The sequence below is a fragment of the Streptomyces kronopolitis genome (assembly GCF_014646275.1).
Lineage (GTDB): Bacteria > Actinomycetota > Actinomycetes > Streptomycetales > Streptomycetaceae > Streptomyces > Streptomyces kronopolitis.
The window spans coordinates 194,192-309,534 of sequence record NZ_BMND01000004.1 but is presented as its reverse complement, the minus strand read 5'-3'; the positions used below and the strand labels follow the sequence as shown (position 1 = coordinate 309,534).

The window sequence follows — 115,343 nt, the reverse complement described above, 5'->3', positions numbered from 1 at the left end:
AGGGCTGGAAGCCCAGCGGCACGGCGGCGGTGCCGACCTCCCGCAGCACCCTCGTGCGCAGCCCGGACGGCGCCTCGGCCGGGCCCTGCTGGAGGGCGAAGATCGCGGTGCGGATCTCCTGGATGGTCACGTCCAGCTCGTCGACGGCCTTGCCGACGCCCTGGGCCACCTCCGGCACGATCGTCCGGCGCTGCGCGCTCTCCAGGATCATGCCCGTCGCGAACAGCCGTTGGATGACGAGATCGTGCAGGTCACGGGCGATCCGGTCGCGGTCCTCGTAGACCGCCAGCCGCTCCCGGTCGCGCTGCGCGTCGGCCAGCACCAGCGCCAGCGCGGCCTGCGCCGCGAACTGGGTGGCCAGCGTCCGCTCGGCGTCGGTGAACGGGCGGGCACCGCGGCTGCGCGGGGTCGTGAGGGTGCCGAGCACCCGTCCGCCGCTCTTGAGCGGCAGCATCATGCTGGGGCCGAAGCGCTGCGCGATGTCCGTGACCATGCGCGGGTCGCTGGCCGAGTCCTCCACGAACACCGGCTCCCCGCGCAGGAGTTGCTCGACCACCGGGCTGTCGCTGGGGATGTGCGTGCCCATGATCCCGATGGGGTCGTCCGCGGACACCGCGACGATCTCCAGTCCGCCCTCGTCATCGGGCAGCAGCACGATCCCGGCCGCCGAGTCCGCCAGCTTCCGGGCCTGCTCGGCGACCACCGCGAGCGCGTCGTCGACATCGCTGCCGGCCAGGAGTTCGGTGGTCACGGCCACGGAACCGTCGATCCACCGCTCCCGCTGCCGGGTCGCCGAATGCAGCCGGGTGTTGCCGATCGCGATGCCCGCCTCGGTGGCCAGCACCCGCACCATGTGCAGGTCCTCCTCGCTGAACTCCGCGCCGCCGCGCTTCTCCGTCAGATACAGATTGCCGAAGATCTCGCCCTGCACCCGGATCGGCACCCCCAGGAACGTCCGCATCGGCGGGTGCCCGGGCGGGAAGCCGGCCGAGCGGGCATCCCCGGTGAGGTCGCCGAGGCGCAGCGGCTTGGGGTCGTGGATGAGCGCGCCGAGCAGGCCCTTGTGGCCGTCGGGCAGCGCGCCGATCTGCTCGTGCTGCCGGGGGGTCACGCCGTGCGTCACGAAGTCCGAGAGCCCGGCGCCGGTCTCGTCGATGATCCCGATCGCGGCGTAGCGGGCGTCGGCGATCTCGGCGGCGGTCTCCACGATCCGGTCGAGGGTGACGCGCAGGTCGAGGCCCGCGCCGACGGTCCGCATCGCCTCCAGCAGCTGGGGCACCCGGGCGGTCAGCTCGGGCGATAGGCCCCGCAGGCTGCGGGTGGCCTCGGTGGCGGCGTCCATGGGGTCGGGGGCCGGGCCCGCGCCACCGCTCCCGGCGTCCTCCGGGTCCGGGGGTGGTGGTTCCGCAGTGGCTGCCATGCCATGAGCCTAATAACGGCTCTTTTCCGAGGAAAGTCCGCGTATGGGAGGAACTCCGCGGACCGTGCCCCCGGGCCGGTCCCTAGGCCACCGGCTGGGCCGTGCCGAAGGCCGCCTCCACGGCCTGTTCGCGCTCCCGCATGCGGCGGTAGGGGCCGTCGGCCGCGGCCAGCGCGGCCGGGCTCCCGCTCTGCACGATCCGGCCGCGGTCCAGCACCAGCACCTCGTCGACCGCGTCGAGACCGGTGAGACGGTGGGTGATCAGAACCGTCGTACGGCCCTCGGTCGCGGCCAGCAGATCGGCGGTCAGCGCGTCGGCGGTGGCCAGGTCGAGGTGCTCGGCGGGCTCGTCCAGGACGAGCACCGGGAAGTCCGCGAGCAGCGCACGGGCCAGCGCCAGCCGCTGCCGCTGGCCGCCGGACAGCCGGGCGCCGTGCTCACCGACCATGGTGTCCAGGCCGTCGGGCAGCCCGCGCACCCAGTCCGCGAGCCTCGCCCGGCCGAGCACGTCCCACAGGTCCTGGTCGGCGCCGTCCGGCACCGGCCGGTCCCGGCGGGCGAGCCGGAGGTTCTCCCGCAGCGAGCTGTCGAAGAGGTGCGCGTCCTGGGCGCACAGCCCCACCAGCCGCCGGACCGCGTCACCGGCCAGCTCCCGGGCCGCGGTGCCGGCCAGCGTGTACGTCCCCGACTCCTGGTCCAGGAAGCGCAGCAGCACCTGCGCCAGCGTGGTCTTGCCGGAACCGGACGTGCCGACGACGGCGAGCCGGTGCCCGGGCCGCAGGGTGAAGCCGACCCCGTCCAGAGCCGGCCGGTCCTGCCCCGGGTGGCGCGCGGTCAGCCCCCGCACCACCAGCGGGAACGGCGTCGCGGGGGCGTCGGCCGGTTCGGCCGGCTCGCGCACCGGCTCCGGGGCGTCCAGCACCTCGAAGACCCGCTCGGCGGCGTGCCGGGTGCGCCGGCGGTACTGCACCGCGAGCGGCAGCCCGGTGACCGCCTCGAACGCGGCGAGCGGGGTGAGCACGACGACCGCCAGCGCCACCCCCTCCAGCCGGCCGGCGTGCACGGCCTGGACCCCGGCGACCGCCGCCGCGGCCGTGGTCAGCCCGCACAGCAGCGCCGACAGCCCGGCACCGGTGCCGGCCACGGCGGCCGAGCGGGCGGCGAGCGCGGTCAGGTCCCGGTCCGCGCGCCGCACCGCCTCCGTACGGGCGGTGAGCGCGCCGGCCACCGTCAGCTCGGCGGTGCCGGTGAGCACCTCGACGACCCGGGTGGACAGCCGTCCGCGGGCCGGCGCCAGCTGACGCTCCGCCCGCCGGGCCAGCGCGCCCGAGAGCAGCGGCACCCCGACGCCGGCGAGCAGCAGCCCGGCAGCGAGGATCGCACCGGCCTGCGGCAGCAGCCAGCCGGTGAAGCCGACCGCGCCCGCGCCGACCAGCACCGCCGCGCCGACCGGCAGCAGCCAGCGCAGGAAGTAGTCCTGCACCGCGTCGACATCGGCCACCAGCCGCGACAGCAGGTCGCCGCGCCGGCGGCCCGCGAGCCCGGCCGGCGCCAGCCGCTCCAGCCGCTGGAAGACGGCCACGCGTACGTCGGCGAGCATCCGGAACACCGCGTCATGGGCGACCAGCCGCTCGGCGTACCGGAAGACCGCCCGCCCGATGCCGAACGCCCGGGTCGCGGTCACCGCCACCATCAGATACAGCACCGGCGGCTGCTGCGCGGCACGCGAGATCAGCCAGCCGGAGGTCGCCATCAGGCCCACCGCGCAGCCCAGCGCGAGGCTCCCCAGCAGCAGTGCCAGGCCCAGCCGTGCCCGGCGGGCGCGGGCCGTCCCGCGCAGCCGGGCGAGCGCCGCACCGCGGGTGGGACCCGCCGTCTCCGCCGCCGGGGCGCCGGGGGCTTCCGCGTCCCGCGGAGCGGGGACCACCGCCGCGGCCTCCGGGCGCGCCCCGGCACCGGTGTGCGGCCGCGCCTCGCCCGCGCCGTCCGGCTCCGTCCCCGCCGGATCCGGCAGGCGCACCACCCGGTCCGCCACCGCCAGCAGCGCCGGCCGGTGGACGACGAGCAGGACCGTACGGCCGGCCGCGAGCCGGCGGACCGCGGCCACGACCGCCTCCTCGGTGGCGCCGTCCAGGTTCGCGGTGGGCTCGTCCAGCAGCAGGATCGGGCGGTCGGCGAGGAAGGCGCGGGCGAGTGCGAGGCGCTGGCGCTGCCCGGCGGAGAGCCCGGCACCGGACTCGCCGAGCCGGCTGGCCATCCCGTCCGGAAGGGCGTCGACGAAGTCCAGCGCACCCGCGTCGGCCAGGGCGGCGCGCACCGCGGCCTCGTCCGCGTCCGGTCGCGCCAGCCGTACGTTCTCGGCGATGCTGCCGGCGAACAGGTGCGGCTGCTGCGGCACCCAGGCGATCCGCTGCCGCCAGCTCTCGGGTTCCAGGGAGGCGATGTCCCGCCCGTCGACGAGGGCCCGGCCCGCGGCCGGCGCGGTGAAGCCCAGCAGCACGCTCAGCAGCGTCGACTTGCCGGCGCCGGAGGGCCCCACCAGTGCGACGGTCTCCCCGGGCCGGACCTCGAACGAGGTGGCGGGGAGCGAGTCGGCGGTGCGCCCGGGGTGGCGGACGACCAGGTTCTCGACGGCCAGCGCGGTGCCCGCGGGCGCGGGCGCGGTGCCGGCGGCCGGCAGCGGTGTCTCCAGTACCGCGAAGACCTCCTCCGCGGCCGCCAGCCCCTCGGCCGCGGCGTGGTACTGCGCGCCGACCTGCCGCAGCGGCAGATAGGCCTCGGGCGCCAGCACCAGCACCATCAGGCCGGTGTAGAGGTCGAGTTCGCCCTTCACCAGGCGCATCCCGATGCCGACCGCGACCAGCGCGACGGAGATCGTGGCGAGGAGTTCCAGGGCGAAGGAGGAGAGGAAGGCGATCCGCAGGGTGCGCAGCGTGGCCCGGCGGTAGGTGCCGGTGATCTCCCGGATGGAGGCGGCCTGGGCCTTGGCCCGGCCGAAGACCTTGAGGGTGGGCAGCCCCTCCACGACGTCCAGGAAGTGGCCCGACAGCCGGGCGAGCAGCCGCCACTGACGGTCCATCCGCGACTGGGTGGCCCAGCCGATCAGGACCATGAACAGCGGGATCAGCGGCAGGGTGAGCACGATGGTGAGGGCCGAGATCCAGTCGCCGGTGACGATCCGGGCGAGCACCGCGACCGGGACCACGACGGCCAGCCCCAGCTGCGGCAGATAGCGCGCGAAGTAGTCGTCCAGGGCGTCGATCCCGCGGGTGGCGAGGGTGGTGAGTTCACCGGTGCGCCACTCCGCCTCGACCGGCGCTCCCTCGGACGTGGCCGGGCGCCGGGCGGGCCCGAGCTTCGCCGCCCGCTCGATCAGCCGCATCCGCAGCTCGGACTTGACGGCCGCACCGGCGCGGTGGGCGGCCAGCTCGGTGAGCCAGGAGACCAGCCCGCGGCCGACGGAGACGGCGGCGAGCAGGACCAGTGGTGTGGTCAGGCCGCCGGGACCGAGGCCGTGCTGGAAGGCGCCGACCACGATCTCGGCGATCAGCATCGCCTGGCCGACGACCAGGCCCGCTCCGGCGAGCCCGAGCACCACCACCGCGACCAGGAAGCCGCGGGTGGCGCGGGCATAACGGAGCAGGCGCGGGTCGACGGGTTTCACGTGAAACATTCCCTCCTGCCGAGGCCGCCCCGAGGGGCGGCCGACCGGCTAGTGGGCATCGGCGGCGAGGTGCTGGGTGCCGATGCGCTTGCGGAAGACCCAGTACGTCCACCCCTGGTAGAGCATCACGAGGGGCGCGGCGAACCCGGCGCCCCAGGTCATGATCTTCAGGGTGTACGGGCTGGACGAGGCATTGCCGACCGTCAGGCTCCAGCTCTCGTTCAGCGTGGAGGGCATGACGTTCGGGAAGAGCGTCAGGAACAGCATCGCGACGGCGGCCACGATCGTGACGCCGGAGAACACGAAGGCCCAGCCCTCGCGCCCCAGCCTGGTGGCCGCCAGCGCCGCGACCAGCGCGGCCACCGCGACCACCAGGACGACCAGGCTGGCGCCGTCGCCCTTGTCGGCCTGCGTCCAGCCCAGGAAGCCGGTCACCAGCACCGCGGCGATCAGCCCGACGGCGGTCGCCGTCCGGCGCGCCCGCTCCCGGATGTCGCCGACGGTCTTGAGCGAGGCGAACACCGCACCGTGGAAGGTGAACAGCACCAGCGTGACCAGCCCGCCGAGCAGCGCGTAGGGGTGGAAGAGGTCCAGCAGGCCGCCCACGTACTCCTTGTGGGCATTGATCTTCACGCCGTGCACGATGTTGCCGAAGATGACGCCCCACAGCACCGCGGGCAGCAGCGAGGTCCAGAAGATCGTGTGCTCCCAGTTGCGCTGCCAGCGCTCCTCGGGCCGCTTGACGCGGTACTCGAAGGCGACACCGCGCAGGATCAGGCAGACCAGAATCAGCAGCACCGGCAGGTAGAACCCGGAGAAGAGGGTGGCGTACCAGTCGGGGAAGGCCGCGAAGGTGCCTCCGGCCGCACTGAGCAGCCAGACCTCGTTGCCGTCCCAGACCGGCCCGATGGTGTTGATCAGTACGCGCCGCTCGCGCCGGTCGCGGGCGAGGAGCTTGGTGAGGACGCCGATCCCGAAGTCGAACCCTTCGAGGAAGAAGTACCCGACCCAGAGGAAGGCGATGAGGACGAACCAGACGTCGTGGAGTTGCACGGTCGCCTCCTAGTACGAGAAGGCCATCGGCCGGTCGGCGTCCGCACTGTCGCCGCCGATCCTGGTGGGCGGATTGAGGTCGTCGTCGGAGAGCTCCTGCGGGCCGGCCTTGATGTACTTCACCAGCAGCTTGACCTCGACCACGGCGAGGATCGCGTACAGCGTGGTGAAGACGATCATCGAGGTGAGCACCTCGGCCTGCGAGACGCCGGGGGACACCGCGTCGGAGGTGCGCAGCACGCCGTAGACGACCCAGGGCTGGCGGCCCATCTCGGTGAAGATCCAGCCCCACGAGTTGGCGATCAGCGGGAAGCCGAGGGTGACGAAGGCGAGCGACCAGTACGCCTTGCTCAGCCGGGCGCCGAGCACCTTGTTCTTGGTGAGTGCGAGACGGGGTGGCTCCTCGTCCCCCGTCCGCAGCCCCGGCGAGAGCCAGAACTTCTTCCGGGTGAGCCAGAGGCCGGCGAGCCCGATGGCGAACGACGACATCCCGAAGCCGATCATCCAGCGGAAGCCCCAGTAGGCGACCGGGATGTTGGGCCGGTAGTCGCCGGGCCCGAACTTCTGCTGCTCGGACTTGTTGACGTCGTTGATGCCGGGGACCGGCGAGGAGAAGTCGCTGTGCGCCAGGAAGGAGAGCAGGCCGGGGATCTCGATGGCCACGTCGTTGTGGCCCTTCTCGACATCGCCGTAGGCGAAGACCGAGAACGGCGCCGGCTCCTCCTTGTCCCACAGCGCCTCCGCGGCGGCCATCTTCATCGGCTGCTGCCGGAACATGACCTTGCCGAGCGAGTCCCCGCTGATCGCGGTCAGCACGCCGGCGATCACGAGGGTGACCAGCCCGAGCCGCAGCGAGGTGCGCATGACCTTGATGTGCTTCTTGCGCATCAGATGGAAGGCCGCGATGCCGACCATGAAGGCGCCACCGGTCAAGAAGGCCGCGGTCAGCGTGTGGAAGGCCACGACCATGGTGGTGTCCTGGGTCAGCACCTTCCAGAAGTCGGTCAGCTCGGCGCGTCCGGTGCCGGCGTTGTACTTGTAGCCGACCGGGTGCTGCATCCAGGAGTTCGCCGCCAGGATGAAGTACGCCGACAGGATCGTGCCGATCGAGACCATCCACATGCAGAAGCAGTGGATCTTCTTGGGCAGCTTGTCCCAGCCGAAGATCCACAGACCGATGAAGGTGGACTCGAAGAAGAAGGCGATCAGCGCCTCGAAGGCCAGCGGGGCACCGAAGACGTCACCGACGAACCGCGAGTAGTCGGACCAGTTCATCCCGAACTGGAACTCCTGGACGATGCCGGTGACGACGCCCATCGCGATGTTGATCAGAAACAGCTTGCCCCAGAACTTGGTGGCCTTGAGGTACTTCTGCTTCGCCGTGCGCACCCATGCGGTCTCGAGTCCGGCCACCAGGGCGGCGAGGGAGATCGTCAAGGGGACGAACAGGAAGTGGTAGACGGTCGTGATGCCGAATTGCCATCGCGCCAGTGTCTCTGGCGCCAACGCCAGCTCCACGTCGCTTCCTCCTTACGTCACCGTTGCACTGCGCCATTGCCCCTTTTGCACCACATAAAGCGGCACATACCCGGGCGCGCTTGTGAACGCGTTCACATTCACAAATGATTATCCCCCACCGTCTTTCAGCCATTCCTCTGGGGGGTGCGTGACCGCGGTCACGCTCGAATCCATGGCGCGGGCGCGAAAACGCCGAGGCCGCGGGTCACGGGGACCCACGGCCTCGGCGGCGGTCGTACGACGGCTTACAGCGCCTTGCGGAAGCCCTCCGCGGCCTCCAGGAACAGATCCATCGCCGGGCTCTCCCCGATCGTCACCCGCACGCCCTCGCCGGGGAACGGCCGGACCACGACACCGGCCCGCTCACAGGCCGCCGCGAAGTCGGCGGTGCGGTCGCCCAGCCGCAGCCAGACGAAATTGGCCTGCGTCTCGGGGACCGTCCAGCCCTGCCCGAGCAGCCCCTCGACCACCCGCGTCCGCTCGGCCACCAGGGCGTCGACCCGCTCCAGCAGCGCCGCCTCGCTGCGCAGCGAGGCCACCGCCGCCTCCTGCGCGAGCTGGCTCACGCCGAACGGCACCGCCGTCTTGCGCAGCGCGGCGGCCACCGGCTCGTGCGCCACCGCGAAGCCGACCCGCAGCCCCGCCAGGCCGTACGCCTTGGAGAAGGTGCGCAGCACACACACGTTGGGGCGGTCCCGGTAGAGGTCGAGGCCGTCCGGCACCTCGGCGTCGCGCACGAATTCGCAGTAGGCCTCGTCCAGCACCACCAGCACATCGCTCGGCACCCGGTCCAGGAAGGACTCCAGCTCCGCGCGGCGCACGACGGTGCCGGTGGGGTTGTTGGGGTTGCAGACGAAGATCAGCCGGGTCCGCTCGGTGATCGCCGCGAGCATGGCCTCCAGGTCGTGCACCTCGTCGGAGTCCAGCGGGACCTGCACCGGGGTGGCACCGGAGACCTGGGTGACGATCGGGTACGCCTCGAACGAGCGCCAGGCGTAGATCACTTCATCGCCGGGTCCGGCCGTCGCCTGGACCAGCTGCTGGGCCACGCCCACCGAACCGGTGCCGGTCGCCAGGTGCTCCACCGGCACCGAGAACCGCTCGGACAGCTCCGCCATCAGGCCCGTGCAGGCCATGTCCGGGTAGCGGTTGAAGGCCCCGGCGGCGGTCACCGCCTGCTCCAGGACCCCGGGCAGCGGCGGATAGGGGTTCTCGTTGGAGGACAGCTTGTAGGTGACGGGGCCACCGGCAGCCGCCGGCCGGCCCGGCTTGTACGTGGGGATGCCGTCCAGCGCCGTACGCAGCTTCGGGGTCTTCTCGCTCACCGCAGGTCCTCCTCAACCGTCCCGCTCGTCTCCAATACTGCACACCTTATGAGGATTAACCCGTTCGGCGGCAGCCCCGGACCGTCTCGCGCACCCCGGCATCCCCGCCCGGCCGGCCCGCGCGACCCCACCGAAGGGCGCTGCCCGATCCCGCGCGCGCCGGTGGCTCGCGCCGTGGCGCGCGTCCCCCGTCAAGGTGACTTGAGGCCACTTCGGGGCCTGAACCGACGGGCAGGTAAAGCTGCCGAATCTCCCCCGGAATCATCCCTTCCCCACCCAACTACCTGGGAATCAAGGTGACTTGGCGGATCTTCACCATGCAGAAACGTGTCTTTCCGAAGCCGTCACCCAAGCCCCGTGAAGGGCTCTCACGAGCCCTACTATCGGCTCGCCATGACAGCAGCAGGGAAGCACCAGGTGAGCCGGTCAACCGGTCGCCGGCTGGGGCGGGCGGGCATCCGGGACGTGGCCGCCGCAGCCGGTGTGTCGATCACGACTGTCTCCGACGCGCTCAACGGCAAGGGCCGGCTTCCGGATGCCACCCGTAGCCATGTCCGCGAGGTGGCCGACCGGCTGGGCTACCGCCCGTCCGCAGCCGCCCGCACCCTCCGTACCGGCAAGTCGGGCCTCCTCGGCCTGACCGTGACCACGTACGGGGATGAACCTTTCACCTTCACCGAATTCGCCTACTTCGCGGAGATGGCCAGAGCCGCCACCTCCGCGGCCCTGGCCCGCGGCTACGCGCTGGTCATCCTCCCCGCGACCTCCCGCCACGACGTGTGGTCCAACGTCGCCCTGGACGGCACCGTCGTCATCGACCCCGCCGACGGCGACCCCGTCGTCACCGAGCTGGTCCGGCACGGCATCCCGGTCGTCTCCGACGGCCGGCCCGGCGGCGCGCTGCCGGTCACCGGCTGGGTCGACAACGATCACGAGGCGGCCGTCCTCGGCCTGCTCGACCATCTCGCCGACGCCGGCGCCCGCCGTATCGGGCTGCTCACCGGCAACACCACCGACACCTACACCCGGCTGTCGACCACCGCCTATCTGCACTGGTGCGAGCGGGTCGGCCAGGACCCGGTGTACGAGTCCTACCCGGCGCACGACCCGTGCGCGGGCGCGGTCGCCGCCGACCGGCTGCTGGCCCGCCCGGACCGCCCGGACGCGGTCTACGGGCTCTTCGACCCCAACGGCACGGACCTGCTCGCCGCCGCCCGCCGCTACGGGCTGCGGGTCCCGGAGGACCTGCTGCTGGTGTGCTGCAGCGAGTCCACCCTCTACGCCGCCACCGAGCCGCCCGTCACCACACTGTCCCTCAAGCCGCGCCGCATCGGCACCGCCGTCGTCCAGATCCTCATCGACGCCATCGAGGGGCTCGACACCGGCCGGCCCATCGAACAGGTCATACCGACCGACCTGATCGTCCGGGCCTCGTCCCAGCGGCGCTCGCCCAGAACGACCGTCAGTCCACCACGAGGACCCACCGGCGATTGATCTTGCTCGCACATACGGAGGACCGCACGCTCACTTCAGCAGGGAAAAAACCGGGTGATCCCGGGCGAAATCAGCCGCGAATGCCGGGCTCCGGAGGATTGACCACCCCCGGGTGCGTCACAACCCGCTACCGGCATTCCTATGATGGGCGCACGACACCGCGGACCGCCGTCGACCAGGCAAAGGTCCGAGAGGTGCACGGCGGCGCGACGGTGGAGGGGTCGATGACTCAGGGGGCCAGTCAGGGACCCATGGTGTGGACCATGGCGGGAGAAGCTCCGGCGTCCGTACCGCCGCCCGGAGTGCCCTCCGGCATGACCGCCGGGTCCCCCGTGCCGCCCGCCGGCCCACCGGTCCCGCTGCCCGCCGGCGCCCCGGCCGCACCGCCCGTCGCACCCCCCGTGGTGCCGCCCGCCGCACCGCCGGCCGACCTGCCCGAGGAGTACACGCCGACCGCGCGCGACCTCCCGGTCATCGAGCCCGGCCGCACCGACACCCTGATCGACCGGCCGGCCGTCGTCCCCGTCCCGGAACCGGCCCCGGACCCCGACGCGCCCGACGGCATGGGCCCGTTGTACGTCGTCGGCGATGTGCACGGCTACTACGACGAGCTGCGCGAGGCACTGGCCGCCGAGGGCCTGATCGACGCCGACGGCAGCTGGGCGGCCGGCAACGCCCGGCTCTGGTTCCTCGGCGACTTCACCGACCGCGGCCCGGACGGCATCGGCGTCATCGACCTCGTCATGCAGCTCTCCGCCGAGGCCGCGGCCGCCGGCGGCTACTGCAAGGCCCTGATGGGCAATCACGAACTGCTGCTGCTGGGCGCCAAGCGGTTCGGCGACACCCCCGTGCAGTCCGGTGCCGGCACCGCGTCCTTCCAGGCCGCCTGGCTCCTCAACGGCGGCCAGAAGACCGACATGGACCGCCTGGAGGACCATCACCTCCAGTGGATGGCCCGGCTGGACGCCGTGATGGAGGAGGACGGGCATCTGCTCGTGCACTCCGACACCACCGCCTACCTCGATTACGGCGACTCCATCGAGGCCGTCAACGACACCGTGCACGAGGTGCTGACGCGCAGCGAGGCGGACGAAGTCTGGGACCTGTTCCGGAAGTTCACCAAGCGCTTCGCCTTCCGCGACGAGTCCGGCTCCGAGGCCGTGCGCGAACTCCTCGACGCCTACGGCGGCGACCGCGTCGTCCACGGCCACAGCCCGATCCCGTATCTGCTGGGGGAGGTCGGCGCGGAGGACGGCGAGAGCGAGAGCGTCGCGGTCGAGGGTCCGCATGTCTACGCCGATGGCCTGGCCATCGCGATGGACGGCGGCATCACGATGGCCGGGAAACTACTGGTGGTTCAACTTCCGCTGGCCGGCTGACCGTTATCGGTTCGGCAAGGGCCTCTGCCGGGAGCCGGGGCCCGGGAGGGAAACGGGTCTCGGCGGGGGCGCGAACCGGTCGCGGCATTACTCAAATTCCGCAAACTCTCTGTCACGGCGCGCCGGAGTAGCTCTACCATCGGACTATCCGTAGCAGGCTCTCCTCCGTTTCTGCCCACTACCCGGCCCACGCCGGCCGTACGGCCCTACGGAGCATCGGGGGATCCATATGAACAGCGCTCCGCACCTGCTGAACGAGGACCGCGCGGAATTCGCGCGCATCCTCGATGAGGCGCTGCGAACCGCCGACTACCGCCCGGACGACCTCACCCGTGGCGCGGGAGCGCAGCTCAGCGCCGAGCAGTTGCGCGCGATGGCGCTCAGCGCCACCAGCGCCATCGCCGCCTGTGCCACGGCCGAATATCAGCGCTATGTGCGGCTGCGCGCCGAGGTGCGCGCGCCGGCGCGCGCACCGTCCCCGTCCGGTCCGGTCCGCGAGGAGCCGGCCGGGGACGCCGACGAGGGTGCGGATCCGGCCACCCTGGACGAAGCAGAGGCCACCGGCGCCGGGCTGACCGCCATGATCGCCGTGCTCGCCCCCGTCCTCGCCGGCATCGCCGCCGTCCTCTTCCTCCTCATCGGCTATGTGCTGAGCGCCATCGGCCCCGACAAGTCCCTGGCCCGGCCGCTGATCAACGTCGGCTGGATCTTCGCGGCGCTGACCGCGGCGGGCACCCTCGTCGCGATGGGCGGTCTGCTCCTGACGGCGCTGCGCAACGGGCCGTCCGCCCAGGCGGCCAGAGCCGAGGACCTGGGCGAGGAGCTGCACCTGGCCCACGAGGCCTGGCGCGGCGCCCTCCTGGAGCGCGGCCTGCTGCCGTTTCTCCGCGAGGCCCTCGCCGACCGCGCGGCCCGGCCGGACGACGCACCCGCCCGCTCCGTCCCGCGCCGCACCGCCTCGCCGGAGAGCCGCATCCCGACCCTCGGCTACACCCGCCCGGAGTTCTCCAGCCCCGACAGCCCGTCCGCCGGCTCCCGTCCGCGCTACTCCAGCCCGGACTTCACCAGCCCGGACCACGGCGGGCCGGACCACCCGCCGGAGTAGGGCACGGCCGCGCACGGGACCGAAGCGCTGTCCTGGCCGGAGCAAGACGGCTCCCACCAGGACAGCGCGAAGGACGGGCCCGGTCAGTCGGCCAGCGGCAGATACACCCGGTTCCCGGCGGCGGCAAACTCCCTGGACTTCTCCAGCATTCCCGCCTCGACCTCCTCGGGCGTCGCGTCCGGCTCCCCGCCGAACTGCTCGGTGATGCTGCGGCTGATCTTCATCGAGCAGAACTTCGGCCCGCACATGGAGCAGAAGTGCGCCGTCTTCGCCGGCTCCGCGGGCAGCGTCGCGTCGTGGAAGGCGCGGGCCGTGTCCGGGTCGAGAGCCAGGTTGAACTGGTCCTCCCAGCGGAACTCGAAGCGGGCGTCGGAGAGCGCGTCGTCCCATTCCTGGGCGCCCGGGTGGCCCTTGGCGAGGTCCGCCGCATGGGCCGCGATCTTGTACGTGATCACGCCGGTCTTGACGTCGTCACGGTCCGGCAGGCCCAGGTGCTCCTTGGGCGTGACATAGCAGAGCATCGCGGTGCCCCACCAGGCGATCATCGCCGCGCCGATGCCGGAGGTGATGTGGTCGTAGGCGGGCGCGATATCGGTGGTCAGCGGGCCGAGCGTGTAGAACGGGGCCTCTTCGCAGATCTCCTGCTGGAGGTCGATGTTCTCCTTGATCTTGTGCATCGGGACGTGCCCGGGGCCCTCGATCATGGTCTGCACGCCGTGCCGCTTGGCGACGGTGTTCAGCTCGCCGAGCGTCCGCAGCTCCGAGAACTGCGCCTCGTCGTTGGCGTCCGCGATGGAGCCGGGGCGCAGGCCGTCACCGAGCGAGTAGGTGACGTCGTAGGAGGCGAGGATCTCGCAGAGCTCCTCGAAGTGCGTGTAGAGGAACGACTCCTCGTGGTGCGCCAGGCACCAGGCCGCCATGATCGAGCCGCCGCGGGAGACGATGCCGGTCTTGCGGCGGGCCGTGAGCGGGACGTACCGGAGCAGCACACCGGCGTGCACCGTCATGTAGTCGACGCCCTGTTCGGCCTGCTCGATGACGGTGTCCTTGTAGATCTCCCAGGTCAGCTCTTCGGCCTTGCCGTCGACCTTCTCCAGCGCCTGGTAGAGGGGGACGGTGCCGATGGGGACGGGGGAGTTGCGCAGCACCCACTCGCGGGTGGTGTGGATGTTGCGGCCGGTGGACAGGTCCATGACCGTGTCGGCGCCCCAGCGGGTCGCCCAGGTCATCTTCTCCACCTCCTCCTCGATGGAGGACGTCACCGCCGAGTTGCCGATGTTGGCGTTCACCTTCACCAGGAAGTTCTTGCCGATGATCATCGGCTCGATCTCCGGGTGGTTGATGTTCGACGGCAGCACCGCGCGCCCGGCCGCGATCTCGTCGCGCACGAACTCGGGGGTGACCTTCTCGCGGACGGCGACGTACTCCATCTCCGCGGTGATCTCGCCGCGCCGCGCGTAGGCGAGCTGGGTGACCGCGGCGCCACCGCGGCCGCGGCGCGGCTGGCGGGGGCGGCCGGGGAAGACCGCGTCGAGGTTCTTGAGGCCGCCGCGCGGCGAGGTGTGCTTGAGGCCGTCGTCCTCCGGCCGCAGCGGGCGGCCCGCGTACTCCTCGGTGTCGCCGCGGCCGATGATCCAGTTCTCCCGCAGCGGTGCCAGGCCGCGGCGGACGTCGGTTTCGATATGGGGATCGGTGTACGGCCCTGACGTGTCGTAGAGCGTCACGTCCTTGCCGTTGGTGAGGTGCACCCGGCGCACCGGAACCCGAAGGTCCGGACGCGATCCGGAGACATAGCCCTTGTGCCAGCCGATCAGCGGCTCGTTGCCGTCGCCGGCACCGTTTTCGGGCGTGCGTGCATCCTGCAGAGTCATCAGACCCAACTCCCTACGCCGGCATTACCCGGTAACAGGTTCAGCGGTCGACGCAGCGGCTTCCACGGGTTCGTCGCCGGCGACGTGCCGGCGGTCCCGCGGAGTTCAGCGCCCTCTCAGCCCGGTGCTCCGAGCTCCCGCGATTGCAAAGGTGGCTCCACGGTAGCGGCCCCTCCGCCGTGGTGAACAGGGGGCCCGGAGTCTTGCAATGATCGGGCCGTGCCTCCTGTCGAGTCCCACCACCACTCCGCCCCGCACTCCCACAGCCATGGCCACGGCCCCGCCGCACCCGTCTCGCGGCATCTGCGCAAGGTCATCGCGGCGGTGCTGATCCCCTTCGCGGCCGCGGTGGCCGTCGGCCTGCTCGTGCTCTGGCCCGGCGGCGCACCGCCCCACAAACCGTCCGGCGTCGGCTTCGACCAGCCCACCGAGCGGGCCAGAGTGACCAAGGTGGCGGAGGTCAACTGCGCGGACGTGCACGCCGAGCAGCAGCCCCAGCCGCCGTCACCGGGCGGGCAGCCGCCGGCCGGGGGAGCGTCGGACAAGGGCAAGCCCTGCGAGCAGGCGACGATCAAGGTCACCACGGGGGAGAACGCCGGGCGCACCTTCAAGACGGTGGTGGCGCCGGACGCCCTGCGCCACTACACCGCCGGCCAGGACGTGGTGGTGGCGTACTCCCCCAAGGCGCCGAAGGAGTTGCAGTACTCGGTCAGCGATGTCGACCGCTCGCTCCCGATGTGGGTGCTGGCGGCGGTCTTCGCCCTCGCGGTGGTGCTCGTCGGCCGGCTGCGCGGCGTCCTCGCGCTGGTGGCCCTCGCGGCGAGCTTCGTGGTCCTGACGTTGTTCATCCTCCCGGCGATCCTCCAGGGCTCCGATCCGCTGGTGGTGGCGGTGGTCGGGGGCAGCGCGATCATGCTGATCGCGCTGTATCTGTGCCACGGGCTGACGGCGCGCACATCGGTGGCCGTCCTCGGCACCCTGGCGTCCCTGCTGCTGATCGGGCTGCTCGGGTCGGTGTTCATCAACTGGGCGCTGCTGACCGGTAATACGGATGACACCACCGGGCTGGTGCACGGCCTGTACCCGGACATCGAGATCCGCGGTCTGCTGCTCGCGGGGATCATCATCGGGTCGCTCGGGGTGCTCGACGATGTGACGGTGACGCAGACCGCCGCGGTCTGGGAGCTCAAGGAGGCGGATCCGTCGGCCGGCTGGCGCAAGCTGTACGGCGCGGCGATGCGGATCGGGCGGGACCACATCGCGTCCGTCGTCAACACGCTGGTGCTGGCCTACGCGGGCGCGGCGCTGCCGTTGCTTTTGCTGTTCTCGATCGCACAGAGCAGCGTGGGCACGGTCGCCACGAGCGAAGTGGTCGCGGAGGAGGTCGTCCGCACGCTGGTGGGCAGCATCGGTCTGGTCGCGGCGGTACCACTGACGACGCTGCTGGCGGCCCTGGTGGTCTCCGCGGACCGCAGGGAACGGGATGTTCCTCCGGGGGGCGACGGGGCGGGAGGGGGCGTCGGTACGGGCGTCGGTACGGGGGTCGCTACAGGGGCCGGTACGGGGGTCGGTACGGGGGTCGCGGGGGCGGGCGCTGCCGGGGGGCCGGTGTCCGCGACGGTCGGGCGGCAGCGGCGTCATGGGGGGCATGGTCGGCGCCGTAAGCGGTGAGGGGTGGGGGACGCGCGGTGGGGAGAGGGGCGTTGCGACGGGGCGCGAGGGGCGCGTTGCTACGCGGCGGGGCGGGGTGCAAGAGGCGCTGCGACGGGTGGGGCGGGCGCGAGGGGCGCGTTGCGGCGCGGCGGGGCGGAGTGCGAGGGGCGTGTTGGGGCACGGCGGGTGGGCGCGAGGGGCGCTGCGAGGGATGGGTGACGGGTGGGGCCCGGGGGCAGCCGACGGGGGGGGACGCGCGGCGGGCGTTGTGCGGGGCACCGAGGAGTCGGGCGCGACGGAGTGGGGCGCAGCCGCATTGCGGCGGGCAGGCGGGTACGCGGGATGGCCTGCGTACCCGCTGTGGCGTCGGCATGGACGGTCGGTGCGGGAGACGACTTCCGGTGTGGGACGGGACTTCCGATGCGCGCGGGACGGGGTCAGCCCGCCGGGGCCTCGGTGAGGATCCGGTCCAGCACGGCCTCCAGGGTGTCGCAGACCTCTTCCTTACCGAGCGGCACGAGCCGGTCCGTGCGGTCCAGGAAGGCCACCAGCGGCGCCGCGCTCACCCGGAACAGCGCGCGCTCCGAGCCGACTTGAAGGCTGATGAAGACATCGCTGAGGTGCTCGGGGGAGGCCGGCTCGATGCGCACATCACCCTCACCGGACGGCCGGCTGAGCCCGTCCAGCAGCAACTCCCGACCGAACGCCCAGGTCACAGGTGCATCGCCGGGCAGGTCGAAGGTGAGGCGGACGGCGTACGGATCGGCGCAGGCGAAGTCCAGCTCCACCGGAATCCGGAACGCGAGCTCATCCGAGACGACGAAGCTCATGATCACTTCTGCCTGAACTGTGTCGGTCATCAACCACTGCCCCGCACTTGATCGGAGATGGCCGGGAAACATCCCCCGTAGCCCTATTGGCGCCATCGTCTGCCAGGTCCCAGCAGATCACAAGGAGTGAGTTTTCAGATACTGATAGAGAAGGCGAGTGTCGTTAGTGTCGCCTCCGCCATTTTTCGTAGTCGGTCCGTAACGGACCGCAATCGATGCAGTTCGTCCGCAGGCAGAGAAATCGCCAGCGCCGCGGAAGCCGCCCCGACCTGAATGGGGATGGCTGCGCACACCGTGCCAAGGGCATATTCCTGGCGCTCATAAGCCACTTGACCGCGACGCACTGTATCCAAACGATGCAGCAAATCGTCCTCAGTTCGCACGGAAAAGGGTGTTATCGACTGGACGGGATAGCGCGCGAGATGCTCCTTCCTTGATGCCTCGTCAAGCTGCGCGAGCAGGCACTGGCCAATCGCATGGGCGTGGGCGGTGGTGCGGAAATCGACCCACTCCTCCACGGGCGGCCGCTCCGGGTCGTCGGTCACCGCGACCACTTCAACTTCACCCTCACGGTAGACAGCGAAGTAGACGGCGGCGCTCAATTCCTGGCCGGCCACCGCCAGGGCGTCGGAGATCCGCGCCCGCTGCCGGCGCCCCGCCCCGGCCCGGCCGATGGCCTCGGCGGCCGCACCGAGGACGAACACGCCGTGCTCGCGGTGCAGATAGCCCTCGTGCGTCAGGGTCCGCAGCAGGTGGTAGGTCGTCGGCAGCGGCAGACCGGTCTCCCTGGCGAGCTGCTTGGCGGGCGCGCCGCCGGGGTGGGCGCCCACTGCCTCCAGCAGCCTCAGCGCCCGCTGTACCGATCCGATCAGGGTGGGATGAGAGACGGATTCGCCATTCACGAGTGACAACGCCTACCCCCAGATCCGCTCGCGGTGGGGCACGGGGGCCCGGTCGCGGGACACACTCCCGCCACCGCGCGCGTCTCCCGGGCCCCCGCGTGCCGGCCGGACCGGTCTCGCTTCACTCGGAATATCCCGGAATGCCACCATCCGGAAGACGCCTGCGAGCCGCACTCTAACTCGGTCGATCCAGGCCGTAAGCGGAAATTCAGGGAGTCACCCCGCCTGGTCCCCGTGTGGACGCGAGCGGGCGGGATTGATTCGACATCGAAATCGATTGCACCACCCTTGGGCGATTTGAGACGCCCCCGATCGGCCGGTTCGGGGTATGGCGGGGTGAAGTTGGCGGGTGGGGCGTGGCGGTGAGTTGGCGGCGGTGGTGAGTTGGTGGCGGTGGTGAGGCGGTGCGTGAGGGTGCGGCCCGGGAGGGGTTCGTGGCCCAGGCCCGGAAGTGGCCCGCGGGGCGGTGGCTGGGAGGTGCGGACCGGGAGGGGGTCCGTGGGTCAGCGGCCCGGAAGTGGCCCGCGGGGCGGTGCTCGGGAGGTGGGTCCTAGGGGCGGTGCCACGGGAGGTGGTCCGAGGGGTGCTGCCCAGGAGGTGGTCCGTGGGCGGGTTCGGGCCGGTGGCCGTGAACCTGGGCCGGTGAGTTGGCACCGGATGGCGGTCGCCGTGAGGCGGCGCCGCTGGCCCGGCCGGTGAGCCAGTGGGGTTGAGCTGGCGACTGTGGAGCGGTGCCCAGGGCCCGGTGCCCGTGACCAGTGTCGGTGCGCCGGTGCCGTTGGCTCGGCCCGGTCAGGCGGTGGGATTGAGCTGGCGGCCGTGGAGCGGTGCCCTTGGTCTGGTACCCGTGAGGCGGTGTCGGTGGGGAGGCGCCGTTAGCCCGGCCAGTGAGCCGGTGAGGTTGAGCTGGCGTCCGTGGGGCGCTGTCCGTAGCCCGGTACCCGTGAGGTGGTGTCCGTGAGGTGGTGTCCGTGAGGCAGCGCCGTTGGCTCGGTCCCGTGAGCGGGTGGGGTTGAGCTGGCGTCCGTGGAGCGCTGTCCGTAGCCCGGCGCCCCTGGGGCGATGTCCGTGGGCCGGTGTCGACCGGTCGATGGGGGGCGAGTTGAGGGCCAGGCCGTTGCCGGGCGGGCGGTGCCGATGACGGCGTGGGCCATCCCGACGCCTGGCCGCGCCCTTAAGGAGTCGGCGGGCCGTCCCGAGGACCGGCGGTGGTTGAGCCGGCGGCGGCCGTCGCATCAGCCAGCGGGGCCAGCCGGTTCAACAGACCACAGTCGGTCGACCGTGTGAGCCGCGACGTATCGGCCGCATGGCGCCGCAGTTAGAGACTCCCGCCGGGTGCTCGTCCCCCAATGCCCGGGCCCGGTGCGCGCCGCCCCGCGACCATCACCCGCCCGCCGTCCCGTCGCCACCGCCCTTTGACGCCAGGCGTACCTGAGCAACCTGACGACACCACACCCACGATCACCGCCCTGGTGTACAGCGGGAACGGCCCGCGCGGCGTCCGAAGTCGGCCATGTGAGGCCGGCTGCGCGTGCGGGCCGTTCCGTAGGGCGGGAGTCGGGGCGGTCGACGGCGCCAGGCCGCCCCGATCCGTCTGCCTACCAGTCGCTCTTCGACGAGGACGAGGACGAGCCGGTGAACCTGCGGACCAGGTAGATGGCCCCGGCGATCAGCGCCGCCGCTATGAGGACCTTGAACAGCAGGCCGATCAGGAAGCCGAGCGCGGCAGTGATCAGACCGCCGAAGACGACGATCAGGATGACCGGCACCACGACCCAGGTGACCCACCAAGGAAGCCCTGCGAATATCCCCTTACCAGCCACTGCTCTGCCCTGCTTTCTGTCTGTCGCGCTGTCGCTGTGTGCCTCGCGCTATCTGTCCGCTGCGTTGTCTGAGTGCTGCGCCGTCTATCGCGCCGAAGGCCGCGTTCCGTGTACTGCGTGTCCGCCGCCGTACACGTCCGCTTCCTTCTCTCACGATGCTAGGACGCCGGCCGTGGCCGTGGGGGCCGCGCAGCCCCGACCCTCCCCTGACCCTTCCCCTACGGGTCCCGGGGCCCGTCCCTTAGCTCTCAGGAGGAGAGAAGACCACCATCACCCGGAGGTCCTCGCTGATGTGGTGGAACTTGTGCGGCACCCCGGCCGGGACGAAGACCACACTGCCGCGGGCCACCGACTCCGTCTCCGTGCCGACGGTGATCGCCGCACGGCCGCTGACCACGAGATACACCTCGTCCTGGGCGTGCGGCTGCTGTGGATCGGTGCCGCCCGCGTCCAGCGCGTACAGGCCGACCGACATGGTGCGTTCCCGGACAAACTGCAGATATGCACCGTCGTTCGCGGCCCGCTCCGCCTCCAGCTCATCCAGTCGGAAAGCCTTCATGCCGTTCGCACCCCTCAATAGTTCAGACTCGTCTGCGACGATCTCACCATGAAGCATTTTCTGGTCAAGACGATCGCCAACGCCGCGGCGCTTGCCGTGGCCATCTGGCTGCTCAAGGACATCACCCTCACCGGTGAGAACACCGGCCGCAAAATACTCACCCTGATCCTGGTCGCGCTGATCTTCGGGCTGGTCAATTTCATCGTCAAGCCCGTGGTGAAGTTGCTCTCCTTCCCCTTGTTCATCCTCACCCTCGGCTTGATCACGCTGGTCGTGAATGCCCTGATGCTGTTGCTCACCTCCTGGCTCGCCGGCAAGGCGGACCTCGCCTTCCATGTGGGCGGCTTCTGGACGGCACTGCTCGGCGGCGTGATCATTTCCATCGTGGCCTGGGCGATGCATGTGGTTCTTCCCGACGAGGACTGACTCTTGAACGCCCCCTTCCGCATCTGCTTCGTCTGCACCGGCAATATCTGCCGGTCGCCGATGGCGGAGTCCGTCGTCCGCGCCCACCTCGCGGAGGACGGGCTCGACGGCCTGGTCGAGGTCGACAGCGCGGGCACCGGCGGTTGGCACGAGGGCGACGGAGCCGACCCGCGCACGGTCGCCGTACTGCGCGCGGGCGGCTATCCGCACGCCCACACCGCCCGGCAGTTCCATGCCTCATGGTTCGACCGCCTCGACCTGGTCATCGCGCTCGACTCCGGCCATCTGCGCGAGCTGCGCGGCCTGGCCCCCACCGAGCAGGACGCCGCCAAGGTCCGCCTGCTGCGCTCTTACGAGAAGGGCGCGGCGGGGGCCGCCGGCCCGGACCGGCTCCCCGGCTCCCGGTCCGGCTCCGACCTCACGGACGATCTGGACGTTCCCGATCCCTACTACGGCGGATTCGAGGGCTTCGAGGAGTGCCTGCAGATGATCGAGTCCGCGAGCGAGGGCCTGCTGGCAGCGGTCCGGGCCGCGCTCACGGCCCGTACCGCGGGTGCCGCCCGCACACCCGGGCACGACAGCCCGCGCGGCCTGCCGGAGCCGCACCGGCCGCGGAACAAGGAGCGCACATGACGGGCGACGGCACCCGCGTCGTACGGGCCGGGCTTCCGGAGCCCGAGGCGTACGAGCCGGCCCTCCCCGGGCCGGTGTTCGCGGCGCACTACCACCTCCCCGGCGACGCCGTCGGCCCGTACACGTACGGCCGCGACGCCAACCCGACCTGGACGCGGCTGGAACAGGCCATCGGTGAACTCGAATCACCGGATATTCCCGCCCATACCGTGGCATTCGCCTCCGGGATGGCGGCGATCAGCGCCGTCCTCTTCTCCCAGCTGCGCACCGGTGACGCCGTGGTGTTCCCCAGCGACGGCTACCAGCTGCTGTCGGCCGTCCGGACGCGGCTGGAGAGCTACGGCATCGAGGTCCGCACGGCGCCGACGGCCCGTGACGCACAACTCGATGCCCTGGACGGCGCCCGGCTGCTGTGGATCGAGACGCCCTCCAACCCCGGCCTCGATGTCTGCGACATCCAGCGGCTGTCCGACGAGGCCCACCGTCGCGGCGCACTGGTCGCCGTCGACAACACCCTCGCCACCCCGCTCGGCCAGCGACCGCTGGGCCTCGGCGCGGACTTCTCGGTGGCCAGCGGTACCAAGGCGCTGACCGGCCATGGCGATGTGCTGCTGGGGTACGTCAGCACCCGTGATGCCGCGCCGGCCGATGCCGTGCGGCTGTGGCGCAAGACCGTGGGCGCGATCCCCGGCCCGATGGAGAGCTGGCTCGCGCATCGCTCGCTCGCCACTCTCGCACTGCGCGTCCGCCAGCAGTCACAGAACGCGTTGGCGCTGGCCGCAGCGCTGGCCGACCGCCCCGAGGTCACCGGCCTGCGCCATCCCGGACTGCCGACCGACCCGTCCCACTCGCTCGCCGTCCGGCAGATGCACCCGGGCCGCTTCGGCTCCGTGGTGAGCTTCGTGCTTCCCGACAAGGCCTACGCTGAGCGGTTCCTGGCGGCGCTGACCCTGGTCGACGACGCGACGAGCTTCGGCGGCGTGCGGTCCAGCGCCGAGCGCCGAGCGCGTTGGGGCGGTGACGCGGTGCCGGAAGGCTTCATCCGCTTCTCCGTCGGCGTCGAGGAGGCAGAGGACCTGATCGCGGATGTCACCCGCGCACTCGACGCGGCCACGCAGAGCTGACCCGGCCATACCGCCGCAGGTCACACAAAGGCACGGACCACTCACAGGGGAATGGCTCGAAACAACACGAGAGAGCCTGAAGCCCCATACGCGTAATACGGCAGAAGAAGGCCGGCAGGGTATCCCCCCTCGTCACCCTGCCGGCCTGCGGCTCCACGCGGGTCCGAGCCCACGTGTTTCACGTGAAACCAACGGTTTCACGTGAAACGACCGCTCGAACAAGGCTAGTTGACTGTGCGTCAGTGCCCCATCACGCTATCCCCTTCACTCGCACAGCGGCGCTACTCGGCCTGCCCCAGCCCGCGGTGACCAGCCAGATCCGGGCGCTGGAGCGCCAGTTGGGCCGCCCGCTCTTCCTCCGGTACACCCGTGGCGTCACCCCCACCACCATCGGCGACGAACTCGCGCACAAGGTGGCGCCGCATCTCGACGCGCTCACCGAGATCACCGAGGCCGGCCTGGACCGGGACTCCGTCACCCGCACCCTGCATCTCGCCGGGCCCCCGGAGTTCCTCGCCGAGCGGGCGCTTCCCGCACTGACCCCGGTGATCGCGCAGGGTCTGTCCATACGCACCGCCTTCGGCTCCGCGGAGGAGCTGCTGACCGGTCTGTCCTCCGGCCATCACGACCTGACGGTCACCACCGCCCGGCCCCGCGGCGGGCTGCTCACCGCCACCCCGCTGTGCGACGAGGAGCACGTACTGATCGCCGCACCGCTCTGGGCGGACCAGCTGGGCGGACCTGCGGCGCTGGAAGCCCGGGGCGCTCGGACCCCGTACCGCTCGTCGAGGTCCACGAGAGCCTGCCGCTGATCGCCCGCTACTGGTCCACGGTCTTCGACGCCGAGCCCGCGGCCTCCGCCGCCGTCTCCGGGCGGTGCTGTCCTGTGTCGCGGCCGGGGCGGGGATCGCCGTGCTGCCCCGCTTATCTGTGCGCCGACGCCCTCAGCCGCGGTGAGGTCGTCGCCCTGCTCGACCCGCCGATGCCTCCGCTGCGGACCTATTTCCTGGCCGTACGGACCGGGACGCTCGGGCTGCCGCATATCGCGCGGGCGCAGGAATGGCTGCTGCGGGCCGCCGTCGTCTGGTGAACGAGAGGCCTGGGTTTCACCGGGCCTCGACTGCGGCATCTGTCCCCTATGAACGTACGGCCAGTCGTCAAACGCACCGCCCGCGCGATTCTGCTCGACGGCGCGGACCTCGTTCTGATCAAACGCACCAAGCCGGGCCGGGCACCGTATTGGATCACTCCGGGCGGCGGGGTCGAGCCCGAGGACGCCACGGTCGTCGAGGCCCTCCACCGGGAGCTGGACGAGGAACTGGGCGCGAAGATCAAGGACGTGGTGCCGGTCTTCGTCGACACCGTCGAGCACTTCAGCGACGGCGGGGTGGACGGCGTGAAGGTACAGCACTTCTTCGTCTGCCGGCTCGACTCCATGGATCTTTCCCGCCGGCACGGCCCCGAGGTCGACGAGCCCTGCGGGGACTATGAGATCGTCCGGGTCCCCTTCACCCGCGTCGGCATCGCCTCCGTCGAGGTCGTACCGCTGTCGCTGCGGCACTACCTGGACGGCAATATCGAGGGCGTGCGGGCGATGCACGCCCCCGACCTGGGCTGACGGCGCCGCGGCGCGGGCGGTGACTCAGGCGTCGCGGCGGTCGAACCATCCTCGGAACCCGGGCTCGTCCTCCACGGGCCGCCGGGGCCGGGCCCGGGCGAGCACCCGCTCGACCCGGTCGAGGAACTCCGCGTTCAGCTCCTCGACGAAGTCCTCGCGGCCGGCCGCCCGAGGGCCGGCACCGGTCGCCGGACCGGCCTGGGCGACCCGGGATGTGGCGGCCGCCGGGCCGCTGCCGTGCACCGGAGCGTTCTCCGCGGGCGCCGCTTGCTGGGCAGAAGCATCCTGCCGGACCGCTTCGCGGTAGGCGGTGTCCGGGATGTCCTCGTGCAGACCGCCCCGCAGATGTTCGTTGCCGTGCGCCGCACGGCGGAAGGGCTGCCGCTCACCCGCCTCGGCCGCCGCACCGAAGAAGTCGCCGCCCTTGCGCTTGACGTCATCGGTGCCCCAGGCCCGCGCCCCGCGGCCCTGCGCCGGGACCTTCTGCAGATGCGGGATGTGCTTGGCGCAGTGGATGTAGGCCTCCTCGACCTCGACCGTGACCCACAACTGGGCGCGCCGGCCGGGAATCGGATCGACCGGGAGCTCGGGGCAGCGCGCCCGCATCTCCTCGTCCATGACGACCCGGGCACGCCCGTTGATGTGCAGCCCAATGCGGTCACGGGTGAAGTCGATCATCAGGATGCCCAGGCGCGGGTTCTCCGAGATGTTGCCGATGGACGCCATGACACCGTTGCCACGGTATTCGGGGTACGCCAGCGTCCGGTCGTCCAGCACCTGGACGAACCCGGGCGGGCCGGCCCGGAACGTCGAATCGCACTCACCGTGGCGATCGGCCGTGGCCAGGAAGAACATCTCCTGTCGGGCCACGAACTCCTGCATCCGGACGTTGAGATGGTCCAGGACCTGGTCCCCGTAGAAGCGGTCGGCGCGCTCGGTGGTGCCGAGCCGCTGCTGCACCAGGTGTTCGCCGTCGCTTCCGGGGCGTTCCCGCTGCGCCATGCCCCATCACTCCCCTGTCGGACCGGATATTCGCCCTGCGCCCCGCAAAGACCGCCGTGTGCCGCGAAGACCTCAGTCTCCCGCCGCGACCAGCTCTTCCACGGAGTCGTGCCGTATGCGGTCGGCCGGGACGCCGGCCCCGACCAACGCGTCCACACCGCTGCGGATCAACCCCGGCGGCCCGGACAGATATGCGTCATATTCCTGGAACGGACCGTATTGCCGCACTGCGTCCGGAAGTTGCCCGGTCTCGCTGCTCGTCCCGCCACGGGCCGCGGGTCCGGTCGCGACGACCGGGCGGACGGAGAGCCAGGGGTGCGCCTTTTCCAGCTGCAGCATGGTGTCGAGGTCGTAGAGGTCGTGGTCGCTGCGGGCGCCGTAGAAGACCTCCACGGGGCGGTGGATGCCGTGTTCCGCGACGTCCTCGACCAGGGCCTTGAGGGGCGCGATGCCGGTGCCGCCGCCCACGCACAGCAGACCGCTGCGGGTGGTGTGGTCGACGGTCATCGAACCGCCGGGCGCCCCGAGCCGGATGACGTCGCCGGGACGGGCGCGGTGGACCATGGCGTTGGAGACCCAGCCCGCCGGGACCGCCTTGACGTGGAACGAGAGCAGGCCGTCGGAGCGGGGTGCGGAGGCGAAGGAGTAGTGCCGCCAGACCCGCGGCCACCAGGGGGTTTCCACGCTGGTGTACTGGCCCGCGAGGAACGGGTACGGCTGGTCCGGGCGGACCGTCACCACCGCGATGTCGGGTGTGCGCAGCTCGTGCGAGACCACCTCGGCATGCCACCACGCGGGGGCCACGGCCTCATCCGCGGACGCCGCATCGATCATGATCTGCGAGATCGCGGTGTAGGCGCGCACCCACGCGGCCTCGGTCTCCGGCCCCCAGCTGGACGTCGCGTAGCGCCCGAGCGCGGCGAGCAGGCACTCGCCGACGGCCGGGTAGTGGTCGGGCAGGGTGCCGTATTTGCGGTGGCCACGGCCGAGGTTCGCCAGGTAGGCGGTGAGCACATCGGCGTCGTCGACGTGCTGGGCGGCGGTGAGCAGCGCCTTGAAGAGGCGGTCGCGCTGGGTGTCCATCGACGCGGGGAACAGCGCCCGCAGGTCGGGGTACTGGACGAAGAGCAGCGCGTAGAAGTACGAGGTGACCTTGTCGGCCACGGGCTCGATCTCCGTCATGGTGCGACGGATGAGTATCGCGTCGGGCGAGGCAGGGGTGGCCGAGGAGGCCGAGGCCCGCACCGCCTCGAGAGAGGGCTCCGGGGCAGGAGCGGCGGGACGCTCCCTGGGGGCGAAGACGGAGCCGGGGGCAGCGGACTCGGCGGGAGCAGCGGGGGCCTGGCTCTGGACGGGCTGTTGCTGGGCAGCCGCCTGCTGGACCGGGGGCTGCTGGACGGACCGTTGCTGGGCAGCGGGTTCCTGAGCGGGCGGCTGCTGAACGGCTCGTTGCTGGGCAGCCGGTTCCTGAACAGGGGGCTGCTGGACAGTCGGGTCCTGAGCGTGCGGCTGCTGAACGGCCGGTTGCTGGACAGCCGGTTCCTGAACAGGGGGTTGCTGAACGGGCCGCTGTGGGGCCACCGGCTGCTGAACGTGCGGTTCCGGAACCGTCGGCTCCGGAACCGGGGCGGCTCCGGTGGCGGCGTGCGCCGTGGGCGGCTGCGTGGCGTGCGCCGGTTCGTGTACGGGCTCGGGCTCCGGGCCCGGGCCGGACACCCGCTCCCAGATCGGCCAACTGCCCCGGAACGGATCACGGTCCGCGGTGGGGGCGGGCTCGGCCTCGTGCTGCGGCGCCGTGTAGGCGGAGGGGCCGTACCCGGGGGCCACTGCGGACCGGCCCGCAGGGTGAGCTGCGGCGGGGGCCTCGGTGGAGGAGGGGGCGGCATGCTGACGGGTCGCCTCGGCGGGGCGCGTCTGCGCGACCCGCGGCGGCTCCGTGTCGCTCTCGCGCTCGGCCGCGGTGCCTACCGGCCGGATCGGATTGACCGGACGACTGGGTATGTCCTCCCGGTCGTTCCGGTCCGTTCTTTCGTGCCGCTGGTGGCGATCTCTGTACTCGTCGCGGTCGTGGTGTGCACTCCGCTCGTCGGGTTCGGTCCGGCCGTTCTCGTTCTCTTGCCGGTCCTGGTTTTGCCGCTCCTGTGGATCTCCGGAGGACTTCTTCGCCGACGGAGTGAACCAACCCCAATCGCCACTGTTCCCGCCGGAAGAGCCGTTATCGGCCGACGTGGTGGTCGGAGCGTCCATGGTCTGCCTCGCCTCGAACGTCTTTCGGTTGTCTACGCACTTCCGTGATCGGAACTGCCCGGAATTCCCCCGCCTGCCCCGGAATTGTTAATCGACTCAAGCGATCCCGGCAACACCCTCCAAAGCGGACAAATCTCACGTCCTTGCGACAATGCGGAGCAGATGCCGCGTCAGCAGCATCCCACTCTTGCTCACCCACCGGACAAATTGCGGGAAGTGCAGGCGCCGAGGGTCGCTTCACCGCTAGGCTGACGAGTTTCGCCCGACCTTCGTGCACCCGCGGAAGCACTCACCTCCGCCAAGCCGGAGTCGACCATACCGGCAGCGGTTGAAACCACAAGACCTGATCTTGGAGCACCCCGCACGAGCCTCCGATAGCAGTGATCCTCCCCACAGAGCGCAATTTCAGTGGATACAGGGGGCGATTCCGCCGGGGAACTCGGAATTACCCGCCAGTACGGACCAGTTCGTAAGCCTCACGCAGATCACGGCCCGCGTACACATATGAGGCCAGGTCGCTGACATGGTGATCGGCATTCACAGCAATGGACCGCGGAACCGCCGCGAACAGTTCGGTGTCCGACATCGAGTCGCCATATGCCACGCAGTCGGCCCGGGTCAACCCGTACTGCGCGCAGAGTTCATCGGCGATCCGCACCTTCGCCGCCGAGGAGAGGATGCCCGCCGGATCCACCGGCTGCCGGATCGGCACCGTGGGCCAGCGTGAGCCGTGCGCCGTGTCTGCGCCCCAGCCCAGCAGCCGTTCGACGAAGAACGCCGGCGACAGGGAGATCACCGCGCACCGTTCACCACGCGCCCGGATATCCGCCCAGACCTCCCGGATCCCGGTCAGCCAGGGCGCGCCCTCGAAGGCCGCGGCCACCTGAAGCTCGGTCAGCTCGGCGGCCCACATGTCACATGCCAGTTGTGCGAACCGGACGGGTGTCAGCTCGCCCGCGGCGAATCCCCTTTCCAGCTCGGCGATCTCCCGCTCCAGCCCGAGCCGGCGGGAGATCTCGACAGCGGCCGCGGACCCGTGAAGCAGGGTCCCGTCCATGTCGAACAAATGCAGCTTGCCCATACCCCCCGAGCCTAGAGGCCCGCCCGACGAGCGGCCCGGACAGAACCGGGGATGGCTACGACCGGCTGCCCGCGGGGCTGGAAACGGTCGGCGGTCGGCGGGGGCACGGTCCCGGGACGGGCGGTGGCCCTCGGCGGCCATACGGTGCCGAAACGGGCGGCGGCCCGCGGCTAGGTACGGTCCACAGCCCGGGGGGCGGTCCACGGTGTACACGGGGGGAACGTACTCAAGCCCTGGGGCCCGACCGAGCGCGGCAGCCGACCGCGCGCCGCACGGTCGGCCAGGTCCCGCGCCGACCGGGCGCGAAGAAGCCGTACCGAGGGCGCGGGGGTCCGCCTGGCAGCGAGCTCGCGGGGTCCTCAGGCGAGGCCGCTCTCCGCTATCGCCGCGAGGGCGATCCGGTGGTCCTGCTCGGGCGAGCCTCCGCCGAAGCCGAGCGCGCCGATCAGCCGGTCGTCACGGTGGAGCGGCACCCCGCCGGCGAGGAAGAGCAGCGGCCGGTCCAGCGCCGTTGGCAGCGTGTGGAAGAGCCCGTCGGGCCGGACGAGGTCGACGAGGTCAGCGGTCGGTGTGTCCAACTGCAGTGCGGTGTACGCCTTGCGGGTGCTGGTCTCCCCGGAGATCAGCACGGCCGCGTCGTCGCGCCGGAAGCCGAGCAGATGGCCGCCCGCATCCAGGACGGTGACGCTGCCGCGCACCCCGAGACCCTCTGCCGCCCGGGCGGCAGCCTCGATGAGGGCATCGGCCTCGCGGGTGGTGAGCGGACGGACGGTGGGGGCGGCCTCGGTGGCGGGGGTGATGGTGCTCATGAGAGGTGTTCCTTGGGGAGGTAGCGGTGCTGGTGCTGGGTGCTGGTGGTGCCGTGCGTGCTGCGGGTGCTCGTCAGCGCTTTCCGAGGTGCTGACGAAGGGCAGTCGGCCGGTGGCGGCGCCGTACGGCGCCAAGGTCAGCCGTGCGTCACGCGCACGGGCTCATCGGCGACGGCGGCGGGTCCGCCGGCGGCCACCACCTGGCCGCGGCTCTTCTGGCGTCGCTCCAGGGCGGAGGCGAATATCGCCACCCCGAGGGCGGCGGCGGTCATCAGCGCACCGACCCAGTTGGGCGCGGTGTAGCCGAGGCCGGCCGAGATGACGATTCCGCCGAGCCAGGCGGCCAGGGCGTTGCCGAAGTTGAAGGCCGCGATATTGCCCGCCGAGGCGAGGGCGGGAGCCGAGGCGGCCTGGTCCATCACCCGCTTCTGGAGCGGCGGCACGGTGGCGAAGCCGAAGATGCCGATCAGCGCGATGGTGACGATGGCGGCGGTCTTGCTGTGCGCGGTGAAGGTGAACGCGGCGAGCGAGAGCGCCAGCCCCGTCATCGACACATAGAGCATGGGCATCATGGCGCGGTCGGTGAAGCGGCCGGAGACCAGATTTCCGCCGACCATGCCGAGGCCGAAGACGGCCGTCAGCCAGATCACGGAGGACGGGGCGAAGCCGGTGACCTCGGTCATCATCGAGGCGAGGTAGGTGACGGCCGCGAAGACACCGCCGAAGCCCAGGACCGTCATCACCATCGCCAGGCCGACCTGGGGGTTGCGGAAGACAGCAAGCTCGCTGCCCATGGGGGAAGCCGCCTTCGCCCGCTGCGCCGGGATCAGCCGGACGATGCCCAGCAGGCCGATCACGCCGAGCACGGTGATGGCGTAGAACGTGGTGCGCCAGTCGAAGTGCTGACTGAGCAGCGTGCCGACCGGCACCCCCACGACGTTGGCGACGGTCAGACCGCTGAACATCAACGAGATGGCGGTGGCGCGCTTCTCGGGGGCGACGAGGTCGGCCGCCACGAGCGCGCCGATGCCGAAGAACGCGCCGTGCGTGAAGGCGGCGACGATCCGCCCCGCGAGCAGGATCCCGAAGGTGGGCGCGACGGCGGTGAGCAGATTGCCCGCGATGAACAGGCCCATCAGCAGCATCAGCATCTGCTTGCGGGTGAAGCGCGTGCCGAGAGCCGTCATCAGGGGCGCTCCGACGACCACACCGAGGGCGTAGAGCGTGGTCGCGTATCCGGCGAGCGGGATGGAGATACCGAAGCCGGCCGCCATGTCGGGCAGCAGGCCCATGACTGCGAACTCGGTCGTTCCGATCCCGAAGGCACCGATGGCAAGAGCCAGGAGTGCGAGAGGCATGACGGATCCCTTCACATCATTGCGTCCGCCGCTTACAAGCGCCGACAATAATTGCAAACGCGGGTTAATGCAAGCGCGGGATATTTCGCCGGTGGCCTATCCTGGCTCGTGCGACCCATGAGGAGGTCTTCGATGACGCAGCAGACGCGCGAGAAGCAAGCCACGCAGGAAACGACGGCCGCCGCGCCCGACTGCCCGCCGGCAGCCACTCCGGCACTGGCGCAGGGCTGGTGCGCGCTGTCCGCACTGCACGGCCGCATCGAGACGCACATCGAGCGCGCGCTGCAGACCCGGCACGACCTCAGCGTCCGCGAGTTCTCGGTCCTCAACGTGCTCAGCGAGCAGCACGACGGGCCCGGCGGCCATCTGCGGATGCACCAGGTCGCGGACTCCGTCGTGCTGAGCCAGAGCGCCACCACCCGCCTGGTGACCCGGCTCGAGGACCGCGGCCTACTCTCGCGCTACCTGTGCCCCGACGACCGGCGCGGCATCTACACCAATGTCACGCCCGAGGGCCGCACGCTCCTCGTGGAGGCCCGGCCCACCCATGACGGCGCCCTGCGCGAGGCTCTCCAGGACGCCGCGCAGCGCCCTGAGTTGGCACCGCTCGTCACCGCCGTCGAAACTCTCGCCCCGTCCGAGTGAGGACCGCGGGCGGGGCAGGGGACGAGGCGCCGACCACCTGCCGCCCCCGGGGATCGGTCGGCATAAGGTCGCGCCCATGAGTGACATCGAGATACGCCGCGCGACCGAAGCCGATCTGCCCGCCATCGTCGCCATGCTTGCCGACGATCCGTTGGGCGCCGTCCGCGAGTCCCCGGACGACCTGACGCCGTACCGCGCCGCGTTCGAGGTGCTGGCCGCCGACCCGCAGCAGCACCTCATGGTCGCGGTCCGCGACGGGCGGACGATCGGCACGCTCCAGCTCACGGTCGTCCCCGGGCTGTCCCGCCGCGGCGCCACCCGCTCGATCATCGAGGGCGTACGGATCCACCGCGACGAGCGCGGCACCGGCCTGGGTACCGAGCTGATCGAGTGGGCGGTGGCGGAGTCCCGCACGCTCGGCTGCCAGATGGTGCAGCTCACCTCGGACGCGACCCGGGTCGACGCGCACCGCTTTTACGAGCGCCTCGGGTTCGAGGCCTCCCACCTGGGCTTCAAGCTCCCGCTCTGAGCCGCGGGCCGTCCGGTCGGCCCGGCCGAGGCTGCTCACCTCTGCCGGGTACGCCCCCGCGCCCGATGGGCCTTCTGCCGGCAGGCACCTCCGCAGTAGCGAGCGGGCCGGCCCGTGGGCGCCGTCGTGAGCACCGCTCCACACACCTCGCACCGCGCTCCGTTACGTTTCGCAGTATCGGAAGGCAGTTTCGTCACGGATCGCTCGGACTGCAACGCCTCGCACATCAACGCCGTCATCCGGCCCTGCACCCCGCCCTCCGCGCCGGAACCCGCCCGGGCCCGCTCCATCGAGAGGCAGCCCACCAGCAGCGCCCGGACGTCCGCTATCCCCACGTCCTGCCTCACCGCGCCCGCCTCTTGAGCCCTGCTGAGCAAGACTTCCAGCGCCTCCTCGAAGTTCTTGCCGACCCCGGGCGACGGCTCGAAGCGGCCCGCGCCGGCCGCCTCCAGCGCATCGCACAACGCCTTGTTCTGTGACGCGAGCCGCACGACCGACGCCAGGAAGCGAAAGAAGACCGGCCCGGGATCCGTGACATCGGCCAAGTCCCTTGCGGTGTCGGTGAAGAGTTCGATCCGGTCCACGATGGTCGCCCTGAACAGGGCTTCCTTGGACGAGAAGTGTCGATAGACGGTACCCGCGCCGACCCCCGCACGACGTGCGATCTCCCCGAGCGGAACCCCCAACCCCTGCTCCTCGAAGGCGAATCGGGCCGCCTGGAGCACCAGCGCCCTGTTCCGCCGCGCATCCGCACGCGAGGGCGCGGCACCGCCGTCCGTCATCGCCCGGCCTCCTCAGATTTCGTCGCCCTCGGGGTGGAGAGACCCCGGCCACAGAAACGGGTCACTCGTTCCGATTCTAGAGGAGGGTTCAAACAAGATCGTTTAATGACCCGACCGCCGTCCGCTGAGGAGCTGACCGCCGCGGCGGAAGGTTGGGCGGAGCTATGCGGGCGTGCGACGAGCCCGAGGCACCGTCGACTCGCGGGAGCGGGCGCCTGCGCCTGCGCCGGCGATGTTCCATCGACAGCGGATATCGACAGCGGATGCGGCGTCCTCAGCGTCCAGCCTGTCTCCGGTGCTCGGGCTGCGCCACCGGACGACGCCGGACGGACGACAGCCGCGGTGTCACCGGTATGCCCAGCTCACGGGGCATCCAGAAACCGTGCGCTCTCCGCATCCAACTCCGCTGACACATAAGCGACTTGGCTACGGCACGACTGTCACGCAACGCCTCTCCCCGATCGGGGCACCAGCTGTCGGGCACCCCGCAGCGTCCGCCGTTTCACGTGAAACAACACCGCACCCAGACACACGTGTGGGGTCGTGTTTCACGTGAAACACGACCCCACATCGACGACTCGCCCTACATCCGGGCGCCGACCCGGCTCAGCCGGCTACCGCCGCGTCCCATGCCGCGCCCGCTGCCAGGGCCGCCGCCTCGGCATCCACCGACACGCCCAGCGCGCGCAGCCCACCCGCCAGCGCCACCAGCGAGGCCGTGACCACGGCCCGGTCGGCGGCGCGCCCATAGTGGTTCACCCGGATCATCTCCTTGGCCAGCGCGCCCGCCGCGGCCTGCACCGGCACTGCGGCATCCACCGCGAGCGCGGCGGCCACGACCTCCCGGGCGTCGACGCCCTCGGACGCACGGAGCGTCGTGGCGGCCGGCGCCGCGTCCTCGTCCCGCACGACGTACGGCGCGAGCCCTCCCAAGGCCTGGACACCGGCCCTGGTCGCCGCGGACGCCGCCCGGTGCCGCGTGATGACCGCGGCCAGGCCCTCGGCTTCCACCCGGTCCACGGCCTGTTCCAGCGCCAGCATCTCCAGCTGCGCCGGAGCGTGCGGCAGCGCGGTGCGTCCGCCGTCGATCCAGCGCTCCTTCCAGTCCAGCAGTGAGAGGTACGAGCGCCGTGGGGCCTGCTCATTGGCGGCGATCCGCTCCCACGCCCGTGCGCTGACCGAAACGGCCGACACCCCGGCGGGCCCGGCCAACGCCTTCTGCCCGCCGATCACACAGAGATCCACTCCCCACTCGTCGGTGAGCAGCGGCTCGGCGCCCACCGAGGCGACCGCGTCGAGCATCAGCAGCGCACCGTGCTCCCGCACCACCGCGCCGATCTCGGCGACAGGATTGGTGTTGCCGGTGGCCGCCTCGGCGTGCACCAGGCTCACAAAGTCGATCTCCGGGTGCTTCCGCAGCGCGTCGGCCACCTGCTGCGGGCCGGCCGCGCCCGTGAACGGCGCGGTGAGCGTGACAACCTCGGCGCCGCAGGAGCGCAGCCAGCCGCCGAAGGTCTCGCCGTACGGCCCGGTGATGATGTTGAGCACGGTGCTGCCGGGGCGGACGGCCGAGCGGATGCAGGCCTCCAGCGGAAGCAGCGCCTCGCCCTGCATCGCCACGACATCGCAGCGGGTGTGCAGCAGCGCGGCGACCTTGTCCTCGATCCGCGCGAAGTGAGCCGCGGTGAGCGGCGGCAGGTCGAGCAGGTCCGGGACAACGGAGTTCGCGGTCGGGTCAGACACGGCAGTCACAAGGCCTTCCAGCGGTGGCGAGCCGACGCGGCGCGGCTCCTGACATCTGGCTTTGACTGTACGTCCGGCCCGCGCCCCCTCGCGTACGGGCCTCACACCCGCCAGCCCCACGGATCCACCCCGCCGGGCACCGCCTCTGACGGCTCGTACGGCCCGCGGGTGAACACGAAGGTGCCGAGGTCCAGATGGCTGACCGCCCCGTCCGCGTCCCGCACCACCCGCAGCGTCTCACCCGCGTAGTAGCCGTCCAGCCCCGTCCACGTGCCGTCCTCCGCCGCCCGGAACCGCGAGGCCCGGCCCGCTCCGGAGATCGGCGCGAGCTCCAGCCCGCGCCCGGCCCGCAGCCGCAGGACGTGCGGGTTCGCGCCCCAGTACCAGGGCCCGGTCAGCTCCAGCAGCGCCCGTTCCGGCATCTCGGCCCGCGGGCGCCAGTCCTCGGGAATCCGCGGCTCGTGCTCGGCCACCAGGGCGATGAGATCGGCGGCGACGGCCGCCACCACCGGTCCCGAGGTGCAGTTGGTGAGCACGACCGCGGCAACATCCTCCTCGGCATCGGTCCACAGCGCCGCCAGATAGCCGGGCATCGAGCCGAGGTGCCCGGCCAGCAGCCGCCCCTCCCGCCGCACGAGTTGAAGGCCCAGCCCGTACGCGGCGTCCCAGGCGCCCTCCGGCGGTACGGCCGCCACCCGCATCTCGGCCAGGCTCTCCATGCTGAGCACGCGGTCGTCGCCCCGCAGCAGGAACGCCGACCACCGGCACAGGTCAGCCGTCGTCGACCACAACTGCCCTGCCGGGCCCATCAGCCCGGTGTCCTCGGCCGGCTCCGGCAGCAGCACGTCGGCCCACGGATGCACCGCCCAGCCATCGGCGAACGGCGGCTGCGGACGCGGTGTCGTACGGCGCATGCCGAGTGGTTCCAGCACCTCGCGGTGCAGGACCTCGTCCCAGGGGGTGTCGCCCCGCAGCCGTTCGACCAGCGCCCCGAGCAGCGCGTAGCCGGGGTTGGAGTAATGGTGCCGCCGGCCGGCGGGCAGCCGCTGCGGCCGCTCGCCGAAGAGGTCGGCGGGCGAGGGCCGCAGTTCGCCCGCGGTCCGCTCCCACCACGGGCCGCGCGGCTCGGCGGTCAGCCCCGAACTGTGCGCGAGCAGCTGCGCGATCGTCGCGTCCGGCACCGGAGTCCCGTCCAGATGCCTGCCGAGCGGGTCCTCCAGCCGCAGCAGCCCCTCGTCCCGCAGCCTCAGCACCAGCACGGCGACAAAGGTCTTGGTGAGCGACCCGATCCGGTACTGCACCGCGTCGTGCGGCGCCTCCCCGTCCACCGCACCGCGGGCCGACGTCCACACCGTCCGGCCGCCGCGGATCACCGCACCCACCATCGAGGGCGCCCGGCCCTCCGACTGCCCCACCGCCAGCCGGTGCAGCAACGCCCGCCGCGTCTGCGGCAGCAGCTCCACGAACTCGTCCGGCCCGGCGGCCGACCCCGGCCCGCCCGTTCCCGGCTCCTGGGGCTGCCTGGACTGTGCGATGGTCATGCGTTTCCTCCACGGCGGATCCGACTCGGCCGCGCCCATCCTCCCCGTATCGCCGCGGCGCCGCCGCCCCGGTCACCGCGCCCGGCTCCGCCCGCTCGCCGGCGGCAGCCACCCCGCGCACACCACCGCGACAGCAGCTCCCGCGGACGAATGTGGCCCCGCCGTATCCGCCATCCCCCGCCAACTGCCCGCCCGCGCGCGGCGACAGGGCATCAGGCCGTCAGCACAGCGGTGTTGCGGAAGGTGCGCCGGTAGGTCTGCGGTGCCACGCCCACCGCGCTGTGCAGATGCTGGCGCAGCGAGGTCCCGGTGCCGAAGCCCGCGTGGCGGGCGACGAGGTCGACGGGCCAGTCCGTGGTTTCCAGCAGGTGCCGGGCGCGTTCGATGCGCTGGCCGGCGAGCCACTGACCGGGGCTCATTCCGACCTCGTCGCGGAAGCGCCGGGTCAGGGTGCGCACACTGACCTGGGCGTGCGCGGCGAGGTCGGTCAGGGCGAGGGGCTCGTCGAGCCGGTCGAGCGCCCAGGCGCGGGTGGCCGCGGTGCCGCCCGACGCCGGCTGGGGGACGGGCTGCCGGATGAACTGCGCCTGGCCGCCGTCCCGCCAGGGCGGCACCACACACATGCGGGCCACGTCGTTGGCGACGGCGCTGCCGTGGTCGCGGCGCACGAGGTGCACACACACGTCCACGCCCGCGGCCACCCCGGCAGAGGTGAGGACATCGCCGTCGTCGACGAACAGCACGTTGGGGTCGACGCGCACGGTGGTGAACAGGCGCTGCAACTGCGCGGCCTCCCGCCAGTGCGTGGTGGCCGGCCGGTGATCGAGCAGCCCGGCGGCGGCCAGGACGAAGGCGCCGGTGCAGATGGCCACCATCCGGGTGCCGGGGCGCACCCGCTCCAGCGCGGTGCGCAGGTCGTCGGGGAGCCGGCCGTCCGCGCAGATCGCGCCCAGTGCGTGGGACGGCGGGATGACGAGGGTGTCCACGTCCGCCAGGACGGAGGCGTCCTGAGTGACCGTGATGTCGTAGTCGGCGTCGGTCCGCACGGGACCTCCGTCCAGACTGCACGTGACGACGGAGTAGAGCGGCTTCCCGCCGGCGCCGACCGCCGCGCCGAAGATCCGTGCCGGAATCGCCAGCTCGAAGGGCACGACTCCGTCCAGGGCGAGCACTCCCACCCGATGCGTGTCCCGATGCACCTCTCGATTCATGTCCCGATTCATGTCCCGATTCTTTCAAACGTTGGCCATATGGACACCGCCACGGTCCCGTCCGCCACGCAAAGCTGGCAGCACCCGGGGAGAACGGCCGCACCCACGGCCCATTTGCCCCGGTCACAGCCCTCAGCATGCGAAGGAGACCCCATGTCCGCGTCCCAGGCCCCGCAGATGCGCGCCGTCAGCCAGGACACCGCCGGAGGCCCCGACGTCCTCAAGGTGATCACGACCGACCGCCCGGTCCCGGGCCCGACGGAGATCCTGGTCCGGGTGCACGCCGCGGGCGTCAACCCGACGGACTGGAAGACGCGGGCCGAGGGCGCGTTCATGACCGGTCGCGGGGCGCCGCTGACCCTGGGCTTCGACGTCTCCGGTGTGGTCGAGGAGGTCGGGCTCGGGGTGACCCTCTTCGAGCCGGGCGACAAGGTCTTCGGGATGCCCCGCTTCCCGCACCCGGCCGGGGCGTACGCCGAGTACGTCACCGCGCCGGCGCGCCACTTCGCCCACCTCCCGGAGGGCCTGGACCATGTGCAGGGCGCCGCCCTTCCGCTGGCGGCGCTGACCGCCTGGCAGGCGCTGGTCGACACCGCGCGGCTCCAGCCCGGTGAGCGGGTGCTGATCCACGCCGCGGCCGGCGGAGTGGGTCATCTCGCCGTGCAAATCGCCAAGGCCCGCGGCGCGTACGTGATCGGCACCGCCCGGCAGGCCAAGCACGACGTGCTGCGCGAGCTGGGCGCCGATGAGGTCATCGACTACACCCAGCAGGACTTCGCCGAGACGGTGCGCGATGTCGACGTCGTCCTCGACACCATCGCGGGCGCGTACGGGGCCCGCTCGCTGCGCACCCTGCGCTCGGGCGGCCGGCTGGTCTCGATCCTGCCGCTGGACGACACGTTCCCGGCCGATCAGGCGCGCGAGGCACGGATCCGCGCGGGATTCATGATGGTCGAGCCCGACCGGGCCGGGCTCCAGGCCGTGGCCGGCCTGGTGGCCGGCGGACAGCTGCGGGTCCTCGTCGACACCGTGGTACCACTGGAGGACGCCGGCAAGGCCCACACCCTCGGCGAGACCGGCCGCACCACCGGCAAGATCGTCCTGTCGGTCGCACCCTGACCAGGCCACACGGGGCGCAAGCCGCGGGCTCGCGCCCTGCCCGGCAGCTGTAGGGCCTCAAGTTCGCTTGGCATGTCGATCTCAGCTAACCAGCGGGCCCCTGAGTCGTCTCACGGGAGTAGCGCGGCTGAACCTCCATTCCGCGGCATTTCATCAGTTTCCGTGCGCGTTGGTGAGGTTGCGCCGTCTCAATGCGTCGGCGCCGACTTCGCGGTACCGGTCCCCAGTCCTTCGGCCACGCGTCACCTTGAGATGTGGGCTTCGATGCCGTCGAGCAGGAAGTCGAGGCCGATCCGGAAGGTGTGGTCGGCGTCGAGGTGGGCGGCATCGCGCACCACCGTGGCCAGCACGGGGAATCGGCCAGTGGCGAAGGTCCGTTCAAGATAGGGCCCAAGTGAAGCCTGCCAACGCTTCTCGTCCATCCCGGTGGCCCGCTCGGCACGGCGCTCGGCAATCTCCCGACGCACCGCGCCGATCACATACGCGTCGACCGCGGTGGCCACCGGCAGGATGTCGTCCACGTCGATACCGTCCAGCGCGGCCACCACAGCCTCCCCCCTGGCCAGCACGTGCGGCCCGAGCTGCGGTCGGCCACCGAGCAGATCGGCGAGCCATTCGTGTTCGTGAGCGGCCTGCCGTGTGGTTTCGGCAAGAGACCGCAGCACCTCTCGCCAGCCGTGTCCGACCGGCCGGATCTCGGCATAGGCCGCGTCGACCATCAGGTCGAGCAACTCCTCCTTGCCGGCGATGTAGCTGTACAGGCGCATCGGCCCGACGCCCAGCGCAGTGGCGACCTTGCGTAGCGACACCGCCTCCAAGCCGTCCGCGTCAGCCAAGTGGATCGCCGCGCGCACGATCCGCTCCCGGTTGAGCAGGGCCGGCACAGGTCGATTCGGTGGCTCCGGCCTCTCCCACACCAACATGCCGCTAACGATACAGTGTATCGATCAGTACGGTGTACCAGAGGGGGAGCACCCATGACCATCGCCATCGTCGGAGCCGGCCTCGGCGGCCTGGCTCTCGCCCGTGTGCTGCACGTGAACGGCATGGATTCCGTCGTGTATGAACGTGAATCGACACGCGGTTCACGCAGCCAGGGCGGCATGCTCGACATCCACTCCGGCCAACAGGCGCTGCGCGAGGCCGGACTGATCGACCAGTTCTCCGCGATTGCCCGTCGTGAAGGCCAGGACATGCGCCTTCTCGAGCCAGACGGCACCCTGCTGCTCCAGGAGGACACGCCGGACGACGCCCCGCTCGACCGGCCCGAGGTCGATCGCACCGATCTGCGCAACCTGCTGCTGGATTCCCTCCCTGACGACGTGGTGTGCTGGGGGCACGCGTTCGTATCGGCCGACAACGGCCTGCTGCACTTCGCCGACGGCAGCAGTGCGACGTATGACCTGCTGGTCGGCGCGGACGGCGCGAACTCCCGGGTCCGCGGGCTGCTCACCGACGCCCGCCCGGCGCACATCGGCCAGAACGTCGTCGAGGTCAGCATTCCCGACATCGACCGCACGCGCCCCGACCTCGCGGCGATGGTCGGGCGGGGCAACTACTGGGTGCTCGGCAACGGGATATCCCTGGCGGCGCAGCGCAACGGTGACGGCCGCGTGCGCATCGGCCTCAGCTTCTACAACACCGCCGAGGACTGGTTCGCTACCAGCGGGATCCCGTTCGCTGACCCGGCCGCCGCCCGGGCGCGGCTGATCGACCTGATCCCCGGCTGGGACTCACGGTTCACTGCGCTGATCGCGGCCTGCGACGACACGATCGTGGCGCGGTCGATCGCCACTCTCCCGGTCGGCCTGACCTGGCCGTCGACGCCAGGCGTCACGCTGCTCGGCGATGCCGCGCACCTGATGCCGCCGGTGGGGGAGGGCGCCAACATGGCGCTGCTCGACGGCGCCCTGCTCGGTCTTGCACTGGCCGCGCACCCGGACGACTTTCCCGCCGCCGTCAAGGAATACGAACGCGAGATGTTCGCACGCACCAGCGCTGCCGCCCAGATGTCCGCGGACATACAGGATTTGCTGACGTCGCCGAACGCCGCACAGAGAATGCTCGCGTTCTTCCAACCAGACGGCACCTGAGACCCTGCCGGCAGCCGACTCAGGTCTGTGCCATGTCCACGAACCGTGAGTAGTGGCCCTGGAACGCCACCGTGATCGTGGCGGTGGGGCCGTTACGGTGCTTGGCCACGATCAGGTCGGCCTCGCCGGCCCGGGGGGACTCCTTCTCGTAGGCATCCTCGCGGTGCAGCAGGATGACCATGTCGGCGTCCTGCTCGATCGAGCCGGACTCACGGAGGTCGGAGACCATCGGCTTCTTGTCCGTGCGCTGTTCCGGACCACGGTTGAGCTGGGAGAGCGCGATGACCGGGAGCTCCAGCTCCTTCGCCAGCAGCTTGAGGTTTCGGGACATGTCCGAGACCTCCTGCTGGCGGCTCTCGGCGCGCTTCGAGCCGCCGGACTGCATCAGCTGCAGATAGTCGATGACCACCAGCTTCAGCTCGTTGCGTTGCTTGAGCCGGCGGCACTTCGCGCGGATCTCCATCATCGAGAGGTTCGGCGAATCGTCGATGTACAGCGGCGCGGCGGAGACATCCGGCATCCGGCGGGCCAGCCGCGTCCAGTCCTCGTCCGTCATGCTGCCGGAGCGCATGTGGTGCAGCGCCACCCGCGCCTCGGCGGACAGCAGGCGCATCGCGATCTCGTTGCGCCCCATTTCCAGCGAGAAGATCACGCTCGGCAGATTGCTCTTGATCGAGCAGGCCCGCGCGAAGTCCAGCGCCAGGGTCGACTTACCCATGGCAGGACGGGCCGCGATGACGATCATCTGGCCGGGGTGCAGGCCGTTGGTGAGGGAGTCCAGATCGGTGAAGCCCGTCGGCACGCCCGTCATCTGGCCCTGGCGTGAACCGATCGCCTCGATCTCGTCGAGCGCGCCCTCCATGATGTCGCCGAGCGGGAGGTAGTCCTCGCTGGTCCGCTGCTCGGTGACGGCGTAGATCTCCGCCTGGGCGCTGTTGACGATCTCGTCGACATCGCCGTCGGCGGCGTATCCCATCTGCGTGATGCGGGTGCCGGCCTCGACCAGACGGCGCAGCACCGCCCGCTCGTGGACGATCTCGGCGTAATACTCGGCGTTCGCCGCGGTCGGTACGGATTGCACGAGGGTGTGCAGATACGAGGCGCCGCCCACCCGGGCGATCTCGCCCCGCTTGGTCAGCTCCGCGGCGATGGTGATCGGGTCGGCCGGCTCGCCCTTGGCGTAGAGATCGAGGATGGCCTGGTAGACCAGCTCATGGGCGGGACGGTAGAAATCCTCGCCCTTGAGGACCTCGACGACATCCGCGATGGCGTCCTTGGACAGCAGCATGCCGCCGAGCACGGACTGCTCGGCGTCCAGGTCCTGCGGGGGGACCCGCTCGAAGCCGCCGGCCCAACCGCCGTCGTCGTCGCGCTCCTGCCGGTCGCCACGGCCGCGGCCCTTGCCCTCGCCGCGCCGGGAGCGGGCGGCCGGCAGCAGGTCGCTGGGACCGGAGTCCGCCCAAGGGTCTTCCATGGGCTCGGGAATGCTCACCCCGGCACCTCCTCCCGTCCGCGGCGCGGACCTTGCTGTGCGGTTCTTTCTTACGGCACAGCTCTGACAATCGATGGCCCGACTCCGGTTACGGCGCGTCGAGTTCGGACGCTTTCTCAGGTCGGAACAGGCGGCGGGTGCCGGACCACGGTAGGCCTGTGGGCACCGTCCGCCAATCTGGTTATCCACAGGCCATGTGGATGACTGGCCCTCAGCTGTGGAGAACCCCCCGGATCCTGTGCACGGCCCGGGGGAAACTTCTGTGGACAAGCACACAATCACCCCACCCTCACCCGTCTGACCTGCACCTTTCTCATCCATAGGCTGTGGGGGAGAAAAACTTTCCCCAGGTGTTCAAGATCGCTGCAAACGGCACACGCACGAGCGCTCCACACAGCGGAAAGTAAGGACTGCAAGGGGTTTGCATCTCTTACCTGTGGAAGATTAGATTGACCGCATGACACAGGCTCCCGCGACACCGCGGCGCACCGTCCGCCGCCATGACCGCGAGATCATCGCCCTCGCCCTGCCGGCCTTCGGCGCACTGGTCGCGGAACCGCTCTTCGTCATGGCCGACAGCGCCGTCATCGGCCACCTCGGCACCCCCCAGCTCGCCGGCCTCGGCATCGCCGCCGCCCTGCTGACCACCGCCGTCTCCGTCTTCGTCTTCCTCGCCTACGCCACCACCGCGGCGGTCGCCCGCAGGGTCGGCGCCGGCGATCTCCCCGCCGCCATCCGCCAGGGCATGGACGGCATCTGGCTCGCGCTGCTGCTCGGCGCCGTCGTGATCGCGGCCGTGCTGCCCGGCGCCCCCTGGCTCGTCGAGGCCTTCGGCGCCTCCGGCACCGCCGCCCCGTACGCCACGACCTATCTGCGGATCAGCGCGCTGGGCATCCCCGCGATGCTCGTCGTGCTGGCCGCCACCGGAGTGCTGCGCGGCCTCCAGGACACCCGGACCCCGCTCTACGTCGCCATCGGCGGTTTCTCCCTCAACGCCGCGCTCAACATCGGCCTGGTCTACGGTGCCGGCCTCGGCATCGCGGGTTCGGCCTGGGGCACGGTCATCGCCCAGTGCGGCATGGCCGCGGTCTACCTCATCGTCGTCGTCCGCGGTGCACGGCGGCACGGTGCCTCGCTGCGTCCCGACGCCGCGGGGATCCGCGCCTCGGCTCAGGCCGGGGTCCCGCTGCTGGTCCGGACGCTCTCGCTGCGCGCCGTGCTGATGATCGCCACCGCCGTCGCCGCCCGGCTCGGCGACGCCGAGGTCGCCGCCCACCAGATCGTGCTCACGCTGTGGTCCCTGCTGGCCTTCGCGCTGGACGCGATCGCCATCGCCGGGCAGGCCATCATAGGCCGCTACCTCGGGGCGGGGGACCGCGACGGCGCCCGGGCCGCCTGCCGCCGGATGGTCCAGTGGGGCATCGCCGCCGGCCTGGTGCTCGGCCTGCTGGTCGCATTCGCCCGTCCGCTGTTCATCCCCCTGTTCACCTCCGACCCCGCCGTGGAGGGGCCGCTGCTGGCCACGCTCCTGGTCGTGGCCGTGACCCAGCCGGTCTCCGGCGTCGTCTTCATCCTCGACGGCGTGCTGATGGGCGCGGGGGACGGCCCGTATCTCGCCCGGGCCATGGTCGTGACGCTGGCCCTGTTCGCACCGGTCGCACTGGCCGTACCGGCCCTCGGCGGCGGACTTGTCACACTGTGGTGGGCAATGACCCTGATGATGACCGTGCGTCTGCTGACCCTGTGGCTGCGCACGCGCTCCGGACGGTGGATTGTGACGGGAGCCTCCCGTTGATGCACCTCCCGTTTGCACGCAGCGCGTGTCAATAATGACCCTGTGCGCTCGCTTGCCAGGAAGTCCGTGCTGCCGCTGACGTTCGTCGTCATGCTGGCTGCTGCCGTGGTGGGCTACGCCACGGAAGAATCCGGCGTCACCGGCATCAGCAGCGGAAACAGCGGCGGCCGCAGCAGCTTCGGCAAGTCCGGCGAGGGCAGCCAGGACCCACAGGACCAGGACCCCAAGGCGACGGCCCCGGCCGATGACGGCAATGCGTACACCCCGCGCCGGACCGAGCAGAACGCGCGGGTCGGCGCGGTCTTCGAGAAGGACGACTCCGGCGATCACTTCTGCACCGCGAGCGTGGTGCAGAGCCCGGCCAGGAACATGCTCATCACCGCGGCGCACTGTGCCTTCGACAGCGACGCCGGCAGCACGGTCGACGATCTGGTCTTCGCCCCGGACTACCGCAACGGCGACGAGCCCACGGGCCTGTGGAAGGTCAAGAAGGTGATCGTCGACGACCACTGGGCCAAGTCGCAGGACGAGGACTACGACGTCGCCTTCCTGGTGCTCGACAAGAAGAACGGCAAGCAGATCCAGGACGTCCTGGGCGGCAACACCCTCGGCATAGACCGTGGCTTCGACAACGAAGTGAAGATCACCGGCTATCCCACCAGCCGCAATACGCCGATCTCCTGCCAGAACCGCACCACGAAGTTCAGCGACACCCAGTTGCGCATCCAGTGCACCGACTTCGAGGGCGGCACGAGCGGCAGCCCCTGGCTGGCCGACTACGACCCCAAGAGCCACACCGGCACGGTCATCGGCGTCCTGGGCGGCCACGAAGGCGGCGGCGACGAGGACGATGTCTCCTACGCCGCGTACTTCGACGAGGACATCGCCAAGCTGTACAAGCGCGCCCAGGACGAGGACTAACGGCGGGCTCCGAGCCGGCCACCCCACGACGGCCGAGCCGGGGGACGACCCCGGACACGGCGAAGGGCCGCACCCCGGTGACGGGATGCGGCCCTTCGGCGCGGTACTGCGATTACGCGGCGACGACCTCGACGCCGAGCTTCGCGACGACCTCGGCGTGCAGACGCACGGAGATCTGGTGCGCGCCCAGGGTCTTGATCGGCGAGCCGATCTCGACACGGCGCTTGTCGACGTCCGGACCACCGGCAGCCTTGATCGCCGAGGCGACGTCGGCCGGGGTGATGGAGCCGAACAGGCGACCCGCGTCGCCGGCACGCACGGCCAGCTTCACGTTGACGCCCTCGAGCCGGCCCTTGACCTCGTTGGCCTGCTCGATCGTGGCGATCTCGCGGATCTTGCGACCGCGACGGATCTGCTCGACGTCCTTCTCGCCACCCTTGGTCCAGCGGATCGCGAAACCACGCGGAACCAGGTAGTTGCGGGCGTACCCGTCCTTGACGTCAACGACGTCGCCGGCGGTGCCGAGGCCGGAGACCTCGTGGGTGAGGATGATCTTCATGATTCGGTCACCCTTCCCTTATCGCGCGGTGGACGTGTAGGGCAGCAGCGCCATCTCACGGCTGTTCTTCACGGCCGTGGCGACGTCACGCTGGTGCTGGGTGCAGTTGCCGGTGACCCGGCGGGCACGGATCTTGCCGCGGTCGGAAATGAACTTCCGCAGCAGGTTCGTGTCCTTGTAGTCCACGTAGGAGATCTTCTCCTTGCAGAACACGCAAACCTTCTTCTTAGGCTTGCGAGCAGGCGGCTTCGCCATTATCTCTCTCCAATGAGTTCAAGAAGTTTGTGCTGACGCCCTCGTCCAGGCCCCCGGCCGTTCCGCAGCGCTGTTTCACGTGAAACAGCGCGGGTCGGACCGGCTGCACGGACCTAGAAGGGCGGCTCGTCCGAGTAGCCACCGCCGGAGCTACCGCCCCAGCCACCGCCGCCGCCACCCTGCTGACCGCCGCCGGCCGGGCCGCTGGTCGCCCACGGGTCGTCGGCGGGAGCACCGCCGCCGCCCTGCTGCTGGCCGCCGCCGGGGCCGCCGCCCCAACCGCCGCCACCCTGGCCACCGCCCTGCTGACCGCCGCCGAAGCCGCCGCCGCCCTGGCCACCGCGACCGCTGGTCTTGGTGATCTTGGCCGTGGCGTTCTTCAGGCTCGCGCCCACTTCCTCGACGTCGAGCTCGTAGACCGTGCGCTTCACGCCCTCGCGGTCCTCGTACGACCGCTGCTTGAGGCGGCCCTGGACGACCACGCGAGTACCCCGCGTCAGGGACTCGGCGACGTTCTCGGCCGCCTGACGCCACACCGAGCAGGTGAGGAACAGGCTCTCGCCGTCCTTCCACTCATTGGTCTGGCGGTCGAAGGTGCGGGGAGTGGACGCGACGCGGAACTTCGCGACCGCCGCACCGGACGGGGTGAAGCGCAGCTCGGGGTCGTCGACAAGATTGCCGACAACCGTGATGACGGTCTCGCCTGCCATTAGGGGAACCTCTCGGCGGGTGTGCTGCTGGCTGCTGGTGTTGCTGCTACTCGGACCCGGTTACCGCTGGCGCTGTCGCGCTCAGTGGGTCTCGGGACGGAGAACCTTGGTCCGGAGGACCGACTCGTTCAGGTTCATCTGACGGTCGAGCTCCTTGACGACCGCAGGCTCGGCCTGCAGGTCGATGACCGAGTAGATGCCCTCGGGCTTCTTCTTGATCTCGTACGAGAGACGACGACGGCCCCAGGTGTCGACCTTCTCGACCTTTCCGTTGCCCTCACGGACGACGGAGAGGAAGTTCTCGATCAGCGGGGAGACAGCGCGCTCCTCGAGATCGGGGTCGAGGATGACCATCACCTCGTAGTGACGCATGTGGAACCCACCTCCTTTGGACTCAGCGGCCACGGTCGTTCCGTGGCAGGAGGGTCGTATGCGTTTCCGCGCCCGGTCCGACCGGCCATCCGGACAGACATAGGCGCAGACCGTACACAGTACCTGCCTGGAGCCTTCCGGTTGAAATCCGGCCGGTACACCCCCCAATCTGGAACACAACGGGTGTGAGCGGCGTTACAGTGCGCCGCCCTGTCATCGGAGGTGCCGCATGGCACAGGCAAGGACCCAGCGCAATCTGCTCTCGCTGCTCAACAGCGACGGCAAGGACCATCCCGTCGAGAACACGCTCGCGATCGTGACCGTGGTATTCGGCGCGATCGCCGTCTTCACCACGCTCTCTCCCAGCCTGCACCTCATCAGTTCCTGGGTCGGCCTGATCGGAATCGGCACCGGCCTGTGGGGCCAGTTCATCTCCTCGACGACGGGCGAACGCTTCCTGTTGATCATCGGTCTCGGGGCCTCGGCCGTCGGCTTCTATCTCGGCCTGGCACACGGCGGACTTTTCGGCGGCGTGATCGGCTAGCGACGTCGTACGGGCCCCTGAGCTGTGCGGCATATGGGGTCCGTGGCCGTACGGCCCAGTCGGGGCGCTCCACGGTCACAGTAGGCTTCGGCGCGAGAGCCGGAGCCCCGACCATGGGGACACACCTGCCGAGGAGCGCCCCGCATGAGCCTGACCCTGAGGACCATCAGCCGTGAGCAGCATCTGGCATATATCCAGAGCCTGCCCGCGGCAAGCCACATGCAGGTTCCGGCCTGGGCGGACGTGAAGGCCGAATGGCGGGCGGAGAGCCTGGGCTGGTTCGACGCGAGCGGCGAGATGGTCGGCGCGGGACTGGTGCTCTACCGCCAGGTCCCCAAGGTCAAGCTCTACCTGGCGTACCTCCCCGAGGGCCCGGTCATCAACTGGCACTCGCCGAACCTGGAGGACTGGCTGCAGCCGATGCTGCGGCATCTCAAGCAGCAGGGTGCCTTCACGGTGAAGATGGGCCCGCCGGTCATCATCCGCCGCTGGGACGCCCAGGCGATCAAGGCCGGCATCCAGAACCCGGACGTGAAGCGTCTGCGCGACGTCGAGGCGACGCACATCGAGCCGCGCGCCTTCGAGGTGGCCGACAAGCTGCGCCGCATGGGCTGGCAGCAGGGGGAGGACGGCGGCGCCGGCTTCGCCGACGTGCAGCCCCGCTACGTCTTCCAGGTGCCGCTGGCCGACCGTTCGCTGGAGGAGGTCCACAAGGGCTTCAACCAGCTGTGGCGCCGCAACATCAAGAAGGCCGAGAAGGCCGGCGTCGAGGTCGTCCAGGGCGGCTACGACGATCTGGCCGAATGGCAGCGCCTCTACGAGATCACCGCGGTGCGTGACCAGTTCCGGCCGCGGCCGCTCAGCTACTTCCAGCGCATGTGGACGGCCCTCAACTCCGAGGACCCCAACCGCATGCGGCTCTACTTCGCGCGCCACAACGGCGTGAACCTTTCCGCGGCGACGATGCTCGTGGTCGGCGGGCACGTCTGGTACTCCTACGGCGCCTCCGACAACATCGGCCGCGAGGTCCGCCCCTCGAACGCCATGCAGTGGCGGATGCTCCAGGACTCCTACGCGCTCGGCGCCTCGGTCTACGACCTCCGCGGCATCAGCGACTCGCTGGACGAGAACGACCACCTCTTCGGCCTGATCCAGTTCAAGGTCGGCACGGGCGGGCAGGCAGCTGAGTACCTCGGCGAGTGGGACTTCCCGCTCAACAAGCTCCTGCACAAGGCGTTCGATATGTACATGGCACGCCGCTGATCCGCTTCACCGCACCGTTGTACCTCTGACACACCGCAGCTACGAGAAAGGTTCCGGGCCCGGCCATGGCGCTCACCCTCTACGTCGACACCGCGCGCTGGCGGGCGCATCAGCAGAGCGTTCTCCAGCAGTTCCCCGGGCTCGTCCCGGTCTGCAAGGGCAACGGCTACGGCTTCGGCCATGAGCGCCTCGCCGACGAGGCGACCCGCCTGGGTGCCGACATCCTCGCGGTCGGGACCACCTACGAGGCGGCCCGTATCAAGGACTTCTTCAGCGGCGACCTGCTCGTCCTGACGCCGTTCCGCCACGGCGAGGAGCCGGTGCCGCTGCCCGACCGGGCGATCCGCTCGGTCTCCTCCGTCGAGGGCGTCGGTGGCCTGGTCGGCGCCCGCGTGGTCATCGAGGTCATGAGCAGCATGAAGCGCCACGGCGTCAAGCCGGAGGACCTGCCGAAGCTCGCCACCGCCATCGAGGACGTCCGGCTCGAGGGCTTCGCGATCCACCTGCCCCTGGACCGCACCGACGGGTCGGACGCGGTCGAGGAGGTCATCGGCTGGATGGACCGGCTGCGTGCCGCCCGCCTGCCCCTGCACACCATGTTCGTCAGCCACCTCAAGGCCGATGAACTCGCCCGTCTCCAGCAGCAGTTCCCGCAGACGCGGTTCCGCGCGCGGATCGGTACCCGGCTGTGGCTGGGCGACCACGAGGCCACCGAGTACCGCGGTTCGGTGCTCGATGTCACCCGGATCGCCAAGGGCGAGCGCTTCGGCTACCGCCAGCAGAAGGCGGCCTCCGACGGCTACCTGGTCGTGGTCGCCGGTGGCACCTCGCACGGCGTCGGCCTGGAGTCGCCCAAGGCGCTGCACGGCGTGATGCCGCGCGCCAAGGGCGTGGCGCGGGCCGGCCTGGCCACCGTCAACCGCAATCTCGCGCCCTATGTGTGGGCCGGGAAGCAGCGCTGGTTCGCGGAGCCCCCGCACATGCAGGTGTCGATCCTGTTCGTACCGGCGGATGCCCCGCAGCCGCAGGTCGGCGAGGAGCTGGTGGCCCATCTGCGGCACACCACCACGCAGTACGACCGCCTCATGGACCGCTGAGCCGGACGGGCCCGCTCCGGACGGACCGAGGGCCCGGTGCCGCAGACATCTCCTGCGGCACCGGGCCCTCGGCGCGCTCTTCGGCCGGCTTCCGGCTCATTCCCGTACGGCGCCCCAGCGCACCCGTGGCGCCGCCTCGAAGTGCACCGCGTGCCGGGGCACGTGGTGTGTCGGCCCGAGCACGAACACATCGGCGCTGCGGTCCAGGACACCGCCCGAGGGGTCGTCGTCCCCGTCCCTGCGGACCACATCGCGCTCGGGCAGCCAGATGTCCCGTACCACCACGGCGCACAGGTAGAGCGTGCCCAACAGGTGCAGGGCGATGGCCAGTTGGTACCCCTCCGTGGGCAGCCCCTGGTGCTTGTCGCCGTTGCCCGTGTAGGCGAGGTACATCCAGATCCCCAGGAAGTACATGACCTCGCAGGCCTGCCAGATCAGGAAGTCCCGCCAGCGCGGCCGGGCCAGCGCGGCGAGCGGGATCAGCCACAGGACGTACTGCGGCGAGTAGACCTTGTTGGTGAGGATGAACAGCGCGACGACCAGGAACGCCAGCTGGGCGAAGCGCGGCCGGCGCGGTGCGTAGAGGGTCAGCAGGCCGATGCCGGCGCAGCCGAGGATCATCAGCAGCGTGGCGTAGGTATTGGCGTTCTCCAGCGGGTTCCCGGTGCGCTGCGAGATCAGCAGCCAGACCGAGCCGAAGTCGATGGGCCTCTCCTGGCTGAACGTGTAGAACTTCGCCCAGCCCTCCCGGATGTGGAATCCCGCGGCATCGTGCGTGATCATCACCGGGAGGTTCACGACCAGCCACGCCACCACGGCGCCGGTCAGCGCCTTCCGATACGCGCGCCAGGCTCCCGCACGCCAGCACAGCACCAGCAGGGGGCCCAGCAGCAGCACGGGATACAGCTTCGCCGCGGTGGCCAGCCCGATCAGGACACCGGCCGCCAGCGGGCGGCTGCGGGACCACATCAGCATCCCCGCGGCGGTCAGGGCGATCGCCAGAAGGTCCCAGTTGATGGTGGCGGTGAGGGCGGCGGCGGGCGCCAGGGCGACGAGGAGTCCGTCCCAGGGGCGCCGCCGGTGGGTGCGGGTCACGCATACGGCGACCACGACGGCGCAGATCATCAGCATGCCGGCGTTGACCAGCCAGTAGACCTGTTCGCGCTGCTGGATGCCGCCCGAGTGCGGGGTCATCCAGGAGGCGACCTCCATGAAGACACCGGTGAGCACCGGGTACTCGAGATACTCCATGTCGCCGGGCAGCCGGTCGAAGTACGGGATCAGCCCGTCGGCGAATCCCCGCCCCGCGTAGAGGTGGGGGATGTCGGAGTAGCAGGCGTGGATGTACTGGCTCGTGGCGCCGAAGAACCAGCCGCCGTTGTAGCACGGGAGCTTCTGCACCATGCCGAGCGCGAACATGCCGAGGGCGACCAGCGCGATGACGCGTACCGGCGTCAGCCAACTCGTTCCGAGCAGTGCGTGCCGGCCGATCGGTCCTCCGATCAGCTCGCTGCCGGCCGCCGCCACCTCATCCCGCTCCGTCGGCCGCACCGACTCGTCCCGCCGCACGCTCGTCATGGCCCCATCCTGCCGTACGACCTTGTGGCGAAGACGGCGAAGCCCCCGCCCGGACAATCCGGGCGGGGGCTTCGTGGCTCCCGGTGTTTCACGTGAAACCGTCAGCGTTTCACGTGAAACGGTCGGTGCTCATCAACCGGTCGGGCCACCGAACCAGCCACCACCGGTCGCGTCCGTCGGGTCGGGCGTCGGAGTGGTGCCTCCGGTGCCACCGCCCGGTCCACCGGGCCCACCGTTCGCGCCTCCGTTGCCTCCGCCGCCGTTACCGGCGCCACCGCTGTTCTTGCAGTTGATGTCCCAGGGAGAGCAGGAGTCCGAGGGGCTGGGGCTGGGAGAGTTCGTCGGGGGAGCGGACTTGCTGGGCGTATCCGACGGACTGCTCGACGGCGTGTCCGACGGCGTGGGGGTCGGCGTCGGAGTCGGCATGCCGTCCTCGTCCACCCGGTCCCCGATGGGCGTGGCGGGCTGGAAGTCCACCGGCGTGACGCCCTTCATCGCCTGCAGCATGTACTCGGTCCACACCTCGGTGGGCAGCGCACCACCGTGGATCGAGTCGAAGCCACCGACACCGTTCATGGACAGCTGGCGCGGGTTCTGGGCGTCCTCACGGAACATCGTGACGGACGTCGACAGCTGCTTGGTGTAGCCGACGAACCAGGCCGACTTGTTCTCATCGGTGGTACCGGTCTTGCCCGCGGCCGGCATACCCAGCCGCCTGGCTTCCTTCGCGGTGCCGTTCTGGATGACGTTCTTCAGCACCTTGGTCACGTTGTTGGCGATGTTGGAATCCATGCCGGTCTCGGGCGTGGGCTTGTCGAAGCCCTTCAGGTCCTCGCCCTCGAACGTCACCTTGGTCACCGAATACGGCTCGACCTTCGTTCCCGAAGCGGCGAACGTGGCATAGGCGTCGGCCATCCGGATCGCGCTCGGCGTGGAGGTGCCCAGCGCGAAGGACGGGTTCAGGTTCTTGTCGAAGCTGGCCGGCGCGATGCCCGCCGCCTGGGCCATGTCCCGGACCTTGCTCATCCCGACGTCCATGCCGAGCTGCACGAACGGGGTGTTGACGGACTGCTCCATCGCCTTGGTCAAGGGAATGTAGCCCCAGGGGTGGTTGCTCTCGTTCTCCTGATAGAAGACCGAGTTGTCCCGCTTGCGAACGAAATTGCCCTGCGCGTCCTTCACCTTGAGGTGGTCATCACCGTTGTACCGGCTGTCCGGTGAGATCGGCTGGCCCTGGCTCTTGGCCGTTCCGTACTTCATCGACGCCGCGAGCACGAACGGCTTCCAGGTCGAGCCGACCGGCACACCGAAGGTGTCGGCGTTGTTGCTGAAGTGGCCCTTGTCGTAGCCCTCGCCGCCGTACAGGGCGACGATCTTGCCGTCGCCCGGTACCACCGAGGCCCCGCCGAACTGGACGTATTTGTCCTTCGCGCGCTTCTTGGGATCGATGTACCGCTTGTCGACCTTCTTGACCGCGGTCTCCAGCTGATTGGTCCGCTTCTCGTCAAAGGTCGTCCGGATCGTGTAGCCGCCCTTGTCGAACCGCGCCTCACTGAGCCCGGAGTGCTTGAGCACGTACTTCTTCGCGGTGTCCATCATGTAGCCGATCTGGCCACTCTTGCTGGCGACCGGCTTCGGCAGCTTCGGCTTGGGGAACTTCCCGCGGTAGGAGTCCCGCTGCGCCTTCGGCATGAGGTGGTTGTCGACCTCGCGGTCGAGGATCCAGGACCAGCGCGCCTCGGCACGCTTGGTGTTCGCCGCCCGGGTGGCTCCCGGGCTGGTACCGCCCGCGGGGTCGTACAGGTCCGCGCCCTTGAGCACAGTGGCCAGGAAGGCGCTCTGGTCCGGCTTCAGCTTGTCGGCGTCCACGCCGTAGTACGCCTGAGCCGCCGCCTGGATGCCGTAGGCGCCGCGGCCGTAGTAGCTGGTGTTGAGGTATCCCTGAAGGATCTGGTCCTTGTTCTTCGACCAGCCGACCTTGATCGCGATGAACAGTTCCTTGAACTTGCGGTCCAGGGTCTGCTGCTGGCTCAGCATCGCGTTCTTCACATACTGCTGGGTGATCGTCGATCCGCCCTGGGTCTCGCCGCCCTTGGCCATGTTGAACACGGCACGCGCGATACCCATCGGGTCCACGCCCGAGTCCGTACGGAACGAGGCATTCTCCGCGGAAATCGCCGCATTCTGCATCGAACGCGGAATTTCATTGATCGTGACGTTCTGCCGGTTCGTCTCTCCGTCGCGCGCCATGACCTTGCCATTGGCCCAGAGATAGACGTTGTTCTGCGACTTGGCGGCCAGGCTCTCGTCGGGAACCTGCACCACGGCCAGCGCGACTCCGGAAACGCCGACGATCAGCCCTATGAAACCGACGCTGAGGGTGGCGACCTGCTTCCAGGACGGCACGAAGCGCCGCCACCCGGCGCGGTGGGCACGCGGATAGTCGATCAGTCGCTTCTTGGCCGGCTTCCCGCCGCCGCGACCGCGGCCCTCGGGGCCTCCTCCGCCACCACCACCGCGCCGGCCTCCGCCGCCGCGACCACGACCGCCGGCACCGTCACCGGAGGCCGTATCGGAGGCCTCGGACGCCCTTCGACGCCCGCGCTGGGCGGCTCTGCGGGCCTCGGCTCGCCCGCCCTGCCGCGGCTCGGGACCGTACGACTCGGAGGGGGAGGCAGAACTGGCAGCCGAGCCACGCGAAGGGGCGCCTCGGCGCCCCGGTGGCTGCTGTGCGGCGCGTCGGGCCGCGGCACGTCCGCCACTCTGCGGCTGTGGCGGTTTGCGACGGTGCTCGCTCATGGAACGAATACTCCTCGGGCAGGCGCGCTATCTCGTCGCCTGAAGGCGGCAGTTGTCTTCAGGTCCCCCCGGATGTGCGGCTCGCTCCTAGGTTCGAGCCGCACTACACCGAGGACGGGGACGTCAGATATAGGCCCACGGTTCCCGGCAGTCTGCATGCCGCACAGACTACGCACGACCAAAACCTGCCCAGTGTTGAAATTCACTCCAAATCAGTCAGGTTGAGTAGCACGAATCGGTGATGTGACGCCGTTCACCATTCCCCCTCTTGTTCCGCCCCGGCGACCGTTCTATCGTCTGGATGTATCGAGTCGATACATCAGCGCGACATAAAGAACGCACAGACCAGGGAGGCGGAGGATGAGCAGACGTTCCGGCATCCTTGAGTTCGCCGTCCTCGGCCTGCTCCGCGAATCCCCGATGCACGGCTATGAGCTGCGGAAACGGCTCAATACCTCGCTCGGGGTCTTCCGTGCGTTCAGCTACGGCACCCTCTACCCCTGCCTCAAGGCGCTGGTCGCCAACGGCTGGCTCATCGAGGAGACGGAGGGCGCTGCGGAGGGTGTACCGGCCGCGGCGCTGACAGGGCGCCGAGCCAAGATCGTCTACCGATTGACCGCAGCGGGCAAAGAGCACTTCGAGGAGCTGCTCGCGCACTCCGGGCCGGACGCCTGGGAGGACGAGCACTTCGGCGTCCGCTTCGCGTTTTTCGGCCAGACGTCGCGCGACGTGCGGATGCGCGTGCTGGAAGGGCGCCGCAGCCGACTGGAGGAGCGCCTCGAGCGGATGCGCACCTCCCTGGCCAGGTCCCGCGACCGGCTGGACGACTACACCCTCGAGCTGCAGCGGCACGGCATGGAGTCCGTGGAGCGCGAAGTCCGCTGGCTGAACGAGCTCATCGAGAGTGAGCGTGCCGGGCGCGATCAGCGCGCACCGGGTTCCGCAGCACAGGAGCGCAACCACCAGTCAGGAGATACGGGCGGCCTGCCCCGGCACCGGGGTGGTACCCGGCCGGATCCGTCCGATGACACCACCACATGAGGTTCCGCCGTGCGGAGCCTCATCGAGATCACAGGGAGCAACCGGAATGGGTTCGGTTCGCGTAGCCATCGTCGGCGTGGGCAACTGCGCCGCCTCGCTGGTACAGGGCGTCGAGTACTACAAGGACGCCGACCCGAAGAGCCGCGTGCCCGGCCTCATGCACGTGCAGTTCGGCGAGTACCACGTGCGTGACGTCGAGTTCGTGGCCGCCTTCGACGTCGACGCCAAGAAGGTCGGGCTCGACCTCTCGGACGCCATCGGCGCCAGCGAGAACAACACCATCAAGATCTGCGACGTGCCGAACGCCGGCGTGAAGGTCCAGCGCGGCCACACCCACGACGGCCTGGGCAAGTACTACCGCCAGACCATCGAGGAGTCCACCGAGGCCCCGGTCGACGTCGTCCAGGTCCTCAAGGACAAGCAGGTCGACGTCCTGGTCTGCTACCTCCCCGTCGGCTCCGAGGACGCGGCGAAGTTCTACGCGCAGTGCGCCATCGACGCCAAGGTCGGCTTCGTCAACGCCCTCCCGGTCTTCATCGCCGGCACCAAGGAGTGGGCGGACAAGTTCACCGAGGCCGGTGTCCCGATCGTCGGTGACGACATCAAGTCGCAGGTCGGTGCCACGATCACGCACCGCGTGATGGCCAAGCTCTTCGAGGACCGGGGCGTCATCCTGGACCGCACGATGCAGCTGAACGTCGGCGGCAACATGGACTTCAAGAACATGCTCGAGCGCGAGCGCCTGGAGTCCAAGAAGATCTCCAAGACGCAGGCCGTCACCTCCCAGATCCGGGACCGCGAACTGGGCGAGGACAACGTCCACATCGGCCCCTCGGACTACGTGGCCTGGCTGGACGACCGCAAGTGGGCCTACGTCCGGCTCGAGGGCCGCGCCTTCGGCGACGTGCCGCTGAACCTGGAGTACAAGCTCGAGGTGTGGGACTCCCCGAACTCCGCGGGTGTCATCATCGACGCCCTGCGCGCCGCGAAGATCGCCAAGGACCGGGGAATCGGTGGCCCGATCCTCTCCGCGTCCTCGTACTTCATGAAGTCGCCGCCGGTGCAGTACTTCGACGACGAGGCACGAGAGAACGTCGAGAAGTTCATCAACGGCGAGGTCGAGCGCTGAGACGCCCGACGCCTCTCCCCCGCAGGCCCCCGGTTATTCCACCCGGGGGCCTGCGGGCTGTGTGAGGCTGTGCCTCATGCATGCGGTGCGCGCCCTGTCCGTCTTACTCCGGCTACGCGACTTCCGTTCGCTCCTCGCCGCACGGCTCCTGTCGCAGGCGGCCGACGGAGTGTTCCAGGTCGCCCTCGCGACGTTCGTCGTCTTCTCGCCCGAGAAACAGGCCTCACCTGCGGCCATCGCCTCCGCCATGGCGATCCTGCTGCTGCCGTACTCCCTCCTCGGGCCGTTCACCGGTGTCCTCCTCGACCGCTGGCGACGCCGCCAGGTCCTGCTGTACGGCAACCTGCTGCGGACCGTGCTGGCCATGGTGACCGCGGCGCTGGTCGCCTCCAGGGTCCCGGACTGGCTGTTCTACGCCTCGGCCCTGTCCGTGACGGCCGTGAACCGCTTCGTCCTGGCCGGCCTCTCGGCCGCGCTCCCCAGAGTGGTCAACGGCGAGCAGCAGCTGGTCATGGCCAACTCCCTTGCCCCCACTGCCGGGACGCTCGCCGCGACGGCCGGCGGCGGGCTCGCCTTCGCCATCCGGCTGGTTGGCCCGGATGTGGACGCGTTCGTCGTACTCCTCGCCGCGGCCCTCTACTTCTGCTCGGCCCTCACCTCGCTGCGGATGGCCCCGCAACTTCTCGGACCGGATGCCGCCCGCCTCCAACCCCACCTGCGGGAAGCCCTGTTGAGCACGGTGCGCGGTCTCGCGGAGGGGCTGCGCCATCTCGCCGAGCGGCGCACCGCGGCGCGCGCGCTGACCGCGATGACCCTGATCCGGTTCTGCTACGGAGCCCTGACGGTCATGGTGCTGATGCTGTGCCGGTACTCCTGGTCCGACACCGCGTCCGAGGGCCTGGCACTGCTCGGAATCACCCTCGCGGTGTCCGGCGGAGGGTTCTTCACCGCCGCTGTCGTCACCCCCTGGGCCGTCACACGGCTCACCGCGTTCGGCTGGATCGTCTGCTGTGCCGCCCTGGGCGCCGTGCTGGTGCCGACCCTGGGGCTGTTCTTCACGCCGGGCCCGATGCTGGCGGCCGCGTTCGTGCTCGGCCTCAGCACCCAAGGGACCAAGATCTCGACGGACACCATCGTGCAGTCCTCCGTCGACGACGCCTTCCGCGGCCGGGTATTCGCCCTGTACGACGTCCTGTTCAACGTCGCCTTCGTCGGCGCCGCCGCCGTCGCCGCGCTCATGCTGCCTCCGGACGGACGGTCCGTCGCGCTACTGGGCGTGGTGACCGTGCTGTACGCGCTGGTGGCGGTGATGGTGGTCCGCTTCGGCCGGGGTGAGCGGCCCTCCCTCGCGCGGTGAACCCCTCGGCTTCTGCGGCAGGTATCGCGGACCCCGATACCTTACGGGCGTCCTGCACACGCCTGACGCATCAAAACCGGGGGATCCATGACCACGCCGCCCCATCAGGGCGCGCATCCGTACGGCCAGGCGCCGTACGGGCAGCAGCCCTATGGACAGCCGCCCTACGGGCAGAGTCCCTATCCGCAGGCGCCGACGCCGCACCCCTCCTACGTTCCGCCGCAGGGTGGCTACGGCCAGCCCGCGCAGCCGCAGGCTCCCTACGGGCAGCAGCCGCAGCCCGACTACCCCATGGCCCCGCAGCAGCCGTTCCTACAGGGCGCACCTCCCGCACCGCCGCCGCGGCCCGCCAAGCGTTCCGCCAGGACCGTTCTGCGGGGCATCGGGCTCGTCATCGGGCTGGTCCTCATCGCGGTCGCCTGGATCAGCAGCATGGACGACGCGGAGTCCGCCGAGGTCGGCGACTGCGTGCACAAGTCCAGCAGCTCGCTCGATGACGGCCTTGAGGTGGTCGACTGCGGGACCTCGAAGGCCCAGTACAAGGTGACCGCCGTACACGACGGCACCACGGACACCTCCGTGTGCCCCGCGAGTCAGCCGGCCTACGTCAAGGAAACGCACCGTCGCCGGCGTGCCGACACCGCGATGGTGCTCTGTCTGACCGCCGCGAAGTAACCGGCCCGGCGGCGCCGGAAAGACGAGGAGCGGTGTTTCACGTGAAACACCGCTCCTCCTCGTTTCACGTGAAACATGGCCGCGGGTCGACCGCGCGTTTCACGTGAAACATCAGCTCTGGGTGGCCCACCAGTCCTTCAACGCGGCGATGGCCGCCTCGCGGTCCATGGGGCCGTGCTCCAGCCGGAGCTCCAGCATCTGCTGGTACGCCTTGCCGACCTCGGGCCCCGGGCGCATGCCCAGGATCTGCATGATCTCGTTGCCGTCCAGATCAGGGCGGATCGCTTCGAGCTCTTCCTGTTCCTGGAGCCGCGCGATGCGCTCCTCGAGCCCGTCGTAGGCGCGGGACAGGGCACCGGCCTTGCGCTTGTTGCGGGTGGTGCAGTCCGAGCGCGTGAGCTTGTGCAGCCGCTCCAGCTGCGGACCGGCGTCCCGCACGTACCGGCGGACCGCCGAATCCGTCCACTCGCCCGTCCCGTAGCCGTGGAAGCGCAGGTGGAGCTCCACCAGCCGCGAGACGTCCTTGATCATGTCGTTGGAGTACTTCAGCGCGGTCATCCGCTTCTTGGTCATCTTCGCGCCCACCACCTCGTGGTGGTGGAAGGAGACCCGGCCGTCCTGCTCGAACCGGCGCGTCCTGGGCTTGCCGATGTCGTGCAGCAGGGCCGCCAGCCGCAGCACGAGATCGGGACCGTCCTCCTCGAGGTCGATCGCCTGCTCCAGGACCGTCAGCGAATGCTCGTAGACGTCCTTGTGACGGTGATGCTCGTCACTCTCCAGCCGCAGCGCGGGCAGCTCGGGCAGCACCTGGGCGGCCAGACCCGAATCGACGAGCAGCCGCAGTCCCTCGCGCGGATGCGGCGCGCGGATCAGCTTGTTCAGTTCGTCCCGCACACGCTCAGCGGAGACGATCTCGATGCGCTCCGACATCGCCTTCATCGCGGCGATGACCTCGGGTGCAACCTCGAAGTCCAGCTGAGCGGCGAAGCGGGCCGCGCGCATCATCCGCAGCGGATCGTCGGAGAACGACTCCTGCGGGGTCCCCGGCGTCCGCAGGACGCGCGCCGCCAGGTCCTCCAGGCCGTCGTGCGGGTCGACGAACTCCTTCTGCGGCAGCAGCACCGCCATGGCGTTCACCGTGAAGTCCCGGCGGGCCAGATCCTGCTCGATGGAGTCCCCGTACGACACCTCCGGCTTGCGGGAGGTCCGGTCGTATGCCTCGGAGCGGTAGGTCGTGACCTCGATGTCGAACGAGTCCTTCTTGCAGCCGACCGTCCCGAAGGCGATACCGACCTCCCAGACCGCGTCGGCCCAGGGCCGGACGATCTTGAGGACGTCCTCGGGGCGGGCATCGGTGGTGAAGTCGAGGTCATTGCCGAGCCGGCCCAGCAGTGCGTCCCGGACCGAGCCTCCGACCAGGGCAAGCGTGAACCCGGCCTCCTGGAATCGACGGGCCAGGTCATCCGCGACGGGGGACACCCGCAGCAGCTCGCTCACGGCACGACGCTGGACGTGGTTCAGCGCGTTCGTCGACTGCGGGGTCCGCTCGGAGAGCGGGGCGGGGAGGTCATTGTTGGCGTTCGGCACAACAAACCAGGGTACGTGGCCGCGCAGCCCCCAGGCGTCACGTAATAAAGGGGACAGGCGGGGCGCACCACCCGCTGCGCCGCCATCATGTGGAGCAGTCCCTGGCACTCCGGCCCGGCGCACCTCGTTACCATTCGTGGACGCACATTCCGAACGACCACAGACGACGACGAGGGACGGGCTAGCGCGTGGCCGAGGCGGCAGGGTTCCAGGCGACTGAACGGCCGCGTGGTCGATGGCTGCGAAGGACTGTGACACTGCTCACTGGGGTGCTCCTTCTCGTGGGGCTGCTCCAGGTGCCGCACGCTTCCACCGCTCAGGCGGCCCCCACTGGCTCCCGCACGGTCGATGTGACGATCGACTCCATGTCCCCGCCCACGCCGTCCGAGGGCGACACGGTCACCGTCTCCGGCACGCTGATCAACGACGGCCGCAGCACGATCACCGACGCCAAGGTCGCCATGCACCGCGGCAGCGCGATCGGCGGCCGCAGCTCCATCGAGAGCCTCTCCCGCCGCACCGGCTATCTGGCGGGCGCGGACGGCGAAGCGGTCAAGGGGCACACGGAGAAGATCGACAAGCTGGAGCCCGGCGTCAGCCAGCCCTTCAGCCTCAGCGTCCCGGTCAAGGACCTCGATCTCACCAAGGACGGGGTGTACCAGCTCGGCATCTCTCTGTCAGGGCGCTCCGCCGCCGCGCCGTACGGGCAGATCCTCGGTTTCGACCGGACGTTCCTCCCCTGGCAGGAGTCCGACAGCGCGAAGAAGACGCAGCTCACGTACATGTGGCCGCTGATCTCCTCCACGCACCTCACCGCGGAGACCGACGCCGACGCCCAGCAGACACCGGTCTTCCGCGATGACGACCTCGCCGCCGAGCTCGCACCCGGTGGCCGGCTGCAGCAGATGGTCTCGCTCGCCAAGAACCTCCCGGTGACCTTCGTCGTCGACCCCGACCTGCTCGCGACGGTCGACGCGATGACCAAGTCGTACCGGGTGGACGGGCCGGACGGGCCCATGGGCAAGAACCAGGCGGTCGCCAAGCAGTGGCTGCACGAGCTCGAGGAAGCGGCCAAGACGCACGAGGTGGTCGCGCTGCCCTTCGCCGACCCCGACCTGGCCTCGCTGGCCCACCACGGCAAGGGCGTGCCCAGCGCGCTCAGCCACCTCGGTCCGGCCACCGACCTCGCCGACAAGACCGTGGACACGATCCTCGGCGTCAAACCGCGCACGGACTTCGCCTGGCCCGTGGACGGCGCGATCGACTCCTCCATCGTCGATGTCGCGACCTCGGCCGGCGCACACAACGTGATCACCCGCAGCGACAGCCTCCGCGAGGCGGGCGGGCTGTCCTACACGCCGACGGCCGCCCGGCCCATCGGCGGCGGCAACACCGCCGTCGTCGCGGACGCGCAGCTCTCGCGGGCCTTCGAAGGCGATATGTCGAAGGCGGGAAACACCGCCCACGCGGTCCAGGAGTTCCTCGCCCAGACCGAGATGATCAACCTTGAGGACCCCGGTCGGCAGCGCAGCGTCGTCGTCGCACCGCAGCGCATGCCCACGGTCAGCCAGGCCCAGGCGATGGCCACCGCGCTGCGGGACCTCAAGCAGTCCGGCCGCTGGACCCAGCCGCTGAGCCTTGGCGGCGCCGCCAAGGCCAAGCCCGACCGCGCGGCCACCCGCCACGTCCCCAGCGGCAGCTCCTACCCGTCCTCGCTGCGCCGGAAGGAGCTCCCCACCGATGCCTTCCGGCAGATCCAGGGCACCCAGGACGCGCTGGACGACTACCAGGTGATCCTGGCCCACCCGGAGCGCGTGGTGACGCCGTTCGGCAACGCCATAATGCGGGAGATGTCGACGCAGTGGCGGGGCAATCCCACCGGTGCCAAGGCGTTCCGCCACTCGGTGCGCAGCTATCTCGACGGCCTGACCAAGAAGGTGCACCTGATCCAGAAGTCGGAGGCCACGCTCTCCGGGCGCAGCGCCACCATTCCGGTGACGGTCCAGAACAACCTGGTCCAGGGCGTCAGGGACATGAAGCTGAAGCTGACCTCCTCGCAGCCCAACCGACTGGACGCGGGGAAGACGCAGACGATCACGGTGGACGGCGGGCACAGCCAGTCCTTCAAGTTCGACACCACCGCGAACGCGAACGGCCGGGCGTGGGTGACCGCCCAGCTCTACACCTCGGACGGAAAGCCCTACGGTGACCCCATGACGTTCCAGGTGAACGTCACGGAGATCACCGCGACGGTGATGCTCGTCATCGCGGGCGGCGTGCTGCTGCTCGTCCTCGCCGGCGTCCGGATCTACCTCCAGCGCAAGCGGGCGGCCGGCCGGCGGGCCGAGGACGGGACCGACGGAGACGGCACCGACGGCGATTCAGGCACGGACGGCGACAACGGCGGCACCGACGGCGACCAGCCCGAGCAGCCGAGTGACCCCACGCCGGACACCGGTTCGGAAAGCTCCGACCCGTCCGGCTCAGGTGAGAAAGTGGACCGTTGATAGATGGCGGGGCCGGATGGCCGGCGACGGATGAGGTGGGGCAGCGATGAATGCGCCGTACGACGGTGACCGGGGCCGGGGCGCCAATGGCGACCCCAACGGGCCGGTCCCTCCGACGCCCCCGTTGCCCGCGGACCAGGACCCCTACGTCCAGGACGCCTACCGCAACGATCCACACCGCGCACAGGACCCGACGACACGGGACCCGGTGGCCGAGGCGTTCCACGACCGCGCCGCGCACCCGCCGCAGGACCAGCCCACGCAGCCGCTCTACCCGCAGCCTGCCGCCGGCCGGCACGCCCCCGATCAGCAGCGGTGGGCCTCCCCTCCGCCGTCCGAGCCGCAGGGCCCCGGCCGCGGTCTCCCGTACGCCGACGCCGCCGCGACCACCCAGTCCATGGGCGTCGACGACCTGATGACCCAGGCCGCCCAGGACGCTCCCGAGCCGGACGCCTTCGCGCATCTCTACCGCGACCAGCAGCACTACGAGTCCCAGCACCCCGCCGCCCCCGCGGCTCCGGGCCCTGAGGCCGTACCGCAGCAGCCCGTGCCGGAGCCGGAGCCCGCCCCCGTGGCGGCGGCCGGCAAGCCGTCCGGTGGCCGCGCCTCCGGCCTGCTCAAGTCCAGCGCGGTGATGGCCGCCGGCACGATGGTGTCCCGTCTGACGGGCTTCGTCCGCTCGGCGCTGATCGTCGCGGCGCTCGGCGGCGCGGTCCTCGGTGACTCCTGGCAGGTCGCCTACCAGCTCCCGACCATGATCTTCATCCTGACCATCGGCGGCGGTCTGAACTCCGTCTTCGTGCCGCAGCTGGTGCGCGCGATGAAGGAGGACGACGACGGCGGCGAGGCCTACGCGAACCGGCTGCTGACGCTGGTCGTCGTGGTCCTCGGCGTGCTGACCGTGCTGGCCGTCGTGGCCGCGCCGCTCCTGGTGAAACTGGTCTCCTTCGACATCTCCCGCGATCCGGCGGCCAACGAGGTCGCGGTCGCGTTCACCCGCTACTGCGTGCCCACGATCTTCTTCATGGGTCTGCACGTGGTGATGGGGCAGATCCTCAACGCCCGCGGCCGCTTCGGCGCGATGATGTGGACCCCGGTCCTCAACAACATCGTCATGATCGCCACCTTCGGCCTGTTCATCTGGGTCTACGGCACGGCGAAGACCTCGCACATCGGCGTGACCACCATCCCCGACGAGGGCATCCGGCTCCTGGGCATCGGCACCCTCCTCGGGCTCGTGGTCCAGGCGCTGGCCATGATCCCGTACCTCCGCGACGCGGACTTCAGGCTCCGGCTGCGGTTCGACTGGCGCGGCCACGGCCTGGGCAAGGCCGCCAAGCTCGCCAAGTGGACCGTGCTGTTCGTGCTCGCCAACCAGGCGGGCGTCCTCGTCGTCACCCAGCTCTCCACCTGGGCCGGAAAGACCGCCGACCAGCAGGGGCACCCGGGCACCGGCTTCATCTCGTACGCCAGCGCCCAGCTCATCTGGAACATGCCGCAGGCGATCATCACCGTCTCCGTGATGGCGGCGCTGCTGCCGCGTCTGGCACGGTCCGCGCACGACGGTGACACCGGAGCCGTCCGCGACGACATGTCGCAGGGCCTGCGCACCTCCGCCGTCGCCATCGTCCCGATCTCGTTCGGCTTCCTCTCCCTCGGCATCCCGCTCTGCACGCTGGTCTACGGCTCGTCCGGCGCCGGGATCCCGATGGGTTACATGCTGATGGCCTTCGGTGTGGGGCTGATCCCGTTCTCGGTGCAGTACGTCGTCCTGCGCGCCTTCTACGCGTACGAGGACACCCGCACCCCCTTCTACAACACGGTGATCGTCGCCGCGGTCAACGCCGCCGCCTCCGCCCTGTGCTTCCTGGTCCTGCCGGCCCGCTGGGCCGTGGTCGGCATGGCGGCCTCCTACGGCCTGGCGTACATCATCGGCGTGGGCGTGGCCTGGCGGCGTCTGGGCAAGCGCATGGACGGCGATCTCGACACGGCGCACGTCGTCCGGACCTATGCGCGGCTGGCCGGCGCGAGCATCCCGGCCACGATCATCTCCGGGGCGGCGGTCTACGGCATCATGCAGACACTGGGCAGCGGGGTCCTCGGCTCGCTGTCCGCCCTGATCGTCGGCGCTGCCGCGCTGCTGGCGGTGTTCTACGTCGCCGCACGCAAAATGCGCATCGAGGAACTGAACGCCCTGGTCGGCATGGTCCGGTCGAAGCTGGGGCGCTGAGGGAGCACAACCATCGACTGCCACCGTGTGTCGTGCATAGTGGCGGACTGTGGGCACAATTGTCTTGGCTCATTGAGCCTGCAACGGATGGGGAGGCAGGAACGACGGTGGCGGAACGGAGCACGGCTGCCGTCGACGTGGCTGACACGAGCGGTGAAGAACCGCCGACCGCCAAGGCGGGTAAGGCCACGGACGACGGTGCTAAGGCCGAGAAGGTATCCGGCGGGGAAAACGACGCCGCAGGCACCCCTGAGGAGCGTGCCGAGGCGATCGAAGCCCAGCCACCGGAACTGCACAGCGGCCACAAGCTTGCCAGACGCTATCGCCTCGAGGAGTGCGTCACCCGTCTGGACGGATTCAGCAGCTGGCGCGCGGTCGACGAGAAGCTGCGCCGCGCCGTCGGCGTGCACATTCTGCCCGCCGAGCACCCGCGGGCCCGGCCGGTGCTGTCCGCCGCCCGTTCCTCGGCACTGCTCGGTGACCCCCGGTTCGTGCAGGTCCTGGACGCCGTCGAGGAGAACGACCTCGTCTACGTCGTCCACGAATGGCTGCCGGACGCCACCGAGCTCACCACGGTGCTGGCCAACGGCCCGCTGGAGCCGCACGACGCCTACCAGCTCGTCAGCCAGGTCTCCCAGGCCATGGCCGCCGCACACCGCGAGGGGCTGTCCCATCTGCGGATCACCCCCGGCTCGGTGCTGCGCACGGAGTCCGGGCAGTACCGCATCCGTGGCCTGGCCGTCATGGCGGCGCTGCGCGGCATCACCTGCGAGCACCCGCAGCGCACGGACACCGAGGCGATCGGCGCGCTCCTCTACGCCGCGCTGACCCAGCGCTGGCCGTACGAGAACGACGCCCATGGCCTCACCGGCCTGCCGAAGGGCGTCGGGCTCATCGCGCCGGACCAGGTGCGTGCCGGCGTGCACCGCGGGCTGTCGGAGCTCGCCATGCGCGCGCTGATCAACGACGGCGCCACGGCCTCCCGCCAGGAACCGCCGTGCACCACTCCCGAGGAACTGGCCGCGGCCGTCGCCGCCATGCCGCGCATCCGGCCGCCGGAGACCGCTTTCGCCACGCCCCCGCCCTACCAGCGCACGGGGTACCAGCAGGGCAGCCACCGGCAGGCGTCGGCCCACAGCGGCCCCTCCGTCCGCCAGACGCAGCCTGTGGCCACGCCTCCGCCGCCGCTGCAGAGCCGCACCGGCCGGGCGCTGAAGTGGTCCGTCTCCGCGCTGCTCATCGCGGCGCTGGGCCTGGGCAGCTGGCAGCTGGCGGACACCCTGCTGAAGCGGGAGAACGACCAGGACAAGACGCAGAACTCCCAGCCGCAGCAGGGCTCCAAGAAGAAGCCCGCGAAGCCGCTGTCGATCGCCGGCGCCACGGAGTTCTCTCCGCTGGGGGAGGCCTTCTCCGAGGACAAGGCGTCCGCCGCGGCGGACGGCGATCCGTCGACCGCGTGGGTCACCAAGCGGTTCAAGGGGTGGCCGAACTTCGGGAACCTCCCGAACCGCAAGGACGGCAGCGGCATCGTCATAGACCTCGGCAGTGCCAAAGACGTGGCCGGCGTGCAGGTCAGCATGTACCGCCCGGGACAGACCACGGAGGTTCTGGCCGCCGCCCCCTCCGCGTCGAATCCGACCTCGCTCAGTGACTTCTCCCAGCGGCTCTCGAAGTCGTCGAAGGCCGGGGACAAGCTCACGGTGAAGCCGGACAAGCCGGTGAAGACCCGGTACCTCCTGATCCACATCACCGAGCTGCCCAGTGACGGCGAAGCGGACTGGTTCCGCGGCGGAATCTCCGATGTGAAGGTCACCGGCTGAGCCGCCGGTGACCCGGCCGACGATCCACTGACTGCGCAGAGACCGGCGCCGAACCCATGAGGTTCGGCGCCGGAATGCTTTATGGCCTCAGACGGGGCAGAAGCAGTGCCATAAGCTATGCGCCGGGCCTTGCGACCGAGGAACGATCTTGGTGAGATCACGTCAGTCCCAAAGGGAGGGGGGTCCTTTCATGAGCTCGCTGGACGACCGCAGCGATCAAGACCTCCTCAGCCTCCACGTCGACGGCGACCCCGATGCCTTCGGGGAGATCGTCCGCCGCCATCGCGACCGGCTCTGGGCGGTGGCGCTGCGCACTCTGGGCGACCGCGAAGAGGCCGCCGACGCCGTGCAGGACGCCTTGGTGTCCGCCTATCGCGCGGCCCATACCTTCCGCGGCCAGTCCGCCGTCACCACCTGGCTGCACCGCATCACGGTCAATGCCTGCCTCGACCGAGCCCGTAAGGCCACCTCACGGCGCACCTCGCCGGTCGCCGAGACCGAGCGGCTGGAGCAGCTTCTCGAACCGGAGGAATCCGCGGCGGCACCCGCCGAGCGCAAGGACCTGCACCGCGAACTGCTCGGCGCCCTGCGCACCCTTCCCGAGGAACAGCGTGCCGCTCTGGTCCTCGTCGATATGCAGGGATACCCCGTGGCCGAGGCCGCGGAGATCCTCGATATCCCGACGGGAACGGTGAAGAGCCGCTGCGCACGGGGCCGTGCTCGGCTCCTGCCTTTGGTCACCCATCTGCGCACCGACGACGGGGGTAGCGAACCCGCGGGCCGGGGAAGGAACCGGGCGCAGGGGACATCCGTCCCACCGACGGCAGGACCGAAGGACAAAGGTGCCGTGAAGGGCGGAGGTGGGCGAGCGTGACATCGACTACCGGCACGGGGGAGCACCCCACGGGTGACCATCCGGAGGTCTCCGAGATCTCCGAGCTCACGGACGGACTGCTGTCCCCCACGCGCACCGCGGAGCTGCGCCACCATCTCGCCACCTGCGTGCTGTGCGAGGACGTCTATGCCTCCCTGGAGGAGATCCGGGCGCTCCTCGGCACACTCCCCGGCCCGGCGCGGATGCCGGCCGACGTTGCCGGCCGCATCGATGCCGCCCTCGCGGCCGAGGCGCTGCTGGATGCCACCACTCCCGCCGGCGGGGTGACTGTTTCACGTGAAACAGTCACCGCACCGATCACCGTTTCACGTGAAACCAAGGACGAGCCGCCCAGCCGCGGCGCGTCCACCCGGCCCGCGGGGCGTCCCCGCGGCTCCTCCGGCCCGGGCCGGCAGTCGCCGGGCGGCCGCTCGTCCCGCGCGCGGCGCTGGCCCCGGATCCTGCTCGGTACCGCCGCGGCCGCGGCGGTCCTCAGCTTTGGTGGTCTGCTCCTCCAGAACGCCGCCGGCGACGGTACGCAGGCAAGCGCCCCTCACCGGGATGCGAGCACGGAGAAGAGCACCGCAGCCGCAGGCGAGCTGACCGCAGCCAGCCTCGGCTCCCACGTCCAGCAGCTGCTCGCGTCCAAGGGCTCCCACAAGACGCCGGACGTCGGCGCCCGCAGCTCCCCCGACAGCCCGCTGCGTGGCACTGCCAGCACCATTCCGTCGTGCGTACGCCAGGGGATCGGGCGTCCGGAAGCACCGCTCGCCTCCAGCCACACCCGCTATCAGGGCAAGGACGCCTACCTCGTGGTGCTGCCGGACCCGAGTGACCCACAGCGCGTCTCCGCCTATGTCATCGCGTCCTCGTGTGTCTCCGCCGCCCCGCCCGCTCCCGGGAAGGTCCTGCTGACGCACTCGTACCAGCGAGACTGAGCGACGAGACGTGCGCTGTGACACTCCGGGAATGCTCGCCCCGTAGGATCCGTTGGGTGGGGTGAGAGGTTCCGAGAGCCCCAGCAAGCAGTCGGCAGAGACAAGGAAGACACCCGTGAGCGACGTCCGCAACGTGATCATCATCGGCTCCGGGCCCGCGGGCTACACCGCAGCGCTCTACACCGCCCGCGCGTCCCTGAAGCCGCTGGTCTTCGAAGGTGCTGTCACCGCCGGAGGCGCGCTGATGAACACCACCGACGTGGAGAACTTCCCCGGCTTCCGCGACGGCATCATGGGGCCGGACCTGATGGACAACATGCGCGCCCAGGCCGAGCGCTTCGGCGCCGAGCTGGTGCCGGATGACGTCACCGCGGTCGACCTCTCCGACGAGATCAAGACCGTCACCGACTCCGCCGGAACGGTGCACCGCGCCAGGACCGTGATCGTCACCACCGGGTCCCAGCACCGCAAGCTCGGTCTGCCTCGTGAGGACGAGCTGTCCGGCCGCGGCGTCTCCTGGTGCGCGACGTGCGACGGCTTCTTCTTCAAGGACCAGGACATCGCCGTGATCGGCGGCGGCGACACCGCGATGGAAGAGGCCACGTTCCTCTCCCGCTTCGCCAAGTCGGTGACGGTCGTCCACCGTCGCGACACCCTGCGCGCCAGCAAGGCGATGCAGGAGCGTGCCTTCGCCGACCCGAAGATCAAGTTTGTGTGGGACAGCGAGGTCGCCGAGCTGCACGGCGAGAACAAGCTGTCGGGCCTGACGCTGCGCAACCTCAAGACCGGCGAGACCTCCGAGCTCCCGGTCACCGGCCTGTTCATCGCGATCGGCCATGACCCGCGGACCGAGCTGTTCAAGGGTCAGCTGAAGCTCGACGACGACGGCTACCTCAAGGTCGAGGCGCCCAGCACGCGGACCAACCAGACCGGTGTCTTCGCCGCCGGCGATGTCGTCGACCACACCTACCGTCAGGCGATCACCGCGGCCGGCACCGGCTGCTCCGCCGCCCTCGACGCCGAGCGGTTCCTCGCCGCGCTGTCGGACGGCGAGGCGACGGCCGAGCCGGACAAGACCGCCGCCGTCTGACCCGCGCACCCCGCTTTCCCACCACCCACCCAGTAAGGAGATTGCCATGGCCGGCGCCACGGTGACCGTCACGGACGACAACTTCGAAGAGGTCGTTCTCAAGAGCGACAAGCCCGTTCTCGTGGACTTCTGGGCCACCTGGTGCGGTCCGTGCCGCCAGGTCGCCCCGTCCCTGGAGGCCATTGCCGCCGAGCATGACGAGATCGTCATCGCCAAGCTGAACACCGACGAGAACCCGGCGACCACCGCCAAGTACGGCGTCATGTCGATCCCGACGATGAACGTCTACCAGGGCGGCGAGGTCGTGAAGACGATCGTCGGCGCCAAGCCGAAGGCCGCGATCGTGCGCGACCTGGAGGACTACCTCGCCTGACGAGGCACCTCGTCACGTTTCACGGGAAACGGGTCCACTCCGTGAGGGGTGGGCCCGTTCTCTGTTTCGCGGGATGTTTCACGTGAAACATCCGCGCCTCAGAGAGGCCGCAGCGCGGGCTCCTTCTGCACCGCCCCCAACAGGCGGTCGAGAGCCAGCTCGACGTCTTCCTTCCACGAGATCGTGGTCCGCAGTTCCAGGCGCAGCCGGGGAAAGCGGGGGTGGGGCCGTACGGTCTTGAAGCCCACCGCGAGGAGATGATCGGCAGGCAGGACACATGCCGGCTCGCTCCAACGGGCATCGCCAAAGGCTTCGATGGCCTTGAACCCGCGCTGGATGAGGTCCTTGGCGACCGTCTGGACCATCACGCGCCCCAGCCCCTGGCCCTGGTAGCCGGGAATCAGCCAGGCCGTCAGCAGCTGCACCGCGTCCGGCGACACCGGGCTGGTGGGGAAGGCCGTGGAGCGCGGCACATAGGCCGGCGGGGCATACATCACGAAGCCCACGGGCACCTCGTCGACATAGACCACCCGTCCGCAGGAGCCCCACTCCAGCAGCACCGCCGAGATCCAGGCTTCCTTCTCCAGCTCGGGGCGGCCCGCCTTTACCGCGGCCTCACCGCTGACGGGGTCGAGCTCCCAGAAGACACAGGAGCGGCAGCGCTTGGGGAGATCCGGAAGGTTGTCCAGCGTGAGCGGTACGAGCCGACGGCCCATGAATCCAGGTCCTCACTTCCCTCGCCCGCCGTACCGCGCAGCACCGTCAGTGCCGCCTGCTCCCTGAGCAGACCTCCAACGAATCCTCCGACGGCTGCGAGGCTGAACCCCGCGGCCAACAGTCCGGTGCGGCTCACCGATCGCATGGCCCTCTCCTCGGTATGAGGTGTCTCCACATGGATGCGTGCCATACCCGAACGCATCGTAACCACCCTTTACGGGCGCGGGTACCGCAAGAGAGCAAAGGGCGGGCCGTGTTCCGGTATGGCCCCCGGAACACGGCCCGCCCCGGGCCGAAGTGTCAGCTCACTCTTCTTCGTTGCTCTCCTCGGCCAGGGTCTGGCCGAGGACGCGCCCCTCGCCCGGGGCAAGGGTGCCGAGGATGCGCTCCAGGTCGTCCATCGAGGCGAACTCGACGACGATCTTGCCCTTCTGCTGTCCCAGATCGACCTTCACCCGGGTCTCGAACCGGTCGGACAGCCGAGAGGCCAGACCCGTGAGCGCGGGGGACACCCGGGCACCCGCACGCGGCCCCTTGGCCTTGGTCGCGTTCTTGGGGGTCGTCCCCATCAGCGTGACGATCTCTTCGACCGAACGGACCGAGAGCCCCTCGGCCACGATGCGGCGCGCGAGGTGGTCCTGCTCTTCCGAGTCCTCCACGGAGAGCAGGGCTCGGGCGTGTCCGGCCGAGAGCACTCCGGCGGCAAGCCGCTTCTGTACGGACGGCGAGAGCTTCAGCAGCCGCAGTGTGTTGGAGACCTGGGGACGCGAACGCCCGATCCGGTCGGCCAGCTCGTCATGCGTGCAGGCGAAGTCCTTCAGCAACTGGTCATAGGCGGCTGCCTCTTCCAGCGGGTTCAGCTGTGCCCGGTGGAGGTTCTCCAGCAGCGCATCGAGCAGCAGCTTCTCGTCGTCGGTGGCCCGTACGATCGCGGGAATCTTCTCCAGGCCGGCCTCACGGCACGCGCGCCAGCGGCGCTCGCCCATGATGAGTTCATACCGTCCCGGTCCCGTCTGACGGACGACCACCGGCTGGAGCAGTCCGACCTCCTTGATGGAGGTGACCAGCTCGGCAAGGGCGTCCTCGTCGAAGACCTCGCGCGGCTGGCGCGGGTTCGGCTTGATCGCGTCCAGCGGCACCTCGGCGAAGTGCGCACCGGACACCTCTGCGACACCCGTCTCCGAGGACTCCCGGCCGGCGGGTACGTCCGTTTCACGTGAAACACCGTGCGCCGGCAGCGAGGTCACCTTGGCCGCCGCCACTCCTCGCTCCGGGGCCAAGACGGGTACGGACGAGGGTGACGTCGCGCCCTGTCCGGTGGTCCCGACATGGTCCGTGCTCTGCGGTGCCGCGGGGATCAGCGCACCGAGCCCACGGCCCAGGCCTCTACGTCGTTCGCTCACTGAGTCCCCTCCGAGATGCTGTGCTGTGCTTCATAGTTCACGCTGAGGCCCTGGCCCCCGGTCTGCGGGACCCCGCGCAGTGCGATCTCGCGGGCCGCTTCGAGGTAGGACAGCGAGCCACTGGATCCCGGGTCATAGGTGAGCACCGTCTGCCCGTAGCTGGGTGCTTCCGAGATGCGCACCGACCGGGGAATGCTCGTACGGAGCACCTCGTGACCGAAGTGGCTGCGCACCTCGTCGGCGACCTGGGAGGCCAGCCGGGTGCGCCCGTCGTACATGGTGAGCAGGATCGTCGAGACATGGAGCGTGGGGTTCAGATGTCCCCGCACCAGATCGACGTTCCGCAGCAGCTGGCCCAGTCCCTCGAGGGCGTAGTACTCGCACTGAATCGGGATCAGTACCTCGGCGCCGGCCACCAGCGCGTTCACCGTCAGCAGGCCGAGGGAGGGCGGACAGTCGATGAAGATGTAGTCCAGCGGCTGTTCATACGCCTTGATGGCCCGGTCCAGCCGGCTCTCGCGCGCCACCAGCGAGACCAGCTCGATCTCCGCGCCGGCCAGATCGATCGTGGCGGGCGCGCAGAAGAGGCCCTCGACATCCAGGACCGGCTGCACCACATCGGAGAGCGGCTTGCTCTCCACCAGCACGTCGTAGATCGACGGAACCTCGGAGTGATGGTCGATCCCCAGTGCCGTGGACGCGTTGCCCTGGGGGTCGAGGTCGATCACCAGCACCCGTGCACCGTGCAGAGCCAAGGAGGCCGCCAGGTTCACCGTGGTCGTGGTCTTGCCGACCCCGCCCTTCTGGTTGGCAACCACCATGACCCGGGTCTGTTCAGGCCGGGGCAGCCCCTCGCCCGCGCGGCCGATAGCCTCCACCGCCAGCTGAGCTGCACGACCGATCGGGGTGTCGTCCATCGGGGGCGGCGTTTCACGTGAAACGTCGTCCCCGAACGACTCGCTACGGGGACCGGGGACCGGATCGGTCATCGGTCCCGCGATGTTGGCGTCGGACCGCAAGGGTTCACTCTCCTCGACAGAGGGCTCGCAATGTTCAGAGCCTGCCATGCTTTCGGTGTCGTGAACCAGTGAGGTCCGCTCTCCTGTGGACGAACCCACGTCTGTGGATACTTCCCTGACCCTTGTGGGCCGGTGGTCGCGCGGCGCGGCGGCCGCACGACCACGGCCGATGATGCCTTGCAGCAGAGAACGACGTTTCACGTGAATCACGATGCCAGCGTCACGTCTGATTGAGCCGCGACACTCCGCCTTGTGTCGTTTTGGTGGCATTTGCGGAATTCACCGAGTCCGGTGCACGGATCGGCGCGTTCCACGTCTTCCTACGTGCTGATCCGCCTCACTGCGGCATCAGCGCCGGCGTCCCCTCGACACCCGGTTCACTCGGGCCGCCTTCGCCCGCTTGGCCGCGAAGCGCACTCCGCCGGGGCTCTCGCCGACCTCGACCCGTACGACGGTCGAGGGAGGATCCACGATCCCCTCGCCCACATGCACCACCGAGGTCTCCACCACGCCGAGCTTGCTCAGCGCCGCCCGGGCACCCTTGAGCTCCTCCTCCGCGGCATCGCCCTTGAGCGCCAGCATCTCCCCGTAGGGACGCAGCAGGGGAACGCCCCAGCCGGCCAGCCGGTCGAGCGGGGCCACCGCGCGCGCCGTCACCACATGCACCTGCGGAAGCTTGCCCATGACCTCTTCGGCCCGGCCGCGCACCACGGTGACATGGTCCAGCCCCAGCAGCTCGACGACCTCCTGGAGGAAGTTCGTACGCCGCAGCAGCGGCTCCAGGAGCGTGATCTTGAGGTCCGGGCGCACCAGGGCGAGTGGGATACCGGGCAGCCCCGCCCCCGAGCCCACGTCACAGACCGAGACGCCCTCGGGCACCACCTCGGAGAGCACGGCGCAGTTCAACAGGTGTCGCTCCCACAGGCGCGGAACCTCGCGCGGGCCGATGAGCCCTCGCGTCACGCCGGCGTCGGCGAGCAGTTCGCCGTACCGCACGGCCTCCGCATAGTGCTCGCCGAAAACCTCCTCCGCCGCCTTCGGCGCGGGAGGGAGCTCCGCTGCTGCCTCCGTCACGGGGAACCGCCCTTTCTTTGGACTGCTTTTCCTGCCGGGTATCCGGGTCAGGCACCCGGGATAACACAGAACGCTGACAACTTTTGGCCCCGCCTGCGAACAGACGGGGCCAAGAGAAACGGGAGCGCTGAGCGGTCAGGCCGGGAGAACTACCACTCGGCGCTGCGGCTCCTCGCCTTCGGACTCGCTCCGGAGCCCGGCGGCGGCCACCGCGTCATGAACGACCTTGCGCTCGAAGGGAGTCATCGGGTCGAGCTTCACCGGCTCGCCGGTGCCCTTGGCCTCCTCGGCCGCCTTCGCACCGATCTCCGCGAGCTCCTCGCGCTTGCGCGCCCGGAAGCCGGCGATGTCCAGCATCAGACGGGTGCGGTCACCGGTCTCGCGGTGGACGGCCAGCCGGGTCAGCTCCTGCAGCGCCTCCAGCACCTCGCCGTCACGGCCCACCAGCTTCTGCAGGTCGCGGCTGGTCGAGTCGCTGATGATCGACACGGCGGCGCGGTCGGCCTCGACATCCATGTCGATGTCGCCGTCGAGGTCGGCGATGTCCAGCAGACCCTCGAGGTAGTCGGCCGCGATCTCGCCTTCCTGCTCAAGGCGGCTCAGGGTGTCGGTGCCCTCGGCGGCAGGGGTCGTGTCCGTCACGAAAGGGACTCCTTCTACTTCTTCGACGGGTGCTTGGGCTGCTGGCCCTTGCGCTGTCCGGACTTGGTCGTGCGGGACCCGGAGGCGGCGCCCTTCTCCTTGCCGCCCTGCGCGTCCTTCTTGTCCAGCGACTGCTTCTTCCCGGCACCCTGGCCGGAGCCCGCCGTGCCGGCGTCCGTGTCACGCGCCGAAGACGCGGCACGCGTGCGGTTCTGGGCACCGCCCGCCGGGGCGCCGCCGGTCTGCCGCTTGGCCTTCGTCTGGCGCTTGGGCTGCTGGCGGTTCTGGCGCGCCTCCTCGGCGGCCTGCTTCGCCTCGACCACGGCCGGGTCCTCGACGATCTTGCCCTGGGCCCGCAGCCGCTCCTGGCGCTCCGCGAAGGCCTTGCTGCCCGGGGTCGGGTTACGACGGATGACGAACATCTGCTGGCCCATGGTCCACACGTTGGTGGTCAGCCAGTAGACGAGAACACCGACGGGGAAGTTGATGCCGAAGACGGCGAACATGATGGGGAAGACGTACATCAGCATCTTCTGCTGCTGCATGAACGGCGTCTTCACCGTGAGGTCGACGTTCTTGGTCATCAGCTGGCGCTGCGTGTAGAACTGCGACGCCGACATCAGGACGATCATGATGATCGTGACCACGCGGACGTCGATCACCGAAGCGCCGAGGCTCTGGATCTTCTCCGCGCTGTCCATGAACTTCGCCGCCAGCGGCGCACCGAAGATGTGCGCCCGCTGCGCGCTCTCCAGCAGCGGCTGGTCGATGACGCCGACCGTCTTGTTCTGCGCGATGTGGCTCAGAACCTGGTACAGCGAGATGAAGAACGGCGACTGGGCCAGAATCGGGAGACAGCTCGAGAGCGGGTTGGTGCCCGTCTCCTTGTAGAGCTTCATCATCTCTTCGGACTGGCGCTGCTTGTCGCTCTTGTAGCGCTCCTGGATCGCCTTCATCTTCGGCTGAAGCGCCTGCATGTTCCGCGTCGACTTGATCTGCTTCACGAAGAGCGGGATCAGGCAGATACGGATCAGCACCACCAGCGAGACGATGGACAGACCCCACGCCGCGCCACTGTCCTTGTCAAAGATGAGGCTGTAGAACGAGTGGAACTGGACGATGATCCAGGAAACAGCGATATAGAGGGGACTGAGGATCGTGTCCACGAATCAGGCTCCTTGGACGTTGGGCTGAGTCTCGGGCTGGGCGACAGGCTCAGGGACGGTGGGCCCGCCCAGGCGGCTCCTCAGCCGCTGATGCCAAACCGGACGCTTCCGGGGAGGGACGTGGTCGACGCCCCCGAGCGACCACGGATTGCAACGCAGGATGCGCCAGGCTGTCAGCGCAGTCCCTTTCACCGCGCCGTGCCGGTCGATGGCCGTATAGCCATAGTGCGAGCACGACGGGTAGTACTTGCAGACCGGTCCCAGCAGGGGGCTGATGGTCCACTGGTAGATCTTGATCAAAAGCAGCAGCGGATACTTCACTGTGCGCTCCCTCCCGGGTCCCGTCCGGAGCTCCGGGGGCCCGCGGGGCAGCTGCTGTCGGTCGCAGCCGCCGAGGGATGGCGGCCTCTCGGCACCCCTCCCAGCAGCCGCTCGAAGGCGGCGTCCAGGTCGCGGGCCAGCTGATCGTGATCCGCGTCACCCGCGCCGGGCAGGGCCCGTACGACAACCAGGCTACCGGCGGGCAGCCGGTCCAGCCGATCGCGCACGAGATGACGGAGTCTGCGCTTGACCTTGCTGCGCACGACAGCGATTCCCACTGCCTTGCTCACGACGAAACCCGCACGTGCCGGGGGAACACTTTCCCCCGACCCGTGCGGGTCCGTTGCACCGCTACGAAAATGAACGACAAGGAGCGGGCGCCCGGCCCTGCGTCCCCGGCGTACCGCGGTCGCAAAGTCCTCGCGCCGCCTCAGCCGATACTCGGAAGGCAGCACGTCATGGACCTAGTTTTCCGGCTGCTCAGGCAGACAGGCGGGCGCGACCCTTGCCACGGCGGGACGCGAGAATCGCGCGGCCGGCACGGGTCCGCATGCGCAGACGGAAGCCGTGGGTCTTCGCGCGGCGGCGGTTGTTCGGCTGGAAGGTGCGCTTGCTCACTCGGGGGCTCCAGGAATGCTTGTTGTCTCAAGGAGAGACAGATGTGGGGCGTCGACTGGCTGTCACCGTGCGCCCACGAGTAGCTCGCAACGCCTAAGTGCACCGCTACACGATCACTCGAGCGTGATCTTTGCCCATCGGAGGCAGGCGGCAGCAGCCATCGACAACTCGACCTGGTCACGGTACGCGCGGCTACGCCATCCGGTCAAACCGGCTCCTCGGCCGCCCGTTCCGGCCTCGCGCCGGGACACACTATGCACAGCCTGTGGACAACAACTTGAATCCCCAGGCCCGCCCTGACTACCGTGGCTGAACTCCGATTCCTTCCCGCCCGTCCTGAGAATCACACATTCGTGGGACTGTGAGAGAGCGTGCCCTGTGGCTGATGTGCCTGCCGATCTTGCCGCAGTGTGGCCTCGCGTGCTCGATCGTCTCCTTCGTGCGGAGATCGACGGGATCAAGGCCAAGGACCAGGATTGGCTCAGGCGCACCCAGCCGCTGGCGCTCGTCGCCGACACCGCGCTGCTCGCCGTGCCCAATGAATTCGCCAAGACGGTGTTCGAGGGCCGCCTGGCACCGCTGATCGGGGAGGCCCTCAGCCACGAGTGCGGCCGCCCGATCCGGATCGCGATCACCGTGGACGACTCCTCCGAGGAGCCCGCGACACCGCCCGCGCCCCCTGCCCACCAGCAGCACCAGCCGCCTCAGCAGCAGGCCCAGCATTCTCAGCAGTCCCATCAGCAGTCGCACCAGCAGTCTCGTCAGTCGCAGCAGCACGAGCAGTACGACGGTTACGAGACCCGCCACGACAGCCGGCACGACAACCGGCAGGGCTACGGGCACCAGGGCGACGACCTGCCGGACGTCCGGCCCGCCTATCCGGACTACCAGCAGCCCCGGCACGAGCCGGGCGGCTGGCCGCAGCACTCCCCCATGGCCGGCGGTCCCGGCCCGCGCGACGACTACGGCTGGCAGCAGCACTCCGGCGGCTTCCCCGACCGCGACCCGTACGCCTCCCCGTCGTCCCATGTCTCGCAGCACCAGCAGCGGCAGAACGACTACCGGGGGCAGAGCTCCGACCGCAACGGGCCGCCGCAGCACTCCGACGGCCCGCGCTCCCGCTACGACCAGCCGCGCCGTGATCTGTCCGAGCACCAGCCCGGCGGGCACGGCGGCCGCCCGGGCATCCCCGGCTCCGGCCCCGGCCCCGTGCTTCCGGCACCCAGCGGCGCGCCCAGCCCGCTGGCGGCCCAGCCCGCGCCGGCCACCGGTCCCGGTGAGCCGACCGCGCGGCTGAACCCGAAGTACCTCTTCGACACCTTCGTCATCGGCGCCTCGAACCGCTTCGCGCACGCCGCCGCGGTCGCCGTCGCCGAGGCGCCGGCCAAGGCCTACAACCCCCTGTTCATCTATGGGGAATCGGGCCTCGGCAAGACCCACCTGCTGCACGCGATCGGGCACTACGCACGGAGTCTGTATCCGGGCACCCGGGTGCGGTACGTGAGCTCGGAGGAGTTCACCAACGAGTTCATCAACTCCATCCGCGACGGCAAGGCGGACGCGTTCCGCAAGCGCTACCGCGACATGGACATCCTGCTGGTCGACGACATCCAGTTCCTGGCGAGCAAGGAGTCGACGCAGGAGGAGTTCTTCCACACCTTCAATACGCTGCACAACGCGAACAAGCAGATCGTGCTCTCCAGTGACCGGCCGCCCAAGCAGCTGGTCACCCTGGAGGACCGGCTGCGCAACCGCTTCGAGTGGGGCCTGATCACCGACGTCCAGCCGCCCGAGCTGGAGACCCGGATCGCGATCCTCCGGAAGAAGGCGGTGCAGGAGCAGCTGAACGCGCCGCCGGAGGTGCTGGAGTTCATCGCGTCCCGGATCTCGCGCAACATCCGCGAGCTGGAGGGCGCGCTGATCCGGGTCACCGCGTTCGCCTCCCTCAACCGGCAGCCGGTGGACCTGGGGCTGACCGAGATCGTGCTGAAGGATCTGATCCCGGGGGGCGAGGACGCCGCGCCGGAGATCACCGCGACGGCGATCATGGCCTCGACGGCCGACTACTTCGGGCTGACCATCGACGACCTGTGCGGCTCCTCACGCAGCCGGGTGCTGGTGACCGCCCGCCAGATCGCCATGTATCTGTGCCGCGAGCTGACCGATCTCTCGCTGCCGAAGATCGGCGCGCAGTTCGGCGGCCGGGACCACACGACCGTGATGCACGCCGACCGGAAGATCCGCGCGCTGATGGCCGAGCGGCGCTCGATCTACAACCAGGTCACCGAGCTGACCAACCGCATCAAGAACGGCTGAGGCCGGCGCCACGGCGCCACGGCGCCGCACCGGCCACTACGGACGCCCAGGGGCGCTCCGGGACCCGCTCCCGGAGCGCCCTTCGTCGTACGGGGAGGGGAGGGAAGGGAAGGGGAGGGAAGGGGAGGGAAGGGAAGGGAAGGGAAGGGAGGCAGGGCAGGGGGCGGCAGGGAGACAGCGGGAGGGGAGGCGGTCTCGGCCTCCGGCCGTTCCGGGCGTTCCTGCCTCGCGCGCCGCGTTCCCGTCCCGTTCCCGACCAGCGCGCCGGCGCTCTCCCCGCCCCGCTCCGAGCACGTCCCGAGCGCCTCCCGCGCCGCCCCGAGCACGTCCCCCGACCCGCTCCGAGCACGTCCCGAGCCGCCTCAGAGGGTCTTCCGGGCCGCTGCAGAGGCCCTCACGCCGCGGATCGACGCGCCCCGGCGCCGTCCCAAACCTGTGGAGCGGGCCGGCTGTGTTCGATTCCGGGCCGGGACACGGCCTCCCTCCACAGATTGGGCGACAATTTTCCTTCCACATCCTGGGGAGGGGAAAGTTATCCCTGTGGGATCCACAGGACGATGAGCTGACGGGGCATCGGAGGAGGTCAGCCGGGTGTGGATTTGTGGCCAACCGTCTTCCACAGGGTGTGGACAGAGAATTCGTCCACAGGGGAGGGGTGATCTTGTCCACCGGCCGCCCACAGGCAAGCGGCTGTTGTCCCCAGCTTCTCCACACCCCTGTCCACTGTTCGGCAACGCAACACCCGCTCTCACCGGGCCGAGTGAAAGCCGTCACACCAAGTTGGCCGGTTGGGCTGTGGGGAACCGGGGTAAAGCTGGGGATGGCACTGGGGAGAAGTGGCCCTCTCCTGTGCATCGGGTGTGCAGAACTTCTCGCGGTCCACAGCGGAGCCGGCTTTTCCACGGCCGCCGCCCACAGGAGCAGTGGACAAAAAATCCGTGCTGACCTGCGCAAAAGCAGTTGTCCACGGTTTCCACAGGCCCTACTACTACGACCACGGATATCTACCGGGGAACTCGTTCGGAAACGGGGCCTGTGCACAAGTTGGCCGCCGGGCGTCCGACACCGGTCGATCCGACTTGACCCCGAGCCGCACCGACTGTCGGTGGCGTGCGTCAGACTGGTCTCCGGCAACTCAGCCGACGACGAAGGCCAGCAGGGCGAGAGCCAGCAACAGCAGGAGGCGGTTCCGGTGAAGATCCGGGTGGAGCGCGATGTACTCGCGGAGGCAGTGGCCTGGGCGGCCAAGAGCCTCCCGGCCCGTCCGCCGGTGCCCGTCCTCGCGGGCCTGCTGCTGAAGGCGGAGGAAGGCGCGCTGAGCCTCTCCGGCTTCGACTACGAGGTCTCCGCACGGGTCTCGGTGGACGCGGAGGTGGAGGAGGAGGGCACGGTCCTCGTCTCCGGCCGGCTGCTCGCCGACATCTGCCGCGCCCTGCCCAACCGCCCGGTGGAGATTTCCACCGACGGTGTACGGGTGACCGTCGTCTGCGGCTCCTCGCGGTTCACCCTCCACACCCTTCCTGTGGAGGAGTACCCGGCTCTGCCGGCCATGCCCACCGCCACCGGCACCGTCCCCGGTGAGGTCTTCGCCGCGGCCGCCGCCCAGGTCGCCATCGCCGCCGGCCGTGACGACACCCTTCCGGTGCTCACCGGCGTGCGGATCGAGATCGAGGGCGACACCGTCACCCTGGCCTCCACCGACCGCTACCGCTTCGCGGTGCGCGAGTTCCTCTGGAAGCCGGAGAGCCCCGACGCCTCCGCGGTCGCGCTGGTCCCCGCCAAGACCCTGCTGGACACCGCCAAGTCCCTGAGCAGCGGCGACACCGTCACGCTCGCGCTCTCCGGCTCCGGCCAGGGCGAGGGCCTGATCGGTTTCGAGGGCGCCGGGCGCCGGACGACGACGCGTCTGCTCGAAGGCGACCTGCCGAAGTACCGCACGCTGTTCCCGACCGAGTTCAACTCCGTCGCCGTGATCGAGACCGCCCCGTTCGTCGAGGCCGTCAAGCGTGTGGCGCTGGTGGCCGAGCGGAACACCCCGGTCCGGCTGAGCTTCGAGCAGGGTGTGCTGATCCTGGAGGCCGGCTCCAGTGACGACGCACAGGCTGTGGAGAGGGTGGACGCCGATCTGGACGGCGACGACATCTCGATCGCCTTCAACCCCGGCTTCCTGCTGGAGGGCCTGTCGGCGATCGACTCCCCGGTGGCGCAGCTGTCCTTCACGACGTCGACCAAGCCCGCGCTGCTGAGCGGCCGGCCGGCCAAGGACGCCGAGGCGGACGACGCGTACAAGTACCTGATCATGCCGGTGCGGCTGTCGGGCTGACGGCCGTCCGTGCGACCCGCGGCGCGAATCCGCCGTGGGTCGCGGTGCCCCGGCCGGGCCCTGTGCGGCGACCGGCTGACGGGCCCCTGATGAGCGGCTGAGCCCACAGGTGTGCGCGGACCTGCGGGCGTAGGCTCGGACTCGGGTACGACAGCAACGACTACGTGCAAAGAGGGTCTCTGATGGAGCTCGGTCTCGTCGGTCTCGGCAAGATGGGCGGCAACATGCGCGAGCGCATTCGCCGCGCCGGCCACACCGTCATCGGATACGACCGCAACCCGGACCTGGCGGATGTCAACAGCCTCCAGGGGCTTGTGGACAAGCTCAAGGGCCCGCGGGTCGTGTGGGTCATGGTGCCGGCCGGTGCCGCCACCCAGGCCACGATCGACGAGCTGGCCGAGCTGCTGTCGCCGGGCGACATCGTCGTCGACGGCGGCAACTCCCGCTGGACCGACGACGAGAAGCACGCCGAGCAGCTGAAGGCCAAGGGCATCGGCTTCGTCGACTGCGGCGTCTCCGGCGGCGTCTGGGGCCTGGAGAACGGCTACGCGCTGATGTACGGCGGCGAGAAGGACGATGTCGCCAAGGTGCAGCCGATCTTCGACGCGCTCAAGCCCGAGGGCGAGTTCGGCTCGGTGCACGCCGGCAAGGTCGGCGCCGGCCACTTCGCCAAGATGGTCCACAACGGCATCGAGTACGCGATGATGCAGGCCTTCGCCGAGGGCTGGGAGCTGCTGGAGAAGGTCGACTCCGTCACGGACGTGCGCGAGATCTTCCGCTCGTGGCAGGAGGGCACGGTCATCCGCTCCTGGCTGCTCGACCTGGCCGTCAACGCCCTCGACGACGACGAGCACCTGGAGAAGCTGCGCGGTTTCGCCGCCGACTCCGGCGAGGGCCGCTGGACGGTCGAGGCCGCGATCGACAACGCCGTGCCGCTGCCCGCGATCACGGCCTCGCTCTTCGCCCGCTTCGCGTCCCGTCAGGACGACTCCCCGCAGATGAAGATGATCGCCGCGCTGCGCAACCAGTTCGGTGGCCACGCGGTCGAGAGCAAGAAGTAGCACGCAGCAGTACTGAGCAGCAGTAACCGCAGGAACAGCCGGGGGAGGTCGGCGCCGCCATGCATGTCACGCATCTGTCCCTCGCCGACTTCCGCTCGTACGCCCGGGTCGAGGTTCCCCTCGAACCGGGCGTCACGGCGTTCGTGGGGCCCAACGGACAGGGCAAGACCAATCTGGTCGAAGCGGTCGGCTATCTCGCCACGCTCGGCAGCCACCGGGTCTCCTCGGACGCGCCGCTGGTGCGGATGGGCGCCGAGCGGGCGATCGTCCGGGCCGCTGTCGTCCAGGGCGAGCGGCAGCAGCTGATCGAGCTGGAGCTCAATCCGGGCAAGGCGAACCGCGCCAGGATCAACCGGTCCTCGCAGGTCAAGCCGCGGGACGTGCTGGGGATCGTGCGCTCGGTGCTGTTCGCGCCGGAGGATCTGGCGCTGGTCAAGGGCGACCCGGGCGAGCGGCGGCGGTTCCTGGACGAGCTGATCACCGCGCGTTCCCCGCGGATGGGCGGGGTGCGGGCGGACTACGACCGCGTCCTCAAGCAGCGCAACACCCTGCTGAAGACCGCCGCGCTGGCGCGCCGGCACGGCGGCCGGCAGATGGATCTGTCGACGCTGGACATCTGGGACCAGCATCTGGCGCGGGCCGGTGCCGAGCTGCTCGCGCAGCGGCTGGATCTGATCGCGGCGCTGCAGCCGCTGGCGGATAAGGCCTATCAGCAGCTGGCGCCGGGCGGCGGTCCGCTGGCGCTGGAGTACCGCGGTTCCGCGGGCGAGGCGATGGCCGACGCCGCGACCCGCGAGGAGCTGTACGGCGTGCTGCTGGCCGCGCTCGGCGAGGCCCGCAAGCAGGAGATCGAGCGCGGGGTGACGCTGGTCGGGCCGCACCGCGACGACCTGGTGCTCAAGCTGGGCCAGCTCCCGGCCAAGGGCTACGCCAGCCACGGCGAGTCCTGGTCGTACGCGCTGGCGCTGCGGCTGGCGTCGTACGACCTGCTGCGCGCGGAGAGCCCGATGAGCGGCCCGGGCGGGTCCCCGGACGGGGGCGGGCGCCGGGCGGGCGAGCCGGTCCTGGTCCTCGACGACGTCTTCGCCGAGCTGGACGCGCGGCGCCGCGAGCGGCTGGCGGAGCTGGTGGCGCCGGGCGAGCAGGTCCTGGTGACGGCGGCGGTGGCCGAGGACGTGCCCGCGGTGCTGGCCGGGGCGCGCTTCACGGTGTCCGGCGGCGCGGTGGAGAAGGTGACCCCGTGAGCGACGCGCAGCCCGAGCGGCCCAAGGACCCGGAGCTCTCCGGTGTGGATCTGGCCCGCCAGGCGCTGGTGGCCGCCAAGGAGCAGGCCCGGGCGCGGGGTGCGGCCGCCCAGCAGAAGAAGCAGGCCCGGCGCGGAGGGTTGCGGTCGGGCGCGCGGGCGGACGGCCGCGACCCGCTGCCGCTCGGTGCGGCGATCAACCGGCTGATCACGGAGCGCGGCTGGGAGACCCCGGCCGCGGTCGGCGGGGTGATGGGGCGCTGGCCGCAGCTGGTCGGGCCCGAGGTGGCACAGCACTGCGAGCCGCAGAAGTACGACGAGGACGCCCGGGTGCTGACGGTGCAGTGCGATTCGACGGCGTGGGCGACGCAGCTGCGGCTGCTGGCCCCGACGCTGGTGGCCCGCCTCAACGAGGACCTGGGGCACGGCACCGTGAAGGTGATCAAGGTGCTGGGACCCGGCGGTCCCGCCCGGCGGTACGGAGCGCTGCGCGCCCCCGGAAGCAAGGGCCCCGGCGACACCTACGGCTGAGCCGCGCGGCACCGGGGTGACGCGCGTAGGACCCCCGTATACGGGTGAGGCGGGTGAGACTCCGCTCACGGTAGCCGCCGGTTGACAGCCGGAAGCGCTGAGTGCCCGTGTGAGCGCCCTGGGGCCCCTTCTCGGATATGGGGAGTCGGCGGACGCCAGTTCAGGGCGGCACATGACGACTCAGGTGGCTGCAAACCCCCATGAGTGTCGGCGCTACCGGTAGACTGATGGCAATCCCGCCCACTCGCGGAACATGTCGAACGACGCAGCCGCTCCCGCCTGTCTTCCCAGGGGTGATCCCCACAGGCGCGGAAGGGCTCGTGCTGTGCCAGAAAGGGCGCTTCGTGGCCGACTCCGGCGACCTCAACGAGAACATCACGGCTTCCACAGAAGAGGGGGTTCCTGGCGGCGTCCTGGGCGACTCCTCGGTGGAGAAGTCGTACGACGCCAGTGCGATCACCGTCCTCGAAGGCCTGGACGCGGTCCGCAAGCGCCCCGGCATGTACATCGGCTCCACGGGCGAGCGGGGCCTGCACCACCTCGTGCAGGAGGTCGTCGACAACTCCGTCGACGAGGCCATGGCCGGCCACGCCGACACGATCGACGTGACGATCCTCCCCGACGGCGGCGTCCGCGTCGTCGACAACGGCCGCGGTATCCCGGTCGGCATCGTGCCGTCGGAGAACAAGCCGGCCGTCGAGGTCGTGATGACCGTGCTGCACGCGGGCGGCAAGTTCGGCGGCGGCGGTTACGCGGTCTCCGGTGGTCTGCACGGCGTGGGTGTCTCCGTCGTGAACGCGCTCTCGCAGCGGGTGGCGGTCGAGGTCCGCACGGACGGCCACCGCTGGACGCAGGAGTACAAGCTCGGTGTGCCGACCGCGCCGCTGGCCAAGCACGAGGCCACGCAGGAGTCCGGCACCTCGGTCACGTTCTGGGCCGACGGCGACATCTTCGAGACCACCGAGTACAGCTTCGAGACGCTCTCCCGGCGCTTCCAGGAGATGGCGTTCCTCAACAAGGGTCTGACGATCGCGCTCACCGACGAGCGCCCGGACCACGTGGACGAGGAGGGCAAGCCCCTCTCGGTCCGCTACCACTACGAGGGCGGCATCGTCGACTTCGTGACGTACCTGAACTCCCGCAAGGGCGAGCTGGTGCACCCCACGGTCATCGACGTGGAGGCCGAGGACAAGGAGCGGCTGCTCTCGGTCGAGCTGGCGATGCAGTGGAACACCCAGTACAGCGAGGGTGTCTACAGCTTCGCGAACACCATCCACACCCATGAGGGCGGCACCCACGAGGAGGGCTTCCGCGCGGCGCTGACGGGTCTGATCAACCGTTACGCCCGCGACAAGAAGCTGCTGCGCGAGAAGGACGACAACCTCACGGGTGAGGACATCCGCGAGGGTCTGACGGCGATCATCTCGGTCAAGCTCGGCGAGCCGCAGTTCGAGGGCCAGACCAAGACGAAGCTGGGCAACACCGAGGCGAAGACCTTCGTGCAGAAGGTCGTGCACGAGCACCTCACGGACTGGCTGGACCGCAACCCCAACGAGGCCGCGGACATCATCCGCAAGGGCATCCAGGCGGCCACGGCCCGGGTCGCGGCCCGCAAGGCGCGCGATCTGACCCGCCGCAAGGGGCTGCTGGAGACGGCGTCGCTGCCGGGCAAGCTGAGCGACTGCCAGTCCAACGACCCGACCAAGTGCGAGATCTTCATCGTCGAGGGTGACTCCGCCGGCGGCTCGGCCAAGTCCGGCCGCAACCCGGAGTACCAGGCGATCCTGCCGATCCGGGGCAAGATCCTCAACGTCGAGAAGGCCAGGGTCGACAAGATCCTGCAGAACAACGAGGTCCAGGCGCTGATCTCGGCCTTCGGCACCGGGGTCCACGAGGACTTCGACATCGAGAAGCTCCGCTATCACAAGATCATCCTGATGGCGGACGCCGACGTCGACGGCCAGCACATCAACACCCTGCTGCTCACCTTCCTCTTCCGCTTCATGCGGCCGCTGGTCGAGGCCGGACACGTCTACCTCTCCCGCCCGCCGCTGTACAAGATCAAGTGGGGCCGGGACGACTTCGAGTACGCCTACTCCGACCCGGAGCGGGACGCGCTGATCGAGCTCGGCAAGCGGAGCGGCAAGCGCATCAAGGACGACTCGGTCCAGCGCTTCAAGGGTCTCGGTGAGATGAACGCCGAGGAGCTGCGGATCACGACCATGGACACCGACCACCGTGTCCTCGGCCAGGTCTCGCTGGACGACGCGGCCCGCGCGGACGACCTGTTCTCGGTGCTGATGGGTGAGGACGTCGAGGCACGCCGCTCGTTCATCCAGCGCAACGCCAAGGACGTCCGCTTCCTCGACATCTGAGCCTTGTCGGCCCGTACAACAGCCGCAGCTCGAAAGGACTTTGAACCAGCATGGCCGACGAGAACACCCCCGTGACCCCGGACGGCGTGACCGCCGAGGGCACGCCCGCCGCCATCGAAGGCGTGGGCATGCGCGTCGAGCCCGTCGGGCTCGAAACGGAGATGCAGCGCTCCTACCTCGACTACGCGATGTCCGTCATCGTCTCGCGTGCGCTGCCCGACGTCCGGGACGGCCTCAAGCCCGTCCACCGCCGGGTGCTCTACGCGATGTACGACGGCGGCTACCGCCCCGAGAAGGGCTTCTACAAGTGCGCCCGCGTCGTCGGCGACGTCATGGGTACGTACCACCCGCACGGCGACTCCTCGATCTACGACGCCCTGGTCCGCCTGGCGCAGACCTGGTCGATGCGGATGCCGCTGGTGGACTCCAACGGCAACTTCGGCTCCCCGGGCAACGACCCGGCCGCGGCCATGCGGTACACCGAGTGCAAGATGGCGCCGCTGTCGATGGAGATGCTCCGGGACATCGACGAGGAGACCGTCGACTTCCAGGACAACTACGACGGCCGCAACCAGGAGCCGACGGTCCTGCCGGCCCGCTTCCCGAACCTGCTGATCAACGGCTCGGCGGGCATCGCGGTCGGTATGGCCACCAACATCCCGCCGCACAACCTGCGCGAGGTCGCCGCCGGTGCCCAGTGGGCGCTGGAGAACCCGGAAGCCTCCCAGGAGGAGCTGCTGGAGGCCCTGATCGAGCGGATCAAGGGCCCCGACTTCCCCACCGGCGCGCTGGTGGTCGGCCGCAAGGGCATCGAGGAGGCCTACCGCACCGGCCGCGGCTCGATCACGATGCGCGCGGTGGTCGAGGTCGAGGAGATCCAGAACCGCCAGTGCCTGGTGGTCACCGAGCTGCCCTACCAGGTCAACCCGGACAACCTCGCGCAGAAGATCGCCGACCTGGTCAAGGACGGCAAGGTCGGCGGCATCGCGGACGTCCGCGACGAGACCTCCTCGCGCACCGGCCAGCGCCTGGTCATCGTCCTCAAGCGGGACGCGGTCGCCAAGGTCGTCCTCAACAACCTCTACAAGCACACCGATCTGCAGACCAACTTCGGCGCCAACATGCTCGCGCTGGTCGACGGGGTGCCGCGCACGCTCTCGCTGGACGCGTTCATCCGCAACTGGGTCACGCACCAGATCGAGGTCATCGTCCGCCGGACGAAGTTCCGGCTGCGCAAGGCCGAGGAGCGGGCGCACATCCTGCGCGGTCTGCTCAAGGCGCTGGACGCCATCGACGAGGTCATCGCGCTGATCCGGCGCAGTGAGACCGTCGAGGTGGCGCGCGAGGGCCTGATGGGCCTGCTGGAGATCGACGAGATCCAGGCGAACGCGATCCTGGAGATGCAGCTGCGCCGGCTGGCCGCCCTGGAGCGCCAGAAGATCACCTCCGAGCACGACGAGCTGCAGCGCAAGATCAGCGAGTACAACGCGATCCTGGCCTCCCCGGAGCGCCAGCGCCAGATCATCAGCGAGGAACTGGCCGCGATCGTCGAGAAGTTCGGCGACGACCGGCGCTCCAAGCTGGTGCCCTTCGAGGGCGACATGTCCATCGAGGACCTGATCGCCGAGGAGGACATCGTCGTCACGATCACCCGTGGCGGCTATGTAAAGCGCACCAAGACCGACGACTACCGCTCGCAGAAGCGCGGCGGCAAGGGCGTGCGGGGCACGAAGCTCAAGGAAGACGACATCGTCGACCACTTCTTCGTCTCCACCACCCACCACTGGCTGCTGTTCTTCACGAACAAGGGCCGGGTCTACCGCGCCAAGGCCTACGAGCTGCCCGACGCGGGACGGGACGCGCGGGGTCAGCATGTGGCCAATCTCCTCGCCTTCCAGCCGGACGAGCAGATCGCGCAGATCCTGGCGATCCGCGACTACGAGGCCGTGCCGTACCTGGTCCTCGCCACCAAGGCCGGCCTGGTGAAGAAGACGCCGCTCAAGGACTACGACTCGCCCCGCTCCGGCGGCGTGATCGCGATCAACCTGCGCGAGCAGGAGGACGGCACGGACGACGAGCTGATCGGCGCCGAGCTGGTGTCGGAGACCGACGACCTGCTGCTGATCAGCAAGAAGGCGCAGTCGATCCGGTTCACCGCGACCGACGACGCGCTGCGCCCGATGGGCCGCGCCACCTCCGGTGTGAAGGGCATGAGCTTCCGCGAGGGCGACGAGCTGCTCTCGATGAACGTGGTCCGCGCCGGCACGTACGTCTTCACCGCGACGGACGGCGGCTACGCCAAGCGCACTCCGGTCGACGAGTACCGTGTCCAGGGCCGCGGCGGTCTGGGCATCAAGGCCGCCAAGATCGTGGAGGACCGGGGTTCGCTGGTCGGCGCGCTGGTCGTCGAGGCGACCGACGAGATCCTCGCGATCACGCTGGGCGGTGGCGTGATCCGTACGCGGGTCAACGGAGTGCGGGAGACCGGCCGTGACACCATGGGCGTCCAACTGATCAACCTGGGCAAGCGTGATGCCGTCGTCGGCATCGCACGGAACGCCGAGGCCGGCCGCGAGGCCGAGGAGGTCGACGGGGTCGAGGGATCCGAGGAGACCGACGCGGCCGAGGGGACCGAGCCCACCATGGCCGAGGGCGAGCAGCCCACGGCGGAGTAGTACGAGGAGTAGGTCGTGAGTGGAGCCACGGGCGCTGCAGCGGAGGGACCGGGAGCCGGCAAGGGCTCCTCGTCGAAATCCGCCACCGTGACGGATGCCGGCGCCCGTGGCTCCGCCGTTTCTGACACCGGCCCCGGGGACGAGGGCTCGCACCAGGGGGGACCCGTGACCGATACCCGTCAGCCGCAACCACAGCCGCAGGGAAAGCCCGAGGGCGGCTCCCCGCAGCCCTACGAGCCGCCTCAGGCGTATCCGACCGGCGGTGGAGCGCAGGGCGGGGCCGCGGTGCGCTTGCCGCGTACGGGCGCCCGTACGGCCCCGCGGACCCGCAAGGCGCGGCTGCGGGTGGCCCGGGCCGATCCGTGGTCGGTGATGAAGGTCAGCTTCCTGCTCTCCATCGCGCTGGGCATCTGCACCGTGGTGGCCGTCGCGGTGCTGTGGATGGTCATGAACGCCATGGGCGTCTTCTCCACGGTCGGCGGGACGATCAGCGACGCCACCGGCTCCGGGGACGGCGGCGGCTTCGATGTGCAGTCGCTCCTGTCGCTGCCGCGGGTGCTGCTGTTCACCTCGATCATCGCGGTGATCGATGTGGTGCTGGCGACCGCGCTGGCCACGCTCGGGGCGTTCATCTACAACCTGTCGGCGGGCTTCGTCGGCGGTGTCGAGCTCACCCTCGCCGAGGACGAGTGAGCCCGCACCGACGGGTGTGCGCGGGGCTCCGGGATCCGATTTTGGGAACGCCTCTGAAGTGCGCTAATCTTTCGGTGCAGCGAACGCGCGGCTATAGCTCAGACGGTTAGAGCGCTTCCCTGATAAGGAAGAGGCCCCAGGTTCAAGTCCTGGTAGCCGCACCGCGCAGTCGGCCCGGCCGGAGACTTCTCCGGCCGGGCCGATTCGTTCTGTGCGGGCGCAAGTTGGCTCGTGTCGGGTGCCGTGGACGAGGTGTTGCCGACCGTGGGCTAGGTAACCGATCGGTATCAACCGGTGTGTATCATCGGCCGACATAGGTCCCCTACGTCAACGAAAGACGAGGTCGCGCGGTGAAGAAGCTTCTCCTGGTCGCACTGGCCGCCATCGGCGGGCTCCTCGTGTACCGCCAGATCCAGGCGGATCGCGCCGAGCAGGATCTGTGGACGGAGGCGACCGACTCCGTGCCCGCAGGTTCGGGTGTCTGAGACCCCACACGCACAGCACATTCGTACGGACCCCGACTGCCCCTGGGTGGTCGGGGTTTCGTGCGTCCCGGGGGCGGGTGGGGCGTTCTGTGGGGCGGAGACGGCGGTGCGGGACTGAGAGGGCCGATGGTCATCGTGGGGGCGTGACGGCCTATCTTGTGAGTTTGCTCTAGCACACTATTTGCTTGCATTAGCAAATATGCCGGTCGGGGGCGTGGCGGGCGGGGCGGGAGCCGGCTCGTGCGCGGGGTCGCCAGGGGGGCGGGCGCCGCTCGGTGGGCGCCGGAGGTGATGTTTCACGTGGAACATCGGGGCCAGCAGCTGTGCCATGACGTGGAGTTCGCCGACGAGTCGAAGGGGGGCGCCGTGGTGCCGCGGGTCGGGGTGCGGGGCGAGGGGAAGCCCGGGTCGCGGGCCGGGGGTTCGGTGGCCGCGGTCTCCCGGAGGGATTCCGGGCCCTCGGCGGACACCGCGCCGGACAGCGGTGGAGGATGGGCCCCAGGACGTATGAGGGCGGTCGCCGCCGGTGGAGTGGGCGTCCTGCTGCCGGCCGGTTGGCGCCGGTGTACGCACGTCGTCGGGCGACGGCGACCGACGGGGAAACGCGGATCCGAGGAGGGGTGGCTCGTGGTGACGGCGCGCAGGACGCACAGGGGCATCGCCGTACTGGCGACGCTCGGCGCGGTGGCGGTGCTGCCGGGGGCGGTGGGCGTGGCCTCGGCCGACGCGATACCCGGCTACCGCATCGCGGATGGCGCCACCCGGGTCGGGGGATCGGCCAGCAACTCCGACGCACCGAGGCTGAGCCCCGGACTGCACACCGACCGCATCAAGCGCGGTGAGAAGAAGTACTACTCGGTCAATCTGGACGACCGGACGAACGCGTACTTCTCGGCGGTGGCGGCTCCCCGGCCCGGCACCAAGGTCCGGGACTACGGGGACAAGCTGACCATCAACGTCCAGGACAGCAGCGGCCATACCTGCGACACGGGAGCCAGCCCGTTCTTCCGCGGCGGCGGCATGGCGTATCCGATCGCCGACTACGCCACCCGCCGCATCGGCCCCGACCGCACGGCCTGTCAGAAGGCCGGGCCGTACTACCTGGTGCTCAGCCGGCAGGGCTCGGCGGCCTCCGGCTCCGACATCTGGCCGATCGAGCTGGACTACCTCGAAGAGCCCCCGCTCAAGGGCAGCACCCCCGCCCGGCCCGGCCAGGGCACCTGGAGCACCGCGACGCCCGCACCGCGGACGAATCCCACCGAGCGCGCCGCCCGGGGCGGCACCGGCTTCAACGACGCGGGCTCGGTGACCTCGGGCGTCTGGACGGACCGGATCCGGCCCGGCGAGACCCGCTTCTACCGCGTCCCGGTGGACTGGGGGCAGCGCCTCAACCTCAGCGCGGAGCTGCCGAACGCCGGCGGCAGCACGACCGGTGGCCCCAACGGCAGGGCCCTCGGCCGGACCTCCGGGTTCGTCGCCAGCGGCCTGGGGCTGGGCGTCTACAACCCGGCCCGCGGGGCGGTCGGCGGGGCCACCTTCGTCCCGTACCGGGGCGAGCCCGCCGCCGCCAAGGAGTTCACCGCGCCGGTCGACTACGGCAACCGCTTCAACCCCGTCAACGCGGTCAGCGCGATGCGCTTCGCGGGCTGGTACTACATCGCGGTCTCGCTGCACCCCGATGCTGCGCGGTACTTCCCCAAGGGCGCGGACCTCACGCTCCGGGTGGATGTCCGGCTCCACGCCAAGGACGGGCCGGACTACGACCGGCCGGCCGGCACGTTCTCCGTCACGCCCGAGGACCGCGACACGGCACGCAAGGGCCAGAGCCCGCAGCAGGCCCGGGAGGCGGAGAAGAGCGGCGTGCTGATGACGGTGGCCTACGCCGGTATCGGCACCGGGGTGGTGCTGCTGGCGGGGCTCGGGACGTGGACGCTGGTGGCCCGGCGCGCTGCGGTGGTGCCCGCGGTCGCGGCGGGCACTTCCGGTGAGCCGCCCGCACCGCCCGCCGTGCCCGGGCAGTCGACCCGGACCACCCAACAGGGGCAGCGGGGCTCGCAGTTCGGGCCGCCGCCGGGCTGGTAGCGGGGCGGCGGTCGGGCTCGCGCCCGTGGCGTGCTGTCAGGCCGTCAGCAGGGCCCAGACGCCGACCGCGATGCACAGCAGCGCCACGATCAGCACCGGGATCGCGACCTTCGTGGGCGGCCCCGGTCTCCGGTACGGCGCCGGCAGCACGGCGGCGGCCGCGGTGACGGGTGCGGCGGACGCGGGCCGGACGGGCAGCGGCTGCGGGCCCGCCGTGTAGGGGCGGGTCGCGGAGTGCCCCGGGGGGACGGCGGCCGTCGGCTCGTACGCGGGTGCCGGGGGCGGGGACGGCACCAGGGGCGCGCCGGACGAGGTACCCGGCCCGGCGGGGCCCGCCGGGGCGCCGTGGCCGGTGGTTGGACCCACCTGGCCGGTGGTGGAACCTGTGTGACCGGTGGCCGGACCTGTGCGGCCCGTGGACGGGTCCGTGTGGCCGGTGGACGGGCCTGTGTGGCCGGTGGACGGGCCTGTGTGGCCCGTCGGCGTGCCCACCTGGCCGGTGGTCGGGCCGTTCTGCCCCAGGGGCGTACGGCCGTACCCCGTCGGCGTATTGCCGTATCCCGTCGCCGGATCGCCATGGCCTGTCGGCGGACCGCCGTACCCCGTCGCCGGACCGCCATGGCCCGTGGCCGCGGAGCCCGTGGGTGCTTGGCCCGGCAGCGGTTCCGGTGTGGGAGCGGGCGCGGGGGTGGGTGTGGGGTCCGGTGGGGCCAGCTGGAAGCTGCCGGTGTCCGACATGGAGACATGGCCGGTGGACGCGGTGCCCGTGGTGGCGCCCGCGGTCGCGGCCCCGGTGGCGTCCCCGGCGGCTCGCAGCGGCCCGGTCGGCCCGAAGCCGGCCGGCAGCGGGCCTATGTGGTCGAAGACCTCGACGATCTCGTCCTCGATCGTCATCTCCGGCAGCAGCTCGACCGCCGCGAGAATGGCCTTGCGTGCCCCGGTGGCCGTCTTGAACCGCGCGTCCGGATCGGGGTGCACCAGGGACGCCAGCACCTGCCACAGCGGCTCCGGCACGCCCTCGGGCGCGTCGGGGATGCCGGGCCGGTCGAAGTGGTCGGTCAGTCCCTCGGCGTCCGGCTTGACGCCGGTGATGAGGTAGAGCGCGACCAGGCCGACCGCGAACAGGTCGGCGGGGAAGTCCGGTTCGGCGCCGAGCATCTGCTCCGGCGCGAAGTAACCGGGCGTGCCCACCACGTAGTTGGCCTCGGTGAGCCGCGGCTCCCCCTTGCGCATCGCGATGCCGAAGTCCGACAGCCGCAGATGCGGACGGCCGGTACCGGTGGCCTCCAGCAGGATGTTCGCCGGCTTGATGTCGCGGTGCACCACGCCCTCCGCGTGCACCGCGGTCAGCCCGGCCAGCAGCTGGTCCAGCAGGACGCACACGAACCGCGGCGGCAGCGGCCCGTAGTCCCCGATCAGATGCGCCAGCGAGCCGCCGTTCACCAGATCCATGGTGAACAGCACCTTGTCGTCATCCGCGGCCCAGCTCGCCGGGGCCAGCACATGCGGGTGGTCGATCCGCAGCGCCTGTTCGCGGACGAAGCGCAGCAGCGTGTGCGCGTCGCTCTGCTGGAGCACCTTCGCCGCCACGTAGCGGCGCCGCCGGGCGTCCCAGGCGCGCCAGACCGCGCCCACCCCGCCCCGCCCGATCGGGTCGATCAGCTCGTACCGGCCGGCGAAGATCTCACCCATGGTGCCCCGTCCGCTGTCTGAACTCGCAAGGTCCCCTGTGGCTAACTCTGGTGCGCCTCGTAGTGGGCGACCGCGTCCGCGGTGCGACCGGCACCGTAAACCCGGAGAAACTCTGCCAGTTCGGGGTGAGCGGGGGCGAGGGTGTTCGCCGCATCGATGATGTCCCCGGCGTCGGAGACGGAGCGCAGCAGCGACTGGATCTCGCGCACCACGCGCCGCACCGTGGTCGCCCCGGTCGAAGACGTCTGCTGCGCGGTGTTGTTCAGCACCGAGCCCCCCGCGGTCTTCTTGATCTCTTCCATGCGGTCGGTCGCCTCGCCGGCGCTGACGCTGCCGTCGGCGACCTGGCCGGCCAGGTCCTGCAGCGCCTGCACGCGCTGGACCACGGCCGGGTTGCCTATCTTTGCGCGCTGCCCGCTCATCAGCTGGGACAGCATCGGGGCGGACAGCCCCAGTACGGCGGCGAGCCGGGCCTGGTTGAGGCCGAGATCGTCGATGAGGCGGCGGAACAACGCACCCAGAGGCTCCCCGTACCAACTGCGCTGCAGCTCCCGGGCCCGCGCGGTGGCTTCCTGCTGTGCTGCGTCCATACCGTCTCCCCTGTCTCCCCGGTGGCTTCGCTGCCGCGAATCTCGCGAAGCATCCTACGGAGAGCGACCGTGCGCGGCGATACCCGGTCGGGAAAGCGGCCGGACACCGGGTACCCTGGTGCGCGAAGGGGCCTTAGCTCAGTTGGTAGAGCGCTGTCTTTGCATGGCAGATGTCAGGGGTTCGACTCCCCTAGGCTCCACCACGAAGACCCCTCCGACCTGCGGAAACGCGGCCGGAGGGGTCTTTTTGCTGCTGGCGTCGCGGGCCGGTGCCGTGCAGGCGGAGGACGGTGCGCCGAGGGTGGTCCCGACCGCGGGATCCGGCTCAGCGCGGAGCCGTCGACGGCTCCTGCACGGCGAGGCGGGCGGCGCTTCTCAGGTGCTGGAGCATGAGCCGGACCGCCGGCACGGATTCGTGGGCGGGCAGGGTCAGGGCCACCACCTCGCGCGGGACGGTGGGGACGACCGGGACCAGGCGGATCGACGCGGACGGCACGGAACTCAGCGCCAGCTCCGGCAGGACGGCCACCCCCATGCCGGCGCCGACCAGGCCGATCACCGTGGGGTAGTCATCGGTGGTCAGGTCCATCCGGGGGGTGAACCCGCTGCGCGCGCAGAGCTTCACCACATGGCGGCGGCAGCTCGCACAGCCGAGGACCCAGGTGTCGTCGGCCAGGTCGGTGAGTTCCAGCTTTTCCGCCCCGGCGAGGTGATGGCCCGCGGGGAGCAGGCCGACGAGCCGGTCGGTCAGCAGGGGATGCGCGACCAGGCCGTTCCAGTTGGCGTCGTCCGCCTTCTCCGCGCCGGGGTCGTCCGGATAGGCGGCGGTGGTGCGCGGGGGCGTGCCGGGAAGGTCCGGGTAGCGGAAGGCCAGCGCGATGTCGCAGTCGCCGTCGCGCAGCATGGCGATGGCGCGCGGCGGGGTGGCCTCGCTGAGGGTGACCTCGATGTCCGGCCGCTCCGCGCGCATGGTGGCCAGGGCCGGCGGGATCACCGTGGCGGTGCCGCTGAGGAAGGAGACCAGCCGCACGCAGCCCGCCTGCAGGCCCGCGATGGCGGCTATCTCCTCTTCCGCCGCGGTCAGCCGGGCGAGAATGGAAGTGGCGTGCCGCGCGAGAATCTCGCCGGCTTCCGTGAGGCGCGCGTCCCGCCCCGAGCGGGCCAGGATCGGCGTTCCCACGGACTTCTCAAGGGCTTTTATCTGCTGGCTTACTGCCGGTTGCGTGCAGTTCAGCTCACGTGCGGCGGCGGTGAATGAACCGGCCTTCATCACGGCATGCAGTACACGAAGGTGGCGGGGCTCGATCACGTGGCGAGCATACGGAATTGCCAGGTTTCCGATCAACCCCATTGAGCAGACGAGGAATGGGCGGTGAGGCTGCCGGGATCGCCCTCCGGACAGCCGCGATCGCAAAGTTAACCCCATGCAGAGGTAAAGAGATGTGGGCGGGGGAAATGGAGTGCGGAAATCCGGATTCCAGTTATGGCCGCCGCAAGTAGGGTAAAGGGGGCGTATATACCGTCCGGTTGCCGCACCAAAAGGGTCGAACGGTGTGAAGCGGGCAGTCCTTTCCGGCCTCCAAAATAACTTTTATGGATACCTAAAGGACATCTTGGATTGCAGCTCCGATCATGGCCGTATAGAACTGCGCCATGCCTGCCGAGATCGTTACAGCGGTCCATGGCACTTTCGGAGAAATTCTCCAGGGGTATACCTTTGGTGCGCATGGGTTCGAGCATTTTCTTTTCACTGCCCCGATCGAGGAGTTGAAAAGCCAGGCTCGGTTGTGCCCGCAAGAGGGCACGGGTAAGAAGCGGCTCGGCATCACTCCTGATGACCGGGTCAAGGCCCTTTCCGCTTTCGAATTGCTGAGCGCCGAGCTGGGCCACGGCGCTCCCGACTGCACTATCGAGATCGATTCCAACATCCCGGTGGCGAAGGGCTACGCCAGCTCCACCGCCGACATTCTGGCGACCGCTCAGCTGTGCATCCGCAGCCTGCACCCGCAGACCCCGGAGCCGGTCGTGCGCGCCCTCGCGCTCTCCGTGGCCCGGAAGCTGGAGTACGGCGACTACCTCCTGCACCCCGGAGTCGCGGCCTGCGCCCAGCGCACCCACCGGCTCCTGCACGCGTACCGCACGGACCTGCGCTGGACCATCGTCGGCATCGACGAGGGCGGCTGGGTGCGCACCGAGGAGTTCCACCAGGAGCGCCCCGACGACCCGGGCAAGGCGCGGGTCTACGCCCAGCTCTTCGCGCAGCTCGACACCGCCCTGCGGGCCGACGACTACGCGGCCGCGGCCGAAGTCGCCTCCCGGAGCGCCGAGTTGCACAACGACCGGCTGCCCAAGAAGTCCCTGGAGGACCTGCGGCGGATCCAGCAGGACCTGGGCGCCCTGGGCGTCTGCGTCGCGCACAGCGGCACTCTCGCGGGGCTCATCTTCTCCCGCCACCAGCCGGACCACGACCTGCGGGTCCGGGAGTGCCGCGCGCAGCTGTCGGCCTGCGGATACAGCAGCGAGACCTTCACCCTGAAAGAGGCCCAGCGTTGACGACCAGCACCACCAGCACGGCCCCCGAGCCGGGGGCCGCCCCCGAGCCGGCCGCGCCGGACCCGAGCCCGCCGCCCCGTCCCCGCTCCCAGGCCCACTACCAGGGCATGGTGCTGCTCGCCGTGTGCTGCCTGGCGCTGGGCGGCGTGTTCGTCCGGATCAGCGAGATCGGCCCGGTCGCCACCGGCGCCTACCGCTCCCTCTTCGCCGTTCCGCTGCTGCTCGGGATGTCCGTCGCCCTGTCGCGGAACGCGGGCCGCACGGCCAAGGGCGGCCGGGCCGCGGGCGAGGCGCCTGCCAAGCAGGCGAGGGTGACGCCGCGCGACCGCTTCCTGATCGTGCTCGGCGGGCTGTTCCTCGCGGCCGACCTGTGCCTGTGGAACATCTCGTTCCTCTACACCTCGCTGGCTGAGGCCAACCTCCTGGCCAACCTGGTGCCGTTCATCATCGCCCCGCTGCTGTTCTTCCTCTTCGGGGACCGCATCCCGTGGAAGCTGCTGTTCCCGGCGCTGCTGGCGCTCGGCGGCCTGTACATCCTCGTCATCCTGGGCACCGGCCTCGACCCGCGGCACCTGCGCGGTGACGTGCTCGCCCTGATGACCGCCGTGTTCTACGCCCTGTTCCTCGTCGTGACCAAGGGCCTGCGCGAGCGCTACGAGGCGACCCGCATCATGGCCACCCTCAGCCTGGCCTGCGCCGCGGCCTGCTTCGTCGTCGCCGCCATTCTCGGCGAGAGCCTGTGGCCGACGACGGCCAAGGGCTGGCTGGTGCTGATCGCGCTCGCCGCGACCTCCCAGGTGCTCGGGCAGACCCTCATGGCGCACGCGGTGAAGTTCCTGCGGCTCCAACTGGCCGCCGTCTACGTGCTGCTCCAGCCGGTCGCCGCGGCCGCGTACGGCTTCGTCCTGTTCGGCCAGCAGCTCAGCTGGATCCAGCTGTCGGGCATCGCCATCCTGCTCATCTCGATCTTCTGGGCCAAGAACCTTCTGGAGGGCCGTTCATGACCGTCACCGTCGCGCCCCCGGACCGCGTCGATCCCTACGCCGTCCTCGACGGGCTCAGCCGGCTGACCACCCTCGACGCCGGCCGTATCGACGACACCCGGTTCGTGCTGCGTGCGATCCACGGCAGCCCCGCCACCGAGACCAGCTTCAAGTCCATCCTCGGCCTCGGCCTGCTGCTGCTGGCCCGGGAGCACGGCCTGCTCGCCGAGGGCCAGCCGGTGATCGAGTCCACCTCCGGATCGCTGGGCCTGGGCCTGGCGGCCGCGGGCCGCCTGCTCGGCCACGAGATCCACCTGGTGTCCGACCCCGGCATCCCGGCCGTGACCCGGCGCAAGATCGAGCTGGCCGGCGGCGTGCTGCACCTCGTCCCCGCGCCGCACCCCGTCCTCGGCTTCCAGCAGGCCCGGGACGACCTGCTCCAGCGGCTGCGGGCGGAGAACCCCCACTACTACTGGACCAACCAGAACGACAGCCCGCTCAACCCCGAGGTCTACACCCGCTGGGTGGTGCCCCACCTGAGACGCACCCTGGACTTTGCCCGCATCGGCGCCGGCATCTTCTGCGTCGGCAGCGGCGGCCACTTCTCCGCGCTGTCCGCCATGCTGCGCGACGAGGGCATCCGCTCCTACGTCGCCGACCGGCACGGCTCCATCACCTTCGGCGGCGACCCCGCCCCCAGCATCCTGCGCGGCACCGGCAACCAGAACCGCATCCCGGCCGTCATCGACGCCGTCCGGGACCGGGTGGCCGGGGTGTTCCAGGTGTCCGACGCCGAAGCCTGCGCCGGGGTCCAGGAGTTGGCGGCCCGCGGCATCAGCGTGGGCGGCTCCTCCGGCGTCTGCTACATGGGGGCGCGCCAACTCGCCGCCGCCCTGGGGCCGGAGGCCGACGGTGAGATCCTCACCTTCTTCGCCGACCGCGGCGAACTGTATGGCACCACGCTACTGAACTGGGGAGACAGCAGTGATTGAAGCCGCCCTGTGGAGCTCTTGCCCGCCCACCAAGCAGCTCTTCCACCACGACCCGTACGCCACCACGGGCACGGCGACGGTCCTCCAGGTCAGTGACCGCTACGCGATCTTCGACCAGTCCGTCTTCTACGCGGAGTCCGGCGGCCAGGTCGCCGACCAGGGAACGGTCAACGGGCAGCGCGTCATCGACGTGCAGAAGGCCGGCGGCCGCCCGTTCCAGCTGCCCAACGGCGAAGTCGCCACCATCGAGGCGGTGTTCTACCACGAGTTCGAGGAGCCCTGCGCCCTCACCGTGGGCGAGCAGGTCACCATGGAGATCGATTGGGAGCGGCGGCTGCACCACATGCAGATGCACACCCTGGCGCACTTCCTCTTCCACGCGACCGGCGAATACCTGGAGTCCCAGGGGCTGACGCGGTCGACCCGCGGCTGCCACATCAGCGACAGCTCCGCCCGCTTCGACTTCAACTGCGCGATCGCCACGGACGCCGTCCCCGGCATCCAGGAGCGCGTCACGCAGCTGCTGGCCGACTCCCCGGAGGCGGCCGTCGACCCGCTGCCCGGCACCCGGGACGTCTTCGTGTGGCGCTCGGGAGACCTGGAGATCCCCTGCGGCGGGACGCACGTCCGCCACCCGAAGGAGATCCAGGGCACGGTGTCCGTCCGCCGCCGCACCAAGGGCAAGGGCGGCACCCGGCTCTACATCGAACTGGACCGGAATGCCCAATGACCTCCGGGCGGCGACGGCCCACCAGCCGCCCGCCCGCACCGCCTCCCCCGGCCTGCTGCCCGAGCGGCCGCGCTTCCTGACCGACCTCGACGCGCTGCGCGCCCGCCGCACCCTGAAGTGGCGGCTCGGCCCGGACACCCCCGACCGCATCTGCCTCGGCGTCGCCGAGATGGACCTCCACCCACCGGAGTTCCTGCGCTCCGCCCTGGTCGAGGCCATCGGCCTCGGCGAGACCGGCTACGGCCTGCCCGAGGCGCAGGAGGCGGCGTGCGGGCGCTATCTGGCCGAGCACCACGACGCGCAGGTCGCCGGGCTGCGCTGCACCACGGACGTGCTGACCGGGCTGCGCACCCTGATGCACTCCGGTCTGCCCCCGGGCAGCCCCGTCATCGTCGAGACCCCCGTGTACGGCGATCTGTTCACGGTGGTCCGTGAGGCGGGCCTGGTACCGGTGGCCGTGCCGCTGGGCCGCTCCGGGGGGCGCTGGCAGCACGACTGGGCGGCCCTGGCCACCGCGGCCCGCGAGGGCGCCCGCGGCTGGATCGTGTGCCAGCCGCACAACCCGGTCGGGCGGGCCTGGACCCTCCCGGAGATGTCCCGGGCGATCGGGGTGTGCCGGGAGCACGACCTTCTGCTGCTCTCCAACGAGGTGCACCTCCCGCTGGGGATGCCCGGCCGCGCGATGCCCTCGGCGTTCGCGGACCCCGCGATCCACGGGATACGGGCCTTCGGCCTCACCTCCGCGTCGAAGGCGTTCAACATCCCCGGGCTGAAGAGCGCCAGCGTCTACGGCTCCGAGCGCTCGGCGCCCGCCCTCGCGGAGCTGCCGCAGAGCCTCCTGGGGCGCCCGGGCAGCCTCGGCGCCCTCGCCACCGTCGCCTGCTACGGGCCGGAGGGCGTCGCCTGGCTGCACACCCTGCGCGAGGAGCTCGCCGAGCGCGTGCGGCTCGTCCTCGACGAGCTGGCGGGCCTGCCGGTGCGCGTCGGCGCGACCGCCCCCGACGCCACGTACCTGGTGTGGGCCGAGGCCGCGGGGGAGCAGGACGCGCGCCGGTTCGCCGGGGCGCTGGAGCGCAGCGGCATCCACGTACTGGCCGGCGAGAGCTTCGGCGGCGCGGCGTTCGAGAGCTGCTTCCGCATCAACGCGGCAAGCCACCCGTCGATACTGCGGACGGCCTTCGCCCGGCTGCGGGCCGCGCTCGGCTGAGGACACCCACGTCCGTACGTGCGCGGGCCGTGTCCGCCGGCTCCCGGGACGGGAGGGCGGACACGGCCCGGTGAGCCGTTGGGGCCGGGTCAGGCGGTGCTGCCGCCGCCGCGCTCATCGGCCTCGGCGTCGGCCTGCTTGGCCTGGACCTCGGGGTCGAGCGAGCCGTTCTGGCTGCCGTCGACCGAGCTCAGCCGGCCGCGGTCGCTGACCTCGGTGGGCGCCGGCGGCTCGACCAGCCAGTCCGGGTTGGCCTGCTTGTCCCACCACTTCCAGGCGGCGATCGCTCCGCCGGCCAGGATGCCCAGCACGGTGAGGCGCTTGGCGAGCTTGCCGCACTTGGCCCGCCGGCTGTGCTTCTTCTGCAGCTTGGCGATCTCCTTGGCCGTCACCTGGCCGCGGAGCGCGGCGAGCGCGGCGGCGCCGCGGGCGACGGCTTCCTCCCGCACCGGCTCGGCCGCGGCGCGCGCGGTGGTCACCGCGTTCTCCAGCCGCGGTGCCGTGTAGTCGGCGGCCTGGCGGGCGGCCTTGCGGGTGCGGTGGGCCGCGCGGGTCGCCGCGGCGTCCACCTTGGGCGGCAGGGTGCCGCGGGCGTGCTCGAACCGCGGCTGCAGGTGGGTGTCGTACTGCGTGCGTGCCTGGTGGGCGGCCTCGGCCACCCTGGGCGCCGCGCGGGTACGTGCTTCATGCGCGAAGTGCACGGCGGCTTCCTTGGCCGTACCGGCATACGGAGCCACCACCTCCGCGGCGTGCCGCACGCTGTCCCTGGCCGTACCGGTCGCGGCGCGCACGCTGTCCTTGCGGGTCACGGGATCCTCCTCCTCGGTGGCGTTGTCCGGGGCTAGGGGGCCTGGTCCCCCGTGTCTTCTGTATCGCCTGTCCACCCGTTTGAAGATCATGCCCGCTCGGACGTCACACGGCATGTGCGAGCGGGCATCCGGGTCATTGCGGACCTTCCGGAGCCTTGTTGACGACAATGCCACGCTTTGCCGCTCCCGGCGCAGGAAATCGGCACGAAGTCCGTCAGGAGCCCGGCGTCCCGGAAAGAGTGGCGCACGGCCCGACAGGGGTGAGGTCGGACGACGGGCGGGCCGGTCCATGCGAGGATCGTGAACCGTCAGTGCAGACTTATGGAAGGTAGATCGTGGCTGAGCAGCTCTACGCCACCCTGAAGACGAACCAGGGCGACATCGAGATTCGGCTTCTGCCGAACCATGCACCCAAGACGGTCAAGAACTTCGTCGAGCTCGCCAACGGCGAGCGGGAGTGGACCCACCCGGCGACGGGCAAGAAGTCCACGGACCGCCTCTACGACGGCACCGTCTTCCACCGGGTGATCAGTGGCTTCATGATCCAGGGCGGCGACCCGCTGGGCAACGGCACCGGCGGCCCCGGCTACGAGTTCGGGGACGAGTTCCACCCCGACCTGGCCTTCAACAAGCCGTACCTGCTGGCCATGGCGAACGCCGGCCCCGGCACGAACGGCTCGCAGTTCTTCGTGACCGTCGGCGCGACCGCCTGGCTGACCGGCAAGCACACCATCTTCGGCGAGGTCAGCAACGACGCCGGCAAGAAGGTCGTGGACGCGATCGCCGGCACCCAGACGAACCCGCGCACGGACCGTCCGGTCCAGGACGTCGTCATCGAGTCGGTGGTCATCGAGACCCGCTGAGCCGTGTCTTGTGCCCCGGCCCGCGCCGGGGAACCATTGCGCCCCGCCCGGTCGTACATCAGGCGGGGCGCGACGCTCGTCCGGAGCCGGGCGGGAGGGCGCGTGACGGGCGCCCGGACGGAGAAGAGGACGAGAGGCCGATGGACCAGGTGCCAGGCAGCCCACAGGAACCGCGGGACGCGCGGGGCGACGACGGCCTGCCGGGCTGTTTCCGCCACCCCGACCGCCCGACCGGCATCCGCTGCACCCGCTGTGACAAGCCGATATGCCCCGAGTGCATGATCAGCGCCTCGGTCGGTTTCCAGTGCCCGGACTGCGTGCGCGGCGGCAGCGGCACCGGCCGTGCGCCGCAGGCGGCGGCGCCGCGCACGATCGCGGGCGGCGCGATCACCGCCGATCCCCGCCTGGTGACCAAGGTCCTGCTGGGCCTCAACGTCGCGCTCTTCCTCGCCGTGATGGCGACCGGCGGTGCGCTGAGCCCGCTGGTCAACCACCTCGATCTGATCGGTCTGGCCGCCGAGCCGGGCAGCTACCGGCTCGTCGGCGTCGCCGAGGGCGAGTGGTACCGCCTGCTGACCGCGATGTTCCTGCACCAGCAGATCGCCCACATCGCCTTCAACATGCTCTCGCTGTGGTGGCTGGGGCCGCCGCTGGAGGCAGCGCTCGGCCGGGCCCGCTTCCTGGCGCTCTACCTGCTGGCCGGCCTGGGCGGCAGCGCCCTGTCGTTCCTCCTCGCCGCGCAGAACCAGCCCTCGCTGGGCGCCTCCGGCGCGATCTTCGGGCTGCTCGGCGCGACCGCCGTCCTGATGCGGCGGCTGCGGTACGACATGAAGCCGGTGCTGATCCTGCTCGGCCTGAACCTCGTCTTCACTTTCCTGTGGCCGAATATCGCCTGGCAGGCACACGTGGGAGGCCTCGTGGTGGGCGCCGCGGTGGCCTTCGGGATGGTGCACGCGCCGCGCGACCGGCGGACCCTGGTGCATCTCGGGACCTGCGCGGTGATGCTGCTGGCGATCGTCGCCGTGGTGTGGGTACGGACCCTTCAGCTCACGGGCTGAGGGCCCGTGGCGCCACGTTGTCCACAGTGCGTGGCCGATCTTGTGCATGCGGTGCGGAACTCTCGTTCCGCACCGCCCTGACCTGCGTTTCCCCAGCCGGGACAGGGGGAGAGGGAGGCTCGGGAAGGGTGCCGCCGATCACACCGGCGTCAACCTCCCGAAGGTTATCCACAGATCTTCTGAAGTTTTCCCCGGCTGTGGATAACCGTGTGGATGGCCTTGGGCAGGGCTTGCCCTACTTCCACTGGGTGGATACGCCGAAGCCCACCGCGATGAAGCCGAAGCCGCAGACGATGTTCCAGTTGCCCATGGCCCCGATCGGCAGATCGCCTTCGGACACATAGAACGTCACGATCCACACCAGCCCGATCAGGAACATGGCCAGCATCACCGGCGCCACCCAGCCACGGCCTGAGTTCATCTTCAGGCTGGTGGTCTTGGCCGCCGGCGGCGGCGTGAAGTCGTCCTTCTTGCGGATCCGTGACTTCGGCACGAGGAACTCTCCTGTCGATGTGCTGCTCCCCGGCTCTCGTCCGTGCTCGAGCGGGCGGTGCCCCCATCCGCGGGGAGGTACGGAGTGTGCGCCGGGACGCGGATGCGGTGGGGAGCGGATTCGTCTCCCGGGCGTCCGTTAGCGTAGTCCTTCCGAGGCGCCGTAAGGAGTAAGGGTACGTTGAGCAATTCCGCTGACTCCCCCGACCGCCCCGCCCGCTCGCGCCTGCGGCCGGTGCGCCTCCTCACGCTCGTCGTCTTCGCGCTCGCCGGGATGCTGTTCTGGCTCAGCTTCGACACCGCACGGGGCACGAACCTGCGCTCGGACGACTCGATGCTGCGGCTGTCCGACCTCATCCAGGAACGCAGCCACAAGAACGGCGTCCAGGACGAGAGCAACGCCGCGCTGCGCGCCGAGGTCGACTCCCTCGCCCAGCGCGACAACGGCAGCTCCCGGGCCGAGGAGGCCAAGCTCAAGGCGCTGGAGAAGAGCGCCGGCACCAAGCCGGTCAAGGGCCAGGGCGTGACGGTCACCCTCACCGACGCTCCGCCGAACGCCACCGCCAAGATTCCCGGCATCCCCGAGCCGCAGCCCAACGACCTGGTCATCCACCAGCAGGACCTGCAGGCCGTCGTGAACGCCCTGTGGCACGGCGGCGCCAAGGGCATCAAGGTCATGGACCAGCGGCTGATCTCCACCAGCGCGGTGCGCTGCGTCGGCAACACCCTGATCCTCCAGGGCCGGGTCTACTCACCGCCGTACAAGATCACCGCCGTCGGCGACCGCGAGGCCCTCACCAACGCCCTGACCGCCTCCCCCGCCATCCAGAACTACCTCCAGTACGTGAACGCCTACGGCCTCGGCTGGAAAGTCGACCAGCACGAGGCGGTGACTCTTCCCGGCTACTCCGGCACAGTGGATCTCCACTACGCACAGCCTGTGAAGCCGTAGCCGCGCCCCCCGGGGCAGCGGGGAGGGGCGGGGCCGGATGACGCAGCGGGGCGGAACGACGGTGCGCCGGATCGTGCGGACGCTCAGCGAAATCTGCGTCACCGCGGGCGCGCTCATCGTGCTCTTCGTGGTCTATCTCCTCTTCTGGACCGGCGTACGGGCCGACAGCGCCATGGACGGCGAGATCGGCCGGCTCCAGGACCGCTGGTCCACGGGCCCGGTCACCGCCCCGGCCCGCCCGCCGGCCCCCGGCGGCCGCACCGCACCGGCCGCGCGCCCCCGCGCCTACCCGCCGGGCGCCTCGTTCGCCGTGATGTACATCCCCCGCCTCGGCGCCGACTGGGCCAAGCCCGTACTGGAGGGCACCGCGCCCGACGTCCTCAAGCGCGGCCTGGGCCACTACGACCGCACCGCCCACCTCGGCCAGCTCGGCAACTTCTCCGTCGCCGGGCACCGCCGCACCTACGGCGACCCGTTCAAGGACTTCCCCCGGCTGCGCCCCGGTGACGCCGTGGTGCTCACCGACGGCACGACCTGGTTCACCTACCGCATCGACAACCGGCCCTACACCACGCTGCCCGGCGATATCGGCGTGATCGACCCCGTGCCGCCCAAGTCCGGTTTCCACGGCCCCGGGCGGTATCTCACGCTGACGACCTGCGAGCCGGAATGGGGCCACAGCCACCGGCTGATCGCCTGGGCACACCTGGATTCCACCCAACCCGCGGCACGGGGAAGGCCATCGGCTTTGAGCAGCTGACCCACCTGCGCCCGCCCTCGCCCCTTACTCTGGTGTCGCAACGGACATCGTCATCGGCATCGGCAAGGGGACAGCGACAGCATGTACGGCTGGATCTGGCGGCATCTGCCGGGCAACACGTGGGTGAAGGCGCTGATTTCCCTGGTGCTCGCCCTGACGGTGGTCTTCATACTCTTCCAGTACGTCTTTCCGTGGGCGGAGCCGCTGCTCCCCTTCAATGACGTCACTGTCGATCAAGGGATGGCAGCCGTCCGATGACCGCACGGATTCTCGTCGTCGACAACTACGACAGCTTCGTCTTCAACCTCGTCCAGTACCTCTACCAACTCGGTGCCGAGTGCGAGGTGCTGCGCAACGACGAGGTCGCCCCGCGGCACGCCCAGGACGGCTTCGACGGGGTGCTGCTGTCGCCCGGTCCCGGCACCCCCGAGCAGGCCGGTGTCTGCGTCGACATGGTCCGGCACTGCGCGGACACCGGCGTCCCGGTCTTCGGCGTCTGCCTGGGCATGCAGTCGATGGCCGTCGCGTACGGCGGCGTGGTGGACCGCGCGCCCGAGCTGCTGCACGGCAAGACCTCGCTGGTCGTCCACGAGAACGCCGGCGTCTTCTCCGGGCTGCCCAGCCCGTTCACCGCCACCCGCTACCACTCCCTGGCCGTGGAGCCGGACACCGTCCCCGACGACCTGCTCGTCACCGCCTGGACGGAGGCCGACGACGTCCCCGGCGGACGGATCATCATGGGTCTGCGGCACCGCGAACTACCGGTGGAGGGTGTGCAGTTCCACCCCGAGTCGGTCCTGACCGAGTGGGGGCACCGGATGCTGGCCAACTGGCTCGTCGAATGCGGCGATGAGGGGGCGGTGGCGCGCTCGACGGGGCTGGCCCCGGTGGTCGGCAAGGCCGGCGCGTGACCGCCTTGCGCCCCGAGCGTGAAGGCAGTTCCTCCGAGCCCTACGAACCGGACCGGTCGTATCCGCCACACGACCCGTACGGCCCGCAGGAGCCCCACCGGCAGCCCGACGCGTTCGAGGCCGCGGTGGAGGCGCTCAACGACCCCCTGAACGATCCGCTGCCGGGGCAGGCGCCCCCGGCCGGCCCGGCCGCTCCGTACGGCCGGCCGGGCCGGGGCCGACGGCGGGGCAAGCCGGCCCAGGAGGGCGTGCGGCAGGGCTCTCCGTGGTTCCGCCCGCATCTGGAACCGGACCCGCCGCACCGGCAGCCGCCCGCGCCGCCGCAGTCCGCCGGCTACGGCCAGGGCCACGGCGCCGTCCCCGCCCCGCGCCCCGCCTCGCCCCAGCCGATAGCCCGGCCCTATGTCGCGCGCGAGACGCCTCCACCCCCCGCTCCTGCTCCCCCCGCGGCGGCCGCCCCCGCGCCCTGGCGGAACGACGACGAGACCATGGCGCTGCGGCAGGCCGAGAAGCCCGGCGGCGCCACCGTTTCACGTGAAACCGACGTTGCGGAGGCCGCGGATGTCGGGGGCTCCGTGGTTTCACGTGAAACCACGGCGGAGTCTCCGGCCGGCGGCGGCAGAGCGGCCCGGCGCAAGGCCGCCCAGGAGGCCGCCAAGCGCGGCGGACGCCGAGCACGTCACGGCGGGCCGGCCGACACCACGGCCGCCGACTCCGTCGCCGCTGCCCCCACGTCCCGGGTGGAGGCCCGGCGGGCCGCCCGCGCCGCCAAGGACAGCCCCAGCCTGATCGCCAGCCGCGCGCTGGGCGAGGTGTTCATCACCCTCGGCGTGCTGATGCTGCTCTTCGTCACCTACCAGCTCTGGTGGACGAATGTCCGCGCGGAGGAGGAGGCGGGCGGCGCCACCACCAACCTTCAGCACGAGTGGGACAAGGGCGGCGGCGAAAAGAAGAACCTCGCGGACGGCGAGCGCTTCGGGATCATGTACATCCCCAAGCTCGATGTGAAGGCGCCGATAGCCGAGGGCATCGACAAGCACAATGTGCTCGACCACGGCATGGTCGGTCACTACGACAAGAACAGCGGGACCAAGACGGCGATGCCCTGGGACAAGAAGGGCAACTTCGCGGTGGCCGCGCACCGCAACACCCACGGCGAGCCGTTCCGCTACATCAACAAGCTGACCAAGGGCGACAAAATCGTCGTCGAGACGCAGAGCTCGTACTACACCTACGAGATGGAGAGCATCCTCCCGCAGACCTCGCCGAGCAACACCAGCGTGATCGGCCCCGTGCCGCCCGGCTCGGGGTTCACCGGCCCCGGCCGCTACATCACGCTGACGACCTGCACCCCGGAGTTCACCAGTACCTATCGGATGATCGTCTGGGGCAAGATGGTCGACGAGCGGCCGCGGAGCAAGGGCGAACCGGATGCGCTCACCGGCTGAATGAACAAAAGAGGGGTGCTACGCGGTGACTGCCACCGGAAACGACCAGGTATCCGACCGGTCCGCGCCGCCACTCAAGCCGCGTCGGGTGCGCAGAGCCGTCGCCTCCGTCGTCAGCGTCATCGGTGAGCTGCTGATCACGGCCGGGCTGATCCTGGGGCTGTTCGTCGCCTATTCGCTGTGGTGGACCAACGTCCTCGCCGACCGCGCCGCGCACCAGCAGGGCGACCAGGTGCGCAAGCACTGGGCGAGCAGCGGTCCCAAGGGACCGGGGGAGCTCGACACCAAGGACGGCATCGGCTTCCTGCACGTGCCGGCGATGGACAACGGCGAGGTGCTGGTCAAGAAGGGCACCGGCGCCCAGATCCTCAACGAGGGCGTGGCCGGCTATTACACCAAGCCCGTCAAGTCGGGCCTGCCGCAGGACAAGAAGGGCAACTTCACCCTCGCCGCGCACCGCGACGGCCACGGCGCGAAGTTCCACAACATCGACAAGCTCAAGGACGGCGACCCGATCGTCTTCGAGACCAAGGACACCTGGTACGTCTACAAGGTCTTCGCGACGCTGCCCGAGACCTCGAAGTTCAACGTGGACGTCCTCGACAAGCTCCCGAAGGAATCCGGCAAGCACCGGGCCGGCCGCTACATCACCCTCACGACCTGCACCCCGGTCTACACCTCGACCTACCGCTACATCGTCTGGGGCGAACTGGTCCGCACCGAGAAGGTCGACGCGGACCGCACACCGCCGAAGGAGCTCGGCTAGCCGCCGGGGCCCCGCCCGGCCCGGTGCGCGGACAACGCGGAGCCCCGGCACCCAAGGAAGGGTGCCGGGGCTCCGTACTGCCTCGTCGTGCGGGCCGCTAGCCGCCGAACGGTCCGCCGAAGATGCCGCCTCCGCCGTCGTTGCCGCCGTTACCGTTGCCGCCCCCGCCGCCGATGGTGGTCAGCGTGACGGTGGTGGTCGTGGGGTCGGACGGTGTCTGGGCGGCCGGGTCCTGCGTGACCACCCGGGCGTTGTCGTCCTGCGAACTGCCGCCGGCGAACTGGATGTTCTTGTATCCGGCCTGCTGGAGCGCCTGCTTGGCCTGCTTCACGGTCTGGCCGATCACGCTGGGCACCGGCGTCTGGGCGCCTGCCTTGCCGATCGTGAGGGTCACCGTGGAGTCGGGCTTGGCCTTGGTGTTGCCCTCCGGGCTCTGCGAGATGACCTTGCCGACCTTGGTTGGGTCGGGGGTCTCCTGCTCGGTCCGGGAGACCTGGAAGCCCTGGTCCTTGAGCTGCTTCTCCGCCGCGTCGGCGTCCTGACCGGTGACGTCGGGGACGCTCACCTTCGGGCTCGCCGTGGCGATGGACAGCGTGATCTTGGTGTTCTTGGACTTCTTGGAGTTCGCCGCCGGGTCCTGGTCCGCGACGGTACCGGGGTCGCGGTCGGAGACGACGGGCTTGCTCTCGATGTTGGTGAAGCCCTTTTCCCGGAGGTCGGAGCGGGCCTCGGACTCGGTCAGGCCGGTCACGCTGGGAACCGAGATCTGCTCCTGGCCCGTGCACAGCGTGACGGTGATCGTGTCGTTCTTCTGCATGTCGTCGCCGGGGCTCCGGTCCTGCTCGGTGACCTGGCCCTTCTTGACGTTGTCGCAGGCCTTGCGGCCGCCCTCCTCGACCTTGAAGCTGCCGTTGCGGCCGGACTCCTTGGCCTCCCGGAGGGTCTTGCCCACAAGGTTGGGGACGGGTGTCGTGCCGCCCTTGTTGCTGTGGGTGAACATCGCCTTGCCGATGAAGATCGCACCGATCAGGACGAGGACGGCCGCCAGCACCAGCAGGATCGTCGAGGTGTTGCTCTTCTTCTGGCCGCCGCCGCGCCGGCGGTCGCCGCGGTCGTCGTGGCCGTAGCCCCCGTCGTCGGGGTTCATCGGCGGCAGCATCGAGGTCTGGCCGGCCGGATCCTGCGGGCGCAGCATCGTGGTCGGCTGGTCCTGGTCGTAGCCGCCCGCGCCCATGGCGGAGGTCGCCGCGACCGGCTGGCCCTCCAGCGCCGCCTCGATGTCGGCACGCATCTCGTCCGCCGACTGATAGCGGTAGTCCGGGTCCTTGACCAGCGCCTTCAGGACGATGGCGTCCATCTCCGGCGTGATCTCGGGGTCGAAGTTGCTCGGCTTCTGCGGCTCTTCACGGACATGCTGATAGGCCACCGCGACCGGTGAGTCACCGACGAACGGCGGCCGGACGGTCAGCAGCTCGTAGAGCAGACAGCCGGTGGAGTACAGGTCGGAGCGGGCGTCGACCTGCTCGCCCTTGGCCTGCTCGGGAGAGAGGTACTGCGCCGTGCCGATGACGGCCGCGGTCTGCGTCATGGTCATCCCGGCGTCGCCCATGGCGCGGGCGATGCCGAAGTCCATGACCTTGACCTGGCCGGTGCGGGTCAGCATGACGTTGGCGGGCTTGATGTCGCGGTGGACGATGCCGGCCCGGTGGGAGTACTCCAGCGCCTGGAGGACACCGGTGGTCATCTCCAGCGAACGCTCGGGCAGCAGCTTTCTTCCGGAGTGCAGCAGCTCACGCAGGGTGGAGCCGTCGACGTACTCCATCACGATGTACGGGATGGAAACGCCGTCGACGTAGTCCTCGCCGGTGTCGTAGACCGCGACGATCGACGGATGGTTCAGCGAGGCGGCCGACTGGGCCTCACGGCGGAACCGGGCCTGGAAGGACGGGTCACGGGCGAGATCCACCCGCAGCGTCTTCACAGCTACGGTGCGGCCCAGGCGGGTGTCATGCGCGAGGTACACCTCGGCCATGCCACCGCGGCCGAGCACCGAGCCCAGCTCGTACCGGCCGCCGAGGCGACGCGGCTCTTCCATAAGCTTCTCCAGCCCTCTCCGTCAGTCCCGACCGCACCGGTGTGTGGTCCGGCGGTGTGCTGTCCGGGCATACCGTACCCGGCACGCCCTACCGGACCGGGCCGGAGCCGCAACCTGATACGTGACCGGTATTGGCATGACCCGCGTCACTTCTGGCCTTCGAGTACTGCCTCCATCACGCGCTTTGCGATCGGAGCAGCGAGTTTGCCGCCGGCGATGTCGTCGCGGAGGGTGTCGGATCCCTCAATGACGACGGCGACCGCGACGGGGGTGCCCTTGCCGGTCTTCGCGTAGGAGATGAACCAGGCGTACGGGTTGTCCTTGTTGTTCTCGCCGTGCTGCGCGGTGCCGGTCTTTCCGCCGACGGTGACGCCCGGGATCTGAGCGGCGGTTCCCGTGCCGTCCTTGACGACGGTCTCCATGATGCTCTGGACCTTCTGGGCGTTCTCCGGGCTCAGCGGCCGGCTCATCTGCTGCGGCGTGTGCTGCTGGACCACGTTGAGGTTCTGCGCGACCAGCTGGTCGACCATGTACGGCTTCATCAGCTTGCCGCCGTCGGCGACGGCCGAGGCGACCATGGCCATCTGCAGCGGCGTGGCGCGGTTGGAGGCCTGGCCGATGCCCGCCATGGCGTTCTGCGGCCGGTTGTCCTCGGGGTAGATCGACTCCGAGGCGCGGACCGGGGTGTTGATCCCCGGGTCGTTGAAGCCGAACTTCTCCGCCTCGGCCTTCATCTTCTTGTTGCCGAGGTCCGCGCTGATCTTGCCGAACACCGTGTTGCAGGACCAGCGCAGCGCCTCGCGCAGGCTGGCGTCCTTGCAGGGGATGTTGCCCTCGTTCTTCAGCGGCAGGCCCGAGGTGTCGGGGAGCGTGTAGGGCAGCGGGGAGTCGGTCTTGCTGTTGACGTCGTGGTAGAGGCCGTTCTCCAGGGCCGCCGACGCCGTGACGACCTTGAAGGTCGAGCCGGGCGGGTAGGTCTGGCGCAGCGCCCGGTTGAGCATCGGCTCGTCGGGGTCGTTCTTCTTCTGCAGCGCGTTGTACGCCTCGGCGTCCTTGTTGCTCATCCCGGCGAAGGAGGACGGGTCGTACGACGGGGTGCTGGCCAGCGCCAGGATCGCGCCGGTCTCCGGGTTGATCGCGGCGACCGCGCCCTTCTGCTTGCCGAGTCCCTCGAAGGCGGCCTTCTGGGCCTTGGCGTTGAGGGTGGTCACCACGTCGCCGCCCTTCTGCTTGCCGCCGGTGAACATGTCGACCGTGCGGCTGAAGAAGAGGCGGTCGTCGGTGCCGGTGAGGATGCCGTCGTTCAGCTTCTCCAGCTGGTTGGCGTCGAAGGCCTGCGAGGCGTAGCCGGTGACCGGCGCCCACATCTTGCCGTTCTTGTACGTCCGCTTGTACTTGAAGTCGCCGCTGTCGGTGGTCGTCGAGCCGGTGACGGCCTTGCCGCCCACGATGATGTTGCCGCGCGGCGTGCTGTAGCGCTCGATGGCGACGCGGCGGTTGTGCGGATCGTTCTTGAGCTGGTCACCCTCGACGAACTGCACCCAGTTGACGCGGACCAGCAGGGCGAGGACGAGCAGGCCGCAGAAGATCGCGACCCGGCGCAGGGGCTTGTTCACGGGCGGACCACCTGGGTCATCTCGGCGTCGGTGGACGGGGCGGGGGCCGGCGCCGGGCGGCGCGCGGTGTCGCTGATCCGCAGCAGGATGGCGACGAGTGCCCAGTTGGCGATTACGGACGAGCCACCCTGGGCGAGGAACGGCATCGTCATACCCGTCAGCGGGATCAGCCCGGTCACACCGCCGGCGACGACGAAGACCTGCAGCGCGAAGGCGCCGGACAGGCCGATCGACAGCAGCTTGCCGAACGGGTCGCGGGCGGCCAGCGCCGTCCGGATGCCGCGCTCGATCAGCAGGCCGTAGAGCAGCAGGATGGCCATCAGGCCGGCCAGCCCGACCTCCTCGCCGACGGTGGCGAGGATGTAGTCGCTCTTGGGCGCGATGCCCTGGATGAGGCGGGAGTAGCCCTGTCCCAGACCGGAGCCGAGGATGCCGCCGGACCCGAAGGAGTACATCGCCTGGGCGGTCTCGGTGACACCGCCGTTCAGCAGCTCCAGCGGGTTGAGCCAGTTGTGCACACGCGTCTGGACGTGCGACTCGAACGTCGCCACCGCGACGGCGCCGCCCGCGCTGAGCAGCAGGCCGAACACGATCCAGCTGGTGCGCTCGGTGGCGACGTACAGCATCACGACGAACAGACCGAAGAAGAGCAGCGAGGTGCCCAGGTCGGTCTCGAAGACCAGGATCATCAGGCTCAGCGCCCAGATGACCAGGATCGGGCCGAGGTCGCGGCCGCGCGGGAGGTAGAGCCCCATGAAGCGGCGGCTGGCCAGCGCCAGCGCGTCCCGCTTCACCATCAGGTAGCCGGCGAAGAAGATCGCGATGATGATCTTCGCGAACTCGCCGGGCTGCAGCGAGCCGAGACCCGGGATCGTGATCCAGATCTTCGCGCCGTTGACGCCGGGGAAGAACACCGGCGCCACCAGCAGCACCAGCGCGACCACCATCGAGATGTAGGTGTAGCGCTGCAGGACGCGGTGGTCCTTGAGGAAGATCAGGATGGCCAGGAAGAGCGCGACACCCAGCGTCGACCACATCAGCTGGTTGGGCGCCATCGCCGGGCCCAGCGAGTGCTCCTGGTCCAGCCGCCAGATGAAGATCAGTCCCAGCCCGTTGAGCAGGGTGGCGATGGGCAGCATCAACGGGTCGGCGTACGGCGCCCACTTGCGGACGACGAGGTGCGCGACGCCCGCCAGCAGGCCGAGGCCCAGGCTGTAGCCGAGCACACCGGCCGGCACCGTGCCTTCCTTGGCCAGGCCGACGTTGATGTACGCGAACACCGGGATCAGCACCGCGAAGACGAGCATCGCCAGTTCGGTGTTGCGGCGGCTCGGGGCTCCGATGTTGCCGATAGTGGTGGTGTTGGTGGTACTGCTGCTCATGAGATCTACGGCCCCCTACGCCCTCACTGCTGGGTGCTGCAATTCTTTTCCAGCTTCAGCTGTTCCTCGGAGGGGGCCTGGCTGGGGGTGGCTGTGGGAGACGGGGACACGGGCGCGGCCAGGGTGCCTGCCGTGCTGGTGCCGCTGTTCTTGTCCGTCTTGTCGGTGGAGCCGGGCCGGGTGCTCGGGGCACCGGACTTGGACGGGGTGCCGGACTTGGACGGCGTGCCCGCCCGGCCCTTGGGGTGCCGCGCGGCCTCGCGCTCGGCGGCCTCCCGCTGCTCCTTGCTGCGGCAGGCGTTGGCCTGCCGGCTCAGCTCGGTGACCTTCTCGCCGCCCTGGTTGCGGCTGTCGACCGCGATCGTCTCCTTGACCTGGTTGCGCTGGTACAGCGGCAGGTACTTGAGTTCGATCTCGGGGTGGTCCTGGTCGACATCGTTGAGCTTTATCCACGCGAGGTCCTGGCTGATGCCCCGGTAGAGCGCGACGTGGTCGTCCTTGGTGCCGACGAAGTACTGGGTCTGCGTCCAGCGGTAGCCCGTGTAGAGCCCGCCGCCGACGACCGCCAGCGCCAGCACGATCAGCAGGGACCGCTTGATCCACCGTCCGCGCGGGCGGGGCTTGACGAAGTCCTCGTCCATGAACGCGCCGAAGGAGCCCTGCGGCGGACCGCCGACCTCCGGATCACCGCTGCCGGGCGGCCCGAAGCCGCCACCGGGTGCCGGGGGCTGCCCGCCCGGCCGGCCGAGTTCGGCGGCCCGGGCGGCGGGCGTCTGCATCGTGCTCGGGTCGCTGAGCTGGTGCTGGTTCTCGGCGACGGCGCCGACGACGACCGGGGTGTCGTTGAGCTGCCCGGCCATCGTGTCGTTGCCGTCCACGTCCAGGACGTCGGCGACGATGCAGGTGATGTTGTCGGGGCCGCCGCCGCGCAGGGCGAGCTGGATCAGCTCCTGCACGGTCTCGTGCGGCCCGTGGTAGCTGGCGAGGGTCTCTTCCAGCGTCTGGTGGCTGACGACCCCGGACAGTCCGTCGGAGCAGATCAGATACCGGTCGCCGGCGCGCACCTCACGGATCGACAGATCCGGCTCGACGTGATCGCCGCTGCCCAGCGCCCGCATCAGCAGTGACCGCTGCGGG

General features: G+C 70.2%; 96 protein-coding genes, 2 tRNA genes and 2 pseudogenes (2 of these 100 running past the window's edge). 54 read left to right on the top strand and 46 right to left on the bottom strand.

The genetic code is table 11. The annotated features are described in order from the left end of the window. The 5 genes from IEY78_RS07520 to hisC all read right to left on the bottom strand — a co-directional run. A protein-coding gene (locus IEY78_RS07520) for a sensor histidine kinase (protein ID WP_189096883.1) crosses the window boundary here: on the bottom strand, positions 1-1,342 show its 5' portion. Its footprint begins 338 nt before the window's first position; 1,342 of the gene's 1,680 nt are visible here — the first part of the coding sequence; the start codon lies at positions 1,340-1,342; the stop codon falls past the left edge of the window. Between the two features lie 160 nt (positions 1,343-1,502). Next, entirely contained in the window at positions 1,503-5,093 is a 3,591-nt protein-coding gene (gene cydD, locus IEY78_RS07515) for a thiol reductant ABC exporter subunit CydD (RefSeq protein ID WP_229699757.1), read from the bottom strand. A 39-nt stretch (positions 5,094-5,132) separates the two neighbouring features. Continuing rightward, a complete protein-coding gene (gene cydB / locus IEY78_RS07510) occupies positions 5,133-6,137 on the bottom strand; it encodes a cytochrome d ubiquinol oxidase subunit II (RefSeq protein ID WP_189096786.1) in 1,005 nt (334 codons plus the stop codon). A 9-nt stretch (positions 6,138-6,146) separates the two neighbouring features. Beyond that, positions 6,147-7,655 carry a cytochrome ubiquinol oxidase subunit I gene (locus IEY78_RS07505; protein WP_189096785.1) on the bottom strand — a complete coding sequence of 503 codons (1,509 nt, stop codon included), beginning with the start codon at positions 7,653-7,655 and terminating at the stop codon, positions 6,147-6,149. Positions 7,656-7,900: 245 nt separating this feature from the next. After that, on the bottom strand, positions 7,901-8,980 hold the full coding sequence (gene hisC / locus IEY78_RS07500) for a histidinol-phosphate transaminase (protein ID WP_189096784.1): 1,080 nt from the start codon (positions 8,978-8,980) through the stop codon (positions 7,901-7,903). Between the two features lie 393 nt (positions 8,981-9,373). Here hisC and IEY78_RS07495 point away from each other — a divergent pair, with 393 nt between their 5' ends. The 3 genes from IEY78_RS07495 to IEY78_RS07485 all read left to right on the top strand — a co-directional run bounded on the left by IEY78_RS07495 (position 9,374) and on the right by IEY78_RS07485 (position 12,958). After that, positions 9,374-10,474 (top strand): LacI family DNA-binding transcriptional regulator, encoded by a 1,101-nt coding sequence (locus IEY78_RS07495; protein ID WP_189096783.1) that lies wholly within the window; start codon positions 9,374-9,376, stop codon positions 10,472-10,474. A 263-nt stretch (positions 10,475-10,737) separates the two neighbouring features. Then, positions 10,738-11,853, top strand: coding sequence for a metallophosphoesterase (locus tag IEY78_RS07490; protein ID WP_229699756.1), 1,116 nt, complete (start codon positions 10,738-10,740; stop codon positions 11,851-11,853). A gap of 229 nt (positions 11,854-12,082) precedes the next feature. Further along, positions 12,083-12,958: a hypothetical protein gene (locus tag IEY78_RS07485; RefSeq protein WP_189096782.1), complete on the top strand. Its 876-nt coding sequence runs from the start codon at positions 12,083-12,085 to the stop codon at positions 12,956-12,958. A gap of 83 nt (positions 12,959-13,041) precedes the next feature. Here IEY78_RS07485 and thiC read toward each other — a convergent pair whose 3' ends face one another. Further along, positions 13,042-14,829: a phosphomethylpyrimidine synthase ThiC gene (gene thiC / locus IEY78_RS07480; protein ID WP_229699755.1), complete on the bottom strand. Its 1,788-nt coding sequence runs from the start codon at positions 14,827-14,829 to the stop codon at positions 13,042-13,044. Positions 14,830-15,048: 219 nt separating this feature from the next. Between thiC and IEY78_RS07475 the strand changes: the two genes are divergently transcribed. Further along, positions 15,049-16,500 carry a YibE/F family protein gene (locus IEY78_RS07475; RefSeq protein WP_189096781.1) on the top strand — a complete coding sequence of 484 codons (1,452 nt, stop codon included), beginning with the start codon at positions 15,049-15,051 and terminating at the stop codon, positions 16,498-16,500. A 419-nt stretch (positions 16,501-16,919) separates the two neighbouring features. On the opposite strand, the gene IEY78_RS07470 is transcribed toward IEY78_RS07475, so the two are convergent. From IEY78_RS07470 to IEY78_RS07455, 4 genes are all read right to left on the bottom strand, one after another. Beyond that, on the bottom strand, positions 16,920-17,342 hold the full coding sequence (locus tag IEY78_RS07470; RefSeq protein ID WP_189096780.1) for an SsgA family sporulation/cell division regulator: 423 nt from the start codon (positions 17,340-17,342) through the stop codon (positions 16,920-16,922). A gap of 104 nt (positions 17,343-17,446) precedes the next feature. Further along, a complete protein-coding gene (locus tag IEY78_RS07465) occupies positions 17,447-18,214 on the bottom strand; it encodes an IclR family transcriptional regulator (RefSeq protein WP_373294078.1) in 768 nt (255 codons plus the stop codon). Between the two features lie 1,598 nt (positions 18,215-19,812). Then, complete coding sequence (locus tag IEY78_RS07460) at positions 19,813-20,037, bottom strand: DUF5326 family protein (RefSeq protein WP_189096778.1); 225 nt, start codon at positions 20,035-20,037, stop codon at positions 19,813-19,815. A gap of 241 nt (positions 20,038-20,278) precedes the next feature. Then, a complete protein-coding gene (locus tag IEY78_RS07455) occupies positions 20,279-20,596 on the bottom strand; it encodes a cupin domain-containing protein (protein WP_189096777.1) in 318 nt (105 codons plus the stop codon). 48 nt (positions 20,597-20,644) lie between these two features. On the opposite strand from IEY78_RS07455, the gene IEY78_RS07450 reads away from it, so the two are divergent. The 5 genes and pseudogenes from IEY78_RS07450 (at position 20,645) to IEY78_RS07430 (ending at position 24,397) form a co-directional block, all read left to right on the top strand. Further along, a complete protein-coding gene (locus IEY78_RS07450; RefSeq protein ID WP_189096776.1) occupies positions 20,645-21,022 on the top strand; it encodes a phage holin family protein in 378 nt (125 codons plus the stop codon). Positions 21,023-21,025: 3 nt separating this feature from the next. Continuing rightward, positions 21,026-21,655, top strand: a complete 630-nt coding sequence (locus tag IEY78_RS07445; protein ID WP_189096775.1) for a low molecular weight protein-tyrosine-phosphatase — start codon at positions 21,026-21,028, stop codon at positions 21,653-21,655. Then, on the top strand, positions 21,652-22,779 hold the full coding sequence (locus IEY78_RS07440) for a cystathionine gamma-lyase (RefSeq protein WP_189096774.1): 1,128 nt from the start codon (positions 21,652-21,654) through the stop codon (positions 22,777-22,779). The genes IEY78_RS07445 and IEY78_RS07440 overlap by 4 nt, the downstream gene beginning before the upstream one ends. 242 nt (positions 22,780-23,021) lie before the next feature. Beyond that, a pseudogene (locus IEY78_RS07435) lies at positions 23,022-23,869 on the top strand (LysR family transcriptional regulator). Positions 23,870-23,917: 48 nt separating this feature from the next. Beyond that, the gene (locus IEY78_RS07430; protein ID WP_189096773.1) at positions 23,918-24,397 is read left to right on the top strand and encodes an NUDIX domain-containing protein; all 480 of its coding nucleotides are present in this window, start codon (positions 23,918-23,920) and stop codon (positions 24,395-24,397) included. Between the two features lie 24 nt (positions 24,398-24,421). Here IEY78_RS07430 and IEY78_RS07425 read toward each other — a convergent pair whose 3' ends face one another. From IEY78_RS07425 to IEY78_RS07405, 5 genes are all read right to left on the bottom strand, one after another. After that, the gene (locus IEY78_RS07425; protein WP_189096772.1) at positions 24,422-25,399 is read right to left on the bottom strand and encodes a pyridoxamine 5'-phosphate oxidase family protein; all 978 of its coding nucleotides are present in this window, start codon (positions 25,397-25,399) and stop codon (positions 24,422-24,424) included. 72 nt (positions 25,400-25,471) lie between these two features. Further along, positions 25,472-27,646 carry a globin domain-containing protein gene (locus IEY78_RS07420; protein ID WP_189096771.1) on the bottom strand — a complete coding sequence of 725 codons (2,175 nt, stop codon included), beginning with the start codon at positions 27,644-27,646 and terminating at the stop codon, positions 25,472-25,474. A 445-nt stretch (positions 27,647-28,091) separates the two neighbouring features. Further along, the gene (locus IEY78_RS07415; RefSeq protein ID WP_189096770.1) at positions 28,092-28,727 is read right to left on the bottom strand and encodes an HAD family hydrolase; all 636 of its coding nucleotides are present in this window, start codon (positions 28,725-28,727) and stop codon (positions 28,092-28,094) included. A gap of 359 nt (positions 28,728-29,086) precedes the next feature. Beyond that, complete coding sequence (locus IEY78_RS07410) at positions 29,087-29,536, bottom strand: GlcG/HbpS family heme-binding protein (protein WP_189096769.1); 450 nt, start codon at positions 29,534-29,536, stop codon at positions 29,087-29,089. 137 nt (positions 29,537-29,673) lie between these two features. Continuing rightward, on the bottom strand, positions 29,674-30,894 hold the full coding sequence (locus tag IEY78_RS07405) for an MFS transporter (protein WP_189096768.1): 1,221 nt from the start codon (positions 30,892-30,894) through the stop codon (positions 29,674-29,676). Positions 30,895-31,026: 132 nt separating this feature from the next. Between IEY78_RS07405 and IEY78_RS07400 the strand changes: the two genes are divergently transcribed. Then, a complete protein-coding gene (locus IEY78_RS07400; RefSeq protein WP_229699754.1) occupies positions 31,027-31,539 on the top strand; it encodes a MarR family winged helix-turn-helix transcriptional regulator in 513 nt (170 codons plus the stop codon). Positions 31,540-31,615: 76 nt separating this feature from the next. Continuing rightward, positions 31,616-32,068 carry a GNAT family N-acetyltransferase gene (locus IEY78_RS07395; RefSeq protein ID WP_189096767.1) on the top strand — a complete coding sequence of 151 codons (453 nt, stop codon included), beginning with the start codon at positions 31,616-31,618 and terminating at the stop codon, positions 32,066-32,068. 35 nt (positions 32,069-32,103) lie between these two features. Here the strand turns inward: IEY78_RS07395 and IEY78_RS07390 are convergent, their stop codons facing one another. From IEY78_RS07390 to IEY78_RS07375, 4 genes are all read right to left on the bottom strand, one after another. Continuing rightward, on the bottom strand, positions 32,104-32,850 hold the full coding sequence (locus tag IEY78_RS07390) for a TetR/AcrR family transcriptional regulator (RefSeq protein ID WP_189096766.1): 747 nt from the start codon (positions 32,848-32,850) through the stop codon (positions 32,104-32,106). Between the two features lie 606 nt (positions 32,851-33,456). Further along, on the bottom strand, positions 33,457-34,593 hold the full coding sequence (locus IEY78_RS07385) for a pyridoxal-phosphate-dependent aminotransferase family protein (RefSeq protein ID WP_373294084.1): 1,137 nt from the start codon (positions 34,591-34,593) through the stop codon (positions 33,457-33,459). 101 nt (positions 34,594-34,694) lie between these two features. Next, positions 34,695-36,134 carry a serine hydrolase domain-containing protein gene (locus IEY78_RS07380; protein ID WP_189096764.1) on the bottom strand — a complete coding sequence of 480 codons (1,440 nt, stop codon included), beginning with the start codon at positions 36,132-36,134 and terminating at the stop codon, positions 34,695-34,697. 212 nt (positions 36,135-36,346) lie between these two features. Next, positions 36,347-37,345, bottom strand: a complete 999-nt coding sequence (locus tag IEY78_RS07375) for a GlxA family transcriptional regulator (protein ID WP_189096763.1) — start codon at positions 37,343-37,345, stop codon at positions 36,347-36,349. A 153-nt stretch (positions 37,346-37,498) separates the two neighbouring features. On the opposite strand from IEY78_RS07375, the gene IEY78_RS07370 reads away from it, so the two are divergent. Next, entirely contained in the window at positions 37,499-38,464 is a 966-nt protein-coding gene (locus IEY78_RS07370; protein WP_229699753.1) for an NADP-dependent oxidoreductase, read from the top strand. Between the two features lie 242 nt (positions 38,465-38,706). On the opposite strand, the gene IEY78_RS07365 is transcribed toward IEY78_RS07370, so the two are convergent. Further along, positions 38,707-39,387 (bottom strand): TetR/AcrR family transcriptional regulator, encoded by a 681-nt coding sequence (locus tag IEY78_RS07365; protein WP_189096762.1) that lies wholly within the window; start codon positions 39,385-39,387, stop codon positions 38,707-38,709. A 54-nt stretch (positions 39,388-39,441) separates the two neighbouring features. Here IEY78_RS07365 and IEY78_RS07360 point away from each other — a divergent pair, with 54 nt between their 5' ends. Further along, positions 39,442-40,557 carry an FAD-dependent oxidoreductase gene (locus IEY78_RS07360; RefSeq protein ID WP_189096761.1) on the top strand — a complete coding sequence of 372 codons (1,116 nt, stop codon included), beginning with the start codon at positions 39,442-39,444 and terminating at the stop codon, positions 40,555-40,557. A 19-nt stretch (positions 40,558-40,576) separates the two neighbouring features. On the opposite strand, the gene dnaB is transcribed toward IEY78_RS07360, so the two are convergent. Beyond that, positions 40,577-42,049 carry a replicative DNA helicase gene (gene dnaB / locus IEY78_RS07355; protein WP_189096760.1) on the bottom strand — a complete coding sequence of 491 codons (1,473 nt, stop codon included), beginning with the start codon at positions 42,047-42,049 and terminating at the stop codon, positions 40,577-40,579. Between the two features lie 457 nt (positions 42,050-42,506). Here dnaB and IEY78_RS07350 point away from each other — a divergent pair, with 457 nt between their 5' ends. Continuing rightward, a complete protein-coding gene (locus IEY78_RS07350; RefSeq protein ID WP_189096759.1) occupies positions 42,507-43,844 on the top strand; it encodes an MATE family efflux transporter in 1,338 nt (445 codons plus the stop codon). 42 nt (positions 43,845-43,886) lie between these two features. After that, the gene (locus tag IEY78_RS07345; protein WP_189096758.1) at positions 43,887-44,765 is read left to right on the top strand and encodes a trypsin-like serine peptidase; all 879 of its coding nucleotides are present in this window, start codon (positions 43,887-43,889) and stop codon (positions 44,763-44,765) included. 112 nt (positions 44,766-44,877) lie between these two features. Here the strand turns inward: IEY78_RS07345 and rplI are convergent, their stop codons facing one another. The 4 genes from rplI to rpsF all read right to left on the bottom strand — a co-directional run bounded on the left by rplI (position 44,878) and on the right by rpsF (position 46,661). Further along, on the bottom strand, positions 44,878-45,324 hold the full coding sequence (rplI, locus tag IEY78_RS07340) for a 50S ribosomal protein L9 (protein ID WP_189096757.1): 447 nt from the start codon (positions 45,322-45,324) through the stop codon (positions 44,878-44,880). Positions 45,325-45,342: 18 nt separating this feature from the next. Next, positions 45,343-45,579, bottom strand: a complete 237-nt coding sequence (rpsR, locus tag IEY78_RS07335) for a 30S ribosomal protein S18 (RefSeq protein ID WP_003978893.1) — start codon at positions 45,577-45,579, stop codon at positions 45,343-45,345. Positions 45,580-45,692: 113 nt separating this feature from the next. Further along, positions 45,693-46,289: a single-stranded DNA-binding protein gene (locus IEY78_RS07330; RefSeq protein ID WP_189096756.1), complete on the bottom strand. Its 597-nt coding sequence runs from the start codon at positions 46,287-46,289 to the stop codon at positions 45,693-45,695. A gap of 81 nt (positions 46,290-46,370) precedes the next feature. Then, positions 46,371-46,661: a 30S ribosomal protein S6 gene (gene rpsF, locus IEY78_RS07325; RefSeq protein WP_006604399.1), complete on the bottom strand. Its 291-nt coding sequence runs from the start codon at positions 46,659-46,661 to the stop codon at positions 46,371-46,373. A gap of 229 nt (positions 46,662-46,890) precedes the next feature. Between rpsF and IEY78_RS07320 the strand changes: the two genes are divergently transcribed. From IEY78_RS07320 to IEY78_RS07310, 3 genes are all read left to right on the top strand, one after another. Beyond that, positions 46,891-47,205, top strand: coding sequence for a hypothetical protein (locus IEY78_RS07320; RefSeq protein WP_189096755.1), 315 nt, complete (start codon positions 46,891-46,893; stop codon positions 47,203-47,205). Positions 47,206-47,349: 144 nt separating this feature from the next. Next, a complete protein-coding gene (locus IEY78_RS07315) occupies positions 47,350-48,468 on the top strand; it encodes a lipid II:glycine glycyltransferase FemX (protein ID WP_189096754.1) in 1,119 nt (372 codons plus the stop codon). 65 nt (positions 48,469-48,533) lie between these two features. Then, positions 48,534-49,565, top strand: coding sequence for an alanine racemase (locus IEY78_RS07310; protein ID WP_189096753.1), 1,032 nt, complete (start codon positions 48,534-48,536; stop codon positions 49,563-49,565). A 96-nt stretch (positions 49,566-49,661) separates the two neighbouring features. Here the strand turns inward: IEY78_RS07310 and IEY78_RS07305 are convergent, their stop codons facing one another. Continuing rightward, positions 49,662-51,143: a glycosyltransferase family 87 protein gene (locus IEY78_RS07305; protein WP_189096752.1), complete on the bottom strand. Its 1,482-nt coding sequence runs from the start codon at positions 51,141-51,143 to the stop codon at positions 49,662-49,664. A gap of 132 nt (positions 51,144-51,275) precedes the next feature. Next, a complete protein-coding gene (locus IEY78_RS07300; protein WP_373294077.1) occupies positions 51,276-53,942 on the bottom strand; it encodes a transglycosylase domain-containing protein in 2,667 nt (888 codons plus the stop codon). Between the two features lie 360 nt (positions 53,943-54,302). Here IEY78_RS07300 and IEY78_RS07295 point away from each other — a divergent pair, with 360 nt between their 5' ends. The 4 genes from IEY78_RS07295 to IEY78_RS07280 all read left to right on the top strand — a co-directional run bounded on the left by IEY78_RS07295 (position 54,303) and on the right by IEY78_RS07280 (position 58,144). Then, on the top strand, positions 54,303-54,983 hold the full coding sequence (locus IEY78_RS07295) for a PadR family transcriptional regulator (protein ID WP_189096750.1): 681 nt from the start codon (positions 54,303-54,305) through the stop codon (positions 54,981-54,983). Positions 54,984-55,029: 46 nt separating this feature from the next. Then, positions 55,030-56,112 carry an inositol-3-phosphate synthase gene (locus IEY78_RS07290; protein ID WP_189096749.1) on the top strand — a complete coding sequence of 361 codons (1,083 nt, stop codon included), beginning with the start codon at positions 55,030-55,032 and terminating at the stop codon, positions 56,110-56,112. Between the two features lie 76 nt (positions 56,113-56,188). Beyond that, entirely contained in the window at positions 56,189-57,469 is a 1,281-nt protein-coding gene (locus IEY78_RS07285; RefSeq protein WP_189096748.1) for an MFS transporter, read from the top strand. A gap of 87 nt (positions 57,470-57,556) precedes the next feature. After that, positions 57,557-58,144, top strand: a complete 588-nt coding sequence (locus IEY78_RS07280) for an LppU/SCO3897 family protein (RefSeq protein ID WP_189096747.1) — start codon at positions 57,557-57,559, stop codon at positions 58,142-58,144. Between the two features lie 111 nt (positions 58,145-58,255). Here the strand turns inward: IEY78_RS07280 and IEY78_RS07275 are convergent, their stop codons facing one another. Then, complete coding sequence (locus IEY78_RS07275; protein WP_189096746.1) at positions 58,256-59,731, bottom strand: CCA tRNA nucleotidyltransferase; 1,476 nt, start codon at positions 59,729-59,731, stop codon at positions 58,256-58,258. 251 nt (positions 59,732-59,982) lie between these two features. Between IEY78_RS07275 and IEY78_RS07270 the strand changes: the two genes are divergently transcribed. The 7 genes from IEY78_RS07270 (at position 59,983) to trxA (ending at position 69,563) form a co-directional block, all read left to right on the top strand. Next, complete coding sequence (locus tag IEY78_RS07270; RefSeq protein ID WP_229699752.1) at positions 59,983-62,238, top strand: DUF6049 family protein; 2,256 nt, start codon at positions 59,983-59,985, stop codon at positions 62,236-62,238. Positions 62,239-62,284: 46 nt separating this feature from the next. Further along, positions 62,285-64,468: a murein biosynthesis integral membrane protein MurJ gene (gene murJ / locus IEY78_RS07265; RefSeq protein WP_189096745.1), complete on the top strand. Its 2,184-nt coding sequence runs from the start codon at positions 62,285-62,287 to the stop codon at positions 64,466-64,468. A gap of 107 nt (positions 64,469-64,575) precedes the next feature. Further along, positions 64,576-66,288 carry a protein kinase family protein gene (locus IEY78_RS07260; protein ID WP_189096744.1) on the top strand — a complete coding sequence of 571 codons (1,713 nt, stop codon included), beginning with the start codon at positions 64,576-64,578 and terminating at the stop codon, positions 66,286-66,288. Between the two features lie 190 nt (positions 66,289-66,478). Then, on the top strand, positions 66,479-67,162 hold the full coding sequence (sigM, locus tag IEY78_RS07255; RefSeq protein WP_189096743.1) for an RNA polymerase sigma factor SigM: 684 nt from the start codon (positions 66,479-66,481) through the stop codon (positions 67,160-67,162). Continuing rightward, complete coding sequence (locus IEY78_RS07250; RefSeq protein WP_189096742.1) at positions 67,159-68,100, top strand: RsmA family anti-sigma factor; 942 nt, start codon at positions 67,159-67,161, stop codon at positions 68,098-68,100. The genes sigM and IEY78_RS07250 overlap by 4 nt, the downstream gene beginning before the upstream one ends. 115 nt (positions 68,101-68,215) lie before the next feature. Beyond that, positions 68,216-69,190, top strand: coding sequence for a thioredoxin-disulfide reductase (gene trxB, locus IEY78_RS07245; protein WP_189096741.1), 975 nt, complete (start codon positions 68,216-68,218; stop codon positions 69,188-69,190). A gap of 46 nt (positions 69,191-69,236) precedes the next feature. After that, positions 69,237-69,563 (top strand): thioredoxin, encoded by a 327-nt coding sequence (trxA, locus tag IEY78_RS07240; protein WP_006604416.1) that lies wholly within the window; start codon positions 69,237-69,239, stop codon positions 69,561-69,563. A gap of 98 nt (positions 69,564-69,661) precedes the next feature. On the opposite strand, the gene IEY78_RS07235 is transcribed toward trxA, so the two are convergent. The 9 genes and pseudogenes from IEY78_RS07235 to rpmH form a co-directional block, all read right to left on the bottom strand. Continuing rightward, positions 69,662-70,279, bottom strand: a complete 618-nt coding sequence (locus IEY78_RS07235; protein WP_030075726.1) for a GNAT family N-acetyltransferase — start codon at positions 70,277-70,279, stop codon at positions 69,662-69,664. A 306-nt stretch (positions 70,280-70,585) separates the two neighbouring features. Further along, positions 70,586-71,683, bottom strand: a complete 1,098-nt coding sequence (locus IEY78_RS07230; protein WP_189096740.1) for a ParB/RepB/Spo0J family partition protein — start codon at positions 71,681-71,683, stop codon at positions 70,586-70,588. Beyond that, positions 71,680-72,750: an AAA family ATPase gene (locus IEY78_RS07225; protein ID WP_189096739.1), complete on the bottom strand. Its 1,071-nt coding sequence runs from the start codon at positions 72,748-72,750 to the stop codon at positions 71,680-71,682. Before IEY78_RS07225 ends, IEY78_RS07230 begins: the two co-directional genes overlap by 4 nt. Before the next feature lie 300 nt (positions 72,751-73,050). Then, the gene (gene rsmG, locus IEY78_RS07220; RefSeq protein ID WP_189096738.1) at positions 73,051-73,776 is read right to left on the bottom strand and encodes a 16S rRNA (guanine(527)-N(7))-methyltransferase RsmG; all 726 of its coding nucleotides are present in this window, start codon (positions 73,774-73,776) and stop codon (positions 73,051-73,053) included. A 135-nt stretch (positions 73,777-73,911) separates the two neighbouring features. Then, a complete protein-coding gene (locus tag IEY78_RS07215; protein WP_189096737.1) occupies positions 73,912-74,418 on the bottom strand; it encodes a Jag family protein in 507 nt (168 codons plus the stop codon). A 14-nt stretch (positions 74,419-74,432) separates the two neighbouring features. Beyond that, positions 74,433-75,584 carry a membrane protein insertase YidC gene (yidC, locus tag IEY78_RS07210; protein ID WP_189096736.1) on the bottom strand — a complete coding sequence of 384 codons (1,152 nt, stop codon included), beginning with the start codon at positions 75,582-75,584 and terminating at the stop codon, positions 74,433-74,435. Between the two features lie 3 nt (positions 75,585-75,587). Beyond that, on the bottom strand, positions 75,588-75,905 hold the full coding sequence (gene yidD / locus IEY78_RS07205) for a membrane protein insertion efficiency factor YidD (RefSeq protein ID WP_042150996.1): 318 nt from the start codon (positions 75,903-75,905) through the stop codon (positions 75,588-75,590). An 86-nt stretch (positions 75,906-75,991) separates the two neighbouring features. Next, a pseudogene (gene rnpA, locus IEY78_RS07200) lies at positions 75,992-76,360 on the bottom strand (ribonuclease P protein component); the annotation flags it as partial. 25 nt (positions 76,361-76,385) lie between these two features. Beyond that, positions 76,386-76,523, bottom strand: a complete 138-nt coding sequence (gene rpmH, locus IEY78_RS07195) for a 50S ribosomal protein L34 (RefSeq protein WP_003949374.1) — start codon at positions 76,521-76,523, stop codon at positions 76,386-76,388. Positions 76,524-76,901: 378 nt separating this feature from the next. Between rpmH and dnaA the strand changes: the two genes are divergently transcribed. From dnaA to IEY78_RS07140, 11 genes are all read left to right on the top strand, one after another. Continuing rightward, the gene (gene dnaA, locus IEY78_RS07190) at positions 76,902-78,839 is read left to right on the top strand and encodes a chromosomal replication initiator protein DnaA (protein WP_189096734.1); all 1,938 of its coding nucleotides are present in this window, start codon (positions 76,902-76,904) and stop codon (positions 78,837-78,839) included. Positions 78,840-80,031: 1,192 nt separating this feature from the next. Next, complete coding sequence (gene dnaN, locus IEY78_RS07185; protein WP_189096877.1) at positions 80,032-81,162, top strand: DNA polymerase III subunit beta; 1,131 nt, start codon at positions 80,032-80,034, stop codon at positions 81,160-81,162. Between the two features lie 182 nt (positions 81,163-81,344). Continuing rightward, positions 81,345-82,223 carry a phosphogluconate dehydrogenase (NAD(+)-dependent, decarboxylating) gene (gene gnd / locus IEY78_RS07180; RefSeq protein ID WP_189096733.1) on the top strand — a complete coding sequence of 293 codons (879 nt, stop codon included), beginning with the start codon at positions 81,345-81,347 and terminating at the stop codon, positions 82,221-82,223. Between the two features lie 59 nt (positions 82,224-82,282). After that, positions 82,283-83,467, top strand: a complete 1,185-nt coding sequence (gene recF, locus IEY78_RS07175) for a DNA replication/repair protein RecF (RefSeq protein WP_189096732.1) — start codon at positions 82,283-82,285, stop codon at positions 83,465-83,467. Next, the gene (locus IEY78_RS07170; RefSeq protein WP_189096731.1) at positions 83,464-83,997 is read left to right on the top strand and encodes a DciA family protein; all 534 of its coding nucleotides are present in this window, start codon (positions 83,464-83,466) and stop codon (positions 83,995-83,997) included. Before recF ends, IEY78_RS07170 begins: the two co-directional genes overlap by 4 nt. Before the next feature lie 320 nt (positions 83,998-84,317). Continuing rightward, positions 84,318-86,372, top strand: a complete 2,055-nt coding sequence (gyrB, locus tag IEY78_RS07165) for a DNA topoisomerase (ATP-hydrolyzing) subunit B (RefSeq protein ID WP_189096730.1) — start codon at positions 84,318-84,320, stop codon at positions 86,370-86,372. Positions 86,373-86,422: 50 nt separating this feature from the next. Beyond that, positions 86,423-89,047 carry a DNA gyrase subunit A gene (gene gyrA / locus IEY78_RS07160; RefSeq protein ID WP_189096729.1) on the top strand — a complete coding sequence of 875 codons (2,625 nt, stop codon included), beginning with the start codon at positions 86,423-86,425 and terminating at the stop codon, positions 89,045-89,047. A gap of 15 nt (positions 89,048-89,062) precedes the next feature. Next, complete coding sequence (locus IEY78_RS07155) at positions 89,063-89,740, top strand: DUF3566 domain-containing protein (protein ID WP_189096728.1); 678 nt, start codon at positions 89,063-89,065, stop codon at positions 89,738-89,740. Positions 89,741-89,827: 87 nt separating this feature from the next. After that, positions 89,828-89,901 (top strand) — tRNA-Ile (locus IEY78_RS07150). A gap of 189 nt (positions 89,902-90,090) precedes the next feature. After that, positions 90,091-90,225, top strand: coding sequence for a DLW-39 family protein (locus tag IEY78_RS34220; protein ID WP_003958712.1), 135 nt, complete (start codon positions 90,091-90,093; stop codon positions 90,223-90,225). 627 nt (positions 90,226-90,852) lie between these two features. Next, the gene (locus tag IEY78_RS07140; RefSeq protein WP_189096727.1) at positions 90,853-92,307 is read left to right on the top strand and encodes a hypothetical protein; all 1,455 of its coding nucleotides are present in this window, start codon (positions 90,853-90,855) and stop codon (positions 92,305-92,307) included. 36 nt (positions 92,308-92,343) lie between these two features. Here IEY78_RS07140 and IEY78_RS07135 read toward each other — a convergent pair whose 3' ends face one another. Beyond that, positions 92,344-93,999 (bottom strand): serine/threonine-protein kinase, encoded by a 1,656-nt coding sequence (locus IEY78_RS07135; RefSeq protein WP_189096726.1) that lies wholly within the window; start codon positions 93,997-93,999, stop codon positions 92,344-92,346. A gap of 41 nt (positions 94,000-94,040) precedes the next feature. Further along, a complete protein-coding gene (locus IEY78_RS07130) occupies positions 94,041-94,589 on the bottom strand; it encodes a helix-turn-helix domain-containing protein (RefSeq protein ID WP_030075693.1) in 549 nt (182 codons plus the stop codon). A 127-nt stretch (positions 94,590-94,716) separates the two neighbouring features. Between IEY78_RS07130 and IEY78_RS07125 the strand changes: the two genes are divergently transcribed. Beyond that, a tRNA-Ala gene (locus tag IEY78_RS07125) sits at positions 94,717-94,792 on the top strand. A 122-nt stretch (positions 94,793-94,914) separates the two neighbouring features. On the opposite strand, the gene IEY78_RS07120 is transcribed toward IEY78_RS07125, so the two are convergent. Next, complete coding sequence (locus IEY78_RS07120; protein WP_189096725.1) at positions 94,915-95,898, bottom strand: LysR family transcriptional regulator; 984 nt, start codon at positions 95,896-95,898, stop codon at positions 94,915-94,917. A 344-nt stretch (positions 95,899-96,242) separates the two neighbouring features. On the opposite strand from IEY78_RS07120, the gene IEY78_RS07115 reads away from it, so the two are divergent. The 5 genes from IEY78_RS07115 to IEY78_RS07095 are packed head-to-tail and all read left to right on the top strand — an operon-like array spanning position 96,243 to position 101,054. Continuing rightward, positions 96,243-97,142, top strand: coding sequence for a GHMP family kinase ATP-binding protein (locus IEY78_RS07115; protein ID WP_435882123.1), 900 nt, complete (start codon positions 96,243-96,245; stop codon positions 97,140-97,142). Continuing rightward, positions 97,139-98,146 (top strand): DMT family transporter, encoded by a 1,008-nt coding sequence (locus IEY78_RS07110; RefSeq protein ID WP_189096724.1) that lies wholly within the window; start codon positions 97,139-97,141, stop codon positions 98,144-98,146. The genes IEY78_RS07115 and IEY78_RS07110 overlap by 4 nt, the downstream gene beginning before the upstream one ends. Next, entirely contained in the window at positions 98,143-99,117 is a 975-nt protein-coding gene (locus IEY78_RS07105; protein WP_189096723.1) for a pyridoxal-phosphate dependent enzyme, read from the top strand. Before IEY78_RS07110 ends, IEY78_RS07105 begins: the two co-directional genes overlap by 4 nt. Further along, a complete protein-coding gene (locus IEY78_RS07100) occupies positions 99,110-99,847 on the top strand; it encodes an alanine--tRNA ligase-related protein (RefSeq protein ID WP_189096722.1) in 738 nt (245 codons plus the stop codon). Before IEY78_RS07105 ends, IEY78_RS07100 begins: the two co-directional genes overlap by 8 nt. Further along, positions 99,837-101,054 (top strand): aminotransferase class I/II-fold pyridoxal phosphate-dependent enzyme, encoded by a 1,218-nt coding sequence (locus IEY78_RS07095; RefSeq protein WP_189096721.1) that lies wholly within the window; start codon positions 99,837-99,839, stop codon positions 101,052-101,054. Before IEY78_RS07100 ends, IEY78_RS07095 begins: the two co-directional genes overlap by 11 nt. Before the next feature lie 89 nt (positions 101,055-101,143). Here IEY78_RS07095 and IEY78_RS07090 read toward each other — a convergent pair whose 3' ends face one another. Next, a complete protein-coding gene (locus IEY78_RS07090) occupies positions 101,144-101,863 on the bottom strand; it encodes a DUF5324 family protein (RefSeq protein ID WP_189096720.1) in 720 nt (239 codons plus the stop codon). A 335-nt stretch (positions 101,864-102,198) separates the two neighbouring features. On the opposite strand from IEY78_RS07090, the gene IEY78_RS07085 reads away from it, so the two are divergent. Both IEY78_RS07085 and IEY78_RS07080 read left to right on the top strand, forming a co-directional pair. Then, entirely contained in the window at positions 102,199-102,726 is a 528-nt protein-coding gene (locus IEY78_RS07085; RefSeq protein WP_189096719.1) for a peptidylprolyl isomerase, read from the top strand. Between the two features lie 140 nt (positions 102,727-102,866). Beyond that, positions 102,867-103,784 carry a rhomboid family intramembrane serine protease gene (locus IEY78_RS07080; protein ID WP_189096718.1) on the top strand — a complete coding sequence of 306 codons (918 nt, stop codon included), beginning with the start codon at positions 102,867-102,869 and terminating at the stop codon, positions 103,782-103,784. Between the two features lie 235 nt (positions 103,785-104,019). On the opposite strand, the gene crgA is transcribed toward IEY78_RS07080, so the two are convergent. After that, on the bottom strand, positions 104,020-104,277 hold the full coding sequence (crgA, locus tag IEY78_RS07075; RefSeq protein ID WP_189096717.1) for a cell division protein CrgA: 258 nt from the start codon (positions 104,275-104,277) through the stop codon (positions 104,020-104,022). A gap of 180 nt (positions 104,278-104,457) precedes the next feature. Between crgA and IEY78_RS07070 the strand changes: the two genes are divergently transcribed. The 6 genes from IEY78_RS07070 (at position 104,458) to IEY78_RS07045 (ending at position 109,113) form a co-directional block, all read left to right on the top strand. Further along, entirely contained in the window at positions 104,458-105,228 is a 771-nt protein-coding gene (locus tag IEY78_RS07070; RefSeq protein ID WP_189096716.1) for a DUF881 domain-containing protein, read from the top strand. A 37-nt stretch (positions 105,229-105,265) separates the two neighbouring features. Then, positions 105,266-105,988 carry a class E sortase gene (locus IEY78_RS07065; RefSeq protein WP_189096715.1) on the top strand — a complete coding sequence of 241 codons (723 nt, stop codon included), beginning with the start codon at positions 105,266-105,268 and terminating at the stop codon, positions 105,986-105,988. 81 nt (positions 105,989-106,069) lie between these two features. Further along, a complete protein-coding gene (locus IEY78_RS07060; RefSeq protein ID WP_189096714.1) occupies positions 106,070-106,246 on the top strand; it encodes a hypothetical protein in 177 nt (58 codons plus the stop codon). Further along, on the top strand, positions 106,243-106,899 hold the full coding sequence (locus IEY78_RS07055; protein WP_189096713.1) for an aminodeoxychorismate/anthranilate synthase component II: 657 nt from the start codon (positions 106,243-106,245) through the stop codon (positions 106,897-106,899). The genes IEY78_RS07060 and IEY78_RS07055 overlap by 4 nt, the downstream gene beginning before the upstream one ends. Next, entirely contained in the window at positions 106,896-108,347 is a 1,452-nt protein-coding gene (locus IEY78_RS07050) for a class E sortase (protein ID WP_189096712.1), read from the top strand. The genes IEY78_RS07055 and IEY78_RS07050 overlap by 4 nt, the downstream gene beginning before the upstream one ends. 25 nt (positions 108,348-108,372) lie before the next feature. Beyond that, a complete protein-coding gene (locus tag IEY78_RS07045) occupies positions 108,373-109,113 on the top strand; it encodes a class E sortase (RefSeq protein WP_189096711.1) in 741 nt (246 codons plus the stop codon). Between the two features lie 97 nt (positions 109,114-109,210). Here the strand turns inward: IEY78_RS07045 and pknB are convergent, their stop codons facing one another. The 4 genes from pknB to IEY78_RS07025 form a co-directional block, all read right to left on the bottom strand. Next, on the bottom strand, positions 109,211-111,208 hold the full coding sequence (gene pknB / locus IEY78_RS07040) for a Stk1 family PASTA domain-containing Ser/Thr kinase (RefSeq protein WP_189096710.1): 1,998 nt from the start codon (positions 111,206-111,208) through the stop codon (positions 109,211-109,213). A gap of 146 nt (positions 111,209-111,354) precedes the next feature. After that, complete coding sequence (locus IEY78_RS07035) at positions 111,355-112,824, bottom strand: peptidoglycan D,D-transpeptidase FtsI family protein (protein WP_189096709.1); 1,470 nt, start codon at positions 112,822-112,824, stop codon at positions 111,355-111,357. Then, on the bottom strand, positions 112,821-114,206 hold the full coding sequence (locus IEY78_RS07030) for an FtsW/RodA/SpoVE family cell cycle protein (RefSeq protein WP_189096708.1): 1,386 nt from the start codon (positions 114,204-114,206) through the stop codon (positions 112,821-112,823). Before IEY78_RS07030 ends, IEY78_RS07035 begins: the two co-directional genes overlap by 4 nt. A 23-nt stretch (positions 114,207-114,229) precedes the next feature. Continuing rightward, a protein-coding gene (locus tag IEY78_RS07025; protein WP_189096875.1) for a PP2C family protein-serine/threonine phosphatase crosses the window boundary here: on the bottom strand, positions 114,230-115,343 show its 3' portion. Its footprint extends 458 nt past the window's final position; 1,114 of the gene's 1,572 nt are visible here — the last part of the coding sequence; its start codon lies off the right edge, out of view — the gene reads right to left on this strand; the stop codon is at positions 114,230-114,232.

What these genes read in the sequence shown, in the direction of transcription:
- thiC (WP_229699755.1), bottom strand. Translation starts at nt 14,829, where the DNA reads ATGACTCTGCAGGATGCACGCACGCCCGAAAACGGTGCCGGCGACGGC.
- pknB (WP_189096710.1), bottom strand. Translation starts at nt 111,208, where the DNA reads ATGGAAGAGCCGCGTCGCCTCGGCGGCCGGTACGAGCTGGGCTCGGTG.
- IEY78_RS07115 (WP_435882123.1), top strand. Translation starts at nt 96,243, where the DNA reads ATGCCTGCCGAGATCGTTACAGCGGTCCATGGCACTTTCGGAGAAATT.
- IEY78_RS07485 (WP_189096782.1), top strand. Translation starts at nt 12,083, where the DNA reads ATGAACAGCGCTCCGCACCTGCTGAACGAGGACCGCGCGGAATTCGCG.
- IEY78_RS07420 (WP_189096771.1), bottom strand. Translation starts at nt 27,646, where the DNA reads ATGGACGCTCCGACCACCACGTCGGCCGATAACGGCTCTTCCGGCGGG.
- IEY78_RS07395 (WP_189096767.1), top strand. Translation starts at nt 31,616, where the DNA reads ATGAGTGACATCGAGATACGCCGCGCGACCGAAGCCGATCTGCCCGCC.
- IEY78_RS07285 (WP_189096748.1), top strand. Translation starts at nt 56,189, where the DNA reads ATGCATGCGGTGCGCGCCCTGTCCGTCTTACTCCGGCTACGCGACTTC.
- IEY78_RS07450 (WP_189096776.1), top strand. Translation starts at nt 20,645, where the DNA reads ATGAAGCATTTTCTGGTCAAGACGATCGCCAACGCCGCGGCGCTTGCC.
- IEY78_RS07310 (WP_189096753.1), top strand. Translation starts at nt 48,534, where the DNA reads ATGGCGCTCACCCTCTACGTCGACACCGCGCGCTGGCGGGCGCATCAG.
- IEY78_RS07380 (WP_189096764.1), bottom strand. Translation starts at nt 36,134, where the DNA reads ATGACCATCGCACAGTCCAGGCAGCCCCAGGAGCCGGGAACGGGCGGG.
- IEY78_RS07320 (WP_189096755.1), top strand. Translation starts at nt 46,891, where the DNA reads ATGGCACAGGCAAGGACCCAGCGCAATCTGCTCTCGCTGCTCAACAGC.
- gyrA (WP_189096729.1), top strand. Translation starts at nt 86,423, where the DNA reads ATGGCCGACGAGAACACCCCCGTGACCCCGGACGGCGTGACCGCCGAG.
- IEY78_RS07030 (WP_189096708.1), bottom strand. Translation starts at nt 114,206, where the DNA reads ATGAGCAGCAGTACCACCAACACCACCACTATCGGCAACATCGGAGCC.
- IEY78_RS07295 (WP_189096750.1), top strand. Translation starts at nt 54,303, where the DNA reads ATGAGCAGACGTTCCGGCATCCTTGAGTTCGCCGTCCTCGGCCTGCTC.
- IEY78_RS07065 (WP_189096715.1), top strand. Translation starts at nt 105,266, where the DNA reads ATGACGCAGCGGGGCGGAACGACGGTGCGCCGGATCGTGCGGACGCTC.
- rpsR (WP_003978893.1), bottom strand. Translation starts at nt 45,579, where the DNA reads ATGGCGAAGCCGCCTGCTCGCAAGCCTAAGAAGAAGGTTTGCGTGTTC.
- sigM (WP_189096743.1), top strand. Translation starts at nt 66,479, where the DNA reads ATGAGCTCGCTGGACGACCGCAGCGATCAAGACCTCCTCAGCCTCCAC.
- IEY78_RS07350 (WP_189096759.1), top strand. Translation starts at nt 42,507, where the DNA reads ATGACACAGGCTCCCGCGACACCGCGGCGCACCGTCCGCCGCCATGAC.
- IEY78_RS07360 (WP_189096761.1), top strand. Translation starts at nt 39,442, where the DNA reads ATGACCATCGCCATCGTCGGAGCCGGCCTCGGCGGCCTGGCTCTCGCC.
- IEY78_RS07370 (WP_229699753.1), top strand. Translation starts at nt 37,499, where the DNA reads ATGTCCGCGTCCCAGGCCCCGCAGATGCGCGCCGTCAGCCAGGACACC.
- IEY78_RS07400 (WP_229699754.1), top strand. Translation starts at nt 31,027, where the DNA reads ATGACGCAGCAGACGCGCGAGAAGCAAGCCACGCAGGAAACGACGGCC.
- IEY78_RS07315 (WP_189096754.1), top strand. Translation starts at nt 47,350, where the DNA reads ATGAGCCTGACCCTGAGGACCATCAGCCGTGAGCAGCATCTGGCATAT.
- IEY78_RS07095 (WP_189096721.1), top strand. Translation starts at nt 99,837, where the DNA reads ATGCCCAATGACCTCCGGGCGGCGACGGCCCACCAGCCGCCCGCCCGC.
- IEY78_RS07440 (WP_189096774.1), top strand. Translation starts at nt 21,652, where the DNA reads ATGACGGGCGACGGCACCCGCGTCGTACGGGCCGGGCTTCCGGAGCCC.
- IEY78_RS07235 (WP_030075726.1), bottom strand. Translation starts at nt 70,279, where the DNA reads ATGGGCCGTCGGCTCGTACCGCTCACGCTGGACAACCTTCCGGATCTC.
- rpsF (WP_006604399.1), bottom strand. Translation starts at nt 46,661, where the DNA reads ATGCGTCACTACGAGGTGATGGTCATCCTCGACCCCGATCTCGAGGAG.
- trxA (WP_006604416.1), top strand. Translation starts at nt 69,237, where the DNA reads ATGGCCGGCGCCACGGTGACCGTCACGGACGACAACTTCGAAGAGGTC.
- IEY78_RS07130 (WP_030075693.1), bottom strand. Translation starts at nt 94,589, where the DNA reads ATGGACGCAGCACAGCAGGAAGCCACCGCGCGGGCCCGGGAGCTGCAG.
- IEY78_RS07410 (WP_189096769.1), bottom strand. Translation starts at nt 29,536, where the DNA reads ATGAGCACCATCACCCCCGCCACCGAGGCCGCCCCCACCGTCCGTCCG.
- IEY78_RS07425 (WP_189096772.1), bottom strand. Translation starts at nt 25,399, where the DNA reads ATGGCGCAGCGGGAACGCCCCGGAAGCGACGGCGAACACCTGGTGCAG.
- IEY78_RS07455 (WP_189096777.1), bottom strand. Translation starts at nt 20,596, where the DNA reads ATGAAGGCTTTCCGACTGGATGAGCTGGAGGCGGAGCGGGCCGCGAAC.
- IEY78_RS07290 (WP_189096749.1), top strand. Translation starts at nt 55,030, where the DNA reads ATGGGTTCGGTTCGCGTAGCCATCGTCGGCGTGGGCAACTGCGCCGCC.
- rplI (WP_189096757.1), bottom strand. Translation starts at nt 45,324, where the DNA reads ATGAAGATCATCCTCACCCACGAGGTCTCCGGCCTCGGCACCGCCGGC.
- IEY78_RS07135 (WP_189096726.1), bottom strand. Translation starts at nt 93,999, where the DNA reads ATGGGTGAGATCTTCGCCGGCCGGTACGAGCTGATCGACCCGATCGGG.
- IEY78_RS07415 (WP_189096770.1), bottom strand. Translation starts at nt 28,727, where the DNA reads ATGGGCAAGCTGCATTTGTTCGACATGGACGGGACCCTGCTTCACGGG.
- IEY78_RS07495 (WP_189096783.1), top strand. Translation starts at nt 9,374, where the DNA reads ATGACAGCAGCAGGGAAGCACCAGGTGAGCCGGTCAACCGGTCGCCGG.
- IEY78_RS07390 (WP_189096766.1), bottom strand. Translation starts at nt 32,850, where the DNA reads ATGACGGACGGCGGTGCCGCGCCCTCGCGTGCGGATGCGCGGCGGAAC.
- recF (WP_189096732.1), top strand. Translation starts at nt 82,283, where the DNA reads ATGCATGTCACGCATCTGTCCCTCGCCGACTTCCGCTCGTACGCCCGG.
- IEY78_RS07225 (WP_189096739.1), bottom strand. Translation starts at nt 72,750, where the DNA reads ATGGCAGGCTCTGAACATTGCGAGCCCTCTGTCGAGGAGAGTGAACCC.
- IEY78_RS07080 (WP_189096718.1), top strand. Translation starts at nt 102,867, where the DNA reads ATGGACCAGGTGCCAGGCAGCCCACAGGAACCGCGGGACGCGCGGGGC.
- IEY78_RS07490 (WP_229699756.1), top strand. Translation starts at nt 10,738, where the DNA reads ATGGCGGGAGAAGCTCCGGCGTCCGTACCGCCGCCCGGAGTGCCCTCC.
- murJ (WP_189096745.1), top strand. Translation starts at nt 62,285, where the DNA reads ATGAATGCGCCGTACGACGGTGACCGGGGCCGGGGCGCCAATGGCGAC.
- cydD (WP_229699757.1), bottom strand. Translation starts at nt 5,093, where the DNA reads ATGTTTCACGTGAAACCCGTCGACCCGCGCCTGCTCCGTTATGCCCGC.
- IEY78_RS07055 (WP_189096713.1), top strand. Translation starts at nt 106,243, where the DNA reads ATGACCGCACGGATTCTCGTCGTCGACAACTACGACAGCTTCGTCTTC.
- IEY78_RS07305 (WP_189096752.1), bottom strand. Translation starts at nt 51,143, where the DNA reads ATGACGAGCGTGCGGCGGGACGAGTCGGTGCGGCCGACGGAGCGGGAT.
- IEY78_RS07105 (WP_189096723.1), top strand. Translation starts at nt 98,143, where the DNA reads ATGACCGTCACCGTCGCGCCCCCGGACCGCGTCGATCCCTACGCCGTC.
- IEY78_RS07375 (WP_189096763.1), bottom strand. Translation starts at nt 37,345, where the DNA reads ATGAATCGAGAGGTGCATCGGGACACGCATCGGGTGGGAGTGCTCGCC.
- IEY78_RS07300 (WP_373294077.1), bottom strand. Translation starts at nt 53,942, where the DNA reads ATGAGCGAGCACCGTCGCAAACCGCCACAGCCGCAGAGTGGCGGACGT.
- gnd (WP_189096733.1), top strand. Translation starts at nt 81,345, where the DNA reads ATGGAGCTCGGTCTCGTCGGTCTCGGCAAGATGGGCGGCAACATGCGC.
- IEY78_RS07430 (WP_189096773.1), top strand. Translation starts at nt 23,918, where the DNA reads ATGAACGTACGGCCAGTCGTCAAACGCACCGCCCGCGCGATTCTGCTC.
- IEY78_RS07365 (WP_189096762.1), bottom strand. Translation starts at nt 39,387, where the DNA reads ATGTTGGTGTGGGAGAGGCCGGAGCCACCGAATCGACCTGTGCCGGCC.
- IEY78_RS07470 (WP_189096780.1), bottom strand. Translation starts at nt 17,342, where the DNA reads ATGACCGACACAGTTCAGGCAGAAGTGATCATGAGCTTCGTCGTCTCG.
- IEY78_RS07405 (WP_189096768.1), bottom strand. Translation starts at nt 30,894, where the DNA reads ATGCCTCTCGCACTCCTGGCTCTTGCCATCGGTGCCTTCGGGATCGGA.
- IEY78_RS07060 (WP_189096714.1), top strand. Translation starts at nt 106,070, where the DNA reads ATGTACGGCTGGATCTGGCGGCATCTGCCGGGCAACACGTGGGTGAAG.
- IEY78_RS07330 (WP_189096756.1), bottom strand. Translation starts at nt 46,289, where the DNA reads ATGGCAGGCGAGACCGTCATCACGGTTGTCGGCAATCTTGTCGACGAC.
- IEY78_RS07280 (WP_189096747.1), top strand. Translation starts at nt 57,557, where the DNA reads ATGACCACGCCGCCCCATCAGGGCGCGCATCCGTACGGCCAGGCGCCG.